Annotated in this window: 110 protein-coding genes, 1 tRNA gene and 1 pseudogene (2 of these 112 only partly in view); 57 read left to right on the top strand and 55 right to left on the bottom strand. The window is 67.7% G+C overall.

Going from position 1 to position 112032, the window contains the following annotated elements; all coding sequences use genetic code 11:
• From QO015_RS21380 to QO015_RS21370, 3 genes are all read right to left on the bottom strand, one after another.
• Positions 1-107 carry the 5' end (the start) of a hypothetical protein gene (locus QO015_RS21380; RefSeq protein ID WP_266284240.1) on the bottom strand. It extends 226 nt beyond the left edge of the window, so only the first 107 of its 333 coding nucleotides appear in the window; it begins with the start codon at positions 105-107; its stop codon lies beyond the left edge, outside the window.
• A 10-nt stretch (positions 108-117) separates the two neighbouring features.
• Positions 118-615: a xanthine phosphoribosyltransferase gene (gpt, locus tag QO015_RS21375; RefSeq protein ID WP_266284238.1), complete on the bottom strand. Its 498-nt coding sequence runs from the start codon at positions 613-615 to the stop codon at positions 118-120.
• Between the two features lie 184 nt (positions 616-799).
• Positions 800-1558 carry a competence/damage-inducible protein A gene (locus QO015_RS21370; RefSeq protein WP_266284236.1) on the bottom strand — a complete coding sequence of 253 codons (759 nt, stop codon included), beginning with the start codon at positions 1556-1558 and terminating at the stop codon, positions 800-802.
• A gap of 225 nt (positions 1559-1783) precedes the next feature.
• Here QO015_RS21370 and map (QO015_RS21365) point away from each other — a divergent pair, with 225 nt between their 5' ends.
• The gene (gene map, locus QO015_RS21365) at positions 1784-2617 is read left to right on the top strand and encodes a type I methionyl aminopeptidase (protein ID WP_266284235.1); all 834 of its coding nucleotides are present in this window, start codon (positions 1784-1786) and stop codon (positions 2615-2617) included.
• Complete coding sequence (gene radC, locus QO015_RS21360; protein ID WP_266284234.1) at positions 2614-3312, top strand: RadC family protein; 699 nt, start codon at positions 2614-2616, stop codon at positions 3310-3312. Before map (QO015_RS21365) ends, radC begins: the two co-directional genes overlap by 4 nt.
• A 33-nt stretch (positions 3313-3345) precedes the next feature.
• On the opposite strand, the gene QO015_RS21355 is transcribed toward radC, so the two are convergent.
• Positions 3346-4239 carry a 2OG-Fe(II) oxygenase family protein gene (locus tag QO015_RS21355; RefSeq protein WP_266284232.1) on the bottom strand — a complete coding sequence of 298 codons (894 nt, stop codon included), beginning with the start codon at positions 4237-4239 and terminating at the stop codon, positions 3346-3348.
• A 324-nt stretch (positions 4240-4563) separates the two neighbouring features.
• On the opposite strand from QO015_RS21355, the gene QO015_RS21350 reads away from it, so the two are divergent.
• From QO015_RS21350 to QO015_RS21335, 4 genes are all read left to right on the top strand, one after another.
• Positions 4564-5982 carry a circularly permuted type 2 ATP-grasp protein gene (locus tag QO015_RS21350; protein ID WP_266284230.1) on the top strand — a complete coding sequence of 473 codons (1419 nt, stop codon included), beginning with the start codon at positions 4564-4566 and terminating at the stop codon, positions 5980-5982.
• 141 nt (positions 5983-6123) lie between these two features.
• A complete protein-coding gene (locus QO015_RS21345; RefSeq protein WP_266284228.1) occupies positions 6124-7062 on the top strand; it encodes an alpha-E domain-containing protein in 939 nt (312 codons plus the stop codon).
• A gap of 15 nt (positions 7063-7077) precedes the next feature.
• Entirely contained in the window at positions 7078-7896 is an 819-nt protein-coding gene (locus QO015_RS21340; protein ID WP_266284226.1) for a transglutaminase family protein, read from the top strand.
• Positions 7897-7979: 83 nt separating this feature from the next.
• Entirely contained in the window at positions 7980-8723 is a 744-nt protein-coding gene (locus tag QO015_RS21335) for a proteasome-type protease (protein WP_266284224.1), read from the top strand.
• A gap of 9 nt (positions 8724-8732) precedes the next feature.
• Here QO015_RS21335 and QO015_RS21330 read toward each other — a convergent pair whose 3' ends face one another.
• Positions 8733-8999, bottom strand: a complete 267-nt coding sequence (locus QO015_RS21330) for an usg protein (RefSeq protein WP_266284223.1) — start codon at positions 8997-8999, stop codon at positions 8733-8735.
• 315 nt (positions 9000-9314) lie between these two features.
• Here QO015_RS21330 and pcaD point away from each other — a divergent pair, with 315 nt between their 5' ends.
• Positions 9315-10100: a 3-oxoadipate enol-lactonase gene (pcaD, locus tag QO015_RS21325; protein WP_266284222.1), complete on the top strand. Its 786-nt coding sequence runs from the start codon at positions 9315-9317 to the stop codon at positions 10098-10100.
• A gap of 5 nt (positions 10101-10105) precedes the next feature.
• Here the strand turns inward: pcaD and QO015_RS21320 are convergent, their stop codons facing one another.
• On the bottom strand, positions 10106-10771 hold the full coding sequence (locus QO015_RS21320; RefSeq protein ID WP_266284221.1) for a hypothetical protein: 666 nt from the start codon (positions 10769-10771) through the stop codon (positions 10106-10108).
• A 199-nt stretch (positions 10772-10970) separates the two neighbouring features.
• Between QO015_RS21320 and QO015_RS21315 the strand changes: the two genes are divergently transcribed.
• The 10 genes and pseudogenes from QO015_RS21315 (at position 10971) to QO015_RS21270 (ending at position 21377) form a co-directional block, all read left to right on the top strand.
• On the top strand, positions 10971-11921 hold the full coding sequence (locus tag QO015_RS21315; RefSeq protein WP_266284219.1) for a L,D-transpeptidase: 951 nt from the start codon (positions 10971-10973) through the stop codon (positions 11919-11921).
• A gap of 79 nt (positions 11922-12000) precedes the next feature.
• Positions 12001-12846 (top strand): uracil-DNA glycosylase, encoded by an 846-nt coding sequence (locus QO015_RS21310; protein ID WP_266284217.1) that lies wholly within the window; start codon positions 12001-12003, stop codon positions 12844-12846.
• A 198-nt stretch (positions 12847-13044) separates the two neighbouring features.
• Positions 13045-14298 carry an MFS transporter gene (locus QO015_RS21305; RefSeq protein WP_266284216.1) on the top strand — a complete coding sequence of 418 codons (1254 nt, stop codon included), beginning with the start codon at positions 13045-13047 and terminating at the stop codon, positions 14296-14298.
• A 238-nt stretch (positions 14299-14536) separates the two neighbouring features.
• The gene (locus tag QO015_RS21300; protein WP_266284215.1) at positions 14537-15454 is read left to right on the top strand and encodes a branched-chain amino acid ABC transporter permease; all 918 of its coding nucleotides are present in this window, start codon (positions 14537-14539) and stop codon (positions 15452-15454) included.
• Between the two features lies 1 nt (position 15455).
• The gene (gene livM, locus QO015_RS21295; RefSeq protein ID WP_266284214.1) at positions 15456-16844 is read left to right on the top strand and encodes a high-affinity branched-chain amino acid ABC transporter permease LivM; all 1389 of its coding nucleotides are present in this window, start codon (positions 15456-15458) and stop codon (positions 16842-16844) included.
• Positions 16845-16849: 5 nt separating this feature from the next.
• Positions 16850-17725 (top strand): annotated as a pseudogene (locus QO015_RS21290) (ABC transporter ATP-binding protein); the annotation flags it as partial.
• 20 nt (positions 17726-17745) lie between these two features.
• Complete coding sequence (locus QO015_RS21285; protein ID WP_266284212.1) at positions 17746-18483, top strand: ABC transporter ATP-binding protein; 738 nt, start codon at positions 17746-17748, stop codon at positions 18481-18483.
• 53 nt (positions 18484-18536) lie between these two features.
• Positions 18537-18917: a DUF6867 family protein gene (locus QO015_RS21280; protein ID WP_266284210.1), complete on the top strand. Its 381-nt coding sequence runs from the start codon at positions 18537-18539 to the stop codon at positions 18915-18917.
• Between the two features lie 121 nt (positions 18918-19038).
• The gene (locus tag QO015_RS21275) at positions 19039-20154 is read left to right on the top strand and encodes a branched-chain amino acid ABC transporter substrate-binding protein (protein WP_266284208.1); all 1116 of its coding nucleotides are present in this window, start codon (positions 19039-19041) and stop codon (positions 20152-20154) included.
• Between the two features lie 107 nt (positions 20155-20261).
• Entirely contained in the window at positions 20262-21377 is a 1116-nt protein-coding gene (locus QO015_RS21270) for a branched-chain amino acid ABC transporter substrate-binding protein (protein WP_266284207.1), read from the top strand.
• Between the two features lie 19 nt (positions 21378-21396).
• Here the strand turns inward: QO015_RS21270 and QO015_RS21265 are convergent, their stop codons facing one another.
• Both QO015_RS21265 and QO015_RS21260 read right to left on the bottom strand, forming a co-directional pair.
• The gene (locus QO015_RS21265; RefSeq protein WP_266284205.1) at positions 21397-22650 is read right to left on the bottom strand and encodes an NAD(P)/FAD-dependent oxidoreductase; all 1254 of its coding nucleotides are present in this window, start codon (positions 22648-22650) and stop codon (positions 21397-21399) included.
• A gap of 56 nt (positions 22651-22706) precedes the next feature.
• Positions 22707-23477: a phosphotransferase enzyme family protein gene (locus tag QO015_RS21260; protein ID WP_266284203.1), complete on the bottom strand. Its 771-nt coding sequence runs from the start codon at positions 23475-23477 to the stop codon at positions 22707-22709.
• Between the two features lie 196 nt (positions 23478-23673).
• Here QO015_RS21260 and rpe point away from each other — a divergent pair, with 196 nt between their 5' ends.
• A complete protein-coding gene (rpe, locus tag QO015_RS21255; protein ID WP_266284200.1) occupies positions 23674-24342 on the top strand; it encodes a ribulose-phosphate 3-epimerase in 669 nt (222 codons plus the stop codon).
• 106 nt (positions 24343-24448) lie between these two features.
• On the opposite strand, the gene QO015_RS21250 is transcribed toward rpe, so the two are convergent.
• Positions 24449-25501, bottom strand: a complete 1053-nt coding sequence (locus QO015_RS21250; RefSeq protein ID WP_266284198.1) for an NAD(P)-dependent alcohol dehydrogenase — start codon at positions 25499-25501, stop codon at positions 24449-24451.
• 213 nt (positions 25502-25714) lie between these two features.
• On the opposite strand from QO015_RS21250, the gene ttcA reads away from it, so the two are divergent.
• Positions 25715-26572 carry a tRNA 2-thiocytidine(32) synthetase TtcA gene (gene ttcA, locus QO015_RS21245; protein WP_266284329.1) on the top strand — a complete coding sequence of 286 codons (858 nt, stop codon included), beginning with the start codon at positions 25715-25717 and terminating at the stop codon, positions 26570-26572.
• A 56-nt stretch (positions 26573-26628) separates the two neighbouring features.
• On the opposite strand, the gene QO015_RS21240 is transcribed toward ttcA, so the two are convergent.
• The 4 genes from QO015_RS21240 to purL all read right to left on the bottom strand — a co-directional run bounded on the left by QO015_RS21240 (position 26629) and on the right by purL (position 30321).
• Positions 26629-27159 (bottom strand): BA14K family protein, encoded by a 531-nt coding sequence (locus QO015_RS21240; protein WP_266284196.1) that lies wholly within the window; start codon positions 27157-27159, stop codon positions 26629-26631.
• A gap of 212 nt (positions 27160-27371) precedes the next feature.
• Positions 27372-27707 (bottom strand): Grx4 family monothiol glutaredoxin, encoded by a 336-nt coding sequence (gene grxD / locus QO015_RS21235; RefSeq protein ID WP_266284194.1) that lies wholly within the window; start codon positions 27705-27707, stop codon positions 27372-27374.
• 125 nt (positions 27708-27832) lie between these two features.
• Complete coding sequence (locus QO015_RS21230; protein WP_266284192.1) at positions 27833-28066, bottom strand: BolA family protein; 234 nt, start codon at positions 28064-28066, stop codon at positions 27833-27835.
• Between the two features lie 41 nt (positions 28067-28107).
• Positions 28108-30321 carry a phosphoribosylformylglycinamidine synthase subunit PurL gene (gene purL / locus QO015_RS21225; RefSeq protein ID WP_266284191.1) on the bottom strand — a complete coding sequence of 738 codons (2214 nt, stop codon included), beginning with the start codon at positions 30319-30321 and terminating at the stop codon, positions 28108-28110.
• A gap of 137 nt (positions 30322-30458) precedes the next feature.
• Here purL and QO015_RS21220 point away from each other — a divergent pair, with 137 nt between their 5' ends.
• Entirely contained in the window at positions 30459-30854 is a 396-nt protein-coding gene (locus QO015_RS21220; RefSeq protein WP_266284188.1) for a VOC family protein, read from the top strand.
• Between the two features lie 3 nt (positions 30855-30857).
• Here QO015_RS21220 and purQ read toward each other — a convergent pair whose 3' ends face one another.
• The 3 genes from purQ to purC all read right to left on the bottom strand — a co-directional run bounded on the left by purQ (position 30858) and on the right by purC (position 32658).
• Positions 30858-31520: a phosphoribosylformylglycinamidine synthase subunit PurQ gene (purQ, locus tag QO015_RS21215; protein WP_266284186.1), complete on the bottom strand. Its 663-nt coding sequence runs from the start codon at positions 31518-31520 to the stop codon at positions 30858-30860.
• 65 nt (positions 31521-31585) lie between these two features.
• On the bottom strand, positions 31586-31828 hold the full coding sequence (gene purS, locus QO015_RS21210) for a phosphoribosylformylglycinamidine synthase subunit PurS (protein ID WP_266284184.1): 243 nt from the start codon (positions 31826-31828) through the stop codon (positions 31586-31588).
• A gap of 65 nt (positions 31829-31893) precedes the next feature.
• Positions 31894-32658: a phosphoribosylaminoimidazolesuccinocarboxamide synthase gene (purC, locus tag QO015_RS21205; RefSeq protein WP_266284182.1), complete on the bottom strand. Its 765-nt coding sequence runs from the start codon at positions 32656-32658 to the stop codon at positions 31894-31896.
• Positions 32659-32940: 282 nt separating this feature from the next.
• Here purC and QO015_RS21200 point away from each other — a divergent pair, with 282 nt between their 5' ends.
• From QO015_RS21200 to QO015_RS21190, 3 genes are all read left to right on the top strand, one after another.
• Positions 32941-33264, top strand: a complete 324-nt coding sequence (locus tag QO015_RS21200) for a DUF1476 domain-containing protein (protein ID WP_266284180.1) — start codon at positions 32941-32943, stop codon at positions 33262-33264.
• Between the two features lie 24 nt (positions 33265-33288).
• Positions 33289-34044, top strand: coding sequence for an HpcH/HpaI aldolase family protein (locus QO015_RS21195; RefSeq protein ID WP_266284178.1), 756 nt, complete (start codon positions 33289-33291; stop codon positions 34042-34044).
• Between the two features lie 109 nt (positions 34045-34153).
• Positions 34154-34852: an MIP family channel protein gene (locus QO015_RS21190; protein ID WP_266284176.1), complete on the top strand. Its 699-nt coding sequence runs from the start codon at positions 34154-34156 to the stop codon at positions 34850-34852.
• Positions 34853-34921: 69 nt separating this feature from the next.
• Here the strand turns inward: QO015_RS21190 and QO015_RS21185 are convergent, their stop codons facing one another.
• From QO015_RS21185 to QO015_RS21165, 5 genes are all read right to left on the bottom strand, one after another.
• Positions 34922-35398 carry a glutathione peroxidase gene (locus QO015_RS21185; RefSeq protein WP_266284175.1) on the bottom strand — a complete coding sequence of 159 codons (477 nt, stop codon included), beginning with the start codon at positions 35396-35398 and terminating at the stop codon, positions 34922-34924.
• Between the two features lie 120 nt (positions 35399-35518).
• Positions 35519-36826 (bottom strand): adenylosuccinate lyase, encoded by a 1308-nt coding sequence (gene purB / locus QO015_RS21180; RefSeq protein ID WP_266284173.1) that lies wholly within the window; start codon positions 36824-36826, stop codon positions 35519-35521.
• Between the two features lie 153 nt (positions 36827-36979).
• Positions 36980-37876, bottom strand: a complete 897-nt coding sequence (locus QO015_RS21175) for a DMT family transporter (protein ID WP_266284171.1) — start codon at positions 37874-37876, stop codon at positions 36980-36982.
• A 139-nt stretch (positions 37877-38015) separates the two neighbouring features.
• Positions 38016-38633, bottom strand: coding sequence for a 30S ribosomal protein S4 (gene rpsD, locus QO015_RS21170; RefSeq protein WP_266284169.1), 618 nt, complete (start codon positions 38631-38633; stop codon positions 38016-38018).
• A gap of 181 nt (positions 38634-38814) precedes the next feature.
• Entirely contained in the window at positions 38815-39951 is a 1137-nt protein-coding gene (locus QO015_RS21165; protein ID WP_266284167.1) for a transglycosylase SLT domain-containing protein, read from the bottom strand.
• Positions 39952-40244: 293 nt separating this feature from the next.
• Here QO015_RS21165 and QO015_RS21160 point away from each other — a divergent pair, with 293 nt between their 5' ends.
• The 4 genes from QO015_RS21160 to QO015_RS21145 all read left to right on the top strand — a co-directional run bounded on the left by QO015_RS21160 (position 40245) and on the right by QO015_RS21145 (position 43584).
• Positions 40245-41279, top strand: coding sequence for an LLM class flavin-dependent oxidoreductase (locus QO015_RS21160; protein WP_266284165.1), 1035 nt, complete (start codon positions 40245-40247; stop codon positions 41277-41279).
• Between the two features lie 72 nt (positions 41280-41351).
• Positions 41352-42323: a glycosyltransferase family 2 protein gene (locus QO015_RS21155; protein ID WP_266284164.1), complete on the top strand. Its 972-nt coding sequence runs from the start codon at positions 41352-41354 to the stop codon at positions 42321-42323.
• Positions 42320-43165 (top strand): ChbG/HpnK family deacetylase, encoded by an 846-nt coding sequence (locus tag QO015_RS21150; RefSeq protein WP_266284163.1) that lies wholly within the window; start codon positions 42320-42322, stop codon positions 43163-43165. Before QO015_RS21155 ends, QO015_RS21150 begins: the two co-directional genes overlap by 4 nt.
• Positions 43165-43584 (top strand): GtrA family protein, encoded by a 420-nt coding sequence (locus QO015_RS21145; RefSeq protein WP_266284161.1) that lies wholly within the window; start codon positions 43165-43167, stop codon positions 43582-43584. The genes QO015_RS21150 and QO015_RS21145 overlap by 1 nt, the downstream gene beginning before the upstream one ends.
• Here the strand turns inward: QO015_RS21145 and QO015_RS21140 are convergent.
• The 3 genes from QO015_RS21140 to QO015_RS21130 all read right to left on the bottom strand — a co-directional run bounded on the left by QO015_RS21140 (position 43550) and on the right by QO015_RS21130 (position 46436).
• Positions 43550-44746, bottom strand: coding sequence for a glycosyltransferase family 87 protein (locus QO015_RS21140; RefSeq protein ID WP_266284159.1), 1197 nt, complete (start codon positions 44744-44746; stop codon positions 43550-43552). The two genes, QO015_RS21145 and QO015_RS21140, sit on opposite strands and share 35 nt — an antisense overlap.
• Before the next feature lie 65 nt (positions 44747-44811).
• Positions 44812-45612 (bottom strand): glutamate racemase, encoded by an 801-nt coding sequence (gene murI / locus QO015_RS21135; RefSeq protein WP_266284157.1) that lies wholly within the window; start codon positions 45610-45612, stop codon positions 44812-44814.
• Positions 45609-46436, bottom strand: coding sequence for an RNA methyltransferase (locus tag QO015_RS21130; protein ID WP_266284156.1), 828 nt, complete (start codon positions 46434-46436; stop codon positions 45609-45611). The genes murI and QO015_RS21130 overlap by 4 nt, the downstream gene beginning before the upstream one ends.
• Positions 46437-46579: 143 nt before the next feature.
• Between QO015_RS21130 and QO015_RS21125 the strand changes: the two genes are divergently transcribed.
• The gene (locus QO015_RS21125) at positions 46580-47134 is read left to right on the top strand and encodes an HdeD family acid-resistance protein (RefSeq protein ID WP_266284155.1); all 555 of its coding nucleotides are present in this window, start codon (positions 46580-46582) and stop codon (positions 47132-47134) included.
• 37 nt (positions 47135-47171) lie between these two features.
• Here the strand turns inward: QO015_RS21125 and QO015_RS21120 are convergent, their stop codons facing one another.
• Positions 47172-47411, bottom strand: a complete 240-nt coding sequence (locus QO015_RS21120; protein ID WP_266284153.1) for a hypothetical protein — start codon at positions 47409-47411, stop codon at positions 47172-47174.
• Between the two features lie 247 nt (positions 47412-47658).
• Here QO015_RS21120 and QO015_RS21115 point away from each other — a divergent pair, with 247 nt between their 5' ends.
• The 3 genes from QO015_RS21115 to QO015_RS21105 all read left to right on the top strand — a co-directional run bounded on the left by QO015_RS21115 (position 47659) and on the right by QO015_RS21105 (position 50513).
• Complete coding sequence (locus QO015_RS21115) at positions 47659-48873, top strand: NADP-dependent isocitrate dehydrogenase (protein WP_266284152.1); 1215 nt, start codon at positions 47659-47661, stop codon at positions 48871-48873.
• 69 nt (positions 48874-48942) lie between these two features.
• Complete coding sequence (locus QO015_RS21110) at positions 48943-49647, top strand: hypothetical protein (RefSeq protein ID WP_266284151.1); 705 nt, start codon at positions 48943-48945, stop codon at positions 49645-49647.
• Positions 49648-49715: 68 nt separating this feature from the next.
• Positions 49716-50513, top strand: a complete 798-nt coding sequence (locus QO015_RS21105; protein ID WP_266284150.1) for a class I SAM-dependent methyltransferase — start codon at positions 49716-49718, stop codon at positions 50511-50513.
• Positions 50514-50516: 3 nt separating this feature from the next.
• Here QO015_RS21105 and QO015_RS21100 read toward each other — a convergent pair whose 3' ends face one another.
• Positions 50517-51413, bottom strand: a complete 897-nt coding sequence (locus tag QO015_RS21100) for an AraC family transcriptional regulator (protein WP_266284148.1) — start codon at positions 51411-51413, stop codon at positions 50517-50519.
• A gap of 197 nt (positions 51414-51610) precedes the next feature.
• Here QO015_RS21100 and QO015_RS21095 point away from each other — a divergent pair, with 197 nt between their 5' ends.
• The gene (locus tag QO015_RS21095; RefSeq protein ID WP_266284147.1) at positions 51611-52633 is read left to right on the top strand and encodes an aldo/keto reductase; all 1023 of its coding nucleotides are present in this window, start codon (positions 51611-51613) and stop codon (positions 52631-52633) included.
• A 27-nt stretch (positions 52634-52660) separates the two neighbouring features.
• On the opposite strand, the gene QO015_RS21090 is transcribed toward QO015_RS21095, so the two are convergent.
• The 4 genes from QO015_RS21090 to recA all read right to left on the bottom strand — a co-directional run bounded on the left by QO015_RS21090 (position 52661) and on the right by recA (position 58714).
• Positions 52661-54424, bottom strand: a complete 1764-nt coding sequence (locus tag QO015_RS21090) for a cation:proton antiporter domain-containing protein (RefSeq protein ID WP_266284146.1) — start codon at positions 54422-54424, stop codon at positions 52661-52663.
• A gap of 25 nt (positions 54425-54449) precedes the next feature.
• Positions 54450-57098: an alanine--tRNA ligase gene (gene alaS / locus QO015_RS21085; RefSeq protein WP_266284145.1), complete on the bottom strand. Its 2649-nt coding sequence runs from the start codon at positions 57096-57098 to the stop codon at positions 54450-54452.
• A 147-nt stretch (positions 57099-57245) separates the two neighbouring features.
• Positions 57246-57605 carry a GFA family protein gene (locus QO015_RS21080; protein WP_266284144.1) on the bottom strand — a complete coding sequence of 120 codons (360 nt, stop codon included), beginning with the start codon at positions 57603-57605 and terminating at the stop codon, positions 57246-57248.
• Between the two features lie 20 nt (positions 57606-57625).
• Positions 57626-58714 (bottom strand): recombinase RecA, encoded by a 1089-nt coding sequence (gene recA, locus QO015_RS21075; RefSeq protein ID WP_266284143.1) that lies wholly within the window; start codon positions 58712-58714, stop codon positions 57626-57628.
• Between the two features lie 199 nt (positions 58715-58913).
• Here recA and QO015_RS21070 point away from each other — a divergent pair, with 199 nt between their 5' ends.
• Positions 58914-59447 (top strand): RT0821/Lpp0805 family surface protein, encoded by a 534-nt coding sequence (locus QO015_RS21070; protein ID WP_266284142.1) that lies wholly within the window; start codon positions 58914-58916, stop codon positions 59445-59447.
• A gap of 30 nt (positions 59448-59477) precedes the next feature.
• Positions 59478-60401, top strand: a complete 924-nt coding sequence (locus QO015_RS21065; RefSeq protein ID WP_266284141.1) for a pseudouridine-5'-phosphate glycosidase — start codon at positions 59478-59480, stop codon at positions 60399-60401.
• Here QO015_RS21065 and QO015_RS21060 read toward each other — a convergent pair.
• The 5 genes from QO015_RS21060 to cckA all read right to left on the bottom strand — a co-directional run bounded on the left by QO015_RS21060 (position 60383) and on the right by cckA (position 66667).
• Positions 60383-61246, bottom strand: coding sequence for a class I SAM-dependent methyltransferase (locus tag QO015_RS21060; protein WP_266284140.1), 864 nt, complete (start codon positions 61244-61246; stop codon positions 60383-60385). The genes QO015_RS21065 and QO015_RS21060 overlap by 19 nt on opposite strands.
• Before the next feature lie 121 nt (positions 61247-61367).
• Positions 61368-61742, bottom strand: coding sequence for a hypothetical protein (locus tag QO015_RS21055; RefSeq protein ID WP_266284139.1), 375 nt, complete (start codon positions 61740-61742; stop codon positions 61368-61370).
• Positions 61743-61824: 82 nt separating this feature from the next.
• Positions 61825-62727, bottom strand: a complete 903-nt coding sequence (locus tag QO015_RS21050) for an alpha/beta fold hydrolase (protein ID WP_266284138.1) — start codon at positions 62725-62727, stop codon at positions 61825-61827.
• Between the two features lie 22 nt (positions 62728-62749).
• The gene (locus QO015_RS21045) at positions 62750-64021 is read right to left on the bottom strand and encodes a cytochrome P450 (RefSeq protein ID WP_266284137.1); all 1272 of its coding nucleotides are present in this window, start codon (positions 64019-64021) and stop codon (positions 62750-62752) included.
• A gap of 108 nt (positions 64022-64129) precedes the next feature.
• The gene (cckA, locus tag QO015_RS21040; RefSeq protein ID WP_266284136.1) at positions 64130-66667 is read right to left on the bottom strand and encodes a cell cycle histidine kinase CckA; all 2538 of its coding nucleotides are present in this window, start codon (positions 66665-66667) and stop codon (positions 64130-64132) included.
• A 351-nt stretch (positions 66668-67018) separates the two neighbouring features.
• Here cckA and QO015_RS21035 point away from each other — a divergent pair, with 351 nt between their 5' ends.
• The gene (locus tag QO015_RS21035) at positions 67019-68356 is read left to right on the top strand and encodes a flagellar biosynthetic protein FliO (RefSeq protein WP_266284134.1); all 1338 of its coding nucleotides are present in this window, start codon (positions 67019-67021) and stop codon (positions 68354-68356) included.
• Positions 68357-68444: 88 nt separating this feature from the next.
• On the opposite strand, the gene dksA is transcribed toward QO015_RS21035, so the two are convergent.
• Positions 68445-68861: an RNA polymerase-binding protein DksA gene (gene dksA, locus QO015_RS21030; RefSeq protein ID WP_266284132.1), complete on the bottom strand. Its 417-nt coding sequence runs from the start codon at positions 68859-68861 to the stop codon at positions 68445-68447.
• Between the two features lie 307 nt (positions 68862-69168).
• Between dksA and QO015_RS21025 the strand changes: the two genes are divergently transcribed.
• A complete protein-coding gene (locus tag QO015_RS21025) occupies positions 69169-69630 on the top strand; it encodes a hypothetical protein (RefSeq protein ID WP_266284130.1) in 462 nt (153 codons plus the stop codon).
• 12 nt (positions 69631-69642) lie between these two features.
• On the opposite strand, the gene QO015_RS21020 is transcribed toward QO015_RS21025, so the two are convergent.
• A complete protein-coding gene (locus tag QO015_RS21020) occupies positions 69643-70035 on the bottom strand; it encodes a flagellar biosynthesis repressor FlbT (protein WP_266284129.1) in 393 nt (130 codons plus the stop codon).
• Positions 70036-70303: 268 nt separating this feature from the next.
• Between QO015_RS21020 and QO015_RS21015 the strand changes: the two genes are divergently transcribed.
• From QO015_RS21015 to QO015_RS21005, 3 genes are read left to right on the top strand one after another with little or no spacing between them, the layout of a single operon-like run.
• Positions 70304-70852, top strand: a complete 549-nt coding sequence (locus QO015_RS21015; protein WP_266284128.1) for a SixA phosphatase family protein — start codon at positions 70304-70306, stop codon at positions 70850-70852.
• 52 nt (positions 70853-70904) lie between these two features.
• The gene (locus QO015_RS21010; protein ID WP_266284126.1) at positions 70905-72377 is read left to right on the top strand and encodes a YcjX family GTP-binding protein; all 1473 of its coding nucleotides are present in this window, start codon (positions 70905-70907) and stop codon (positions 72375-72377) included.
• Positions 72374-73396: a YcjF family protein gene (locus tag QO015_RS21005; protein WP_266284124.1), complete on the top strand. Its 1023-nt coding sequence runs from the start codon at positions 72374-72376 to the stop codon at positions 73394-73396. The genes QO015_RS21010 and QO015_RS21005 overlap by 4 nt, the downstream gene beginning before the upstream one ends.
• Before the next feature lie 9 nt (positions 73397-73405).
• On the opposite strand, the gene QO015_RS21000 is transcribed toward QO015_RS21005, so the two are convergent.
• The 4 genes from QO015_RS21000 to QO015_RS20985 all read right to left on the bottom strand — a co-directional run bounded on the left by QO015_RS21000 (position 73406) and on the right by QO015_RS20985 (position 75701).
• Positions 73406-73579, bottom strand: coding sequence for a hypothetical protein (locus QO015_RS21000; RefSeq protein ID WP_266284123.1), 174 nt, complete (start codon positions 73577-73579; stop codon positions 73406-73408).
• Positions 73580-73696: 117 nt separating this feature from the next.
• Positions 73697-74725, bottom strand: a complete 1029-nt coding sequence (locus QO015_RS20995) for an NAD(P)/FAD-dependent oxidoreductase (RefSeq protein ID WP_266284122.1) — start codon at positions 74723-74725, stop codon at positions 73697-73699.
• Positions 74726-74855: 130 nt separating this feature from the next.
• The gene (locus QO015_RS20990; protein WP_266284121.1) at positions 74856-75176 is read right to left on the bottom strand and encodes a 2Fe-2S iron-sulfur cluster-binding protein; all 321 of its coding nucleotides are present in this window, start codon (positions 75174-75176) and stop codon (positions 74856-74858) included.
• Between the two features lie 171 nt (positions 75177-75347).
• Complete coding sequence (locus QO015_RS20985) at positions 75348-75701, bottom strand: Hpt domain-containing protein (RefSeq protein ID WP_266284120.1); 354 nt, start codon at positions 75699-75701, stop codon at positions 75348-75350.
• Positions 75702-76036: 335 nt separating this feature from the next.
• On the opposite strand from QO015_RS20985, the gene QO015_RS20980 reads away from it, so the two are divergent.
• The 8 genes from QO015_RS20980 to QO015_RS20945 all read left to right on the top strand — a co-directional run bounded on the left by QO015_RS20980 (position 76037) and on the right by QO015_RS20945 (position 89027).
• Positions 76037-82843 carry an apolipoprotein A-IV repeat region-like domain-containing protein gene (locus tag QO015_RS20980; RefSeq protein WP_266284119.1) on the top strand — a complete coding sequence of 2269 codons (6807 nt, stop codon included), beginning with the start codon at positions 76037-76039 and terminating at the stop codon, positions 82841-82843.
• Positions 82844-83007: 164 nt separating this feature from the next.
• Positions 83008-84249, top strand: a complete 1242-nt coding sequence (locus QO015_RS20975) for an MFS transporter (protein WP_266284118.1) — start codon at positions 83008-83010, stop codon at positions 84247-84249.
• A 99-nt stretch (positions 84250-84348) separates the two neighbouring features.
• The gene (locus tag QO015_RS20970; RefSeq protein WP_266284117.1) at positions 84349-84501 is read left to right on the top strand and encodes a DUF3309 family protein; all 153 of its coding nucleotides are present in this window, start codon (positions 84349-84351) and stop codon (positions 84499-84501) included.
• Positions 84502-84559: 58 nt separating this feature from the next.
• Complete coding sequence (locus QO015_RS20965; RefSeq protein ID WP_266284116.1) at positions 84560-86026, top strand: sensor histidine kinase; 1467 nt, start codon at positions 84560-84562, stop codon at positions 86024-86026.
• A gap of 70 nt (positions 86027-86096) precedes the next feature.
• The gene (locus tag QO015_RS20960; RefSeq protein WP_266284115.1) at positions 86097-86543 is read left to right on the top strand and encodes a response regulator; all 447 of its coding nucleotides are present in this window, start codon (positions 86097-86099) and stop codon (positions 86541-86543) included.
• Positions 86543-87625 (top strand): sensor histidine kinase, encoded by a 1083-nt coding sequence (locus QO015_RS20955; RefSeq protein WP_307291077.1) that lies wholly within the window; start codon positions 86543-86545, stop codon positions 87623-87625. Before QO015_RS20960 ends, QO015_RS20955 begins: the two co-directional genes overlap by 1 nt.
• A gap of 71 nt (positions 87626-87696) precedes the next feature.
• Positions 87697-88782 carry a zinc-binding metallopeptidase family protein gene (locus QO015_RS20950; protein WP_266284113.1) on the top strand — a complete coding sequence of 362 codons (1086 nt, stop codon included), beginning with the start codon at positions 87697-87699 and terminating at the stop codon, positions 88780-88782.
• An 83-nt stretch (positions 88783-88865) separates the two neighbouring features.
• Positions 88866-89027 carry a DUF1127 domain-containing protein gene (locus QO015_RS20945; protein ID WP_266284112.1) on the top strand — a complete coding sequence of 54 codons (162 nt, stop codon included), beginning with the start codon at positions 88866-88868 and terminating at the stop codon, positions 89025-89027.
• A 72-nt stretch (positions 89028-89099) separates the two neighbouring features.
• Here the strand turns inward: QO015_RS20945 and QO015_RS20940 are convergent, their stop codons facing one another.
• Positions 89100-89996 (bottom strand): trypsin-like serine peptidase, encoded by an 897-nt coding sequence (locus QO015_RS20940; RefSeq protein WP_266284111.1) that lies wholly within the window; start codon positions 89994-89996, stop codon positions 89100-89102.
• Positions 89997-90189: 193 nt separating this feature from the next.
• Between QO015_RS20940 and QO015_RS20935 the strand changes: the two genes are divergently transcribed.
• Positions 90190-90750: a sterol desaturase family protein gene (locus tag QO015_RS20935; RefSeq protein WP_266284110.1), complete on the top strand. Its 561-nt coding sequence runs from the start codon at positions 90190-90192 to the stop codon at positions 90748-90750.
• A 343-nt stretch (positions 90751-91093) separates the two neighbouring features.
• Here the strand turns inward: QO015_RS20935 and QO015_RS20930 are convergent, their stop codons facing one another.
• From QO015_RS20930 to QO015_RS20915, 4 genes are all read right to left on the bottom strand, one after another.
• A complete protein-coding gene (locus QO015_RS20930; RefSeq protein WP_266284109.1) occupies positions 91094-92113 on the bottom strand; it encodes an ABC transporter permease in 1020 nt (339 codons plus the stop codon).
• A gap of 48 nt (positions 92114-92161) precedes the next feature.
• Complete coding sequence (locus QO015_RS20925; protein ID WP_266284108.1) at positions 92162-93706, bottom strand: sugar ABC transporter ATP-binding protein; 1545 nt, start codon at positions 93704-93706, stop codon at positions 92162-92164.
• Between the two features lie 111 nt (positions 93707-93817).
• The gene (locus tag QO015_RS20920; RefSeq protein ID WP_266284106.1) at positions 93818-94774 is read right to left on the bottom strand and encodes a substrate-binding domain-containing protein; all 957 of its coding nucleotides are present in this window, start codon (positions 94772-94774) and stop codon (positions 93818-93820) included.
• Between the two features lie 137 nt (positions 94775-94911).
• Positions 94912-95919, bottom strand: a complete 1008-nt coding sequence (locus tag QO015_RS20915) for a hypothetical protein (RefSeq protein WP_266284105.1) — start codon at positions 95917-95919, stop codon at positions 94912-94914.
• Between the two features lie 847 nt (positions 95920-96766).
• Here QO015_RS20915 and QO015_RS20910 point away from each other — a divergent pair.
• Positions 96767-97639 (top strand): hypothetical protein, encoded by an 873-nt coding sequence (locus QO015_RS20910; protein WP_266284104.1) that lies wholly within the window; start codon positions 96767-96769, stop codon positions 97637-97639.
• A gap of 95 nt (positions 97640-97734) precedes the next feature.
• On the opposite strand, the gene QO015_RS20905 is transcribed toward QO015_RS20910, so the two are convergent.
• Complete coding sequence (locus QO015_RS20905) at positions 97735-98427, bottom strand: AIM24 family protein (RefSeq protein WP_266284103.1); 693 nt, start codon at positions 98425-98427, stop codon at positions 97735-97737.
• Between the two features lie 136 nt (positions 98428-98563).
• Between QO015_RS20905 and QO015_RS20900 the strand changes: the two genes are divergently transcribed.
• A complete protein-coding gene (locus tag QO015_RS20900; RefSeq protein ID WP_266284102.1) occupies positions 98564-99478 on the top strand; it encodes a phosphotriesterase family protein in 915 nt (304 codons plus the stop codon).
• 6 nt (positions 99479-99484) lie between these two features.
• Here the strand turns inward: QO015_RS20900 and QO015_RS20895 are convergent, their stop codons facing one another.
• The 3 genes from QO015_RS20895 to QO015_RS20885 form a co-directional block, all read right to left on the bottom strand.
• Positions 99485-99886 carry a GFA family protein gene (locus tag QO015_RS20895; RefSeq protein WP_266284101.1) on the bottom strand — a complete coding sequence of 134 codons (402 nt, stop codon included), beginning with the start codon at positions 99884-99886 and terminating at the stop codon, positions 99485-99487.
• 20 nt (positions 99887-99906) lie between these two features.
• Positions 99907-100044, bottom strand: a complete 138-nt coding sequence (locus QO015_RS20890) for a hypothetical protein (RefSeq protein WP_266284099.1) — start codon at positions 100042-100044, stop codon at positions 99907-99909.
• A gap of 130 nt (positions 100045-100174) precedes the next feature.
• Positions 100175-100250, bottom strand: a tRNA-Lys gene (locus QO015_RS20885).
• Between the two features lie 220 nt (positions 100251-100470).
• Between QO015_RS20885 and QO015_RS20880 the strand changes: the two genes are divergently transcribed.
• Entirely contained in the window at positions 100471-102693 is a 2223-nt protein-coding gene (locus QO015_RS20880; RefSeq protein WP_266284097.1) for an esterase-like activity of phytase family protein, read from the top strand.
• 82 nt (positions 102694-102775) lie between these two features.
• On the opposite strand, the gene QO015_RS20875 is transcribed toward QO015_RS20880, so the two are convergent.
• The 4 genes from QO015_RS20875 to QO015_RS20860 form a co-directional block, all read right to left on the bottom strand.
• Positions 102776-104338 (bottom strand): 2-isopropylmalate synthase, encoded by a 1563-nt coding sequence (locus QO015_RS20875; protein ID WP_266284095.1) that lies wholly within the window; start codon positions 104336-104338, stop codon positions 102776-102778.
• A 375-nt stretch (positions 104339-104713) separates the two neighbouring features.
• Positions 104714-105136 carry a hypothetical protein gene (locus QO015_RS20870; RefSeq protein WP_266284093.1) on the bottom strand — a complete coding sequence of 141 codons (423 nt, stop codon included), beginning with the start codon at positions 105134-105136 and terminating at the stop codon, positions 104714-104716.
• Between the two features lie 62 nt (positions 105137-105198).
• The gene (gene hisC, locus QO015_RS20865) at positions 105199-106260 is read right to left on the bottom strand and encodes a histidinol-phosphate transaminase (RefSeq protein ID WP_266284091.1); all 1062 of its coding nucleotides are present in this window, start codon (positions 106258-106260) and stop codon (positions 105199-105201) included.
• Between the two features lie 42 nt (positions 106261-106302).
• Positions 106303-107208, bottom strand: coding sequence for a PhzF family phenazine biosynthesis protein (locus tag QO015_RS20860; protein ID WP_266284089.1), 906 nt, complete (start codon positions 107206-107208; stop codon positions 106303-106305).
• A gap of 218 nt (positions 107209-107426) precedes the next feature.
• Between QO015_RS20860 and QO015_RS20855 the strand changes: the two genes are divergently transcribed.
• The 6 genes from QO015_RS20855 (at position 107427) to QO015_RS20830 (ending at position 111623) form a co-directional block, all read left to right on the top strand.
• Positions 107427-107912 carry a BA14K family protein gene (locus QO015_RS20855; protein ID WP_266284087.1) on the top strand — a complete coding sequence of 162 codons (486 nt, stop codon included), beginning with the start codon at positions 107427-107429 and terminating at the stop codon, positions 107910-107912.
• Positions 107913-108057: 145 nt separating this feature from the next.
• Positions 108058-108504 (top strand): redox-sensitive transcriptional activator SoxR, encoded by a 447-nt coding sequence (gene soxR, locus QO015_RS20850; RefSeq protein WP_266284085.1) that lies wholly within the window; start codon positions 108058-108060, stop codon positions 108502-108504.
• A gap of 88 nt (positions 108505-108592) precedes the next feature.
• Positions 108593-110068 (top strand): MFS transporter, encoded by a 1476-nt coding sequence (locus QO015_RS20845; protein ID WP_266284083.1) that lies wholly within the window; start codon positions 108593-108595, stop codon positions 110066-110068.
• Positions 110069-110143: 75 nt separating this feature from the next.
• Positions 110144-110350: a ParD-like family protein gene (locus QO015_RS20840; protein ID WP_266284081.1), complete on the top strand. Its 207-nt coding sequence runs from the start codon at positions 110144-110146 to the stop codon at positions 110348-110350.
• Positions 110350-111129 (top strand): type I methionyl aminopeptidase, encoded by a 780-nt coding sequence (gene map / locus QO015_RS20835; RefSeq protein WP_266284079.1) that lies wholly within the window; start codon positions 110350-110352, stop codon positions 111127-111129. Before QO015_RS20840 ends, map (QO015_RS20835) begins: the two co-directional genes overlap by 1 nt.
• Before the next feature lie 2 nt (positions 111130-111131).
• Entirely contained in the window at positions 111132-111623 is a 492-nt protein-coding gene (locus tag QO015_RS20830; RefSeq protein WP_266284077.1) for a GNAT family N-acetyltransferase, read from the top strand.
• A 257-nt stretch (positions 111624-111880) separates the two neighbouring features.
• Here QO015_RS20830 and ilvC read toward each other — a convergent pair whose 3' ends face one another.
• Positions 111881-112032, bottom strand: partial view of a ketol-acid reductoisomerase gene (gene ilvC / locus QO015_RS20825; RefSeq protein WP_266284075.1) — the end only. It continues 868 nt past the right edge of the window; the window shows 152 of its 1020 coding nt (coding positions 869-1020); its start codon lies off the right edge, out of view; the stop codon is at positions 111881-111883.

Below are 112032 nucleotides of genomic sequence, written 5' to 3'. Positions count from 1 at the left end.
TCCGCATAGTCCGAGACGATCTCGAACAGCGCGCTGCGATGCTCCTCATATTCCTCGGCGAAGGCCTCGAATTCGGCATCCTCGGACGGCTGGTTCGGGTCGCTCATGCTGTTCTCCTCAGCCGACGATCGGCGGTTGAAACGTCAGTCCCATGTCCCACGGGAAATAGATCCACGTATCCTGCGACACTTCCGTGATGAATGTGTCCACGACGGGGCGGCCCATCGGCTTTGCGTAGAGCGTCGCGTAATGCGCCTTCGGCAGCATGTCGCGCACGAGCCGCGCCGTCTTGCCGGTATCGACGAGGTCGTCGATGACCAGGATGCCGTTCCCCTCGCCGCCGGCGAGGTCGATCACCGCCTGGCTGACGCCCTTCAGGACCTTGAGCGAACCCTGCTCCTGATAATCGTGATAGGAGGCGACGCAGACAGTCTCGACGACGCGGATGCCGAGCTCGCGGGCGACCACCGCGGCCGGCACGAGGCCGCCGCGCGTCACGCAGACGATCGCTTCCCATTTCTTGTCGCCGGAGAGGCGCCAGGTCAGCGCGCGCGCATCGCGGTGGAACTGGTCCCAGGAAACCGGAAACGCCTTGTCGCTGCGCGCATCTGCCATAGCCCGTCTCCCGCCTGATCTTTCCGACGAGCCATGGAGCGCGCCGCCGCGAGGTGCAATCTGCCAGAGGTGGCGCTCCACAGGAAAGTGGGCCGGCGCCCCTTTTGCGGCCAAACTGCTTTGCCCGTAGCGCGATTCTCCGATTTCGCGCAGCGTGAGGAAGCGATCTGGCGGAGATCCGGCGCTAGCGCGGGGCGGTCAGGAGCGAGGCGATCAGCTGCTCGACCGCGCGGACGCCCTCGGCGAGACGGTCGGCATCGCGCGAGCGCAGCACGATGTCGGTCGCGAAGCCGCCGTCGAGCATCTTCGGATAGCTGCCGATCGAAACGTCCGGAAAATCCTTCTGGATCGCGCCGAGCCCGGCCGCGATCCGTCCCTCGCCCATCGAGGCGGGGACGGTCGCCGACAACATCTTCGCGCCCGTGGGGATCGTCGCCGTCACGGCGTCGAGCATCGCCTGCATGATGACCGGGACGCCGGCCATGACATGCACGTTGCGGATGGTGAAGCCGGGCGCCTTGGAAACGGGATTGTCGATGAGCGCGGCGCCGGCCGGGATGCGCGCCATGCGCAGCCGCGCCTCGTTGAGGTTTTCGGCGCCGTAGTGCCCGGTCAGGATCGCGACCGCGCGCGGATCGTGGTCGATGGTGACGCCGAAGGCGCGCGCCATTGCATCGGCGGTGATGTCGTCATGGGTCGGGCCGATGCCGCCCGTGGAGAAGACGTGATCATAGCGCGCGGAGAGGGCGCGGACGGCGGCGACGATCTCCTCCTCGATGTCCGGAACGATGCGGACTTCGCGGATGTCGATGCCGATCGCCGTGCAGTATTCGGCGATGTAGCCGATATTCTTGTCCTTGGTCCGGCCGGACAGGATCTCGTCGCCGATCACCAGGATGGCAGCGGTGACGATCCGATGCGTTGCAGCGCCGCTCGCGGTCATTCGTTCACTCCGTCGCGCCCGGGCTCGGGCCGGCAAGGATCTAGAGCGTTTCAGGGGCGGCTGGAAGGGCTCCGGCGCCAGAGTCGAGCCCCCTCAAGGACATGTGTGGCCAGAAGAGCCTTGCAACGCCCGGTCCGATGCGCCAAATCGGGGTTAACAATCCCGACGACCCTTGCTTGTGCCGCCGGCCGGACCCTGCCCGGCTCGCCGCAGCCGGAGCCACCCATGGTCAGCTATGTCGATGCCGATGCCGCCCCGCTGAAGAACACCGGCCAGATCCGCCTCTACGGACCGGAAGCCTTCGCGGCGATGCACCGGGCCGGACGGCTCGCCGCCGAATGCCTCGACGGCCTCGCCGACATCGTGAAGCCGGGCGTCCCGACCGACGTCATCGACCGCTATGTCTACGAGTTCGGCGCCGATCACGGCGCGCTGCCGGCGACGCTCGGCTATCGCGGCTACACGCGCTCGACCTGCACCTCGATCAACCATGTCGTCTGCCACGGCATTCCCAACGAGAAGCCGCTGCGCGATGGCGACATCGTCAATGTCGACGTGACCTTCATTCTCGACGGCTGGTATGGCGACTCGAGCCGCATGTACAATGTCGGCGAGGTGAAGCGCGCGGCCGAAAGGCTGGTCGAGGTCACCTACGAGTCGCTGATGCGCGGCATCGCGGCGGTGAAGCCGGGCGCCACGACCGGCGATATCGGCCATGCGATCCAGTCCTTCGCCGAGGGCGAACGCTGCAGCGTCGTGCGCGATTTCTGCGGCCATGGCGTCGGGCGGCTGTTCCACGACACGCCGAACATCCTGCATTACGGCAATCCCGGCGAGGGCATCGAGCTGCGTCCCGGGATGATCTTCACCATCGAGCCGATGATCAATCTCGGCCGGCCGCATGTGAAGGTGCTCTCCGACGGCTGGACGGCCGTGACGCGCGACCGCTCGCTCTCGGCGCAGTTCGAGCACACGGTCGGCGTGACGGAGACGGGCTGCGAGATCTTCACGCTCTCGCCGCGCGGCCATACCTGTCCGCCCTACCCGACTGCGGCATGACCGGCTTCGGGGACGGATCCGACGTTCCGCACTTCGTCGGCCATCGCGAGCGCCTCAAGGGGCGCTTTCGCGAGAATGGCGGCGACGGGCTGGCCGATTACGAACTCCTTGAACTGATCCTCTTCGCGGCCGTGCCGCGGCGCGACACGAAGCCGATCGCCAAGGCGCTGATCACCCGCTTCGGCACCTTCACCGAGGTCCTCGCCGCGCCCGAAGCGCGGCTCATGGAGGTGCCGGGCGTGGGCGCCTCGGTGGCGCTGCATCTCAAGATCGTTCATGCGGCCGCGAAGCGGCAGGCGCGCGGCGCGGCGCGCGAACGGCCGCTGCTCGGCTCCTGGAGCGCGGTGATCGACTATTGCCGCGTCGCCATGGCCTATGAGGAGAAGGAGCAGTTCCGCATCCTCTTCCTCGACAAGAAGAACGCCCTCATCGCCGACGAGGTGCAGCAGACCGGCACCGTCGACCACACGCCCGTCTATCCGCGCGAGGTGGTGAAGCGCGCGCTGGAGCTTTCGGCGACGGCGATCGTGCTCGTGCACAATCACCCCTCCGGCGACCCGACGCCCTCGCGCGCCGACATCCAGATGACGAAGACGATCGTCGACGTCGCCGCGCCGCTCGGCATCGCCGTGCACGACCACATCATCGTCGGCCGCCACGGCAATGTGAGCTTCAAGGGTCTCAAGCTGATCTGAGGCCGGCCAGGCGTCGCGGCCGGCCTGCCGGGATCACATGCCCTTCTTGTCGTTGCGGGCGAGTTCGCGAAGCCGTTCGCCGAGATAGCTGCCGGCCGTGTAGCGGTCGGAGAGAACGACATCCGGGCGCGGCTGCAGGAACAGCGGGATCGACACGCGCGAGCGGAAGCGCGACTCGCCGATCGGGTTGATCACGCGGTGCGTCGTCGAGCTGTAATAGCCGCCCGACGCTTCCTGGAGCATGTCGCCGACATTGATGACCAGCATGCCGAAATCGAACGGCACGTCGACCCATTCGCCCTCCCCGTTCAGAAGTTGCAGGCCGCGCTCGTTGGCGGCCGGCAGGATGGTCAGGAGGTTGATGTCCTCATGCGCGGCGGCGCGCAGCGCGTCCGGATCCTCGTCGCCGGTCAGCGGTGGATAGCGGAGGATGCGGAACAGCGTCCCCTCGCTGTCCTTCATCATCTCCGGCAGCGGCACCGAGAACTTGGCCCGCACCTCTTCCGGCGAATTGTAGTCGACCCATTGCAGCAGTTCGTCGGCGAGGCCCTTGGCGATGTCGAAATAGCGCCGCGCGGCGTCGGACACCTCGTCGGGGTAACGGCCCCAGGAGTAGAGGTGATAATATTCCTTGAGGTCGCGCTTCTTGCCGGTCTTCGCGGTCTCGGCCTGCGAGGGCGGGAAATAGCCGTCATGCTTCTCGCCGACGAGATATTTGTGCTTGTCCTCGCCGTCGAAGAAACCGAGCCATTCCTTGTAGATCTGCTCGACCAGCGGCTGGGGGATCGGATGATTGGTGAGCACGCCGAAGCCCGTCCGGCGCAGCGACTCGGTGAACAGCGCCGGCGCGTTGGGGTCCCGGTAATCGACGACGATCACACCGCTCTCGTGCGGAACCGCGTCCCGCCGCGCATCGAACTCGCTCATGCAAACTCCTCCATTCCCTGGTCGCCGGCCTCTCTGCGGCGGCGCGGCGATCCCGCGGCCATCATGGACCCGAAGCTCCGGTGGAGGCAATCATGGACGGGGCGGCCCGCGACCATTGCCTCATTTCGCGCCAGTCTGCTGCCTTCTCGGCCGCGTCATCTGCGCCACCCACGACGGTCGATTGGCACTAGCCAAGACTGAGCGCGTTGTGTGCAATAGTGGAGAAGCGTTTCGCGGGAGCGAAACAGGGGGATCGCGGTCGACGAGACTGGCACGCCGCTTGCCGGTACATCCATCGACAGCGGAAGGGGAGTCACTGCGGGCATGGTCGTAGCCTTCGATGAGATGGGGTCGAGCGGCGACAGCTGCCGTCCCGGTTACGAAGTCCTCAAACGTTGGCTGGAGTCGACACCTCCCGATCTTCTCACAACGCGCCGTGCCGAGGCGGAACTTCTGTTCCGCCGCATCGGCATCACCTTCAACGTCTACGGCGACGAGGCGGGCGAGGAGCGGCTGATCCCGTTCGACATCATCCCGCGCATCCTGACCAAGAAGGAATGGGCGGTGCTCGCGCGCGGGCTGGAGCAGCGCGTCAAGGCGCTGAACGCCTTCCTCGCCGACATCTATTCGAAGGGCGAGATCCTGCGTGCCGGCCACGTGCCGGAAGACCTCATCTATCGCAACCCCTACTACCGGCCGGAGATGGCGGGCCTGAAGCTCGCGCACGACATCTATGTGATGATCGCCGGCATCGACATCGTCCGCGTCGATCCCGACACGTTCTACGTGCTCGAGGACAATGCGCGCACGCCGTCCGGCGTCTCCTACATGCTGGAGAACCGGGAGGTGATGATGCGCCTCTTCCCGGATCTCTTCGCCGAGCAGCGGATCGCGCCGGTCGAGAACTATCCGGACGCCCTTCTCGCGACGCTGAAATCAGTGGCGCCACGCTCGGCGTCCTCCGACCCGACCGTCGCGCTCCTGACGCCCGGTCCCTACAACAGCGCCTTCTACGAACACTCGTTCCTCGCCGACAAGCTCGGCATCGAGCTCGTCGAGGGCCGTGACCTGCTGGTGCGCGACAATGTCGTCTACATGCGCACCACCGAGGGACCGAAGCGGGTCGACGTGCTCTATCGCCGCCTCGACGACGATTTCCTCGACCCGCTGACCTTCCGCCCGGATTCCGCGCTCGGCGTGCCCGGCCTGATGAGCGCCTACCGCGCCGGCAACATCACGCTCTCCAACGCCGTGGGGACGGGAGTCGCCGACGACAAGGCGGTCTATTCCTACATGCCCGAGATCGTCCGCTTCTATCTCGGCGAGGAGCCGCTGCTCCAGAACGTGCCGACCTGGCGCTGCCGCGAGCCCGACGCGCTCAAATATGTGCTCGATCACCTGCCCGAGATGGTGGTCAAGGAGGTGGCCGGATCGGGCGGCTACGGCATGCTGATCGGTCCGACCGCCGACAAGAAGACCATCGCCGAGTTCGCCGCCAAGCTCGCCGCCAACCCTGACGACTTCATCGCCCAGCCGACACTGGCGCTGTCCACCTCGCCGACCTTCGTCGATTCCGGCGTCGCGCCGCGCCATGTCGATCTCCGGCCCTTCGTGCTGACGGGTGGCGACAAGGTCCGCATCGTGCCGGGCGGGCTCACCCGCGTCGCGCTCAAGGCCGGCTCGCTGGTGGTCAATTCAAGCCAGGGCGGCGGCACCAAGGACACATGGGTGCTCGATGCGTAGCGGCTCGCTCACCCCGACCACCCTCGCAGCCGGCCGTGCATTCCGGTCCTTCGGCTGTCATCGATCTTCGGAGCCGGCGCCCCCTCTCCCCTTTGCGGTAGAGGGCCGGGGCAAGGGCTCCAGCTTGCGGAGTTCCACGCCGTGCTGAGCCGTACCGCCGACAATCTCTTCTGGCTCGCCCGCTATGTGGAGCGCGCCGAGAACACCGCGCGCATCCTCGACGCCGCCAACCGCCTCGCCGCCATGCCGATCGCCTATGCCGGCGAATCGAACGAGTGGGAATCGGCCGTTGCGGCGACGGGCACGCTCGGCCTCTTCAAGTCGCTCGGCCGCGAAGCGACGGGCGAGAGCGTCGTCGACTTCCTCGCCTTCTCCGCCGACAACCCCTCCTCGATCCGCTCCTGCCTCGAGCGGGCGCGCGTCAACGCGCGGACGGTCCGCACCGCGCTGACCTCGGAGATGTGGGAGGCGATCAACGGCGCCTGGCTCGGCCTGCGCGACTTCAACCGCCTCGGCGACCGCGTGCGCCTCAACGCCTTCCTCACCTATGTGAAGGAAGCCTCGCTGCGCTTCGACGGCTCGGCCTATCGCACGATGCTGCGCAACGACGCCTATTTCTTCTCGGGGCTCGGCTCGTTCATCGAGCGCGCCGACAACACGGCCCGCATTCTCGACGTGAAGTATCACCTGTTGCTGCCCGAGCAGGAGAGCGTCGGCGGCGGCCTCGACTTCTTCCAGTGGTCGTCGATCCTGCGCTCGGTCTCGGCCAACACCGCCTATCACTGGGTCTATCGCGAGAGCGTGAAGCCCTGGCTGGTCGCCGACCTGCTCGTGCTCAACGAACAGCTGCCGCGCTCGCTCTCGGCCTGCTACGGGCGCATCTGCGAGTTCCTCGACGAGCTTTCGCTCGCCTATGGCCGCCAGGGGCCTGCGCAGCGCGTGGCCCGCTCGACGCGCAACCGCCTGCAGAACGCGACGCTCGAGGACGTCTTCCAGGGCGGCTTGCACGAGTTCCTCACCGAGTTCATCGGCGAGAACAGCCGCCTCGGCCAGGCGATCACCGACCAGTATCTCGCCTGAGGAACCCTCGCCGCCATGCGCCTCAGGATCGTCCACGAGATCGTCTACGCCTTCGACCCGCCCGCCAACGGCGCCATCCAGACCCTGCGGCTGACGCCGCGCGGCCATGACGGCCAGTTCGTCGTCGACTGGCGCATCGAGGTCGACCATGACTGCCGCCTGTCGAGCGCGCTCGACCCGTTCGGCAACATCGTCCAGTCCTTCAACACCGACGGCAAGCTCGACGGCCTCGCGATCACCGCGCTCGGCGAAGTGGAAACGCACGACATGGCCGGCATGGTCCGCGGCCAGTCGGAGCGCTTTCCGGTTCCCGTCTTCCTGCGCGACACCTCGCTCACCGAATCCGATCATGCGATCCGGTCCTTCGCCGCCGAAATAGACGCCGCCTCGCCGCCCGATCGTCTCTCGACCCTGCATGCGCTGATGGACGGGCTTCATGATGCGATGGAGCTCGGCGACGTCGAGGACGACCGCGCCATCGCCACCTTCGCGGGCAGGAAGGGCGACGCGCGGGCGCTCGCCCATGTCTTCATCGCCGCGGCGCGTCACCTCGGCATCCCGTCCCGCTATGCCAGCGGATATCTCTTCCGGCCCGATTCGAAGGAGCCGGATCACACCGAGCATGGCTGGGCCGAGGCGTTCATCGAGGGCGTCGGCTGGATCGGATTCGACGCGTCCTGCAATATCTGCCCGACCGACGCCTATGTCCGCCTCGCGATCGGCCTCGACCGCGTGGGAGCGGCGCCGGTGCGTGGCGCCGCCTATGGCGACTGGAGCGCCGTGCCGAAGGTGGCCATCCGCATCAGCGAGGCGAGACCGGTTAAGCAGGCGTAAACAGGCGTGGATGTTTCCGCTCCGCGCTTGCGACTCGAAGCAGGAGCCCCGATGATCCGCCGCTGGCGGAACGGACGGCGGTCATGACTTACTGCGTTGGAATTCTTGTGCGGGACGGGTTGGTGATGATCGCCGACACGCGCACCAATGCGGGCCTCGACAACATCGCGACCTTCCGCAAGCTGCATCTCTTCCAGAAGGACGGCGACCGCGCCATCGCCATCGCGACGGCGGGAAACCTCGCTGTCAGCCAGTCGGTGCTGAACCTCCTGAGCGAAGGGATCAAGAATCCCGAGAGCGGCGAGATCGAGACGATCTACAGCCTGCCGAGCATGTTCAAGGTGGCGCAGTTCGTCGGCCGGGCGATCCGCGAGGTCTACCGCATCCATGGCAAGTCCATGGAGCAGCAGGCGGCGAGCTTCGACGTGACCATGCTGCTGGGCGGCCAGGTCGCGGGCGGAAGGCTGCGCCTCTTCATGGTCTATTCGGCGGGCAACTTCATCGAGGCGACCGCGGATACGCCCTATCTCCAGATCGGCGAGCACAAATACGGCAAGCCGATCCTCGACCGCGCCGTGACGAGCGAGACGGGGCTCGACGAGGCACTGAAGCTCGGCCTCGTCTCGATGGATTCGACGATCCGCTCCAATCTCGGCGTGGGCATGCCCGTCGATGTCTGCACGATTCGCCGCGACGCCATAGCGGTCGACATCTCGCACCGCATCGACCGCAACGACGCCTATTTCGCCGACCTTCGGGAGCGCTGGTCCGCCGCGTTGCGCGCGGCGCACCAGGCGATCCCCGCCCCGCCTTACGGTCGGGACTGATCGTCAGCGTCAGTTCAAGGCATAGAGCGTCGAGGCGACGCGCATCTCCGCTGCGCTGATGACGCCGTGATGCGCCACCTTCACCGAGTGCAGCGGACCCTCGATCTCGCGCTTCCAGAAATCGAGAAACCGGTTGAGCTCGGGAAAGTCCGGCGCCAGGTCATATTCCTGCCAGACGAATGTTTGCAGCAGGGCCGGATGATCGGGAAGGCGGTAGAGGATATGGGCGGTGGTCAGGCCATATCCGGACAACTGACGCAACAGCGATGACGGCATGGGCACCTCGTCTGGTCGGTTCTCGCGAGTCCGCGCGGGACGCTAAAATCGTCTCGCAGGCGACTCTTGATTTCAACGCCGATATCGACGATTGTGCCGTTGAATCAATAGATTAGCAGCAAAGTCGGCTGAGTGCTGCCAGGCTTTGCCGCACAGACATCCAAACGCCCATGCGAGGGCGGCGCGCGGCGGTATCCCCATCCGAATGGCTGGTCGAAGCGTTATAGACGTTGACGGGCGGCGGGCTCATGATGCGATCATCGGCGGCCAGGCGAAGAGCCGGAAGGGATCAGGGGCTGCGGCAGGGACAGGGTAATGCCACGCATCGCTATGGACGACGGGGTCGAGCTCCATGTCGAGGTCGGTCCGGACAACGGCAAGCCGCCGCTTCTCTTTCTCAACGCACTCGGGGCCGACCACACGATGTGGGACGGCCAGGCCGCCTTCTTCTCCGAGCAGTTCCGCGTGCTGCGCTTCGATGATCGCGGCCATGGCAGGTCCGCCCCCTCCGAGGCGCCCTACACCATCGACCGGCTCGGCCGCGACGCGCGCGGCGTGCTCGAGGCTTTCGACATCGACTCGGCCCATGTCGTGGGACTTTCGAAGGGCGGCATGACCGCCGCATGGCTCGGCATCAACTGCCCGGAACATGTCGAGAAGCTCGTGATCGTCTCGTCATCGCCGCATCTCGCCCCGCGCGAGATGTGGGAAGGGCGCGCCAAGACCGCGCGCAACGAGGGCATCGGCGCCCTCGTCGACGCCGTGATCGGCCGCTGGTTCACCGAGGACTTCCGCACGCACCAGCCGGAGACGGTAGCGCGAATCCGCGCCATGCTGCTCGGCTGCTCCAACGAGGGCTATGCCGCCTGCTGCGAGGCGCTGGCGGAGATGGACCTGCGCGACGACCTCGAGCTCATTCCGGTCCCCGTGCTCGCCATCTGCGGCGATTCGGACCCGGGCACTCCGGTCGCCAAGACGCGCGAATGGGTCGCGACGATCGAGGGGGCCCGCCTCGAGGTCATCCGAAAGGCCGCCCACCTCGCCAATGTCGAGCAGCAGGACGCGTTCAACAGGCTTGTTCTCGATTTCCTGACCGCCTGAGGCGATCAGGCATGGGGCCTGACATCCGGCCGCACATGCAGGATGTGCGGCGTCAGCGCATGGCGCCGCGGCAGCCCCATCACATGCCAGGCAACCTGGTAGGCGGCGTCCCAGGTTTCCGGAACGCTGGGCCCGGCCATTTCCAAATCGCCGATGAAATCGACGAGCACCAGCCATGCAGGGGCGCCATTCCGGCGCAGGAAGTCGAGAAAGGCGAGCCGGTTCGCGAGCTGGTAGAAATGATCGGCCCAGTCGGCGCGGCGTGGCGAGGCGTTGAGCCGCTCGGCCAGCGCGCCGAGCGTTTCGTCGATGCGCTTTCGCGACGCATCCCCGGCGGCCGTTCCGGGCGACAGCAGCTCGCTCACATGCGCCTTGGCTTCGACGAGGACGATGCCGCCGGTATCGGTCGTGGCCAGCGCATCCCATTGCGGTCCACGCGCCGGCCAGAAGGCATGCAGCGATTCGGCGAGGTGCAGCGCGCCGACGAGGCCGAGCACCGCCTCGTCGCGATATTCGGCGAAGGAGTCGGCGGCGAGCGGCGAACGCCACCGCAGCGCGGCGCCGCCGGTCGCCGCGAGGATGGGGGCCTCGAGAGTCGGCCAGCGCTCGGCAACCGAGCGCTGGATCCATTTGAGGCTGCCTCGGACGCCTTTGGGCTGTTCGATCCTCATGACCGGCTATGTAGCGCGGGCAGCCGCGCGAGGCGAGCGATTCTATCGGCGCCCTGACAGAATGGCCGAACTATGGTCGGTAGAGCGCTCGATTGACGGGCGAATCGCCGCCTGCCAATCGTCCCTTCCCCTAAGCGACGCAGGCGATTCGATAATGCGCAAACGGCATCTTCCGCACCATCCCAGCCGCCGCGTCGTGATGACCGGACTGATCGCCCTTCCATTTGCCGCAGCCAGCCTGGCGCTGGCCGACGACCTCGTGGAGGTCACGTCTCTGAAGCCGGGCGACTACACTTGGCATCCCGAACGCTCGCCGACGGGACCGGTGGCGATCGTCGTCTCGATCCCCCAGCAACTCGTCTATGTCTACAGGAACGGCATCCGCATCGCGGTTTCGACCTGCTCGACCGGCAAGGCAGGCCATGAGACGCCGACCGGGGTCTTCACCATCCTGCAGAAGGATCGCGACCACCACTCGAGCCTCTATGACGAGGCCTCGATGCCCAACACGGAGCGGCTCACCTGGTCGGGCGTCGCGCTGCATGCCGGAGGCCTGCCCGGCTATCCGTCCTCGCATGGCTGCGTCCACCTGCCTCTGAAATTCTCGTCGCTGCTCTATGGCATCACGACGCTCGGAACGCCGGTCATCATCGCGGGCAGCCACGACGAGCCGGTCGACGTGGCGCATTCCGGGCTCGTCCTCGCCAATGTCGCCGCGGAGCAGGCCAATGTCGCCGAGGCCGCGGCCGAGCCGCATGGCGCGGACGCCGCCGAGTCGGAGCAGGCGGTATCGATCGTCGTCTCCAGCGCCGACAGGCGCATCGTGGTGCTGGTAAACGGCGAGACGGTCGCGAGCGGCCCGGTCACGATCGACTTCCCAGACAAGCCCTTCGGCTCCTACACCTATGTCCTCGGTCGCGACGGCGGCCCGAACGGCGATCTGCGCTGGCACGCGATCGGCTTCGACCGCGACCCGGCGGAGGCAGGCGACGCGGCCGGCACGCTGTTCCGCATCCACACCGACCCCGCCGTGACGAAGGTCATCCAGTCGATGATGAAGCCCGGCAACGTTCTGGTCACGACCGACCGGCCGCTGCATCCCGATGCGACCGGCAGCGACTTCGTCGTCATGAACTCGGCGCAGAGCTGAGCGCCACCGATCCGGTTTGTCGTCCGGCGGCAGGCCGGATAGGATGGGGTTTGGCTGCGGCGGACGCGGCGGATGAGCCATGCTGACCGGAAGCGACCCTTCTCCCCCCTCGGCCGAGGCCCTCGCGGCACTGCTGGAATGGTATCGCGACGCCGGCGTCGACATGGCGATCGACGAGATCGCGATCGACCGCTTCGCCGCGCCTGCCGCCGCGGCGCCGGTCGTCGCGCCGGTGCCCGCAGAGGCGATGCCGGCCGCCCGGCCTGCCCTTCCCCAGTTCGCAACGTCCGTTCCCGGCGCAACGCCGACCATCGGGGTGGCGGAGGCCGAGGCGGCCCGGATCGCGGCCGCTTCCGCCGAAACGCTCGACGCGCTGCGCGAGGCGCTCGCGCGCTTCGAGGGCTGCCCGCTCCGCCTCACCGCCCGCTCGCTCGTCTTTGCCGACGGCAATCCGAACGCGCGGATCATGCTGGTCGGCGAGGCGCCCGGCCGCGAGGAGGATCTGCAGGGGGTTCCCTTCGTCGGCCGCTCCGGCCAGCTCCTCGACCGCATGCTGGCGGCCATCGGGCTCGGCCGACAGGACGTCTACATCGCCAATGTCGTGCCGTGGCGGCCGCCGGGAAACCGGACGCCGACGCCGGAGGAAACGGCGATCTGCCGTCCGTTCATCCGCCGCCAGATCGAGCTCGTCGACCCCGACGTCCTGATCTGCCTCGGCGGGGCCGCGGCGAAGGAGCTGCTGGACACGCGCGAAGGCATTCTCCGCCTGCGTGGCCAATGGCTCGGCTATGACACAGGCCGGCGGCAAATCCGGGCCATGGCGACGCTGCATCCGGCCTATCTCCTGCGCCAGCCGCTGCAGAAGCGGCTCGTCTGGCGCGATCTTCTGGCGCTGAAGGCGGCGCTGCCACAAGAAACTCACTGAAGTCTTTACGGCGGCCGAGAAAAAGCCTGTTCGTTTGGCCGATCTTCATCAATGGGCGCCATCATTTCGACATGGCCCGCGGGGAAAAGGGGCGTGTCGACGCACCGCTCCCCGATAGGCCTGGCCGCACGCTCCGGCCGATCGACGACACGACCGAACCCGACCGCCCGGACCTGACCGACCAGACGTGAACGACCCATGGCATCGCAGCTCGTCCCCGTCGCCGCGCTCCTGATCGGATCGGCCCTTCTCCTGATCGCCGGCGGCCTGCATGGCCTGCTCCTGCCCATCCGCGGCGCGATGGAAGGCTTCACGACCGCCGAACTCGGCCTGATCGGCACCGGCTGGGCTGTCGGCTTCGTGGCCGGCTGTCTCGTCGTGCCGCGCATCGTGCGCCGCGTCGGTCATGTGCGCGCCTATGGCGTCATGGCCTCGATCGCCAGCGTCGTGATCCTGCTCAACCTGCTCTACATCTCGCCCTATGCCTGGATCACGCTGCGCGCCTTTTCCGGCTTCTGCTTCGCCGGCGCGGCGATGATCGTCGAGAGCTGGCTGAACGAGCGCGCGACCAAGGAAAACCGCGGCACGATCTTCTCCGTCTATCAGATGGTGAACTTCGCGGCCTCGACCGCCGGCCAGCTGCTGATCACCACCGGAACGACGAACAACTATCATTTCTTCGTGCTGGGCGCGATCTTCTACTCGCTCGCCATCCTTCCATCGGCGCTTTCGACGGCGCAGACGCCGCGCCCGCTGAAGACGACCAAGCTCGATCTGCGCATCCTGTTCGTCAATTCGCCCGTCGCGGCGGTCGGCTGCTTCACCGTCGGCATGGTCAACGGCGCCTTCGGCACGCTCGGCGCCGTCTACGGCCAGCAGATCGGCCTGCCGACAAGCGCCATCGCGCTGCTCATGAGCGGCGCGGTGCTGGGCGGCGCGCTGACACAGGTGCCGCTCGGACGCCTGTCCGACCGGATCGACCGCCGCTATGTGCTGATCGGCGTCTCGATCGCGGCCATCCTGATCAGCGGCACCATCACCGTCCTGAAGCCGACCGAGGCCTGGATGGTGATCGCGCTCGTCGCGGGCTTCGGCGGCATGGTCTATCCGATGTACGGCCTCGCCGTCGCCCATGCCAACGACTATGCCGCGCCGGACGATTTCGTGAAGATCGCCAGCGGATTGCTGCTGATGTCCGGCATCGGCACCATGATCGGGCCGATCATCGCAGCCTTGGCGATGGAGTGGGTCGGCCCGCAGGGGCTCTTCACCTTCGCCAGCGTCATGCATGCGATGCTGATCGTCTACATCTTCTATCGCCTGCGCCGCAGGCCGGGCGTCTCGGACGTGCCGCGCGACGCCTTCCAGCCCGTGCCGCCTCTCCGCGAAGCGACGCCGCAGACCATCGCGCTCGACCCGCGCGCCTCGGACAGCAAGCCCGCCGCCGCCTGACCGCTCGACCAGCAGGATCAGCCACTTGGGCGCCGACGCTTCGCACCGGTTTCAGCATGCAGTTTGTCGGCAAGACGGGCCGACACCCCTCCGCCCACAGGCGTGACCGCTTCCCCGCGGCTGCTGTTGTTTTGTGCGTGCCGAATTGGTAAGCCAAAGGATCAAAGAGGGGCCGGCCGGGCAAATGCCCCGAATCAAGCCCCCGAAAAGAACGCGCTGCACCGGGGACCCACGGCAGATGGAAATCTTCCTACAGCAATTGATCAATGGGATCACGCTCGGCTCGATTTATGGGTTGATCGCGATCGGCTATACGATGGTGTTCGGCATCATCGGCATGGTGAACTTCGCGCATGGCGACGTCTTCATGGTGTCAGCTTTCATCGCGATGATCTTCTTTCTACTGTTCACGACCGTGCTTGGCATTTCATCGGTCATCGTCGCGCTGATTCTCGTGATGCTCATCGCCATGTTCCTCACGGGACTGCTGAACTGGGCCATCGAGCGCGTCGCGTACCGGCCGCTGCGCGGCTCGTTCCGGCTGGCGCCGCTGATTTCCGCGATCGGCATGTCGATCGTGCTCTCGAACTTCATCCAGGTTGCGCAGGGCCCCCGCAACAAGCCGCTGCCGCCGGTCCTTTCCGGCACGATCACGCTGATGGAGCGGAACAATTTCGCCGCGACCATCTCCTACAAGCAGATCCTGATCTGGGTCGTGACGGCGGTGCTTCTGGCCGGCTTCTGGTATGTCGTGCAGAAGACGCCGCTCGGCCGCGCCCAGCGCGCCTGCGAGCAGGATCGCAAGATGGCGGCGCTGCTCGGCGTCAATGTCGACCGTACCATCTCGCTGACCTTCGTGATGGGCGCCGCGCTCGCCGCGGTCGCCGGCACGCTCTACCTCACCTATTACGGCGTCGTGAATTTCTCGGACGGCTTCACGCCGGGCGTGAAGGCCTTCACGGCAGCAGTGCTCGGCGGCATCGGCTCGCTGCCCGGCGCGGTTCTCGGCGGGCTCCTGATCGGACTGATCGAGACCTTCTGGTCCGGCTATTTCTCGATCGACTACAAGGACGTCGCCGCCTTCTCGATCCTGGCGATCGTGCTCATCTTCATGCCGCAGGGCCTGCTGGGCCGACCCGAAGTCGAGAAGGTCTGACATGGCGCCCGGCATCGCAACGAACGGCCCGGGCTCCTCGCCCGGCGCCGCCATCAGGGACGCCATCCTCGCCGGCGTCATCGCCCTCGGCATCTTCGGACCGCTGGTCGGCCTGAAGACCGAGCAGAACATGCAGAACGAGCTCGTCATCACCACCCGCTGGGGAACGGTGGCGATCATCGTGGCGATCGTGATCTTCGGCCGCTTCCTGCTGACGACCACGATCTGGCCGGCGATCGCGCGCCGCAAGGCGAGCGATACCGGCCCCTCGCCCGCCTCGCTCGCCGTGCGAGCCGGCATCACGCGCTGGTTCCCGCCGGTCGGCCTCGTCTTCCTGTTCCTCTATCCGGCGATCGTGGTGGGCCTGCTCGGCTTCCAGGGCTCGCTGAAATGGGTCGACAATTTCGGCATCCAGATCCTCATCTATGTGATGCTCGGCTGGGGCCTCAACATCGTGGTCGGCCTCGCGGGCCTGCTCGATCTCGGCTATGTCGCGTTCTATGCGGTCGGCGCCTATTCCTACGCGCTGCTCGCCACCCATTTCGGCTTCTCGTTCTGGATCCTGCTGCCCCTCGCCGGCATCCTCGCCGCGCTCTGGGGCATCATGCTCGGCTTCCCCGTGCTGCGGCTCAGGGGTGACTACCTGGCCATCGTGACCCTCGCCTTCGGCGAGATCATACGGCTGGTGCTCATCAATTTCCGCGAGCTGACCAACGGCTCGGCCGGCATCTCCTCGATCCCGAAGATCACCTTCTTCGGCATCTATTCCTTCGACGTTTCGGCCCCGAACAACTTCGCGAAGGTGTTCGAGCTGCCGATGTCGAGCGCCTATTACAAGATCTTCCTCTACTACCTGATCCTGCTGCTCGCGCTGCTCACCGCCTTCGTCACCATGCGGCTGCGCAAGCTCCCGGTCGGCCGCGCCTGGGAGGCACTGCGCGAGGACGAGATCGCCTGCCGCTCGCTCGGCATCAACACGACCAACACCAAGCTGACCGCCTTCGCGCTCGGCGCGATGTTCGGCGGCTTCGCCGGCTCGTTCTTCGCCGCGCGTCAGGGCTTCGTCAGCCCGGAGAGCTTCACCTTCATGGAATCGGCGGTCATCGTCGCCATCGTGGTGCTCGGCGGCATGGGCTCCATGATCGGCGTCGCGCTCGCCGCCGTCGCCATGATCGGCGGCACGGAGATCCTGCGCGAGCTCGATTTCCTGAAGGCGGTCTTCGGCGAAGGCTTCGATCCCGACCAGTACCGCATGCTGTTCTTCGGGCTCGCGATGGTGCTGGTCATGATCTGGAAGCCGCGTGGCTTCGTCTCGGCCCGCGAGCCGACCGTGTTCCTCACCGAGCGAAAATCCATCTCCGGTTCGCTCGTGAAGGAGGGCCATGGCTGATGACCATGACCGTGGAACTCGACGTGGTGGTCGGGGAGCCGCGGCGCTGGGCGCTCGACCCCGTTCTGTCGGTCGAGCATGTCTCGATGCGCTTCGGCGGCCTCGTGGCCGTCAACGACCTCACCTTCCAGGCTGGGCGCGGCGACATCACCGCGCTGATCGGGCCGAACGGCGCCGGCAAGACCACCGTGTTCAACTGCATCACCGGCTTCTACAAGCCGACGCAGGGAATGCTGAACCTGCGCCATGCGTCGGGCGAGACGTTCCTTCTGGAACGCATGCCCGACCACAAGATCTCCGCGAAGGCGCGCGTCGCGCGCACCTTCCAGAACATCCGCCTGTTCTCGGGCATGACGATCCTCGAGAACCTGCTGGTCGCGCAGCACAATCCGCTGATGCTGGCCTCCGGCATGACGATTCTCGGCGTGCTGGGCCTGCCGTCGTACAAGCGCGCCGAGAAGGAAGCGATCGAAAAGGCGAAGTTCTGGCTCGAGAAGACCGGGCTGACGGCCCGCGCCGACGACCCGGCCGGCGATCTTCCCTATGGCGCGCAGCGCCGGCTGGAGATCGCTCGCGCTATGTGCACCGAGCCGCAGTTGCTCTGCCTCGACGAGCCGGCCGCCGGCCTCAACCCGCGCGAGTCGGCCGAGCTCAACACGCTGCTGCTCGACATTCGGGCCATGGGCCAGACCTCGTTGCTCCTCATCGAGCATGACATGTCGGTGGTGATGGAAATTTCCGACCATGTCGTGGTGCTCGAATATGGCGTGAAGATTTCCGACGGCACGCCCGACGAGGTCCGCAACGACCCGCGCGTCATCGCCGCCTATCTGGGCGTCGACGACGAGGAGGTCGCGGAGGTCGAGGAAGTCCTGGACGAGATCAGCGAGGAGACGGCGCGATGAGCGGCGCGAACGGCACGCCGCTGCTCCAGGTGCGCGGCGTCAAGACCTATTACGGCAAGATCATCGCCCTCAAGGGCGTCGACATTGACGTCAACCGGGGCGAGATCGTGACCATCATCGGCGCCAACGGCGCCGGCAAGTCGACGCTGATGATGACGATCTGCGGCAATCCGCGGGCCCGCGAAGGCACGATCACCTTCGACGGGCGCGACATCACCGGCATGCCGACGCATGAGATCGCCCGGCTCAGGATCGCGCAGTCGCCCGAGGGCCGGCGCATCTTCCCGCGCATGACGGTTCTGGAAAACCTCCAGATGGGCGCAGCGCTCGACAACCTCGCCTATTTCGACCAGGACGTGGAGCGGATGTTCGTCCTCTTCCCGCGCCTCAAGGAGCGCATCGCCCAGCGCGGCGGCACGCTTTCTGGCGGCGAGCAGCAGATGCTGGCCATCGCCCGCGCACTGATGGCGCGGCCGAAGCTCCTGATGCTCGACGAGCCCTCGCTCGGTCTGGCGCCGCTGATCGTCAAGCAGATCTTCGATGCGATTGCCGAGCTGAACCGAACGGAGGGGCTGACGGTCTGCCTCGTGGAACAGAACGCCTATCACGCGCTGAAGCTGGCCCATCGCGGCTATGTGCTGGTGAACGGCTCCGTCACGATGTCGGGCGGCGGGCGCGAATTGCTCGAGAAGCCCGAGATCCGCGCCGCCTATCTCGAGGGAGGGGCGCATTGACCGTGCTCCTCGCCTTTCATCCGCCGTGTGTCGCCGCAGCCGGAGCTTGAGCCATGCAGGGCATCCTCTACGAAGAACAGTCGCTGTTCGTCTTCCTCTTCGTGACCTTGATCCTCGGCGGCGCCGGCGCCTGGATGACCGGCCGTGCCTGCGCGCGGACATGGAAGCCGCTCAGGCCGCTTCTGGTCTATCTGCTGATCCTGTCCTTCGGCGTCCGCTTCATCCATTTCTCGCTGTTTGGCGGCACGTTGCTTTCGCTGCACTTCTGGCTGGTCGATCTCGTGGTGCTGCTCGTGATCGGCATCACCGCCTATCGCTATACTTTGGCCAACCAGATGGTGTGGCAATATTACTGGCTTTACGAACGGACCGGCGCGTTTTCCTGGCGGACCAAGCAAGGATTTCCGGCGGGGTCTGCCAAGGTGGAACTTTGACCGTTCGGACACAGAATCCGGATGACAGCTGCGGCGAAATCGGCACAATGCCAGTCAAGGCGCGCTCAAATCCGGTGAACTCGCTCCAGAGCGAACCTTCCAGTAGAAACGGGAGACATCGATGAAGAAGTCCCTTATGTCCGGTCTCGTGCTTGCAGCGGGCCTGGCATTCGCCGGCGCAGCTCATGCCGACATCAAGATCGGCGTTGCCGGCCCGCTGACAGGTCCCAATGCCGCTTTCGGCGCGCAGCTCCAGAAGGGTGCTGAGCAGGCCGTCGCCGATATCAACGCCAAGGGCGGCGTTCTCGGCCAGAAGCTGGTCGTCGTGCTCGGCGACGACGTCTCCGACGCCAAGCAGGGCGTCTCGGTCGCGAACAAGTTCGTCGGCGACGGCGTGCAGTTCGTGGTCGGCCACTTCAACTCTTCGGTGTCGATCCCGGCCTCCGAGGTCTATGCCGAAAACAACATCCTGCAGATCACCCCGGCCTCCACGAACCCGACCTTCACGGAACGCGGCCTCTGGAACACGTTCCGTACCTGCGGCCGTGACGACCAGCAGGGCGCCGTCGCCGGCAAGTACATCGCCGAGAACTTCAAGAATGTCCCGGTCGCGGTCATCCACGACAAGACGACCTACGGCCAGGGTCTCGCCGACGAGACCAAGAAGGCCCTGAACGCCGCCGGCGTCCAGGAAGTCATCTATGAAGGCGTCAATGTTGGCGACAAGGACTTCTCGGCGCTGATCTCCAAGATGAAGGCCGCGAATGTGGGCGTCATCTACTGGGGCGGCCTGCACACCGAGGGCGGCCTGATCGTCCGCCAGTCGGCCGAGCAGGGCCTCAAGGCCACGCTGTTCTCGGGCGACGGCATCGTCTCCAACGAGTTCGCCTCGATCGCCGGCCCCTCGGCCGAAGGCACGCTGAACACCTTCTCGCCGGATCCGCGCGCCAACCCGGCCGCGGTCGCCGTCGTGGACGAGTTCCGCAAGGCCGGCTTCGAGCCCGAGTCCTACACGCTCTACTCCTATTCGTCGGTCCAGCTGATCGCCGAGGCCATCACCAAGGCCAACTCGACCGACCCGCAGAAGGTCGCCGAGACGCTGAAGTCGGGCGGCCCGTTCGAGACCGTCATCGGTCCGCTCTCCTTCGACTCGAAGGGTGACCGCACCACCGCCGACTATGTCATGTGGATCTGGAAGAAGGGCGACGACGGCAAGATCACCAACGTGCCGCTCTAAGCCGATCCTCTCGATCGTCTGATGGCGCCCGCCCCGGCAACGGGGCGGGCGTTTTCATTTGCAGAACCAGCGTGCATGATCGCCATCCCGGACCACGGACGATGCCCATGCCGAGACTGCCGATCGCCCCGATTGCCACCGCCGTCTTCATCGCCCTCGCGATCCCCGCCGCCGCGCTGGCCGATATCCGCATCGCGGTGATCGCGCCGCTTTCGGGGCCGTACCAGCCGCTCGGCGAGGAGATCAAGGCCGGCGCCGCCAGGGCCGTGGAGGACATCAACGCGGCCGGCGGCATCGGCGGCGAGAAGCTGCGGCTCGATACCGCCGACGACGGCTGCCGGCCCGACAACGCGGCCGGCGACGCCACCAAGGCCGCCGCGCGCGGCACCGTCTTTGTCGTCGGCCATGTCTGCGCCGCCGCCGCCGAGGCGGCCGCGGACATCTATGCCGACAAGGGCATCCTCGCCGTCACGCCCGCCGTCACCGCCGACGGCTTCACCGATCACCGTCCCGGCCCGGCGATCCTGCGCCTTGCCGCCCGAGACGATGCGCAGGGCGCGGTCGCGGGCGCCTTTCTCGCCAGGGCCCACGGCAAGGAGCGCATCGCCATCCTCAGCGACGGGTCGCCCTATGGCCGCGCGCTCGCCGACGCGGTCCAGGCTGGACTGAACGCGGCCGGCGTCAAGGAAGCCCGCTTCGACAGCTTCGCGCCCGGCGCCAAGGACTATGGCGGGCTCGTCGACGTGATGATCGACGACGGTATCGGCGTGCTGTTCGTCGCCGGCTATGATGCCGACGCGGCGCTGATTGCCACCGCGATCAAGGCGCGCAAGGCTCGCATCGTGCTGATGGGCGGCGACGCGCTCGGCACCGGCGAGTTCGCCGCCGCGGCCGGCGATGCCGCGACCGGAACGCTGTTCACCGGCTTCACCGACTGGCGCGCCTCCCCCGCCGCCGCCGAGGTGGCGGCGAAGCTGTCCGCGGCGGGCATCGAGCCGCGCAACTTCGTGCTGCCGTCCTATGCCGCGGTCCAGCTCTTCGCGGCGGCCCGTGCCGCGACCGGATCGGACAAGGGCGGCGACCTCGCCGCCTGGCTCGGCAGCCACAGCGTCGATACCGTGATCGGGCCGGTCGCCTTCGATCCGAAGGGCGATGCCAGGCTGCCCGGCTTCACGGTCTATCGCTGGGATGGCGAAACCTTCGCGCCGCTGCCCGAAAGCTGAGCCGGCGACGTATCCGGGGTCAGCGCCCCTTGAAGCGCAGCGCGCTGAACGGCGCCGGGTCGATGAAGGGCATCTCGCGCGTGATCTGCTCGGCGATGAGCCGTCCCGTCGCCGGGCCGAGCGTGAAGCCGAGATGGCCATGGCCGATATCGAGCCAGAGGCCGGGATGCTTCGGGGCCGGGCCGACGATCGGCATCGAATCCGGAAAGCAGGGCCGCGCTCCGAGCCAGGGCTCGCGCTCGACCGGTTCGCCGAGCGGAAACAGCGCCCTCGCCTGCGGCAGCACGCGTTCCATCTGGACCGGCGTCGCCGGTGCGTCGCGCTCGTCGAACTCGATGCCCGTCGTGATGCGATAGCCCTGCCGCATCGGCGTCAGCACATAGCCATGATCGACATCGACGACCGGCCGGTCGAGCCCGGCATCGCCGCGCGGCTTGAAATGCTGGTGGTAGCCGCGTTTCACGGCGAAGGGCAGGCGGTAGCCCATGGGGGAGAGCAGGTCCATCGCCCAAGGGCCGAGCGCCACCACGACATCGGGCGCACGCGCCGGGCCGGTCGCGCGATCGACCACCCACAGATCGTTCTCCCGCCGCAGCGAGCGCGCGTCGCCCTGCGCGATGCTGCCGCCCATCGATTCGAACAGCCGCGCATGCGCCTTGGTGACGCCGCCGGGGCTCGATACGGAGACGCTGTCCGGCCAGAGCACGGCGCGGGCGAAGACGGGGGCGATGTCGGGCTCGAGATCGACGATCTCATGCGCATCGAGGACCTGGTACCGCACGCCGAATTCCTCGGCGAGCGCGAGATGGGCGCGCGTGCCCGCCTCGAAGCTCGCGGCGCTGCGATAGCCCTTCAGCCATCCGGTCCCCCGGAAGAACTCGACCGCGCGGCTCTTGCCCGCCAGCGAGCCATGCTCGGCCGCCGCATGCGCGAGCAGCGGGTTCATCGCCTCGGCATAGGTCTCGACCCCGCGGCGGCCCGTTTCGCGGCGCAGCTTCAGCAGCCATGGGGCGATGCGCGGCAGGAAGCGGCGGTTGTAGTGCAGCCGCGCCTCGGTGTTGCGGGCGATGCGATAAAGCTCGAACAGGTTGCGCGGAAAGACGATCGGGTAGAAGCCTTCGCGCTCGATCACCCCGGCATTGCCGTAGGAGGTGCCCTCCCCCGGCGCGGCCCTGTCGAGGATGAGGACCGTGCGGTTGCGCCGCAGCAGATGGATCGCGGCGGAAACGCCGACGATCCCCGCCCCGAGCACGATCGCGTCGAATTTGTCCATCACCAGCCCCTGTTCAGCAAACGGGCACCGCACGGGGCCATGCTGCGCGACTCTAGTCAGATCAGGGCGAGACGCAACCGCTCGCCGATCCGCGCGAGGTAGTCCAAGTCCCTGATATAGATGTCGGAATCTCCTCGCGCGACCGCCTCCGCGAAGGATACGTCGCCGGCCTCGGCCCGCGCGAGCATGAAATCGACCAGCGCTCTCACGCGCCGCCCGATCATATGCGGCAGTTGCCACCTCCCGGCCTCGTCCGCGCCATAGGCATCGCAGAAAAGTCGCGCCCGGCGAAGCTGCTCCTCGCTGTCATGGACAGCGCCGGCTTGCGCCGGGTCGGTGAGCGGCGCCCAGCGATAGAGCGCATAGGCGATGTCCCAGGCGGCCGGCGCCGGATGCGCGGCGTCGAAATCGATCAGTCCGACGGCGGCCTCGCCCTCGGTCACGACATTGTAGGGCGCGAAGTCACCGTGGCAGACCAGCTCCCGCGGCTCCTGCGCCGGGAGCATCCAGTGCTGCGCGGCGCCGTCACTTTCGAGAAACCCGCGGGACGCGTCGTGGAAACGCCTGAGCAGCCTCGCCGCCGAGATCAGCATGGCCGGAGAGCCGGTGAGCGGATCGGCGAGGTCTTCCGAAACGCGTCCCGCCACATAGCTCACGACCTCCTGATCGCCTTCGATCGCGAGGGGAACCGGAGCGGCGGCAAAGCCGCGGTCGCGAAGATGGCTAAGGAAGCGATGGACCGTCGGCGTCCATGCGCCGGCCGGCCGAACGACCGCGTCCCCGCGCAGGAGAATCTGGCCGGCGCGGCCACGTTCGAGTTCGATCACGCTATTCCCTTCCACGCTGACGGCCCCCGCCCGCCCCGGACGCGGCGCCCTGGGGGTTCGCATCACGCCGGGGAATGCGGAGATTCCCGATCAGCGCGACTTTGCCCGCGCGGGGAGCGCGCGGCAATTGCTGGCGCACAAGGCCCATGGTACGGCCTAGTTCATCCCAAGCGATCGAAAGGCTCGAGAGACCGCCATGGCCCATCTGCCCCTCGTCGCCCCCTCCGTCCTGTCGTCGGATTTCTCGCGTCTCGGCGAGGAGATCAAAGCCATCGACGCCGCCGGGGCCGACTGGATCCATCTCGACATCATGGACGGGCATTTCGTGCCCAACATCACGTTCGGCCCGGAGATCGTGAAGGCGGTCCGCCACGTCACCACCAAGATCTTCGACGTGCATCTCATGATCGCGCCGGCCGATCCCTATCTCGAGGCCTTCGCCGAAGCCGGCGCCGACGTGATGACCGTGCATGCCGAGGCGGGGCCGCATCTTCATCGCTCGCTGCAGCACATCAAGAAGCTCGGCAAGAAGGCCGGTGTCGCGATCAACCCGGCGACGCCGGAAAGCGCGATCGAATATGTGCTCGACCTCGTCGACCTCGTCCTGGTGATGACCGTCAATCCCGGCTTCGGCGGCCAGAGCTTCATCCCCGCCTCGGTCGAAAAGGTGGAGCGCGTGCGCAAGATGATCGGCATGCGCCCCATCCGCATCGAGGTCGACGGCGGCGTCTCCGCCGAAACGGCGCCGGCACTCGTGCGCGCCGGGGCGGAAGTGCTCGTCGCCGGCTCGGCCGTCTTCAAGGGCGACCCGGCAGGCTATGCCGCGAACATCGCCGCGGTCCGGGGCGTGCGCGGCTCCGTCTGAAGCCACCGTTGGGAGCGTCGCCGGCGTCGGCAGCTCGCTTCGCGCCACCCTTGAGGAAGGGCGCAGAGGCGGACGCCTGGACGGCGCCCGCCTCTCCATCGTCGGATCAGGCGGCGGGCAGGGTCGCCATGTCGATGACGAAGCGATACTTCACGTCGCTCTTCAGCATCCGCTCGTAAGCCGCGTTCACACCGTCGATCGGGATCATCTCGATATCCGAGGTGATGCCGTGTTCGGCGCAGAAGTCGAGCATCTCCTGCGTCTCCGGCAGGCCGCCGATGCCGGAGCCGGCGAAGCTGTGACGGCCGCCGAGCAGGCTGAAGGCCGCGATCGGCTGCGGGTTCTCGGGCGCGCCGACGAGGCAGAGGGTGCCGTCGCGCTTGAGCAGCGTCAGGTAGCTGTTGATATCGTGGTCGGCCGAGACGCAGTCGAGGATGAAGTGGAACTTGCCGATCCAGGGCTTCAGCGCCTCGGGATCGCGGGTCACCACCACCTCATGGGCGCCGAGGCGCTCGGCATCGGCGCGCTTGCTCTCCGAGGTCGTGAAGAGCACGACATGGGCGCCGAAGGCACGGGCGAACTTGACGCCCATATGGCCGAGGCCGCCGAGGCCGATCACGCCGACCGTCTGGCCGGGACCGACCTTCCAGTGGCGCAGCGGCGAATAGGTCGTGATGCCGGCGCAGAGCAGCGGCGCCGAGGCGGCCAGATCGAGATTGGCCGGCATCCGGAGCGTGAAGTCCTCGTCGACGACGATGGCCTTGGAATAGCCGCCATAGGTCATCTTGCCGGTGAACTTGTCCGGGCTGTTGTAGGTGCCCGTCGCGCCCGGAATGCAGTACTGCTGCAGCCCCTCGACGCAGTTCTCGCAGGTGCGGCAGGAATCGACGAGGCAGCCGACGCCGGCGAGGTCGCCTTCCTTGAACTTCGTGACCTCGCTGCCGACGCGGCGGACGCGCCCGACGACTTCATGGCCGGGAATGTTGGGATAGACGGTGTTGTGCCATTCGTTGCGAGCGGTGTGCAGGTCGGAATGGCAGACGCCGCAATAGAGAATCTCGATCTCGACATCCTTCGGACCGGGATCGCGGCGCTCGAAGGTGGTGAACGCGAGCGGCGAGGAGGCCGACTGCGCGGCATAGCCGGTGCAGATGAACATACGTGGCTCCATGGCGATGCAGGAAACTTGTATCGATCCAAGCGCGGCGTAGCATAGGCAACGCGCTGGTCGTTGCAGGATAGAAGGACTTCGATGGCCGGGCAAGGCCGCGCGGCGGACGGACGGCGGCGGCGTGGTTGCGCCGGGCCGCGCCAGCGGGCAAGAAGACGCCATGAGCCTTCGCGAGACCCGGAGTTCCCCATGACCGTCACCATGACGACCGAGCCGATCGATCTCGACGGGGACGACGACGAAGCGGGCGTCGCGCATCCGCTCTTTCATGATGCGCCGAAGAGCGTCGCCTTCGCCAAGCTTCGCAAGCGGCTCGTTCGCCAGACCCGTGCGGCGCTCGACGATTTCGGCATGGTGCGACCGGGCGATCGCTGGCTGGTCTGCCTGTCCGGGGGCAAGGATTCCTACGCGCTGCTCGCCATGCTGCTCGACCTCAAATGGCGCGGGCTGCTGCCGGTCGACCTCCTCGCCTGCAATCTCGACCAGGCGCAGCCGGGCTTTCCGCAGGACGTACTGCCCAGCTTTTTCGACGGCATCGGCATGCCCTATCGCATCGAACGGCAGGACACCTATTCCGTCGTCGTCTCGAAGGTACCGGCCGGGCGTACCTATTGCGCGCTCTGCTCGCGGCTTCGGCGCGGCCATCTCTATCGCGTCGCGCGCGAGGAAGGGTGCCAGGCAGTGGTGCTCGGCCATCACCGCGAGGATATCCTGGAGACCTTCTTCATGAACCTCTTCCACGGCGGCAAGCTCGCCGCCATGCCGCCGAAGCTCGTCAACGACGAGGGCGACCTCTTCGTGCTCCGCCCCCTCGCCTATGCCGCCGAGGACGACATCGCGCGCTTCTCGCAACTGATGGAGTTCCCGATCATCCCCTGCGATCTCTGCGGTTCGCAGGAAGGGCTGCAACGCAACCAGGTGAAGGCGATGCTCGCCGACTGGGAGCGGAAGTCGCCCGGCCGCAAGGACGTGATGCTGAAGGCGCTCGGCAACGCCAACCCATCGCATCTGCTCGACCGCGGCCTGTTCGATTTCGCAGGACTGGACCTCGGCCGCTGACGCGAAAACGCCGCGGCCCTTGCGGGTCGCGGCGCATCGGAGGTGTCGGCGTTCGATCAGCGCATCACGCAGCGATGCTGAAGTCCGTCATAGCCGGTATAGGTGCCGGTCGCCGGGTTGAACGAGCGATAGCGCTGCGAGCAGTAGGCGATGTAGGCATTCGTGTTGTTGTTGGCCTGAGCGTTGGCAGCAGCGCCGCCTATGATCGCGCCGGCCGCGAGCCCGAAAACGCCCGCCGCGAGGGCGGCGTTATAGTTGTTGTAATAGTAGCGGCCCTGATAGCCGGGGCGATAATAGTAGCCCGGCCCGCGCCAGCCCGGATGACGATAGCCATAGCGGGGCGGCGGCGGGCGATTCCAGCCCGGCCCGCGCGGCGGTCCACCCTGCCAGCCCGGGCCGCGGGGCCCGCCCTGCCAGCCGGGGCCGCGATGATGCCGGCCGTTGTTCCAATTCTGCGCCACGTCATAGGAACCAGCGCTGCGCGTCGTGGACTGGGCGCTGGCCGTCGAGGCGCCCGCGAGGGCGCTGCCGATGAGCATCGCCGCCGAAAGGCCGGTTGCGACAACGGTCTTCATGGCTCTGAGCATGGCAAACCTCCTTGGTTTCTTCGACCCGGCCTTCACCTTCCCAAGGGTGGAGCCGAGGTCGGTCGTTCTAGCCGCCTGCTTGCGGGGAGAACGGCCGACGCCGGTTCCGGTTCCGATTGTTGTCCGGATGGAAAAGAGTGCGAAGACAAAAAGAGCCGCGGCATGCCGCGGCTCTTTTGAGAACAGAAGGCCGTACGAGACGAAGGGCCGGATCAGGCCGACTGCGCGACCGCGATGCCCTTCTCGGTCAGATAGGCCTGGATTTCGCCGGCCTGGAACATCTCGCGCACGATATCGCAGCCGCCCACGAACTCGCCCTTCACATAGAGCTGCGGGATGGTGGGCCAGTTGGAATAGTCCTTGATGCCCTGGCGGATGTCCGCATCGGCGAGCACGTTGATGCCCTTGTAGTCGACGCCGAGGTAATCGAGGATCTGCACGACCTGGCCAGAGAAGCCGCACTGCGGAAAGGCCGGCGTGCCCTTCATGAACAGCACGACGTCGTTGGACTTCACTTCATTGTCGATGAGGGTCTGGATATCGGACATTGACTTCACCTTTCGAGGCGACACGGCAGAGGGGAAGGCGCGTCGCTGAGATGGACTTCTCTAGGCTCGTCCGCCGGCCGGAAGCAAGCAAAGCCCGCCTCCGGAACGGCCGAACGGCGCGATGTTCATTCCGGCGCGCTCGTCTGCAGCGCCAGAGCGTGCAGCGCGCCGCCCATATTGCCCTTGAGGGCCGCATAGACCATCTGGTGCTGCTGCACGCGGTTCTTGCCGCGGAAGCTCTCCGATACGACCTCGGCCGCATAATGATCACCGTCGCCTGCGAGATCGCGGATCACGATCCGCGCATCGGGCAGCGCCGCCTTGATCAGGCCTTCGATTTCGCGCGCATCCATCGCCATGGTCAGTCCCCGCCGGTTGCCGCTGCGTCACGGAGGGCCGATCAGATTTCGCCCGCCATGAAAGCCGGGAACCAATTCTCGTGGGCCTCGGCCAGATTTGCAACGGATATGGTGGCCAGGCCCTCGACATCCAAGCCGTCGCCGCCGACGGAGCCGATTTGCGAGGCCGCGACGCCGGCCGAAGCCGCGCTCGCCAGCACGGCGGCGACATCCCCGGCTGCCAGGGTCACGACATAACGCGCCTGATCCTCGCCGAAGAGCCACGCATGCGGCGTCGCGACATCGGCCGGCAGGCGAATCACGGCACCGATGCGGCCGGCCATGGCCATTTCGGCGAGCGCGACGGCGAGTCCGCCATCGGAGATATCGTGGCAGGCGGTGACGCCGCCGCCGCGAATGAGACCACGCACGAAATCGCCGACCCGCCGCTCCTCGCCGAGATCGACCGGGGGCGGAGCCCCCTCCTCGCGACCGAGAACCTCGCGCAGATAGATCGACTGTCCGAGATGGTTGCCGGGCTTGCCGATCAGCAGGATCGCATCCCCGGCCTTCGCGAAGGCGATGCGCGCCATCACCGAGAGATCGGGCAAGAGGCCGACGCCGCCGATGGCCGGGGTCGGCAGGATGCCGACGCCGCTCGTCTCGTTGTAGAGCGAGACATTGCCGGACACGATCGGGAAATCGAGCGCGCGGCAGGCGGTGCCGATGCCCTCGATGGCGCCCACGAACTGTCCCATGATCTCCGGCTTCTCGGGATTGCCGAAGTTGAGATTGTCGGTCGCGGCCAGCGGCTCGGCGCCGACGGCGGTGAGGTTCCGCCAGCATTCGGCGATCGCCTGCTTGCCGCCCTCGAAGGGATCGGCCTCGCAATAGCGGGGCGTCACGTCGAGCGAGAAGGCGAGGGCCTTCTTTTCATGGCCCTCGACGCGGATGACGCCGGCGTCGCCGCCTGGCTTCAGCGCGGTGTTGCCCTGGATCAGATGGTCATACTGCTCCCAGACCCAGCGGCGCGAGGCCATGTCGGGCGCGCCGACGATCTTCACGAGCGCGGCGGCGTAGTCGTTCGGCTCGGGAATGTCGGCGGCGGCGATCGGCGCGGGCGGCGCCTTGCGGGTGAAGGGCCGGTCATATTCCGGCGCCTGGTCGCCGAGATCCTTGATCGGCAGGTCGGCCACGACGTCGCCATGGCGGAGGATGCGGAAGCGGAGATCGTCCGTCGTGCGGCCGACAACTGCGAAGTCGAGGCCCCATTTGCGGAAGATCGCCTCGGCCTCGGCCTCCTGCGCCGGGTTGAGCACCATGAGCATGCGCTCCTGGCTCTCGGAGAGCATCATCTCATAGGCGCTCATGCCCTCCTCGCGGCAGGGCACCTTGTCGAGGTCGAGCTCGATGCCGAGATCGCCCTTGGCGCCCATCTCGACGGCCGAGCAGGTGAGGCCGGCAGCGCCCATGTCCTGGATGGCGATGACGGCGCCCGTCTGCATGAGTTCGAGACAGGCCTCAAGCAGCAGCTTCTCCGAAAAGGGGTCGCCGACCTGAACCGTCGGGCGCTTCTCCTCGATGCTCTCGTCGAATTCGGCCGAGGCCATGGTCGCGCCGCCGACGCCGTCGCGTCCGGTCTTGGAGCCGAGATAGACGACCGGCAGGCCGACGCCTTCGGCCTTCGAGTAGAAGATGCGATCGGCACGTGCGAGGCCGGCGGCGAAGGCGTTGACGAGGATGTTGCCGTTGTAGCGCGGGTGGAAATTGACCTCGCCGCCGACGGTCGGCACGCCGAAGGAGTTGCCATAGCCGCCGACGCCGGCGACGACTCCGGAGACGAGATGGCGCGTCTTCGGATGCTCCGGCGCGCCGAAGCGCAGCGCGTTCATCGCCGCCACCGGCCGCGCGCCCATGGTGAAGACATCGCGCAGGATGCCGCCGACGCCGGTCGCCGCGCCCTGATAGGGCTCGATGAAGGAGGGGTGGTTGTGGCTTTCCATCTTGAAGATGATCGCCTCGCCATCGTCGATATCGACGACGCCGGCATTCTCGCCCGGTCCGCAGATGACGCGCGGCCCCGTGGTCGGCAGCGTGCGCAGCCACTTCTTCGAGGATTTGTACGAGCAGTGCTCGTTCCACATCGCCGAGAAGATGCCGAGCTCGGTGAGGGTCGGCGTGCGGCCGATCAGGTCGAGGATGCGCTGGTACTCGTCGGGCTTCAGGCCATGGCTGGCGACGAGCTCGGGCGTGATCGGCGTATCGTTGGGCAGCACGGAAAACCTCGCTCTCAGGGCGTCAGCGTCGGATAGTGCGGCAGCGCGCGCATGTAAATGGCGCCGGCGAAAATGCTGCGCGGCGTGACGGAATCGGCGATGGTCGGGCGGGATCACACTCCGGGAGCCGAGTTCGCATGCGCTTCAACCACGTCGCCCACCGCGTCGCCGCCGATCGGTTCGAGATCGTCGTGTCGCTCTTCACCGAGCGGCTCGACTTCATCGAGCTCCGGCGCACCGAACGGGCGATCTGGCTGCGGCAGCGCGGTGCCAATATCGATCTCCAGTTTTCCCGCGTCGCCGAAGCGCGTGCCGATGACGCCGACCGCGCCCGCGGGCAGGTCTCGTTCCTCTCGGATACCCCCCGCGCCGATCTCGAAGCGCTCCGCGACTGGCTTGCCTGCCGCGGCCTCGCCTCCAGCGTCGGCGCCTATTCGGAGCGCGAGTTCTATCTCGACATTCCCGAGGCGCTGGTCGGCTTCGTCATCGAGGCGATGCTGCCGGAACTTGCCGACTATCCCGTCAGCGTCTGAGGATCAGGCGACGGCGCGGAGCGCGCTCTCGAAAAGCGGGCGGCCGTCCGTGCCGCCATTCAGCGGCTCGATGAGATTTTCAGGATGCGGCATCATGCCGAGGATGTTGCGCTTCTCGGACAGGATGCCGGCGATGTCGTCGATCGAGCCGTTCGGATTGCCGACATAGCGGAACGCGATCCGGTCCTCGCCCTGGAGGCGCTTCAGCGTCTCCTCGTCGGCGCGATAATTGCCGTCGCCATGCGCCACGGGGCTGCGGATCACCTGGCCCTCGGCATAGCCGCTCGTGAACTGCGAGGCGGTCGTCTCGACCCGAAGCTCGACCTCGCGACAGATGAACTTGAGCCCGGCATTGCGCATCAGCACGCCCGGCAGAAGCCCGGCCTCGCACAGGATCTGGAAGCCGTTGCAGACGCCGAGCACGGCGACGCCGCGCTCCGCCTCGCGGGCGATCGCCGCCATGATCGGCGCACGGGCCGCGATCGCGCCGGAGCGCAAATAGTCGCCATAGGAGAAGCCGCCGGGCACGACGATCAGATCGACCTTCGGCAGTTCGGCCTCCGCATGCCAGACAACGGCCGGCCTCGCGCCGCCGATCTTCTCCAGCGCCGCGATCATGTCGCGCTCGCGATTGGACCCGGGGAAGACGACGACGGCGGATTTCATGCGAAAGCTCTCGGACGAACGTGGTGAGGGTCGGAAAACCGGCTCGGCACTTGGAGACGCGTGCCTCAGCCCACGATCTCTACACGATAATTCTCGATCACCGTGTTGGCGAGGAGCCTGGCGGCCATGGCCTCCAGCTCGGTCTTCGCCGCGTCGGCGTCGGTCGCCGTCAGCTCGATGTCGAACACCTTGCCCTGGCGCACGCCGTTGACGCCGGAAAAGCCCAGCGATCCGAGCGCGCCTTCGATGGCCTTGCCCTGCGGATCGAGGACGCCGTTCTTCAAGGTGACGGTGACGCGGGCCTTCATGTCATCTCCGGTTGCGCTGCGACATCAAATGACAACGGCCGCCCGGAGGCGGCCGTCGAAGTGGCTTACTGCACCAGAACCGGCCCACCGCCGGACGGGCGCTCGGGCTCGATCAGGATGCCGAGACGGCGCGCGACTTCCTGATAGGCTTCGACGAGACCGCCCATATCGCGGCGGAAGCGGTCCTTGTCCAGCTTGTTCTGCGTCTGCACGTCCCAGAGGCGGCACGAATCGGGCGAGATCTCGTCGGCAACGACGATCCGCATCATGTCACCTTCCCAAAGACGTCCACACTCGATCTTGAAATCGACGAGCTGGATGCCGGCGCCGAGGAAGAGGCCGGAGAGGAAATCGTTGACGCGGATGGCGAGCGCCATGATGTCGTCGATTTCCTGCGGCGTCGCCCAGCCGAAGGCGGTGATGTGCTCTTCCGAGACCATCGGATCGTCGAGCTGGTCGGCCTTGTAGTAGAACTCGATGATCGAGCGCGGAAGGACGGTGCCTTCCTCGAGGCCGAGGCGCTTCGCCAGCGAACCGGCGGCAATGTTGCGCACGACGATCTCGAGCGGAATGATCTCCACTTCGCGGATCAGCTGCTCGCGCATGTTGAGGCGGCGGATGAAATGCGTCGGGATGCCCATCTTGTTGAGATGGGTGAAGATGTGTTCCGAGATGCGGTTGTTGAGCACGCCCTTCCCGTCGACGACCTCGTGCTTCTTCTTGTTGAAGGCGGTGGCGTCGTCCTTGAAGAACTGTATCAGCGTGCCGGGCTCAGGTCCTTCGAAGAGGATCTTGCCCTTGCCCTCATAGATGCGCCGACGGCGATTCATGGGCACATACCGTGGTTTGAGGAAATCCATATAGCCGGGGTTCCATCGTAGGGGGATTCGCCGCGGCGAAGCTCAGCCGTACGGCTTCCAGGCGAGCCGTTCGAGCGGCTGGAACCTACCCGATCGTTCCCGGATTCACAATGAGCGATCCATGCGGCCCTTTTGCCGGTCTGGCGGCCTCTCGTTGGCATGGATCAAGGGGTTGACGTTGATTTGGGGTATCCTCCGCGATATGCAAGGCCGCACACGGCAAAGGCCACCGACGATCAAGCGGAGAACCCGATGACGACGTTCGACCAGCGCAAGGACGCTTTCGAGAACAAGTTCGCTCACGACGAGGAACTGCGCTTCAAGGCGACCGCCCGCCGCAACAGGAAGCTCGGCATCTGGGCGGCTGGCCTGCTCGGCAAGAGCGGCGAGGACGCCGCCGCCTATGCGACCGAGGTGGTTGCGGCCGATTTCGAGGAAGCGGGCGACGACGACGTCTTCCGCAAGATCCGCGCGGATTTCGACGCCGCCGGCGTCGCACAGTCCGACCATCAGATTCGCCGCACGATGGACGAGTTGATGGCCGAGTCGGTCGCCGAGATCAGGTCGGCGGGCTGAACCGCCCCGACCGGCGGAGCTTCCATGGTGGCACTTTCATTCGACACCGGCGCGTCGCTGACCGCCTGGGTTACGATGCCTGATGCCATCGTTGCCGAAAGCGCCGCGCGCGCCGGCTTCGACAGCGTCACGCTCGACATGCAGCACGGTGCCCACGACCCGGTCAGCGTGATGCGCGCGATCGGCAGCGTCGTCATGGCCGGCAAGCCGGCGGTGGTGCGGGTTCCGGTCGGCGATTTCGCGATGGCGAGCCGCGCGCTCGATATGGGCGCGGCCGCCATCATCGCGCCGATGATCAATTCCGCCGCCGACGCCGAGGCATTGGTCGCGGCCACGAAATACCCGCCCGTCGGCGAGCGCAGCTGGGGCGCGACGCGCGCCATCCAGCTGAAGCGGACCGATGCAGCCAGCTACCTCGCCTCCGCCAACGGCGAGACGGTTGTCTTCGCGATGATCGAGACGGTCGCGGCGCTCGATGCGCTCGACGCCATCCTCGCGGTGCCGGGCCTCGACGCCGTCTTCATCGGACCGTCCGATCTCTCGATCGCACTCGCGAACGGGGCCAGCGTCGATCCGATGCGCGCCGACAACCAGGCGGCGGCGACGCGCGTTCGCGAGGCCGCGCAGCGACTCGGCAAGCGCGTCGGCATCTTCGCGCTCACCGGCGCGCAGGCGAAGCTCTATCGCAGCCAGGGCTATGATTTCATCGCCGTGGGCGCCGATACGGCCTATTTCGCGCTCGGCGCCGGCGCCATGCTCGCAGAAGCGCGCGCCGACTGAGCCGCATAGCGGCGCCCGACGCCGCTGCGTACACTTTTGTACAGTTTCCCCGAGCTCGGCTATGCTTCGAGGCGGCGGCAGTTCAAGCCGCTACCGGGGGACTATCATCATGAGAAAAGCAGTGGCCGAGTTTCTCGGCACCTTTACGCTCGTCTTCTTCGGCTGCGGATCGGCAGTCATCGCCGGGCCTGCGATCGCCGGCGCGACGACGGTCGGCGTGCTCGGCATCGCCTTTGCCTTCGGCCTTGCCATCGTCGCGATGGCCTATGCGATCGGCCCGATCTCCGGCTGTCACGTCAATCCGGCGGTCAGCCTCGGCGCGCTGATCGCGGGCCGGATGAGCGCGGGCGACTTCATCACCTATGTGATCGCGCAGGTCGCGGGCGCCATCATCGGCGCGCTGGTGCTCTATGTCATCATGACCGGCAAGGCTTCCGGCTGGACCGGCGGCATGGGCGCCAATGGCTGGGGCGCCGGCTATCTCGGCGAGTACAACACCGCTTCGGCGCTGATCTTCGAGATCGTCGCGACCTTCATCTTCGTCGTGGTGATCCTCGGCGTGACGCACAAGCTGGCGCTCGGCCATTTCGCCGGCCTCGCCATCGGCCTGACGCTGGTGATGATCCATATCGTCGGCATCAACGTCACCGGCGTCTCGGTCAACCCGGCGCGCAGCATCGGCCCGGCTCTCTTCGCGGGCGGTCAGGCGCTTTCGCAGCTCTGGCTGTTCATCGTCGCGCCGTTCATCGGCGCCGCGCTGGCGGGCTTCGTCTTCAAGGCCGGCATTCTCTATGGCGAGGACACCTGAAGCCTGGGCGCGGGAGGCGGCGCGCCGCCTCCCGACACCGCCGACGGCCTCTCGAGGGCCGCAGGCGTGTCAGGTCTTCGCCAGTTCGCGCTCGACGGCGGCGATCACCGCCGGATCTTCCGGTGTCGTCTTCGGCGAGAAGCGGGCCGCAACGCTGCCGTCGCGGGCGATCAGGAACTTCTCGAAATTCCAGCTGATCGGCTCCTCGCCCGCCAGCGCCGCATAGAGCGGATGGCGGTCCGCTCCGGTGACGGCAATCTTGGCGAACATCGGGAAATCGACGCCGTAGGCGGAGCGGCAGAAGCTCGCGATCTCCTCGTTCGTCCCCGGCTCCTGGCCGGCAAAGTCGTTCGCCGGGAAGCCGAGCACGGCAAGCCCGCGGCCGCGATAGCGCCGGTAGAGCGCCTCCAGACCGTCATATTGCGGCGTCAGCCCGCATTGCGAGGCGACGTTCACGATGAGCAGGACCTCGCCGGCATGATCGCCGAGGCTGGCCTCGCTTCCGTCGATACGGCGAAGCGGGATCTGGTAGAGCGGAGCGGGCATCGTTGACCTCGGCACGATGAAGAAGGCCGCTCCGAAATAGCGTCGGAAATGGCCGCGACAATGGCCGGAGCGGGCCCGTCGAGAGGTTTTTTCCACTCGCCGGCCGAGAACGCCAGCCCCTCAGATTTCGCCGAAGACGCGGCGGAAGATCGTGTCGACATGCTTGGTGTGGTAGCCGAGGTCGAACTTCTCCTCGATCTCGGCCGGCGACAGCACCGCGGTCACGTCGCCGTCGGCCTTGAGCTCCGTCAGGAAGTCGGCGCCCTGTTCCCAGACCTTCATGGCGTTGCGCTGCACCAGCGCATAGGCGTCCTCGCGCGATACGCCCTTCTGCGTCAGCGCGAGCAGGACCCGCTGCGAATGCACGAGGCCACCGAGGCGGTCGAGATTCCTGCGCATGTTCTCGGGATAGACGACGAGCTTCTCGATGACGCCGGCAAGGCGATGCAGCGCGAAGTCGAGCGTCACCGTCGCATCGGGGCCGATCATCCGCTCGACCGAGGAATGCGAGATGTCCCGCTCGTGCCAGAGCGCGACATTCTCCATCGCCGGAACGACCATGCCCCGCACCAGCCGCGCGAGGCCCGTCAGGTTCTCGGTCAGCACGGGATTGCGCTTGTGCGGCATCGCCGAGGAACCCTTCTGGCCGGGCGAGAAATACTCCTCCGCCTCCAGAACCTCGGTGCGTTGCAGATGGCGGATCTCGGTCGCGATGCGCTCGATCGACGAGGCCACCACACCGAGGGTCGCGAAATACATCGCGTGCCGGTCGCGGGGAATCACCTGCGTCGAAACCGGCTCGACCTTGAGGCCGAGCGCCTCTGCCACATGTTCCTCGACGCGCGGATCGATGTTGGCGAAGGAGCCGACGGCGCCGGAGATGGCGCAGGTGGCAACCTCCTCGCGCGCCGCGATGAGGCGCTGGCGGGCACGGTCGAACTCGGCATAGGCCTGCGCCAGCTTGACGCCGAAGGTCGTCGGCTCGGCATGGATGCCGTGGCTGCGGCCGATGGTGACCGTATCCTTGTGCTCGAAGGCGCGCGTCTTCAGCGCCGCCAGCACGCGGTCGAGATCGGCGATCAGGATGTCGGCGGCCCGGACCAGCTGGATGTTGAAGCAGGTGTCGAGCACGTCGGAGGACGTCATGCCCTGATGCACGAAGCGGGCATCCTCGCCGACGATCTCCGCGAGATGCGTCAGGAAGGCGATCACGTCATGCTTGGTGACGCGCTCGATCTCGTCGATGCGGGCGACATCGAACTCGGCGGCCTTCCCCCTCGCCCACACGGTCTCGGCCGCCGATTTCGGTATCGTGCCGAGTTCCGCCAGCGCATCGAGCGCATGCGCCTCGATCTCGAACCAGATCCGGAAACGTGTCTCGGGCGACCAGATCGTCGTCATCTCGGGGCGCGAATAGCGCGGGATCATCGGCGGCGTCCTCTCGTTTTCGAGGGCGGTCTAGCATCGCGGGGCGAGAGCGACAATCCCGCGACGAGCTCAGCGGGCCGGGAGAGGTCAACGGCGCGCGCCGGCATCGCCGGGCGGGGACGGTGCGGCCGGCGCCCCGCCACGCAGACGCTCTCAGCGGCGGCCCAGATTGACGATGAGGACGCCGCCGATCGCCATCGCGCCGCCGACGAGCGAGAGCAGCGTCGGCACCTCGCCGAGCCAGACGATGCCGATGATCGTCGCCGTGGGCGCGATCAGATAAAGGAAATTGGACGCCCTGCCCGCCGAGAAGCGCTTCAGCGCGATCGCCCAGGTGAGATAACCGACGACGGTCGGCAGGATGGCGAGATAGGCGACCGAGAGCACGGTCTCTGCGGGCGCCGCCGACAGCGCGCCGAACGCCGACGGCAGCGCCGGCGCCACCGGAAGCGCACCGATCAGCAGGATCCAGGCCGTCACCGTCAGCGCGGGCATGCGCCCCAGCAGCGGCTTCTGCAGGATCGTCGAGATCGAGGTGCAGAAGGCCGATCCGACGATCAGCAGCGCGCCGGGATCGAGCTCGAAATGTTCCCCTCGCCCGAAAGCGATGAGTCCGACGCCGCTGAACGAGACGAGCGTGCCGAGCCAGCCCGCGAGCCCGAACCGCTCGCCGAGCAGCGGCGCGGCGATCAGCGCCACGATGACCGGATTGACCTGAAGGATGAACGAGGCGGGTCCCGCGGGGACCGTCCGCTCGCCGGTGTTGAGCAACACGGCATAAACCGAGATGAACAGCGGCCCGACAATGGCGAGGCGCAGCAGGTCACGCTTCGAGGGAAGCGTCGGCCGCGCGATCAGGAGATAGAGCCCGGCCGGCACGGCGGCCGCGCAGTAGCGCGCCGCCGCGAGTTCGATCGGCGAGAGATGCCGGAGCCCGACCCGGATCGCCGCGAAGGCCGAGGCCCAGGTGACGATCGTGACGATCACCGCCAGATAGGCGAGAAGGTCGTTGCGGCCGGTCGGGCCAGGGGCCGCTGCCGTGGTCGCCATCCGCGATTCTCCCTGGCGGCAAGGCCATCGTGATAAGCCGTTCGGCGGCCCGGCGCGACCCGAAACCGGCATCGGCCGGAGGCCCACAAACACAAAGGCCGCCCGGAGGCGGCCTTTGCAGAGATCGAAGGATCCGAAATCAGCGCGAGTAGAACTCGACGACGAGGTTCGGTTCCATCTGGACCGGATAGGGAACGTCGGCGAGGCCCGGAGCACGGGCGAAGCGCGCGGTCATCTTGTTGTGGTCGACCTCGATGTAATCGGGCACGTCGCGCTCGGCGAGCTGCGTGGCCTCGATCAGGATCGCGAGCTGCTTCGAGGATTCCTTGACCTCGATGAGGTCGCCGACCTTGACGCTGTAGCTGGCGATGTTCACGCGGCGGCCGTTGACCTTGATATGGCCGTGCGAAATGAACTGGCGCGCGGCGAACGGGGTCGGAGCGAACTTGGCGCGATAGACCACGGCGTCGAGACGGCTCTCGAGCAGGCCGATCAGGCTTTCCGACGAGTCGCCCTTGCGGCGCGTCGCCTCGGCATAGATCTTCCGGAACTGCTTCTCGGAGATGTTGCCGTAATAGCCCTTCAGCTTCTGCTTGGCACGCAGCTGCGTGCCATAGTCGGAAACCTTGCCCTTGCGGCGCTGGCCATGCTGGCCCGGGCCGTATTCGCGCTTGTTGACCGGGCTCTTCGGGCGGCCCCAGAGGTTCTCGCCAAGGCGCCGGTCGATCTTGTGTTTGGACGAAGCACGCTTCGACATCGCATATCCCATGCAAAAGAGTTCAGGGACACGCGCCCTCCTCTGCCCGCCGGAGCGGACCGACAGGAAAGGACGGTGAAGTCCCTTCCACGGGTGCGTGAAAAACGCTGCGCGGGCCCGAAGGCCCGCGCGACAAGCGGCTATCTATCGAAGAGGAGCCGCCCTGTCAAACGACTGACATCTACTGGAGCGCCCCGGTCACGACCGGGCGCGAACGCGGCACCGGCACGGAGGACTGGGCAACCACGACCGGCGCGGCAGCGGCAGCGGCAGGTTCGGCGGCGGTCGGCGCGACGGCCGTCGGCGCAACGGCCATGGCGACACCCGACTCGATCGCCACATCGGGGCGCGAACGCGGCACCGGCATGTCGACCGCGGCAACCGCGACATCGGCGGCGGACGCATCCACCGTTTCCGCGTCGACGCTGGCAAGGGCGCCGGGCTTCGGACGGGGAATCGGGGCCGTAGGATCGGCGACCGGCGACATCACCGGCGGCTCGATTGCCGCCGCGAGGACGGCGGGCGCGGTCGATGCCGGCGCGGTCAGCCCGGTCGAGCGCGAGAACGGCAGCACGGAGGCATAGACCACCTGCGGCTTGGCCACGGCCGGCGCCGCGGCGATCGCCGCCGGAGCCTCGGCCTTCGCGGCCGCAGACGCTGCCACGGGCTTTGCCGTCTCCACCGATGCGACGGAGGCCTGCACGACCGTCGGCGAGGCAACGGCCGGCTCCGGCTCGCCCGGCTTCGGCCGCGGCGTCGGCGCCAGAACCGCGGCGAAGGCATCCGCCGGTCTGGCATCCTCCTCGCCGCTCCACAGCCCGCCGGTCTCGCCGGCGCTCTCGACCATGGCGAGGACGGTCGGCGCCTGGCCGATCGGCCTGAAATTGTCGACGGTAATCATCTCGTCCAGAACGCGCCGCCGCTTGGCCTCGTAATAATAGCCGGTGCGGTAGAGCATGTGGCCGCGGGACATGTTGCCCTTGGCGGCCGTCAGCGAATTCGAGAGATAGGCGATGCCGAAGGCGAGATTGGTCTCGGCGTCGAGGAGGCCCGATGGCGGCCCCTTGTATCCCATGCCCTTGGCAGTGTCGTAACGGATCTGCATCAGGCCCCAGTAGGGACCGTTGCGAGCCAGAGGCCTGTACTCGCTCTCGGTCTGCACCACCTTGCGGGCGAGGGCGACCGGGACATTGTAGCGCTTCGCATAATAGACGATCAGCGCATCGATCTTCGCCTTCTCCTCCGCGGTGGGATATGGCGCCGAGGAGCGGGCAGCGGCAGGAACGGCGCCAAGGCCGGCGATGACCGCAACGGTCAATGCGAGGCCAACGATGCCGGACCGGCCGGCGAGGCGTCGGATGCTCCCTTTTCGGGAGGCTTCTTCATGCGATGACGGCATCGGAATCGGGTCGTCTCCGGTGTCGCGAGGGCTCGTTTGGCCGGCCCTCATCGACGCACATATTACCGGATAATTACGCTCTGCGAAGTCCCCCGCGAATCCTCTTGGGTGTGGCAGCGCTGCAAGGCAGGAAAATCAAGGCCTTGCCCCTGACGCCGGGGCGCCGCGATGCCTATCTCAAGGCACCCCCGAACTCCCAGCGGAGCATATCCATGCCGAAACTCGGCCAGACGCCGCTCTCCGTCCTCGACCTTTCGTCCATCCGCGCCGGCGGCACAATCGCCGACGCCTTCGCCCGCACGGTCGACCTCGCCCGCCACGTCGAGCGCCTCGGTTTCAACCGCTTCTGGCTGGCCGAGCATCACAACATGCCCGGCATCGCCTCTTCCGCGACGGCGGTGCTGATCGGCCATGTCGCCGGCGCCACCAGCCGCATCCGCGTCGGCTCCGGCGGCGTGATGCTGCCCAACCATGCGCCGATCGTCATCGCCGAGCAGTTCGGCACGCTGGAAGCGCTGTATCCCGGCCGTATCGATCTCGGCCTCGGCCGCGCGCCGGGCACCGATCCGCTGACGACGCGCGCGCTCCGGCGCGATCTCGCCGACGACGACAACGCCTTCCCGCAGAATGTGCAGGAGCTGCTCGCGCTGCTCGCGCCGGCCGGCGAGAACCAGAAGGTGCGGGCCGTGCCGGGCGCCGGCTCCAACGTTCCGGTCTGGCTGCTCGGCTCGTCGACCTTCAGCGCCCAGCTTTCGGCGCTGCTCGGCCTCCCCTTTGCCTTCGCCAGCCATTTCGCGCCGCAGCGCCTGATGGAAGCGATCGAGGTGCACCGGCACTATTTCCGGCCGTCCGAATATCTCGACAAGCCCTACATCATGGTCGGCCTGCCGGTTACCGCCGCCGACACCGACGAGCGCGCGCAGTATCTCGCGACGACGCAGCACCAGCGTCTCGTCAATCTCGTGCGCGGCAAGCCGACCGTGCTCCTGCCGCCGGTCGAGAGCATGGACGGGCTCTGGGACGAGCGCGAGGAGGCCTATGTGCGCTCGCATCTCGGCGTCGCGGCGATCGGCGGCCCCGACACCGTCCGCCGTCATCTCGAGCGGATGCTGGCCGAGACGGGCGCCGACGAGCTCATCGTCACCTCCGACTTCTACGACCATGCCGACCGGCTCCGTTCGTTCGAGATCCTGGCCGAGCTCAAGGCAGCCGACCAGGCCGTGGAGCCCGTCCGCGCGGCGGGATGACATTCGGATCGATCCTGCTAGGTTGCGCTCGTTTCGGCGGGGCATGGCGTCCCGCCGCCGGAGCCGGAGTGAATGGCGGAGCGGATCACGGTCGTCGTGCCGGTCTTTAACGAAGCGGTGGGACTGCCGCTTTTCGTGCAGCGCCTGACGCCCGTCATGGAGGGGCTCGGCGTCGACTGGAGCGTGCTGTTCGTCAATGACGGTTCGTCCGACGGGACGCTGGAGCGTCTCAAGCGGCTGAACGAAGAAGACCCGCGCTTCACCGCCATCTCGCTCAGCCGCAATTTCGGCAAGGAGACGGCGATCGCCGCCGGTCTCCACTATGCCGCCGCCGATGCCGTCATCCTCATGGACGGCGATACGCAGCATCCGCCGGAAATGATCCCGGCCTTTGTCGAGCGCTGGCGGGCCGGGTACGAAGTCGTCCTCGGCTCGCGCGAGGGCATGGCGGAGGAAGGGGCACTGCGCCGCTTCTATTCGCGCGGATTCCACGCGCTGTTCCGCCTCATCGCCGCGACGCGGCTTCCGCGCGGGGCGGTCGACTTCCTGCTGCTCGACCGCAGGGCCGTGGACGCGATGAACCGTCTCGGCGAGCGGTCCCGCTTCTCCAAGGGCCTCTATGCCTGGATCGGCTTCCGCCAGACCACGCTTCCCTTCGCGGTCGGCGGCCGGGCGGCGGGCCATTCCAGCTTCAACTTCCGCCGCCTGCTGCATTTCGCTGTCGACGGAATCGTGTCCTTCTCGACCGTGCCGCTCAAGGTCTGGTCCTATCTCGGCCTGGTGGTCTCGGCCTTCGCCATGGTCTACGCGGTGCTGTTCCTGATCCGTACCCTCGTTTCGGGTACCGACCAGCCCGGTTTTCCCTCGCTGATCGTCTCGATCATGTTCTTCTCGGGCGTGCAGCTCATCTCCCTCGGCGTGCTCGGCGAATATGTCGCGCGCATCTATGAGGAGGTGAAGCGCCGCCCGCTCTTCCTGATCGGCGAGGAGATCGGCGTCAGCGAGCCCAAGCAGGGGCGCCGCGTCGGCGACATGCCTTCGTGAGCCGGCGTGTCGTGCTTTCGGCCGACGACTACGCCATCTCGCCGGCGGTCTCGGACGGAATCCTCGAACTCGTCGGCGCCGACCGGCTTTCGGCAACGGCCGCCATGGTGACCTGGCCCGACTGGCCGCGCGAGGCGCCGCCGCTCGTTGCGCAGAAGAACCGCGTCGCGATCGGCCTGCATCTGAACCTCACGGCAGGCGCGCCGCTCGGGCCGATGCCGCGTCTCGCGCCTTCGGGCGCCCTGCCCTCGCCGTCACTGTTCCTGAAGGGCGGCGCACGCGGCGCGGACGCGGAGATCGCCGCCGAGGTCGACCGCCAGCTGGACCGCTTCGAGGATGCGGCGGGCATGGCGCCGGATTTCGTCGACGGCCATCACCATGTGCATATCTTCCCGCCGGTCCGCCGGGCGCTGATCGCCGCGCTCCGCGCCCGCTATCCCGGCCGGCCGCCGCTTGTCCGCAATCCCGGAGACCGGCTCTCCCGCATCCTCGCCCGCCGCCACTTTCTGGTGAAGGCGGCCGGCGTCGCCTGGCACGCCCGGGGCCTTGCGCAGGCGCTGGCGGAAGCCGGCCTTCCGAGCAATGACGGATTCTCGGGCTTTTCCGCCTTCTCCGGGGCGACGCCCTATGACCGCGAGATCGACATCGCGCTCGTCGCGCGCGGCGAGCGGCCGCTGATGATGTGTCATCCCGGCCGCGTCGATGCGACGCTCGGCGCACGCGACACGATCACCGCACGCCGCATGCAGGAGCTGGAGACCCTTTTGGCGCGGCGCGATCTCGGCGCCTGGCTCTGGCGCTGCCGCCGCGATGGCGACGGGCGTGTCCTGTGGTGGCAGTGATGATCAGGCGAACGCTCTCCAACCCGCGGCTCCGCCACATCGTGCATTTTGCGATCGCCGGGTTCAGCGCCTTCTTCGTCGACGCCGCGATGCTGCAGCTGCTGCTGGCCGCCGGGCTCGGGCCGCTGGTGGCGCGCCCCTTCGCGATCCTGACGGCGATGGTCGTCGGCTGGCTGATCAACCGCACCTGGACCTTCCCGATGCCCGGCCGGCCACGGCTGCGCGAATTCATGCGCTACGCGGCCGTCGCCTCGCTCTCGGCGGTGATCAATTACGGCGTCTATGCCGCGATCCTGATCCTTCGGCCGGCGACGATCCCGTTCGTCGCGCTGGTGATCGCGACGGCGATCTCCACCGTCGCGTCCTATTCGGGCTACCGCTTCTTCACCTTCCGCCATCGTCCGAAGCCGTCCGCCTGAGGCAGTCGGCGACGAGGAACGGCAGGTAGACGAGGCAGAGCAGCGGGTCCCACCAAAGATCCGTCGCGCGCAGCATGGCGGTGCCGAGGCCGCCGGCGGCCAGCATCACCGCGAGCGCGGAATAGAGGATCGGCCGCTTGCGTTCGCCGTCGGCGCTCCAGCCGAGCACGGTCGCGATGCCGAGCGTCGCGCCGAGCATGAGATAGGTCTGCGCCTCGGTTCGCGGGCTCATCAGCATGAGATAGACGACCGACAGCGCGTAGAGATTGATCATGCCGCGCACGCGGCCGTTCCGACGCAAGGCGACGGCGCCGAGCGCGAGCGTCGCCAGCGCCGCGACGATGCGCATCGCGGTGAGCACGCTCTCCGGCGCGACGATGCCGAGCTTGCCGAGAAGGCCGGTGATGTCGGACCAGCGGCCGAGATCCGGCGCACCGGCGATCAGCACCTTGTGGATGCCGAGACCGTAGAGCTCCAGGGCGCGCGAGGGGTCGGGATGGACGAGCGGCAGGGCCATCAGGACGACGAGAGCCACGACGAACCGCCCGATGACAGCGGGCTGCAGCGCGGCGACGAGCAGGATATAGACGATCGCGAGCGGCTTCAGCGCGAAGGCGAGCGCCAGCAGGATGCCGGCCGACCACCAGCGCCGCTCGATCACCGCGACGGTGGCGATGAGCATCAGCGCATAGAGAATCGTCGTCGCCTGGCCGTTGCGCAGCGAATTGGCGGCGCCCGGCAGCGCGACCAGCAGCGCGACGCCGGCCGACAGCCAGACCGTTCGCCGGTCGAAACGCGGCAGTGCGACGCGCAGCGTTTCGGCGACGCCGAAGGCGAGAAGCCCCGCCGAGACCGCGCGCCAGGCGATGTCGCCGAGCTGCGGCCCGAGCAACGCGAAGGGCGTGTAAAGGACGGCGAAGCTGGGCAGATAGATGAAGCCGGCCGTACCCTCGCCGAAAATGTCCTGCCCCGCCCACCAGCCGAGCGAGCCGACCCGGTAGATCGGCACGACGCTGCGTGCTTCGGGATTGATGGCGACCATCACGAAGACGACGAGGTTGAGGATGGCGAAGAGGGCCAGCCCGACGCCGCCGAGATGAAGGGTCCATGGCGCGGGAGGCGCGACAGGACGGCGGACATGGGCGCTGTCGTAGGTTGTCATGATCGTGTTCTGTCTGTTGCTGTCCCGCCCTCGCGGGCCGGCAAACTAGGCCGGCCCTTCGCGGCTCACAAGGGATCGCCCGTCTCGGGCGTGAGGCCGTAGGTCTCGAGGAGCGGCACGAGCGCAGGCGACCACGCCTTCCCCGACGAAAGCCGCGCGCTGCCCGGAACCCTCATCATGCTCGGCGTCTCGTCGAGCCCGAGCAGCGACACGACCCGTCGCGCGATCGCATCGGCCGGGTCGATCCAGGCGACGGGCCAGGGCGCGATACGGCGGAAGCGATCGACGAGGAACGGGTAATGCGTACAGGCGAGCACCACCGCATCCGTGCGCTTCCCGCCAACGTCGATGAAGGCGGGCTCGATCTCGGCGAGGATTGCCGCGTCGTCCACGGCATCGCCGCGCATGGCGCTTTCGGCAAGGGGAGCCAGCTCGAAGGATCCGACGAGGCGGACGTGGCAGGCCTGCGCGAAGTCCCGGATGAGCGCGCGCGTGTAGTCGCGTCGCATGGTGCCGGGCGTCGCGAGCACGCCGATGACGCCGCTCTTCGTGCGCTCCGCCGCAGGCTTGACCGCCGGGACCGTGCCGACGAACGGGATGGTGTGCGCCGCGCGCAGGGCCGGCAGAACGAGCGTCGAGGCAGTGTTGCAGGCGATGACGACCGCATCGGGCGAATAGCGGGCGATCAGCCGCCCGACGAGGTCCACGACATGCGCTCCCAGCGGCCCCTCTTCCCAGTCGCCATAGGGAAAGGCCTTGTCGTCGGCAACGTAGACGATGCCCGCCCGCGGCACGCGCCGCCTGATCTCGGCGAGCACCGAGAGACCGCCGATGCCCGAATCGAACACCAGCAGACGGGCGCTCATAGCGCCTCCTCCTCGTCCGCCTCGCGGCTGGTCGTCAGCGATCCATCGCTGCGGCGTCGCGGCCGGGTCGGGCGATTCTCGAGCGCCGCGATGACGCCGCGCATCGTGCGGATGTCCTGCTCCGTGAACGAGGCCTTGGTCAGCATCGCGCGCAGCGTCTGCACGACGACAGGCTTCTTCTCGGCCGGCCGGAAGAAGGTCACCGCGTCGAGCGCCCGTTCGAGATGCTCGAAGAGGCCGGTGAGTTCCTCCTTGGTGGCGGGACGGCTGGGGTTGGGCGTCTGGAAGGGCAGCCCGCCCTCTTCCTCGGCAAGTCCACTGCGCCGCCATTCATAGCCGAGGATCAGCACGGCCTGCGCGATGTTGAGCGAAGCGAAGCGCGGGTCGACGGGCAGCGTCACGATCTCGTCGCAGAGCGAGATCTCCTCGTTGAAGAGCCCAACGCGCTCGCGCCCGAAGAGAATGCCGGTGCCGGTGCCGGCCGCGGCATGGCCGCGCAGGATCGCCGCCGCCGAGGCCGGACCGCGCACCGTCTTCACGACCTCGCGCGAACGCGCCGTCGTCGCGATCAGGAAGCCGAGATCGGCGACGGCATCGGCGAGGCTGTCGAAGACGCGGATGCGGTCGAAGACATGATCGGCGCGGCTCGCGGCGCGGCGCGCGCTCTCGTTCGGCCAGCCGTCGCGCGGATTGACGATCCGGAGATCGCCGAGACCGAAATTGGCCATGGCGCGCGCCGCCGTGCCGATATTCTCGCCGAGTTGCGGCTCGACGAGGATGATGGCGGGGCCATCGGCGAGAAGACGGTCGGCGTTATGGGTCATCGGCAGGAGCGGCTCGGTTTTCCCGTTCCCTACCGCATCGCTCGGCGCCGTTCCAGTCACGGCCCGACGAGCAGCGTCCGCCGTCATTGTGCTGAAGCGCGGCTTGGTTCAAAATCGGCGTCGGAGCTTGGGAGCACAACGCCATGTCGAACGTCACGGTCCGCAACATTTCCACGACGGTCCAGCAGAAATGGGGCTGGTTCGTCGCCCTCGGGATCGTGTTTCTGATCGGCGGGTTCTTCGCCATCGCGATGCCGCTGGTTTCGTCGCTCGCGGTGGGGATCTTCCTCGCAGCCGTGCTGGTGGTCGCCGGCGTGGTGCAGATCTGGCAGAGCTTCAGCGTCCAGAGCTGGACCGGCTTCCTGTGGCAGCTTGTGATCGGCGTCGTGATGCTGCTCGGCGGCATCGCCATCTACATGTCGCCCGCGACCGGCTCCTTTGCGTTGACGCTCGTCATCGCCGCCGTGTTCATCGCCAAGGGCATCTTCCAGATCATTCTCGGCTTGCGCATCCGCCCGCATGACGGCTGGGGCTGGATCGCCGCCGCCGGCGTCATCGCGCTGATCGCCGGCGTGATGATCCTCACCAACTACCCGTTCTCGGGTCTCTGGGTCCCCGGAACTCTGGCCGGCATCTCGCTGATCTTCACCGGCTGGAGCTATATCGCGCTCGGCCTCGCCGCGAAGCGGATCGCCTGAGGCGATCCGGCAGCGCAACGGCGACGACGTCGAACGGTCAGTTCGACGTCGCGGGCCGGAGCTTCAGCCAGACATAACCGAGCGTCGTCAGGAACAGCGCCAGGATCGCTGCGTTCTCGTCCGCCCAGGTAACGGCGGGGGACGCGACGACGTTGCGCGCGGCGGCCGTGGCGAGGCCGATGAAGACCACGGCGCCCGCCCAGCCGACCAGGCCGAGCATCAGGGTCAGCGCCGCCTTCAGCATGAGCGTTTCGATCAACTCGTGCAGATCGGACATGGTGGACTCCGGGGCTGTCGGTAGCGGCCCGGATCGCAGCGCATCCCGGCCGATGCATTGCAACGGCAAGGCCGGCCCGCCGTTCCCGCACGGAGCCACAAAATCGCCCTGTTCCTTAACCGGCGCTGCGCCGCCGCGCATTGGCGCTCCCGGGCGGCGATGCTATAGCAGGCCGGGTTTCTCATGCCCGATCGCGCCGGCCTCCACCGCCGCGAGGGCTTCCGAACGAAGGCGAGGCGAACAGTCCATGGCGAAGATCAAGGTAGCGAATCCGGTCGTCGAGCTCGACGGCGACGAGATGACCCGCATCATCTGGCAGGCCATCAAGGACAAGCTGATCCACCCCTATCTCGACATCGACCTGCAGTATTTCGACCTCGGCATCGAGCATCGCGACGCGACGAACGACAAGGTCACGGTCGAGGCGGCTGAAGCGATCAAGAAGGTCGGCGTCGGCGTCAAATGCGCGACGATCACGCCCGACGAAGCACGCGTGAAGGAGTTCAACCTCAAGGAGATGTGGAAGTCGCCGAACGGCACGATCCGCAACATCCTCGGCGGCGTGATCTTCCGCGAGCCGATCATCTGCAAGAACGTGCCGCGCCTCGTTCCCGGCTGGACGCAGCCGATCATCGTCGGCCGCCACGCCTTTGGCGACCAGTATCGCGCGACCGACTTCAAGGTGCCCGGCAAGGGCCGCATGACGATCAAGTTCGAGGGCGAAGACGGCACCGTCATCGAAAAGGAAGTGTTCAAGTTCCCGGGCGCCGGCGTCGCCATGGCGATGTACAATCTCGACGAGTCGATCCGCGAATTCGCCCGCGCCTCGCTGAATTACGGCCTGATGCGCAAGTATCCGGTCTATCTCTCGACGAAGAACACGATCCTCAAGGCCTATGACGGCCGCTTCAAGGACCTCTTCCAGGAGGTGTTCGACAACGAGTTCGCCGCCGACTTCAAGGCCGCCGGCCTCACCTATGAGCATCGCCTGATCGACGACATGGTCGCCTCGGCGCTGAAGTGGTCCGGCGGCTATGTCTGGGCGTGCAAGAACTATGACGGCGACGTTCAGTCCGACACCGTCGCGCAGGGCTTCGGCTCGCTCGGCCTGATGACCTCGGTCCTGCTGACGCCCGACGGCAAGACCGTCGAGGCCGAGGCGGCGCACGGCACCGTCACCCGCCATTATCGCGAGCACCAGAAGGGCAAGGAAACCTCGACCAACTCGATCGCGTCGATCTTCGCCTGGACCCGCGGCCTCGCCCACCGTGCGAAGCTCGACGACAATGCCGAGCTCGCGAAGTTCGCTGCGACGCTGGAGAAGGTCTGCGTCGACACGGTCGAAGCCGGCTACATGACCAAGGACCTCGCCCTCCTGGTCGGCCCCGACCAGAAATGGCTCTCGACAACCGGCTTCCTCGACAAGGTCAGCGACAACCTGACCAAGGCCATGGCCGGCTGAGAGCCGCCGATCACGATGTCACGACGGCGCGGGTGTCCCCCGCGCCGTTTTGCTTATGCGGATGGAACGATGTCAGACCCCGTCGTGCTCGCAGCCTGGAACAATGCGGATTGGTGCGACGCCGTCTCGCGCGCACATGGGGCCGCGTGCCGGTTCGAGCCGGGGTTCTGGATCAATGGCGGCGACGCGCCGCCCTTCTATCCCAATCTCGTCACGACCGATCCCGACGCCACCGACCAGCAGCTGACGGCGATCGAGCTACTGGCCGAGCAACCCGGGCGCGGGATCGGCATCAAGGACAGCTTCTCCAGGCTCGACCTCTCTGACATCGGTCTCCAACCGATCTTCGACGCCGACTGGCTCTGGCTGCCGCCGACGGCGGCGCTAGCGGCGGGCGTAGCAGATTTCGGCGTCGCGGTGGTCGAAGCGGCCGACGAGCTGGCGCTCTGGGAACGCGCCTGGGGAGGCATGGAGAATGGCGGCAGGGTCTTTCCTCCGTCGCTCCTCGACGACGAACGGATCAGCTTCCTCGCCCTCACCCGCGAAGGCCGGATCTTGGCAGGGGCCGCCCTCAACCTTTCGAACGGCGCGATCGGCATCTCCAACGTCTTTCTCGGCGGCGACGAGGCCGCGCTCGCAGCCCTCGTCGAGGTCGCCCGGCGCCGCGCGCCGGGCCTGCCGGTCGTCGGCTACGAATCGGGCGACGATCGCACGCCCTTCCACACGCTGGGCTTCGAGAGCATCGGGACTCTGCGCGTCTGGATTCGCCCCTGACGCGAACGGGACTGGCGCGTTCAACCCGGCGCGACTAGGCTCACCTCATTGACGAGCGGGGTGATCCGATGACGTCGATGTCGAGCGGAAATGCCGAACAATATTCCGACAGCCGCAAGCTCGCGGCGCGCGGCCGACTGTTCTCGCAGTCGATGGTGGCCGAAACGCCCTGGTTCGAATGGGTCGCCCGGCGCCTGCCGCTCGCAGTCGGCAACCGCTTGCTCGACATCGGCTGCGGACCGGCCTGGTTCTGGGCTTCCGCGGCGCCGCATGTTCCGGCCGGGCTCGATCTGACGCTCGCCGATCTTTCGCCCGGCATGGTGGAGGAGGCCGTCGCCCGCTGCGCCGCCCTGCCCTTCGCCTCGGTGACCGGCCGGATCGCGGACGCCGCCTCGCTGCCCTTCGCCGACGAGAGCTTCGACCTCGTCCTCGCCATGCACATGCTCTACCACGTCGCCGATCCGGCCGCGGCGATCGCGGAGGCGCACCGGGTGCTGCGCCCCGGCGGCGCGCTCGCCGTCACCACCAACGGCATCGGCGACATGCGGGCGATCTATGAGCTGACGACCGTCTTCGGCGGTTCTCCCGTCAATCCGGCCGCGCTCGCCTTCGGCTTCGAGGACGCCGAACGCTCGATGGGCGCATGCTTCGGCGCCGTCGAGACCGCCATCCACCCGGCCAGCATGCGTGTCGCGGATCCGGAAGACGTCATTCTGGCAATGACCTCGTTTCCGCCGGGCGACCGCGCCAGCGAGACCGAACTCGCGGCCTTCCGGGCCTCGGTCGAGGAGGCGTTCGCGCGCGGCGGCGGGGTGCTCGCATGCCCCAAGGAGACCGGTCTCTTCATCAGCCGCAAGGCGGCGTGAACGTCAGGGCTCCGGCGCCGCGCGCTCGCCGAGACCGCGCAGCCGCGCGGCGTCGCGGGACGGCGGCGCTCCGAAGAGGCGGGCGTACTCACGGCTGAACTGCGACGGGCTCTCATAGCCCACGGCATAGCCGACGACTCCGGCATCCTGCGGCTCGGCCACGAGGCGCCGCCGCGCCTCCTGCAGGCGTATCTGCTTCTGGAACTGTAGCGGGCTCATCGCCGTCACCGCCTTGAAATGTCGGTGCAGCGACGCCGGGCTCATGCCGGCGATCTCGGCCAACCCCTGGATGCGCATCGGCTGGTCGAAATGCCGCTTGATCCACGCGATCGCGCGCTCGACCCGCGCCAGCCGGCCGTCATGGACCACCATCTGGCGCAGCACCGGACCCGCCGGACCGGTGATGAGCCGGTAAAGCACCTCCCGCTCGTAGAGCGGCGCCAGCATCGCCGCTTCCGCGGGCCGATCGAGCAGGCCGACGAGCCGCACGAGAGGATCGAGCAAATCGCGATCGAGCGTCCCGATCGCCAGGCCGACCGGCTCGTCGACGGCAGGCGCGGGCGGCAGGCTGGAGAGGATGTCGACGATGGCCAGACGGTCGAGCCGCAGCGACACGCAGAGATAGGGTTCCTCGGGGCTCGCCTCGACGATCGCGGCCATCACCGGAAGATCGACGGCGACCACGAGGAAATGCCGCTGGTCATAGGTCAGCACGGCATCGCCGACGAAAAGCCGCTTGGCACCTTGCACCGCGACGCAGAGAACCGGTTCGTAGAAGGCCGGCGCCGGCACGTTGTTCGATTCGGCGCGAAGCAGCCCGAGCCGCGGAATGGGCGTGATCGTGCGACCCTTCACAGCGTGGCGGCGGAGGATCGAGGCCAGCGCATCGCGTTCGTCCATGAGCTGGTTTCCTTCGCTTCACCCGCACCGCATCCTTGCCGGCACGTCAGAGAATGGGCGCCCTGAGAGGATCGTGCAAGAAGGAGCCAGCAAAAGGCTACCGCACGAGCAGCGCGCGCGCCCATCTTCATGGGGCGGCGGACGCGCCGGCGGCCCGACGAGCCGCCCTCCCCGCTGCCATCACCCGGAGAATTTCCATGCGCACCAAGACACTCGGCCGCACCGGCCTCCTCGTCTCCGAACTCTGCCTCGGCACCATGACCTTCGGCGGCAAGGGCTTCTGGACCGCCATCGGCCAGCTCGACCAGTCCGTCGCCGACGGCATCGTCGCCCGCGCGCTCGACGCCGGCATCAACTTCATTGACACCGCGGATGTCTATTCCGAAGGCCTTTCCGAGGAGATCACCGGCCGCGCCATCGTCAACTCCGGCCGCAAGCGCAGCGACGTGGTTCTCGCGACAAAGGCGCTCGGCGCCGTCGGTCCCGGTCCGAACGACCGCGGCGCCTCGCGCGGCCATATCATGGACGCGGTCAAGGCCAGCCTGAAGCGGCTCGGCACCGACTATATCGACCTCTACCAGATCCATGGCTTCGACCCGCTGACGCCGGTCGAGGAGACGGTGCGCGCGCTCGACGACCTCGTGCGCCAGGGGCATGTCCGCTATGTCGGCGTCTCCAACTGGGCGGCGTGGCAGATCATGAAGGCGGTCGGGCTTGCCGACGCCAAAGGCTGGGCGCGCGTCGCCTCGCTGCAGGCCTATTACACGATCGCCGGCCGTGACCTCGAACGCGAGATCGCGCCGCTCCTTCAGGCGGAGGGGGTCGGGCTGATGGTGTGGAGCCCGCTCGCCGGCGGCCTGCTCTCGGGCAAGTACCAGCGCGACGGCTCGGGGCCCGATGGATCGCGGCGCGCCAGCTTCGACTTCCCGCCCGTGAACCGCGACCGCGCCTTCGACGCCGTCGATGCGATGCGGGCGATCGCGGAGGCCAAGAGCGCTTCAGTGCCGCAGATCGCGCTTGCCTATCTCCTGAAGAAGCCTTTCGTGACCTCGGTGATCATCGGCGCCAAGTCGGCCGACCAGCTCGCCGACAATCTCGGCGCCGTCGCGATCGACCTGTCGACCGAGGACATGGCGACGCTCGATGCGGTCAGCGCGCTGCCGCCGGAATATCCCGGCTGGATGCTGGAGCGTCAGAGCGAAGGCCGCCGCGCCGGCTGACGTGACACTCGACAGCGAGGCCGCCCGTCACCCATCGATAGGCGGCTTCGCCTTGTCGGGCTCCGCCGGGCCGCCGCGCATCAGCGCGCGGGCGGTCTCGCGGGCCACGGCCAGGCGCTGCTCCACCGCCTCGTCCGGCAGCCCGATATCGCCGAGGAGATTGCCCGCGAGTTGCAGGCTGCCCTCGAGCGCCTCCGGCACCACATCATTGGCGCCGGCATCGAGCAGCCGCCGCCCATGCGTCACGGTCCGCGCGCGCGCATGAATGATGGCGGACGGCCAGTGCTCGCGGATGGTCCGCACCATTAGCTCGGAAATCACGGCGTCGTCGACCGTCACCACGAAAGCGCGGGCCCGCTCCGCGCCGAGGCGCGCGAGGATCTCCGGCCGTGTCGCGTCGCCGAAGAAGACCATCTGCCCCTCGCGCGCCGCGCGCACGACATGCTCGGCGTCGAGATCGAGCGCCACATGGGCGATATCCTCGGCCGAGAGCAGCTTCGCCACCGTGGCGCCGAAACGCCCGAAGCCGCCGATGATGACATGATCCGAGAAGCCATGATCGCCGCCGACGCCGCTCCGCGCTTCGGCGTCGCGGGCGGCGAGGCGCTTCGCGAATCGCGAGCCGAGTGCGCCCATGACCGGCGTCAGGACCATGGAAATCGCGGCGATGGTCGTGGCGAGCCGGGCGATCTCGTCGGAAACGACGCCGTCGCGGGCGGCAAGCGTCAGGACGACGAAGGCGAACTCGCCGGCGCCGCAAAGGATGAAAGCCGTCTCGACCGCCGCCGCCCGTTCGAGCTTCGCGATTCGGAGCGCCAGGTAGCCGAAGGCCAGCTTGACGAGGAAGAGCACCGCCAGCGCCGCGATGATGATCGGCAGCTGGCCGACGACCGCCGCGATGTCGATCGTCATGCCGACCGTCATGAAGAAGAGGCCGAGCAGCAGATCCTTGAACGGTTCGACTTCGACGTCGATCTGGTGGCGATACTCCGTCTCGCTGAGCAGGAGGCCGGCAAGGAAGGCGCCGAGCGCCGCCGAGAGGCCGGCGCGCGCCGTGATGAAGCCCGCGACGACGATGATGAGGAGCGTGATGGCGATGAGCAGCGTCCGGTTGCCGGTCGCGCCCGCGAAGCGCATCAGCGGCTTCACGATGGTGCGGCCGAGCAGGACCACGCCGACGACCACCACGGCGGCGATCGCGACGCCCTTCACGAGGGCGAGACCGACGCTGGCGCCCGGCTGGGCGAGAATGCCGACCACGATCACGATCGGCACGACCATCAGGTCCTGAAGGATCAGCACACCGAGCGCGGTGCGTCCGACCGGCGTGCCGAGCCGGCGCCGCTCGGCGAGGGACTGGGTGACGATGGCGGTCGACGACAGCGCGAAGGCCATGCCGAAGACGAGCGAATCGTCGAACTCGAAGCCGGCCAGCGCCGCGGCGGCGTAGATGGCGGCCGTGGCGAGCGCGACCTGCAGCCCGCCCGCGCCCAGCATCAGCCGCCCGATCGAGCCGAGCCGTGCAAAGGAAAGCTCGAGGCCGATCGTGAACAAAAGGAACAGGATGCCGAGATCGCCGAATGCCTGCAGCTGGCCGACATTGGTGATCGTCGCATAGCCGAACAGCGAGCTCAGCGGCACCAGATGGCCGAAGCCGCCCGGCCCGACGATGATGCCGGCGATCAGGAAGCCCAGCACCACGCCGAGCTTCAGATGCTGGAAGAGCGGAACGACGATGCCGGCCGCGACCAGAAACACGAGGAGCTGGCGGCCGTCGGCGACATGCTCCATGGCCTTCGCTCCCGCGCGGGCGGCGTCAGCCCGCCAGCCGCGCCTCGATCGCGCCGAGCGCCTCGCCGGCCTTCGCGCCGTCCGGTCCGCCGGCCTGGGCCATGTCGGGGCGCCCGCCGCCGCCCTTGCCGCCGAGGTGCTCGGCGCCGATCCGCACGAGATCGACCGCGCTGAAGCGGGCCGTCAGATCGTCGCTGACGCCGACGACGATCGCCGCCTTGCCGTCCTCGGCGACGCCGACAAAGGCGACGACGCCGGAGCCGACCGACTTCTTCGCCTCGTCCACCAGGCCCTTGAGCTCCTTCGGCGCGATGCCCTCGACGACGCGGCCGAGATAGCTGAGATCGCCGACCGCGCGCACGCCATCGCCAGCCGCCTGGCCGCCGCCCCCGAGCGCCAGCTTGCGCTTCGCGTCCGCGAGTTCCCGCTCCAGCCGCCGCCGTTCCTCGACCAGAGCCGCGACGCGGTCCGCAGCTTCCTCGGGACGAACCTTGAGCGCGCTGGCGACCTGCTTCAGGCGCCGGTCCTGCAGTTCGAGATGCTCGCGCGCCGCCTTGCCGGTCAGCGCCTCGACGCGCCGGACGCCCGCCGCGACCGCGCCCTCGCCGAGAATGGTGACGAGACCGATCTCGCCCGTGCGGCCGACATGCGTGCCGCCGCAGAGCTCGACGGAATAGGTCTTGCCCTCGCGCTCGCCCATCGAGACGACCCGCACCTCGTCGCCATATTTCTCGCCGAAGAGAGCCATGGCGCCGGAGCCGATCGCCTCCTCGCGGTCCATCAGCCGCGTCGTCACCGGCGCATCCTGCAGGACGACCTCGTTGGCGATCTCCTCGATGGCAGCGAGTTCCTCGGCCTCGATCGGCTTCGGATGGCTGAAGTCGAAACGCAGGCGCTCCGGCGCGACAAGCGAGCCCTTCTGCGCCACATGCTCGCCAAGCACATTACGCAGCGCCGCATGCAGGAGATGGGTGGCGGAATGGTTGGAGCGGATCGAGCCGCGACGGGCATGATCGACGCTGAGGCGCGCCGAATCGCCGGTCCGGACGACGCCGCTCTCGACCACGCCCTGATGCACGAACAGCCCGTCGCCACGCTTCTGCGTGTCGTCGACGCGGATCACGGCGCCGCCCTCGGTCTCGATGCGGCCGGCATCGCCCACCTGGCCGCCCGACTCGCCATAGAACGGCGTCTGGTTGACGACGACCTGCACGCTCTCGCCGGCCTTCGCCTCGGCGATCTCGGCGCCGTCGCGCACGAGCGCGATGAGCTTGCCCTCCGACGCCTCGGCCGAATAGCCAAGGAACTCGGTCGCGCCGAGCCTGTCGCGCAGCGTCAGCCAGATCGTCTCGGCGGCGGTGTCGCCGGAGCCGGCCCAGCTCGCGCGCGCCTCGGCCTTCTGGCGCTCCATCGCGGTCGCGAATCCGGCCGTGTCGACGCCGATATTGCGGGCGCGCAGCGCCTCCTGCGTCAAGTCGAGCGGGAAGCCATAGGTATCGTAGAGGCGGAAGGCGGTCTCTCCGTCGAGCGTCGCGCCGGCGACGAGGCCGGTGGTCGCCTCATCGAGCAGTCCGAGGCCGCGCGCCAGGGTGCGGCGGAAGCGGATCTCCTCGAGCCGCAGCGTCTCGGAGATCAGCGCCTCGGCGCGGATCAGCTCGGGATAGGCGCGGCCCATCTCCCGCACGAGCGCCGGCACGAGGCGCCACAGCAGCGGATCCACGGCGCCGAGAAGATGCGCATGGCGCATCGCACGGCGCATGATCCGGCGCAGCACATAGCCGCGGCCCTCGTTGGAGGGCAGCACGCCGTCGGCGATCAGGAAGCTCGAGGCCCGCAGATGATCGGCGATGATGCGGTGGCTGGCGAGATGCGGGCCCTCGGCCGGAACCCCTGTGGCCTCCACCGACGCGCGGATCAGGGCGCGGAAGAGATCGATGTCGTAGTTGTTGTGCACGCCCTGCAGGACGGTCGCCATGCGCTCGAGGCCCATGCCGGTGTCGATCGAGGGCTTCGGCAGCGGCACGCGGTTGCCCGGCGCGATCTGCTCGAACTGCATGAAGACGAGATTCCAGATCTCGATGAAGCGGTCGCCATCCTCGTCCGCGCTGCCGGGCGGGCCGCCGGGGATCGACTCGCCATGATCGTAGAAGATCTCCGAGCACGGCCCGCAGGGGCCGGTGTCGCCCATCTGCCAGAAATTGTCGGAAGTGGCGATCCGGATGATCTTCTCGTCCGGCAGGCCGGCGATACGCTTCCACAGCGAGAAGGCCTCGTCGTCCTCGTGATAGACGGTGACGAGCAGCTTCTCCTTCGGCAGGCCGAATTCGCGCGTGATCAGCGTCCAGGCCAGCTCGATCGCGCGCTCCTTGAAATAGTCGCCGAACGAGAAGTTGCCGAGCATCTCGAAGAAGGTGTGATGCCGCGCCGTGTAGCCGACATTGTCGAGGTCGTTGTGCTTGCCGCCGGCGCGCACGCATTTCTGCGAAGTGGTGGCGCGCGGCCAGGGCGCCGTCGACCGGCCGGTGAAATAGTCCTTGAACTGGACCATGCCGGCATTGGTGAACATCAGCGTCGGATCGTTCTTCGGAACGAGCGAGCTCGACGCGACGACCTCATGCCCGTTCTTCTGGTAGAAGCCGAGAAAGGCCGACCGGATGTCGTTGACGCTGCTCATGAACGGACCCGCCTGGAAAGACATGCGCGGCCCGTCGGGGCCGCGCGAAGGAAAACGTGCCGGCGTTTTTAGCGGCCGGCCGCTGGCCTGTCCAGAAAAGGCCGGCAACGCGACCGACGGCCGCGCCGTCCGCAGCCGCGGGCTCTCTCAGTGACTGCGACCGTCATAGGGGTGGACGGTGACGGCGGAGAGGTCGATGCCGTCGATGCAGCGGACATTGACCGCCACCATGTCGCCGCCGTCCGGCGTCTTGCCGCGCGCGAAGGCTTCGATGCCGCAGCGCGGACAGAAGAGATGATGGATGACATGCTGGTTGAACTGATAGTCCGTCAGCAACGCCTCGCCGGCCGTGACGGTGAAGGCCGACGCGGGGAGGAAGGCGAGCCAGTGCCCGCGCTTCTGGCAGATCGAGCAGTTGCACGAGATCGCGGAGGAGAAATCCCCCGTCGCCTCGAAACGCACCGCGCCGCAATGGCAGCCGCCTTCGACCCGTCCCGCGTCCGCCATTTCCCGCTCCCCTTCCCGCCTCAGGCTTCCAGTGCCTCGTCGCCGTCATCCTCGCCCGCCGCGTCCTTCGAGAGAAGGGCCTCGGCGAGAAGACCGGCATTCTGACGGATGGCGAGCTCGACCTTCTGCGCGATCTCGGGATTGTCGCGCATGAACATCTTGGCGTTCTCGCGGCCCTGACCGAGGCGCTGGCTGTCATAGGAGAACCAGGCGCCGGACTTCTCGACGATGCCGGCCTTCACGCCGAGATCGATGAGTTCGCCCGTCTTGGAGACGCCCTCGCCATACATGATGTCGAACTCGACCTGCTTGAAAGGCGGGGCAAGCTTGTTCTTGACCACCTTGACGCGGGTCTGGTTGCCGACGACCTCGTCGCGGTCCTTGATCGCGCCGATGCGGCGGATGTCGAGACGCACCGAGGCATAGAACTTCAGCGCATTGCCGCCCGTCGTCGTCTCGGGATTGCCGAACATGACGCCGATCTTCATGCGGATCTGGTTGATGAAGATCACCATGGTCTTCGACTTCGAGATCGAGGCCGTGAGCTTCCTGAGCGCCTGGCTCATGAGGCGGGCCTGCAGGCCGGGCAGGCTCTCGCCCATCTCGCCCTCGATTTCGGCGCGCGGCGTCAGCGCGGCAACCGAATCGATGACCAGCACGTCGATGGCGCCGGAGCGCACCAGCGTGTCGGCGATCTCCAGAGCCTGCTCGCCGGTATCGGGCTGCGAGATCAGCAAGTCGTCGAGATTGACGCCGAGCTTGCGTGCATAGACCGGATCGAGCGCATGCTCCGCGTCGACGAAGGCACAGATGCCGCCGGCCTTCTGCGCCTCGGCGACAGTGTGCAGGGCGAGCGTCGTCTTGCCCGAGGATTCCGGCCCGTAGATCTCGACGATGCGGCCGCGCGGCAGCCCGCCGATCCCGAGCGCGATGTCGAGCCCGAGCGACCCGGTCGAGACGGTGCCGATCTCGACCACCTTCTCGTTCTTCCCGAGACGCATGATCGAGCCCTTGCCGAAGGCGCGCTCGATCTGGCTCAGCGCGGCATCAAGCGCTTTCGACTTGTCCATGGTGGCCCCTTCGACGAGACGGAGAGAAGTTTGCGACATGTGAGATGAGCCCTTATTCCATACTGTCCGGAGTCGATCAAACTGAGAACATTGTACACGTTTTGTTCTCATCCGCAAGCTGTATCCCCGCGCGGATTCGAGCATGGGTGAGTCCTCGGCGGCGCCGGCGCAGCCTTTCGCGCAGGGTCCGGCTGTGCTGCACTGCAACCGAATCGGCCGTAACGAAGGAGACCGGCGCATGCCCCAGACCGCCCTTCCCCGCCCACGCGCGGAGCGCTCGCGAAAGACCGCGGAAAGCCGCCGCGGTCGTCCGGCTTCTGCGGCCCTCGCGCTGGTCGCCGCCGCTTTCGCGCTGGCCGCCTGCCAGGCGCCGACCAACCAGCAGATCGGCGGCGTGACCGGCTCCGCCGTCGGCGCGATGGTCGGCAACCAGTTCGGCTCCGGCGCCGGCCGCGTCGGCGCCACGGTGCTCGGTGCCGGTGTCGGCGGCCTCGTCGGCAGCCAGATCGGCCGCAGCCTCGACGAGAGTGCCAGGCGCCGCGCCGAGGCCGCCGAGGCGCAGGCCCTCGCCAGCCCCGGCATGGGCGCCGGCATTCCCGTCTCGTGGGAGTCGGGATCGAGCCACGGCACGGTCATTCCCGGCCCGGTGCGGGTGGTGGACGGCCGCGAATGTCGCCCTTATACGCATCGCATCGTGGTCGACGGCCGCGGCGAGCAGTTGCGTGGCACCGCATGCCGGATGCCCGACGGCAGCTGGCGCAGCGTGACCTGACCTTCTCACTCGCTCTGGACGGAACACGCGATGGCGCTCTTCGACCGCATCCGCCTCTCTCCCGAAGTCGCCGCGGCCGCCGCGGCCGGCCACCCCCTCGTGGCGCTGGAGACGACGATCGTCACGCATGGCATGCCCTGGCCGGAGAATGTCGCCACCGCGCTCGGCGTGGAGGAGGTCGTGCGCGCCGCCGGCGCCGTGCCGGCGACGATCGCGATCATCGACGGCGAGATCCGCGTCGGACTCTCGGCCGACGAGCTGGAGGCGCTGGCCAAGATGACCGGCGTCATGAAGCTCTCGCGCGCCGATCTCGCCTTCGCACTCGCCACACGCCGTCCCGGCGCCACCACGGTCGCCGCGACGATGATCGCGGCGCATCTCGCCGGTATCCGCATCTTCGCGACCGGCGGCATCGGCGGCGTGCATCGCGGCGCGGAGACGAGCTTCGACGTGTCGGCCGATCTCTACGAGCTGGCCGAAACGCCGGTGACCGTGGTTTCGGCCGGCGCGAAGGCGTTGCTCGACATCCCCAAGACACTCGAGGTGCTGGAGACACTCGGCGTTCCGGTGGTGACGTTGGGGCAGGATGCCCTGCCCGCCTTCTGGTCCCGCGACAGCGGTCTTCCCTCTCCGCTACGCCTCGACGATGCCGCCTCCATCGCGACCTTCATGGCAACGCGCGAGGAACTCGGCCTCAAGGGCGGCATGCTGATCGCCAATCCCGTCCCGGAGGCCGACGAGATTCCCGCCGCGGAGATGCGCGTCCATATCGAGCAGGCGACAGAGGATGCCGCGCGGGCCGGGATCCGCGCGAAGGCGGTCACGCCCTTCGTGCTCGGCCGCATGCTGGAACTGACGGGCGGCCGCAGCCTCGCGACCAATATCGCGCTCGTGCGCAACAATGCCCGTCTCGCCGCAGAGATCGCCGTCGCGCTTCAGGCGAACGACGGGTGAACCGCATGCAGGACATGGCCGACCGCGGCATTGTCGAGCGCTGACGCGCCGCCCGCATAGAGGCGGCCGAGATCCGGACCGGCGAGATTGGCGGCGACCGAGAATCCGAACGCCGCGAGCTTCTTCTCGATCTCGTCCGGGCGGAAATAGCTGACGATCGGTTCGCCGAGCGCCGCGGCGCGGCCGGCGAGCGTCAGGAAGGCGAGACGCTGCAGCATGCCGACCCTGTCGGGCGGCTCCGCATAGTCGAAGACGAGTTCGGCACCGCCCCGCCGTGCCGCGATCACGCCGAGCGTGGAGGCGATTGCCGCGTCGTCCAGATAGGGAACCACTCCGAGCCAGGTGAAGAAGGCGGGGGCCGCGGTGTCGAGCCCGGCGGCCGCAAGCTTCTCGTCGAGCCGATCGGTTGAGAAGTCGACCGCGACATAGCGGACGCTCGGCGGGACGGCGATTTGCGTCTGCTGCAGCCGCTGCCGCTTCCAGGCCTGTGTCGCCGGATGGTCGACCTCGTAGACGAGCACGCCCCTGTCGGCGAAGGGATTGCGATAGGCGAAGGTGTCGAGCCCCGCGCCGAGCACGACGACGTGGCGCACGCCGGAATCGACGGCGGCGGCGATCCGGTCCTCGGCGAAGCGGGCGCGCGCGGCGATGAAGGCACGGAGGGCTGCGCCCCCGGCGGAATCGGCGCGGCTGATCTCGTCGCGCGCCACGGCGGAACCGCGGTCACCGCCGACGATCGTCAGCGCCAGCGGATCGTCGAAGATCACCGGCTTGTCCAGCAACTGATGCGCCGCCCGCCGCACTGCAGCTCGGTAGGCCGTCGCGCTCGGCTTGCCCTCGATCAAGACCTCATGCTCCCTGTCCCCTAGCCGACAGACGATGCTGGCCATGCGGCCCGGATGCAAGGGGCATGAGCGGTCGATGCCCGGGCGCGTGTCGCGAAGACGCGTCCGCGCAGGCAGCCGGTCAAGACACGCAGCCGAGATTGGTCAGCAGCAGCACGGCATCGGCGCGCGGCAGGCCGGGCGGGTCGCCCTTCTCCGGAAGGATGAGCACGGCGGGATCCGACCCCTGCTCCACCAGGACGTGGAAGGGCTGCCGCGCCGCGCCGGGCGATGCGGCGACGAACCCGCAATAGCCATGGCCGCTGCGCGCCCTGGAGAGGCGAAGGTCGCTGACCACCACGCCATCCGCGTTCAGCATGCGGTCGGCCACCGCCTCGACGACGGCTTGTTGCAGGGCCGGCGGCGATAGCGGCGCGCCGGAATAGGTCTGGGCGGCGGCGGGGCCCGTCACGGCCAGTGTGGCCAGAACGACGAGGGTGGGCCTGACAATGTGCATCGTGATGTCCTGTCCTCTGTCGACGCCGGATCGGAAGCCGGATTGAGACGAAAACCGCCACGCCCCGCAAGCCTCGACGCCGCTAGCCGAGCGCCAGCACAGCGTCCGCGAAGGACTCCGGGGCTTCCTGCGGCACGTTGTGGCCTACGCCGGGGAGGATGCGCCGCTCATAGGCGGCACGGAAATGCCGTGCGGCGTCATCGGCTGTCTGGGGCGGATCGACGCCGTCATCGGCGCCCTCGAGGACGATCGACGGCACGGTGATGTCCGGCAGCAGCGCCAGACGCGCCTCGATCCCGTCGAGCGCCGGATCGCCGGGAATGCCGCCGAAGCGGTGCCTGTAGGAATGGATGACGATCGATACGAAGTCCTCGTTGTCGAATGCCGCGGCCGTCCGCTCGAACTCGGCATCATCGAACGCCCAGGTGGGCGACCAGAGCCGCCATAGAAAGCGACAGAAGCCGCGCCGGTCCCCGTCGAGGGCGCGGCGGCCACGCTCCGAATGGAAATAGTACTGGTACCAGTAGCGAAACTCTTCGGCCGGCGGCGCTGGACGCCACGCCTCGGCGATCGCCTGGATATTGTATGGCGAACCGGAGCTGACGAGGCCGGAGGCCCGCTCGGGCCAGAGCGCGGCGACGATGCAGGCAGCACGGCCGCCCCAGTCATAGCCGGCGAGCACCGCCCTGGGGATCGCGAGGGCGTCCATCAGCGCGAGAAGATCGGCCCCAAGCGCAGCCTGCTGACCCGAACGCATCGTCCGCGCGGAGCGGAAGCGGGTCGGACCATAACCGCGGAGATAGGGAACGATGCAGCGCCGGCCCGCATCGGCAAGCCGTTCCGCAACATCTTCGTAGGCATGGACGTCGTACGGGAAGCCGTGCAGCAGGATGACCGACGGCCCGTCGGCCGGCCCCCGCTCGACATAGGCGATGTCGAGCACGCCAGCGGAAATGCTCCTGAGGGCGCCCGGAGTCGGCATCATTTCCTCCCGTCCGACCGGGTCCTCACCAGGCGAGGTTCAGCGCCGCCAGGCCGTGGAAGTGGTAGCTGTCGCGATAGAGCGGCGGCCGCGCGATCCGCAGGCCCGGCAGCCGCTCGAAAAGGATCGGCAGCGCGACTTCGAGTTCCAGCCGCGCCAGCGGGGCGCCGACACAGAAATGGATGCCGCCGCCGAACGCGAAATGCGTCGCCGGCGGACGGAACGGATCGAACCTCGCCGGCTCGGCGAAGCGAGCCGGGTCGCGGTTGGCGGCGCCGAGCAGCAGCCCGACCCGGTCGCCCTTCTTCAGCGGGAGACCGGCATAGTCGAGGTCTTCGAGCACATAGCGCGAGAAGAAGTGCAGCGGCGGGTCAAAGCGGAGGCATTCCTCGGCGACGGCCTCCGCGGCCTTCTCCGCGCCGAACATCGCCGACGGCTCCAGTCCCGATTCGAGGATCGCCTTCACGCCATTGCCGATGGCATGGACCGTCGCCTCGTGGCCGGCGTTCAGAAGGAGGATGCAAGTCGCGATCAGCTCGTCCTCAGACAACCGCTCGCCGGCCTCCTCGGCGGCGATCAGCGTCGAGAGCAGGTCGTCGGCAGGCGCCAGCCGACGCTCGGCGACGATCTCCTTGAGGAAGGCGACGAACTCCTGCGCGGCCGCGACCGCGGCGTCCTCGACGGCCCGCGTCCGGTCGAACTGGTACATCGCGACCATCTTGTGCGACCAGTCGAGGAGGTCGGGCGCCCGTTCCACCGGCACGCCGAGCAGCTCGGCAATGACGGTCACCGGGATCGGCGTCGCGAAGGCCTCGATCAGCTCGACCTCGCCATCCCCCGCAAAGCGGTCGATGAGGTCATGCGCGAGCGCGGCGATGCGCGGGCGCAGCTTCTCGACCTGACGCGAGACGAAGGCGCGGTTGACGAGGCCGCGCAGCCGCGTGTGTGCCGGCGGCTCGCGATCGAGCATCGAGAGCGCATCGATATCGGTGAAGGGCTTGAGGCGCTCCGGGATCTCCGGAATCCCGAGTTCCTCGCGGGTCGCGACATGCAGGATCTCGCGCCCGAAACGCTTGTCGCGAAAGAGCGCCTGCAGGTCGGCGGCCCCCAGAAAACACCAGAGCCCGTACTCTTCCCAGTAGAAATGCGATGTCTCGCTGCGGATCGCCTCGAAGACCGGATAGGGGTCCTGATAGAAACCCGGATCGCGCGCCTCGATCGAGGCGCGGCGCGTCAATGGATCGAAGCTGAAGGGTTGGCCGGCCGGGACGTTTTCGCGGGTCGGACTATCGAGCATGTGCGGCTCCGGGGGATCGAAGGCGCTCAGGTTCGATCCTCGGCGGCACGAATGCAAGGGATAGCCGGCCACCGAACTACGGCATGATCGGAACGCTGGTCCCGCGCGCTATTCCCCCAAGGCCTCCTTCACGGCCGTCGCGAGCTGCTTCAGCGAGAAAGGCTTCGGCAGGAAGTTGAAGGTCTCGCCGTCGGGCAGGTTCTTGGCGAAGGCGTCCTCGGCATAGCCGGAGACGAAGATGATCTTGAGGTTCGGCCGCGTCTTGCGCAGTTCGCGCAGCAGAGAGGGCCCGTCCAGCTCCGGCATAACCACGTCGGAAACGACGAGGTCGATGATGCCGCCGGTCTTCTGCATGACCTCCAGCGCCTCTGCGCCGGAAGCCGCCTCGTGCACCGTATAGCCACGCGAGGCGAGCGCACGCGCGGCGAACGCGCGGACCGCCTCCTCGTCCTCGACGAGCAGGATATTGGCGCTGCCGGTGAGGTCCGTCTTTTGCTGCGGCTTGTCGCTGACGGCCTCGGCCGCGACCGGCTCCTCGGCCACGACATGGCGCGGCACGAAGATGCGGAAGATGGTGCCCTTGTCGACGACGCTGTCGAAGAAGATGTGCGCCCCGGTCTGGCGGACGATGCCGTAGACCGTGGAAAGCCCGAGGCCCGTGCCCTTGCCGACTTCCTTGGTCGAGAAGAATGGCTCGAAGATCTTGGACTGCACCTCGGGCGGGATGCCGGTGCCGGTATCTTCGACCTCGATGAGGACATACTCGGCCGGCGGCAGCGCCTTGTAGCCGAAAGCGGCGCAATCGGCCGGCGAGAGGTTGCGGGTGCGGATCGTCAGTTGCCCGCCCTTCGGCATGGCGTCGCGGGCGTTGACGGCGAGATTGATGACCACCTGCTCGAACTGGTTGAGATCGGCCTTGATCGGCCAGACATCGCGGCCATGCAGCACCGAAAGCTTGACCTTCTCGCCGAGCAGCCGCTCGAGCAGGATCGAGAGGTCGGAGAGAACATCGCCGATCGCGAGGACCTGCGGACGCAGGGTCTGGCGGCGGGAGAAGGCCAGCAGCTGCCGCACCAGGCCCGCGGCCCGGTTGGCATTCTGCTTGATGTTCATGATGTCCTGGAAGGACGGGTCGGACGGCCGGTGATTGGCGAGAAGAAGATCGGAATAGCCGATGATCGCCGTCAGCACATTGTTGAAGTCGTGCGCGACGCCGCCGGCGAGCTGGCCGATCGCCTGCATCTTCTGGCTCTGGGCGAACTGCTGCTCCAGCGCCCGCTGCTCCGTCGTTTCCAGCGCATAGACGGTCGCGATCTCGCTCTCGTCGGCGCCCTCGTCCACGGCGCTCACATAGAAGCGCATGCTGCGCTCGCCATGGCCGAGCAGCGCCGCGTCCACCGGCGGGATGTCGCCATGGCCGGCCGATGCCGCCTCGAGCGCCGTCTCGATGGCCGCCCGCGCGCTGTCGGCGACGATGTCGACGAGGCGGAGCCGGCCGGAGGCATCGCGCGGCACGGTCCCGAACAGGCGCGCGAATGCGGCGTTGGTGCGTCCGATGCGACCGCGCCGGTCGACGGAGGCGATGGCGAAGGGCGTGTGATTGAAGAAGCGGGTAAAGCGCACCTCGGCGGCGCGCAGCGCTTCCGACACTTCCTCACCCGGCGAGCGGTTGAGGACGATGGTGCGCGTCGCACCCGGCGCGCCGTCATGCGCATAGGGCACACGGTGCAGCACCCGCACAGGCAGGCTCTGGCCGTTCTTCTTCACGAGATCGAGGTCGATCACCGCGGTCTCGCTGCCGCCCGGCCGGGCGGTACCGCCCGAAAGCAGCGCCGCCCCGTCGCCGCGCACGATGTCGCCGAGCGAGATCGCGCCTGGCTTGAAGGCGCCGAGATCGATGCCGAGCCACTCGGCGAGCGTCGCGTTCAGATAGACGATACGCCCGTCGGGCTCAGCGGAGAGGAATCCGGCCGGCGCATGGTCGAGATAATCGATTGCGTGCTGGAGATCCTGGAACACCGTCTCCTGCTGCTCGCGCTCGCCCGAGATGTCGGCGAGCCGCCAGGCCGTCAGGAACTGATCGCTGGTCTCGATCGGTCGCGCCGTGATGCGATACCAGCGGGGCCCCCCGGGGCCGGTGCCGCCGAGGGCCGACGGCATCCGCACCTCTTCCTGCGCCGAGCGATTGTGGCGGACCGATTGCGTGAGACGGTAGATGGCCTCGCTCGCCGCCTGATCGCCCGAGAAGACGCGCTCGATGATCCGGACATCGGTTTCGTCGTCGGCGCCGATCAGATCGGCATAGGCCCCGTTCGCGTAGAGGATGCGGCCCTCCCGGTCGGTCACCAGGATCCCCTCGGCCATCGAGCCCATGAAGGCGCGGGCGAGATCGTCGCGCGGCGCCGCCGAGCCGAATCGCAGCAGACCGATCGCGCCTGCGAACAGGGTGAAGACGCCGACAACCGCGAGGATGCCGAGCACCGCGAAGATGAAGGGCTGGGCCGATTCCGCCGGCAGGATCGCGCCGGCGGCCGCCACGGCGACCAGCACGATCGCGAGCACGACGAGCCGGCCGATCCCGGCCGTCCGTCCGCCTCGATCGATCACCGGCGGGCGCGCCCCCGTCACGCCGGCCCCCGTCGTCATCGCCGCCCGCCGGGCATGGCGGGCCGGGCGGTTGGCCGAAGGATCGTCGAGCAGGCGGGAACCTCTCGTGAAGACATGGATTGCGGTCGGAGGAGCACGATCGCGGACTCTCGGAAGACGGCTCGAACGGGCGATTCGCGCATGATTCGAGCCAGATTGGTCACCGGATGGTTAGTGAATTCCTAACGGCTTTTCGGCATTGATACGCCGATTCGTGGCCGCTGCCCCTTGCCAACTGGATGTGTGGGCACGAAAACGCCTAGATGGTCTGCCCGCATGGGCGAAGAGTGCTTCAGCTCTTGAGGCTTCGAATTCACCTGTACCGGCCCGCCGGTACAGCAGGAGAACGGGATGCGTGACTATCTCGAACCGATCTTCGGCTCGACCGGCGCCCTGATCGCGCAATTCGCGATCACCCTCGCCGTGCTGGCGATCATCATTCTGGTCGTGTTCTGGCTGATCAGGACGCTGACTGGCGGCACCATGGGCGGCACGGCCATCCGTAGCCGGCAGCCGCGACTGAGCATTCTCGATGCGCTTCCGGTCGACCAGAAGCGCCGCCTCGTGCTCGTGCGCCGCGACAATGTCGAGCATCTGATCCTCATAGGCGGCGCCACCGACATCGTCGTCGAGGGTGCCATCCACCGTCCATCGGCCGCGCAGCGCCGCGCCGAAGCGGCGGCCCGCGCCGGCACGATGCCGGTTGCGCGGTCCACCCCGCCGGACGAGGCGACCTATCAGGCCGCGCCGGAATCGCGCCCTCTGGCCGAGTCGCGGCCGTCTCCGGCCGAAGCGCCCGAGCCGCCGCGCTCGGAAGCCGTGGTCGCGGAGATCGTCGAGGTCGCCGCCGTCGTCGAGGAGCCGCCGGCCTACCGCGCGGCGCCGGTCGATCGCCGCCGCCCTGTGATCCGGGAGCAGCGCCCTGTCGCGCCGCCGGCCGAGATGGCGCCCGTGGTCGAAGTCGTGGCCGAACGCGCGCCCGAGCCCCAAGCCGCGATGGAGCAGGAAGCCGTCGTGGAGCGGGAGACGTTCGAGGAGAACACGGGCTCCACCGGCCAGGAGAGCGACGCTCCGACCGCCATCGAGCCGGCAGCTGCCGCGCCCGAGCGGGCGCCGGAGCCTGTTCGGCCCCCGCCGCCTCCGCGCCCGTCCCGCCCGCTCACTTCATTCCTGACTGGCTCTCGCGGCCGTGCGTCGACGCCGGAACCGGCACCCGCGGAAGTTCGCCCTGAGCCGCGCACCGCTGAGCCGGCCAGCCGCGGATTCGGTCGCGCCACGCCGGTCGCGCCGCGCCCGCCGGCAATCGAGGAGCGCGCCGAACCCGCCGCGCCGGAGCCCGCCCCGGAGCCGGTTCGCGCGCCGCAGCGGCCGATGTTCCCGCCGGCACCGCCGGTCGTGCCGCCGACGCTGGGCGACGAGCCCTTCGGCGCCCCGGTGGCGGATGCCGACCGTCCGCTCCGCTTCGAGCCGATCTTCGACATCGACCCCAACAACGCGAGCGACCCGGGCCGACCGATGCGGGCTTCGCGTGAGCCCACGCCGAGCGTCGAGCCGCCGATGGCCGACGAAGCGCCGGTAGAGGGAGAGAATGAAGCGGCTGCCCAGCGCGGACGCGGCGCAGCCGTCGATGATCTCGAGAAGGAGATGGCGCGCCTTCTTGGCGAAATCTCCGGTACGCGCCGGAACTGAGCTTTCCAGCAACGACAACAAAAAAGGCGCTGTCTCGGACAGCGCCTTTTTTGTTCCACCCGCGCCGAAGGGGCCGCGGCTTCGCCGGCTAGTCGTCCCGATAGACTCGCTCGCGACGCTCGTGACGCTCCTGCGCCTCGATCGACAGCGTGGCGATGGGACGGGCGTCGAGACGCTTCAGGCTGATGGGTTCGCCCGTTTCCTCGCAGAAACCGTAGCTGCCATCCTCGATCCGCTGGAGCGCGGCGTCGATCTTCGAGATGAGCTTGCGCTGCCTGTCGCGCGCCCTGAGTTCGATGGCCCGGTCGGTTTCCGACGATGCGCGATCGGCGAGGTCCGGGTGGTTCTGATTTTCGTCCTGCAGATGCTGGAGAGTCTCGCGCGACTCCTTGAGGATATCCTCTTTCCAGGCAAGGAGCTTCCTGCGGAAGTACTCCCTCTGCCGTTCGTTCATGAAGGGCTCGGCCTCAGAGGGCCGATACTCTTCAAGGCTGTCTGCCGTCATGAACAACCCCTGGCTCGGTGGCTTTCGAGGCGCGGAATATAGCCATGTGCCGGTCCGAGGACAACACCGGCAAAAGTCATATGGCAGGCAGGCCATTCGCCCTCGACGGCGCCGAAGGATTGCCGCCTAACATCCTGAGAAATCTTTGGTTTTTTGAAGTGGTCTCTATGGCGGGCCGGAGCCGGCGAGGCGAAGCTTCAGCCAGACCGGACCGAACGGGCAAAGGCTTTGTTAAGGATGACAAGTGCCTAATGGCAGTCGCCGGTCCGCGCCTCGGCGGACCGCGGACGCTGGAGCGCCGTTGCCCATGCATGCCCTTGCCACCACGTTCCCCTCGCAACTCGCGGTGGAAAGCCGCGAATCGGCAGTCGAAATCTGCGGTACCATCGAATCGACCATGGAGGCGCTGCTCCAGCTGGTCGAGGCGGAGAGCGCGCTGCTCCGAGCCGGCAAGCATGTCGCGGCGGCGGCGGTCTCGGCCCGGCAGAACGAGTTCGCGGCCGCCTATATCCGCGATCTCGAGCTGCTCCGCGGCATCGGCCACGAACTCGAGATCCTCGCCCCCGACGCCGTCGACCGCCTGCGGCGCCTGCATGAGGAGTTCGTTTCGGTGCTCCAGATCGACATGGCCGCGCTCGCCGCTGCGAGGGCCGCTGCGGAGCCGCCGCGTCCGGCGAAGATCGGCAGCGCCGATCCGGTCCCCTTCCCGCGCGCCGACCGGCTGGGGCGAGCGGTGCCGCAGCGGCTCGCCGCCAACGCCCGCCGCTGACGGGTCGGCGTCTCAGCCCGTCGCGGCGAGCGCTCCGGTGCTTTCGGCGAGGACGAGCCGCTGCGCCTCGCGCAGCGCCCGATAGGTATGCCCGTTCCGGATCGCATGGTCGATGGCATCGATCAGCGGACGCCACTCCGGCGCCTCGCTGACGATTTCTCCGGCGAGACGGGCGATCTCCAGCCTGAACGAGGCGCCGCCATCGCGCGCGAGATGCAGCGACTGCATGGCGAGATAGAGCCGACGCGCCAGCGAGGTCCCGGCGCCGGGCGGCAGCAGGTCGCGCTCGCGAAGCACCGGCGTGTCTCCCTCGATCGTCAGCCGGGTGCGCCCACCCTGATTGACGATCACCACGTCGCCGAGCATCACCCGTTCCCCCGCCTTGAGTTCGAGTTTCAGCGCCATGGATCACTCTCCCGGGTCTTCGTAGGCGGTCCCGCGCGGCTTCCGACTCACCGCCCGTCCCGACATCGACGCTAAGGAGCCATTCCTTAATCCACGGTCAGCCGAAAGCCTCGCATTTGATCGATCTGTTGCAATGCGGGATCGATGCGCACGGCCTGCCGGCTGGTGCTCCCGCGCGCGTTCGACCGCGACGCCGTTTCGTGCTAGGAGCGCCGCTCGTCCGCCCTTGCGAGGGACGGCACTGCCTCTGCGGGATCGATCGGGCACGATGATGCGCCTTCTGATGCTTCGCCATGCGAAATCCGCCTGGGACGTTCCCGGCGCAGCCGACTTCGACCGTCCCCTCGCGCCGCGCGGCCGACGGGCGGCGACGATGATCGGCGAGCATCTCGCGACCCATCGCCTCCTGCCTGACCGAATCCTCTGCTCCTCGGCGCGACGCACGCGCGAGACGCTGATCGGCCTGCTCCCGGTCATCTCGGGCGATCTCGAGATCCGCATCACGCGCGATCTCTACGAAGTCACGCCGGAGGCCTATGCCGATTCGATCGCGGCGCTCGGCGGTTCGGCGAAGACGCTGCTCCTCATCGGCCACAATCCGTCGGTCCAGGAATGCGCCCTCGAGCTGATCGGCAGCGGCAATCCGGCGCTGCGAGACGAGATCGCCGAGAAATTCCCCACCGCCGGGCTCGCCGTCATCGACTTCGACCATCACAAATGGTCGGAGCTTCGGCCACGCACCGGCCGCGTCGTCGCCTTCTTCCGGCCGCGCGAACTGGAGGTCGTCGGCAGCGAGCCACCGTCCGACGACGAATAGGGCTTCCCGCGCGCCGCCGCCCTTCCTACATCGGGAGCGTTCACGGCGACGGATGGATCGCGGATTGAATCTCACCTCCCTGGCCGACGAGGCCCGCATCGCGATCGCGACGCTCGGCGAACGGGCAACCGACATCGTCAATCCGACGGTCCGGCTCGGCGTCACCGGCCTCGCCCGCGCCGGCAAGACGGTCTTCATCACCGCCCTCGTCCACAATCTCGTGCATGGCGGCCGCCTGCCGGTGTTCCGCTCCTATTCGACCGGGCGCGTTACCGGCGCGCGGCTCGAACCGCAGCCCGACGATGCCGTCCCGCGCTTCGACTACGAGGATCATGTCCGAGCGCTTGTCGAGGAGCGGATCTGGCCGGAATCGACACGCCGGATCAGCGAGCTTCGCCTCGTCATCGCCTATGAATCGGCCTCCTTCCTGCGCCAGCGCTTCGGCTCCGGCACCCTGACGCTCGATATCGTCGACTATCCCGGCGAATGGTTGCTCGACCTGCCGCTTCTCGCCAAGGACTATGCCGCCTGGTCGAGCGAAGCCGTGGCGCTCGCGCGGCGGCCGGGACGTCCTGCCGCGGCTGCCGCCTTCCTGGCGCGCGCCGGGTCGGTCGATCCGAAAGGACCCGAGGACGAGGCGCTCGCCCGTGAACTCGCCGCCCTCTTCACCGCCTATCTGCGCGCCTGCCGCGCCGACGAGCATGCGCTCTCGACCCTTCCGCCGGGCCGCTTCCTGATGCCGGGCGATCTCGACGGGTCGCCGGCGCTCACCTTCTGCCCCCTGCCCGGCGCCGTCGCCGACGCCCCGGCCGGAACGCTCGGCCGCATGATGGCCCGCCGCTACGAGTCCTATAAGTCTGTCGTGGTGAAGCCGTTCTTCCGCGATCATTTCGCCCGGCTCGACCGGCAGATCGTGCTCGTCGATGCGCTGAACGCGCTGAACGCGGGGCCGGCGGCGGTCGCCGATCTCTCGGCCGCGATGACCGAGATCCTCGGCGCCTATCGCCCCGGCGCCACATCATGGCTGGGCGGGCTGCTCACGCGACGCATCGACCGCATCCTGATCGGCGCCACCAAGGCCGACCATCTCCATCACGCCGACCACGATCGGCTGGAGCGAATCCTCGGCCACCTCCTCGCGCCCGCCGTCCACCGCGCCGAGGAGGCCGGCGCGCGTGTCGAGATCGCCGCGCTCGCCTCGGTCCGCGCGACCCGCGAAGGCGTCGTCTCCAACGGCAACCAGAAATTGCCGTCGATCATCGGAACGCCGCTCGCCGGCGAGGTCTTCAACGGCGAGACCTATGACGGCAAAACGGAAATCGCCTTCTTTCCCGGTGACTTGCCGGACAAACCGGAATCGGCGCTCGAAGGTGTTGACTCAACTTCTCAGGCTGACGCGGCGCTCCGCTTCGTACGTTTCCGGCCGCCCCAGCTCGAGCGCACGGCCGAGGGAATGAAGCTGTCGCTGCCGCATATTCGCCTCGACAGGGCTCTCGAATTCCTCATCGGGGACCGCCTCGCATGACGAGCGAACCGCCGCGCCGCCCGGCCGCCTTCCGCCTCGACGAGGCCCGCGTCACGGACGATCCCGAGGCGGCCGTGCGCCCCTCGGACCGGCCGGTCGTGCTGCGAGAGCCCGACGACCTCCCGCCGCCGGTCGAGCTGCCGCGCCAGCGCCGCCGCATCCGCTGGGCGGATATCCTGTTCTCGGGCCTCGGCGTTCTTGTCACGCTCGGCGTCGGACTCGCCATCGACCGGCTGATTCGCGACCTCTTCGCGCGGGCTGACTGGCTCGGCTGGGTGGCGGTCGCAGCGGCCGGCGCGGCGCTGATCGCCGTCGTCGCCATCGCGGCCCGCGAGATCGCCGGCCTGGCGCGGCTGCGGCACATCAACCGCCTGCGCGACGATGCCGCCGCCGCCGCCCGCCGCGACGACGGCAAGGCGGCTCGGGGCGTGATCCGCGAACTCGCGGATCTCTACAAGGACCGGCCCGAGACGGCCAAGGGCCGCGCCGCCCTCGCCGCCCATGCGCAGGAAATCATCGACGGGCGCGATCTCATGGGCCTGGCGGAGCATGAGATCCTCGCCGCCTTCGACACCGCCGCCAAAAGCCTCGTTCTTTCGACGGCGAAGCGCGTGACTGTGGTGACCGCGATCTCGCCGCGCGCCGCCGTCGACGTCCTGTTCGTGCTGATCTCTGCGCTGCGCCTGATCCGCCAGCTCGGCCAGCTCTATGGCGGGCGGCCCGGCACGCTCGGCTTCCTGCGCCTCGCGCGCCTCGTTGTGGGCCATCTCGCCGTCACCGGCGGCATGGCGGCCGGCGATTCGCTGGTGCAGCAGGTGCTGGGGCATGGCCTCGCCGCGCGGCTGTCGGCGCGGCTCGGCGAAGGTGTCGTCAACGGCATCCTGACGGCGCGCGTCGGCATCGCGGCGATCGATGTCTGCCGTCCCCTGCCCTTCCTCGCGGAGAAGCCGCCGGCCATGGCCGATTTCATCGCCGAACTGGCGCGGATCAACCCCGGCAAGGCGCGCGGAGAAGACTGAGCCTGCGCCTCAGCGCGGCTTGTTCTCGCCGTCGAGGTGGCGACCATATTCGCGGTCGCGCTCGTCCTTCTGCTTGACGAGGTCCTCGTAAGCCCGGCGCTGTTCTTCCGAGAGAACGACGCGCTTGACCACCGCTTTCTTGCGCGGCGGCTGCTTCATGAAGCGCTGGGGATCGTCTGCCATGACATGCTCCGGCCTGATGCGGAGGGCAAACTAGCCAAACGGGACCGACGACGCGAGCCGCAAGGCTGCCGATCGCCGAAATGACGCCGGGCTGGCGCAGTCATGCAACAGGGTGGCTCAGGCGACGCCGAGCTTCTTCTGCAGGCTGGTCGAGGAGGTCGTGTACTGGAAGAGGATCTTCTTCTCCGGGAAGACGATCCGGCTCGCCGCCTGCGCCATCAGCGCCGCCTCGTGGAAACCGGAGAGGATCAGCTTCAGCTTGCCCGGATACCAGTTGATGTCCCCGATCGAGAAGATGCCGGGCTCCGAGGTCTCGAACTTCTCGGTGTCGACCTTGATCAGGTTCTCGTGGAGGTTCAGCCCCCAGTCGGCAATGGGTCCGAGCTTCATCGTGAGACCGAAGAAGGGCAGCATCCGCGTCGCGGGCAGACGATGCTGCTTGTCCTCGTTGTCCGTGATGACGGCATGCGTCATGTGGCCGTCGTCGCCCTCGAGCCCGGTGACCTGCCCGAAGACGAGCTTCAGCTGGCCGGCCTCGGCGAGGGCGCGCATCTTGTTGACGCTGTCGGGCGCGGCGCGGAAGGCGTCGCGGCGATGCATCAGCGTGACGCTCTTCGCGAGCGGCTGCAGGTTGAGTGTCCAGTCCAGGGCCGAATCGCCGCCGCCCACCACGAGGATGTCGTGGTCGCGGAACGCCTCCATCTTGCGGACGGAATAGAAGACCGACCGCCCCTCGAAGTCCTCGATCCCCGGCACCGGCGGGCGCTTGGGCTGGAACGAACCGCCGCCGGCCGCGATGACGACGACCTTGGCATGGAAGGTCTTGCCGGCATCGGTGGTGACGCTGAAGCGGCCATCGTCGAGCTTGCCGACGGCAGCGACCATCTCGCCGAGATGGAAGGTCGGCGCGAAGGGCTTGATCTGCGCCATCAGATTGTCGGTGAGGCCCTGCCCGGTGATGATCGGGAAGCCCGGAATGTCGTAGATCGGCTTCTCGGGATAGAGCTCGGCGCATTGGCCGCCGGGTTTGTCGAGAATGTCGATCAGATGGCAGCGGACATCGAGCAGCCCGAGTTCGAAGACGGCGAACAGGCCGACAGGCCCGGCGCCGACGATGACGACGTCGGTTTCGATGGTCTCGCTCATGGATTGATCCGCAGCACGATCCGCAATGGAAGAAAGCGCGGGCAGCTTTAGCCGCTCGATTGCGGGCTGCAAAGCATGTTTGTGCTCAGGAACCGGCGCCCCGAGGAATTCGCTGCCCCACGGGCCGCGATCAGCCCTGGCTGGCGGGGATGCGGACGACGAGCCCGTCGAGCGCGTCGCTGACCCGGATCTGGCAGGAGAGCCGCGAGTTCGGCTGAACGTCGCTCGCGAAGTCGAGCATGTCCTCCTCCATCGGCTGCGGCTCGCCCGTGCGTTCCACCCAGGCCTCGTCGACATAGACGTGGCAGGTCGCGCAGGCACATGCGCCGCCGCATTCCGCCTCGATGCCGGGAACGGCGTTGCGCACCGCGTTCTCCATCACCGTCGTGCCGTTGCGGGCCTCGATGTCGTAAACCGTGCCGTCGAAGGTGATGTAGGTGATCTTGGCCATGGAAGTCCGCGAGGATGAGGGGCCGGGAAGATGCCGACGATGGAATGGTCCGCGCCTCGGCGCGATGTCTGTCTGTCGCTCTAGACGATTTCGCGGCGCGGTGCCAAGCGTCGCGACGCCTCAGCGGGCGGCAGGGTGCCGCGGACCGGGCGAAAGGTCGCGCCGGGGCCCTCACTCGGCATTTCGCTCGGCATCATCCCGGCCAAGCCCGGCGATCGCGGCCGCGAGCCGATCGAGCGCGGCGCCGAGCGCGGGAAGCGCAGCTCCCTCGAGCGGTTGCGCTTCGATCGCCGCGGCAATTGCCGCGACCTCGCCGGCTCCGATGGCGAGAGCCGCGCCCCGAAGGCGGTGGGCGGCGGCGGACCTTGCCTCCGGATCGACCGCGCCTTCGGCCAGGCGACGCGCCTCGGGCAGGACTTCCGCGTCAAAGATGAAGAGGAGTTCCGCCACCAGCGCGGCATCCCCTCCGGCCCGGCCACGGAGGTCGTCGAGATCGAGGATGGATTGCCTGGTGATCGAGTTCATCGGCGCGGTCCGCGGCCGCCCGCCGCACGTTGCCGACGACCCTGTTGCACGGCCTCTCGCGCCGCCTTCACGCCGTCGCGCAGGCTGTTGAAAGCACAGACGGCGCGGCCGCGCTTCCTTGTATGCACTGCACGAATGTGTCAAAAGGGCAGTTGGTGGGCAAGGGTGCGGAGGCCACATCCGTCTTGTTGAAGGCGGAGTGCGGCGGACCGTGGCGGCGAGGGTCGGACCTGTTCGGTCTCATGCTTCGACGCCCCGGCATCCTCGTGCTTTCGGCGAATCGACCTCGCCGAAGCGGCCGGTGCAGTATCGAGTACGGACGCGAGGCTTAAAGAATGGTGAATACTCCGAAGTCCAAGGACCCGGCGGACGCAGTTCTCTCCGCCGTGGAGGAGGCTCTCCGGATCGATCCCGCCGCTTCGACAGCCGAGCAAAACCGCGAGGGGCCGCAGAGCGGTCCGCGCGATCGCCGGCTCGAAATGCCCCGCATCAACGAACCGATGCGCGCGACGGCGCAGGCGCCCAATCAGCCGCCGCGACGCGCCGATTCCCCGGCAGCGCGCAAGGCGGATGCGCCCCAGGCCGCCCCCCGCGCAGCGAAGGCGGAGAGCCCCGCCGGACAGCCCGCGGCGGACGAGCCCGCGCCGCGCCAGCGCCGCTTCGAGCGCAAGGGCCGCCTTCCCGCGAATGACGACCGCCGCGTCGTCGGCGCCAGCCTTCCCTCCCGCCGCCCCTCGCGCCTCGTCTATCCGATCGCCGGCGCCGTCTCGATCCTCTGGATCGCCGGCATGTTCGCCATTCTCTCGGCGGCCGGGTTCGACCTTTCGGCCGGCAGCATCAGCGCCGCCCAGATCGCCAATGTCGTCCTCGCCTTCGTGCTGCCGCTCGGCATCGTCTGGGGCATCGCGATCATGATCGCCCGCGGCCAGGAAATGCGGCTCGCGGCGCGCTCCATCTCGGACGTCGCCGCCCGGCTCGCCGAGCCGGAAAACGCCGCGACGGATTCCGTCGTGACGGTCAGCCAGGCGATCCGCCGCGAAGTCGCCGCCATGGGCGACGGCATCGAGCGGGCGCTCGCCCGCGCCAGCGAACTGGAGCTGCTGGTGCACAGCGAGGTCGCGGCGCTCGAGCGGTCCTACTCGGACAACGAGCTGCGCATGCGCGGCCTTATCGACGACCTCGCCAACCAGCGCGAGGCGATCGCCGTCAATTCCGAGCGCGTGCGCGCCTCGATCGTGGCGGCGCAGGAGACCCTTGCCAAGGATCTGCGCGATGTCGGCGACCAGCTCGCCGGCACGATGCTCGAGTCGGGCGCCCGGGTCACCGGCGCGATCGCCGAGAGCGGCGAGCAGCTCACCATTTCGCTCGGCTCTGCCGGCGACGACATGATCGGCAAGCTGTCGAAGCGGGGCGACGATCTCGTCCAGCGCCTCAACGGCGCCGTCGGAGAAGTGACCGAGACGCTGGCGCGCACCGGTTCGGACGTCACCGAGGCCCTTTTGGCCCGGTCGGGCGAGATCAACCAGACGCTCGAGACCACCGGCCGCACCATGGCCGACACGGTCGCCGAGCGTGGCCGCGAGGTGAACGACACCCTCGCGCGCATCACCGAGGAACTGGCCGCCGGCCTCGACCGCCGCACCATCGACATCACCCGCTCGATCGCGCTCACCGGCAATCAGGTCGCCGAGACCATCGCCCACCATACCCGCGAAGTGAACGCGGCTCTGAAGTCGAACGCCGAAAGCCTCATCGTCGATCTGACACTGCGCGGCCAGGAGATCACCGACAAGCTGGACGAAACGGGTTCGCGCATCGGCGAGACGATCACGACGCGTGGCGACGACGTCAACAGCCGCATCGCATCGACCGGCGACCGTCTCAACGACCTGATCGCCATTGACGGCACTGCCCTTGCCGAGCGCCTCGCGGACGCCGGCGACACCATGTCGAACCTCATCGAGGCTCGCACCACCGCCCTGCGCGAGACGATCGACGCCGCATCGACGGCGGTGAACGAGACCTTCGACGCCCGCTCGCAGGAGCTGACCGAGCGCCTCGCCCATGTCGGAAGCGAGGTCGCCAAGGCAATCTCCGCCCGTGGCCTCAAGATCAACGAGTCGATCGTCGCCTCGGGGACCGAAATCGCCGACACCATGGCCTCGCGCGCCGAGATGCTGCACGATCGCTTCGTGACGGTGAGCCGCGAGGCGACCGAGACGATGGAGAGTCGCGGCACCGCCGTCTACGACCTCATCATCTCCACCAGCCAGCAGCTGTCCGAGGCCATCGAGAGCCGCGGCACCGCCATTCACGAGCGGATGATCGCCTCCGGCAACGAACTGGCCGGCACGATCGAGAGCCGCGGCGCCGAGCTGCATGATCGCATCGTGGCTTCGGGCTCGCGCCTCGCAGACGAGATCGCCACGCGTGCCGACGAGGCTCACGCCCGTATCGTCGCCTCGGGGTCCAGCCTCGCTGACGAAATCGCCACGCGCGCAGACGAGGCCCACGCCCGTATCGTGTCCTCGGGGTCCAGCCTGGCGGACGAGATCGCCGGCCGCGCCGACGAGGCGCATGGCCGCATCGTGGCGACGGGCGTCGGCATTGCCGAGGAGATCGCGAGCCGCGCCGAGGCCATTCACGAGCGAATCGTGGCTTCGGGCAGCGGCCTCGCCAGCGAAATCGAAAGCCGTGCCGAGGCCGCGCATGGCCGTATCGTGACGTCCGGCACCAATCTCGTGAACGAGATCGAGAGCCGCGCCGGCGCCGCGCATGAGCGCATCGTCGCCTCCGGTTCGGGCCTCGTGAACGAGATCACCAGCCAGGCCAGCGCCGTGCACGAGCATATCGTCGCCTCGGGCTCCAGCCTCGCCAGCGAGATCGAGAGCCGCGCCAACGCCGTGCACCAGCGGATCCTCGCATCGGGCGAGACGCTGATCGGCGACATCGCCGGCCAGATCGGCACCGTCCACGCCCAGGTCGTGACCTCGGGCTATAACGTGGCCAACGAGATCGAGAACCGCGCCAACACGGTGCACGAGCGCATCGTCGCCTCGGGCTCGGCCTTCGTGTCGGAGATCACCGGCCAGGTCGAGGCCGTGCACGAGCGGATCGTCGCGACCGGCGGCGATATCGTCGGCACAATCGAGAGCCGCGCCACGGCCCTGCATGGCCAGATCCTCGCGTCGGGCGAACAGCTCGTCGCCGACATCGCCGACCAGATCGGCGCCGTCCATGAGCAGATCGTGAACGCCGGCGGCGGTCTCGCCGAGGATATCGCGAGCCGCGGCGGCGCCGTCCACGCGGAGATTGTCGCCTCGGGCGAACGGCTGGCCTCCGAAATCCGCACCAGCGCGGCCTCGGTTCACGAGGAGATCGTCTCGTCGGGCTATCGCCTCGCCGAGGAAATCGAGCAGCGCGGCAACGCAGTCCACGGGCGCATCGTCGGCTCGGGCGCTGCGCTCGCCGACGAGATCGAGAGCCGCGCCAACGCGGTGCACGAGCGGCTTGTCGCTTCGGGTTCCGGCCTGATCGGAGAGATCACCGGCCGCGCGAGCTCCGTGCATGAGGAAATCAGCCGCACCGGTCTCGAACTCGCCCGCGCCATCGAGGAGCGTGGCACCTCGGTTCACGAGCAGATCGTCGCCTCCGGCACGACGCTCTCCGAGGAGATCGCCGCCCGCGCCAGCGCGGCCCATGACGAGGTCAGCCGGACCGGCGACGCGCTCGCCCGCGCCATCGAAGAGCGCGGCACAGCCCTGCACCAGCAGATCCTCGCCTCCGGCAGCACGCTGTCGGGCGAGATCACGGCGCGCGCCAATGCCGCGCATGCCCAGATCGTCGCCGCCGGCACCTCGATCGTCGAGGAAATCGACAGCCGCACCGACGCCGCGCAGCAGCGGCTCATCGCCACCGGCAGCGCGACCGCGGAGGAGATCGACGTTCGCGCCGGTGCGATTCACGACCGGATCGTTGCCGCCGGCACGTCGCTCATCGACGAGATCGCCGGCCAGGCGAGCGCCACCCATGCCCGCATCGTCACGTCGGGCGTGGAACTGGCCGAGGACATTCAGGGCCGCGCCGATGCCGCCCATCAGCGGATCGTCGAGACCTCGAGCCGCTTCGGCGAGCTGATCGACGACCGCGGCCAGGCGCTTGCGACCGGCCTCGACGAGCGCTTCGCGGCGCTGCGCGACATCATCGAGGTGCGCGGGCCCGAACTGGTCACCCGCTTCGCCGATCGTGCCAACCTGCTCGACGGGGCCCTCGCGGAACGCGTCGGCCGCTTCGGCGAGACGATCGAGCAGTCGCTCACCGCCGCCGCGGGCATGATCGACGATCAGGCCCGCCGGCTCGGCGAGACGATCGACGGTCGCACCGGCGAGATCAACCGCGTCCTGACGGACCGCAGCCGCGAGATCGCCGAGACGATCGCCGCAGGCCAGAGCGAGCTCAACGCCGTCGTCGACGAGCGGCTGGCCGACCTCTCCGGCCGGCTGGCCGATCGCACCGACGCGCTGGCCGCGATGCTGGCGGAGCGCACCGACGCCATCAACGAGACGCTCGGCCGCCACGCTATGGCGGCGACCGAGACGCTGGACGCCCGCGCCGCGGCCATGGAGAACGCGCTCGCCGCCCGGCTCAGCGACATTTCCGCGACGCTCGGCCGCGAGTCGGCCCGGGCCGCGCAGGAAATCACCGGTTCGCTGGAAGACGCCACCAGCCGCCTCGCCGATCTCTCCACGAGCTCGGGTGATGCGATCCGCGCCGCCGCCGAGGAAGCCGCGGAACGCGTCGTGAGCGCCGCCGATGGCGCCAGCTCGGTTCTCGGCCGTTCCGCCGAGGAAGCGGCGCAGCTCGTCGCCCGCTACGGCGATCTCGCCGCCGAAACGCTGGGCCGCTCGGCTGGCGAGGCGTCGACCGCGGTCGGTCGCAGCGCCGAAGATGCAGCCGGCACGCTGGCGCGGTCCGCCGCGGAGGCGACCGAGCTGCTCGGCCGCTCGGCCGACGGCGCTGCCGACCGCCTGCTGCGCAGCGTCGGCGATGCCTCTCAGACGCTGAACGAAACCGCCGCTTCGTCGGCCAACCTGATCTCCGAGACGGCGGCGGAGGCGAGCCACCGCTTCGCCCGCGCCTCGGCGGAGAGCCGCGAGCGCTTCGCGGCGCTTTCCGGCGAGGTCGTCGGCCAGCTCGGTCGCATCTCGGCCGAGGTCGACGAGACGCTGGGCTCGCGCGCCATCGCCGCCGCCTCGGCCATCGAGGAGCGGACGCGCGCGCTGAACGAGGTGCTCGGCAACCGCAGCGCCGAACTCGCCAGCCTGCTCGACGGCGAAGGCAGCCGCCTCGTCGCGACCATGGACCAGCATGGCACCGATCTGACGCAGCGTGTGGTGTCGGTCGGCGACGCCGTGGTCGACCTGCTGGCCTCGAAGGGCAACGAAGTGGTGCAGATGGTGCTGGCCAGCACCGAGCGTGCCACCCGCTCGCTCACGGAGAGCGGCGAAGCCGTCTCCCGCAGCTTCGGCGCCGCCAATGAGCGTCTGTCGGGCGATGTCGCGGGCGTCGTGGAGCGCCTGGGCCAGTCCAACACGCTGCTGGACACTCTGCTCACCCGCACGGTCGACAATCTCGATCGCATCGAGACCGGCCTCGCGGAGCGCAGCAGCGCCTTCGCCCAGTCGATCGACCGCGCCATTACCGGCACGGAAAACTCGACCGGCGTGCTCGCCGGCCAGGTCGAGACGCTGCGCGACGTGTCGCGCGACGTCATGGAGAATGTCGGCAGCGTCGCCAGTCGCTTCGAGGAGCAGGGCCGCGCCCTGCGCGAGGCGGCGCGTGCGCTGATCGAGGCCAACGCCCAGATCGAGGGCTCGGTCGATCATCGTCGCGCGGCGATCGAGGAACTCGCCCGCTCGCTCGCCGACCGCGCGGCCGATCTCGAAACGCGCATGAAGAGCTTCTCGGACAGCGTGGCGGCCACCGTGCGCGATGCCGAGACTCGCGCCGCCGAAGTCGCCCGCCTGCTCGCGCAGTCGAGCACCGAGGCCGCGACGGGCGTCGTAGCCAATCTCGAGACGCTGCAGCAGACGGCGACGACCGTCGGCCGCAAGGCCATCGAGGAGGTGCGGCAGATCAATCGCACGCTCGCCGACGAGATGAACGCCGCGGTCAGTCAGGCGACAGGCCAGTTCACCTCGGCGACCGAGGGCATGCGCGAGGTGGCGCGGTCGATCCACGACGATCTCGAGGCGACCCGCGCCGAGGTCAAGCGTGGCGTCCTCGAGCTGCCGGAAGAGACGCGGGCCAGCGCCGATGCGATGCGCCGCGTCGTCTCCGACCAGCTCCAGGCGCTCGGCGAGCTCTCGGCGATCATCGGCAAGCATGGCCGCGCGCTCGACGTTTCTGTCGCCGCCAGCCAGGGGGCGACTCGCGCCCGCTTCGCCGAGACGGCTCAGCGTCCGCAGCCGGCCGTTACGGCTCCGGCTTCGGCGGTCCGTCCGGCCGTCGGTCCGGCGTCGCCGGCCCCCGCGCCGCGTCCCGCCGAGCCCGTCCGCGCACCGGCAGCTGCTCCTGCCGCCGAGGCCCCTGCCTCCGCTCCCGCGCGTCCGGCCGAGCCCGCACAGCGGACGGCCGCCGCAGCGCCGGCCCCGCGTCCCGCGGCGCCTGCCGCGCCCGCTCCGGCACAGAAGGCGAGCGCCGAGACGGCCGAGCCGCGCGGCTGGGTCAGCGACCTGCTCCGCCGTGCCTCGCGCGAGGAGGAGAAGCCGGCCGAGGAAGCCCGCCCGGCCGCCCGCGCCAACGGCTCGCAGGAATCGCTCGGCAATCTCTCGAGCGAGATCGCCCGCGCGATTGATCCGAAGGCGGCGAGCGAGCTCTGGGAGCGCCACAATCGCGGTGAGAAGAACGTCTTCACGCGCCGCCTCTACACGCTGCAGGGTCAGCAGACCTTCGACGAGATCCGTCGACGCTATCAGCAGGAGAAGGAGTTCCGCACCGCGGTAGACCGCTATGTGGGCGACTTCGAGCGGCTGCTCGGCGAGGTCAGCCGTCAGGACGCCGCGACGGCGGCCAACTATCTCGTGTCCGACACCGGCAAGGTCTACACGATGCTCGCGCATGCGAGCGGCCGCTTCGACTGAGGCCGTTGACGCGAGAAGGCATCGAGGGGCGCTCCGGCGCCCCTTTTGCTTTTGGGATCACGCAAAGCACAGGGGCCCTGACGATTTGAGGTTCAGCGGGGCGCCGAAATCGACTAGAACCGCCTCGCTCACGGCGTGCCCCCGCCCCCGGATTCCCGATCGTCATGTCGCCTCAAGAACCAACCGCGCCCCGCTCCCACTGGGGCGCCTTCCGCCATCGCGGCTTCGCCTATTACTGGACGGCGCGCCTCTTCGCGAATTTCTCGGTGAATGTCGTCAGCGTCGCGATCGGCTGGCAGGTCTACGACATGACCAAGGATCCGCTCGATCTCGGCATCATCGGCCTCGTGCAGTTCCTCCCGGCGCTGGCGCTGGTGCTGGTGACCGGATCGGTCGCGGACCGCTTCGACCGCCGCATCGTCATGGCGCTCTGCATGGTCGGCGAGGCGCTGGCGATGGCCGCCCTCCTCGCCTTCACGCTCAGCGGCAGCACGAATGTCATGATCGTCTTCGCGATCCTGCTCGGCTTCGGCGTCGTGCGCGCCTTCCTGGGACCGGCAGCGGGCGCGCTGGCGCCCAATCTCGTGCCGCCTGAAGAGCTGAGCGGCGCCATCGCCTGGAACTCGAGCTCCTGGCAGGTCGCGACCATCACCGGCCCTGTCGCGGGCGGCCTGCTCTACGGCCTCGCACCGACCGCGCCATACCTCGTCGCGGTGACGCTGGTGGCGGTCGGCGTCGTGCTGGTTGCTCTCATCCCGCATACGCCGCAGAAGCGCCTCGACGACAAGGCGAGCTGGGAAACGGTGATCGCCGGCTTCCGCTATGTCTGGCACGAGAAGATCGTGCTCGGCGCGATCTCGCTCGATCTCTTCGCCGTGCTGCTCGGCGGCGCGACGGCGCTCCTGCCGGTCTATGCGCGCGACGTCCTCGACGTCGGCCCATGGGGCCTCGGCCTGCTGCGGGCCGCTCCCGCCGTCGGCGCGATCAGCGTTGCGCTCTGGCTGGCCTTCCATCCCGTTCGCGACCGAGCCGGGCTGCTGCTGTTCCTCTTCGTGACGGTGTTCGGCATCTTCACAATCGTTTTCGGCCTCTCGACGGTGACCTGGCTCTCGGTCGTCGCGCTCGCGATCATGGGCGCCTCGGACATGGTGAGCGTCTATATCCGCGAGACGCTGATCCAGCTCTGGACGCCGGATGCGGTGCGAGGCCGCGTCAACGCGGTCAACATGGTGTTCATCGGCGCCTCCAACGAACTCGGCGAGTTTCGCGCGGGCGTCTCGGCAGCGCTGATCGGAGCGGTCGGCGCGGTCGTCATCGGCGGCGCCGGAACCGTCGGCATCGCGCTGCTCTGGGCGCGCCTCTTCCCGTCGCTGCGCCGCGCCCGTCATCTCGATGGCAGGCCGTGAAACGGCGGCCGGTGGAGCGCGAAATAATTCTGTCGCCTGATGAAACCATCCAGCGGGACGGCGCGTTTAGCCAAGGTCAAGCCGCTGGGTGGAGGCCTCATGTCGACAATCATTCTGATCATTCTGGTGATCCTGCTGATCGCCGCGCTGCCGAGTTGGCCCTACAGCTCGGGCTGGGGCTATTATCCGAGCGGTGGTCTCGGCCTCATCGTCGTCATCCTGATCATTCTCCTGCTCATGGGAAGGATCTGACACGATCGTCCCTGCCGGCCGCCCTCGCGCGGCCGGCGAGGTTCGTGGCCCATCCTTCATGAACAATTCCAGATCCGGCTTCTTCACCAATCTCATCCTGCTCACCGTCGGGTTCGCGATCCTGGCAGTGATGGCGGGCGCGTCCGTATTTCTCGCGCAGCGCGCGGCCGACGACACGCGCTGGGTGACCCACTCGCTCAATGTCGAGAACCAGCTTTCGCTGCTCCAGCTCTCTCTGCGTCGCGCAGAGAGCGGTCAGCGGGGCTTCATGCTCACCGGCGACCCGGCCTATCTCGCCGTGTACCAGCAGAGCTTCGACCTGATCACGCCACGGATGGACGAGCTGTCGCGCCTCGTCGCCGACAACCCCGAGCAGGCGACCCGCGCCACCCGCCTCACCCAGATCGTCGCTACCAAGCACGACGAATTGCAGCGCATCACCGAGCTCGCGCAGTCAGGCGACAGCTCGGGCGCGTTGGCGATCGTCCGGGATACGGCGGGCCTCCAGCTCATGGCCGATTTCGTCACGGTCAGCGGCGAGATGCGCCAGATCGAGCAGGATCTCCTCGCCGATCGCTCGGCGCGGAGCCTCAACACCAGCCGCTGGCTCCTCGCGACGACATTGGTCGGCGCCATCGCGCTCGTCGTGCTGGCAGGCATCGCCATCGTCCTGATCCGCAAGAGCAATTCCGGCCTTGTTCGCGCCCGCGAGCAGCTCCAGGAAGCGAATGCCCATCTCGAGGAGAAGGTCACCGAACGGACGGCGGATCTGCAGGACGCCAACGACGAATTACAGCGCTTCGCCTACATCGTCAGCCACGACCTCCGCTCGCCGCTCGTCAACATCATGGGCTTCACGGGCGAGCTCGAGGCGATCCGCAACGACATGGCGGCGAAGGCGAGCAAGGACGATCCCGAGAGCCAGCAGATCATCGGGGATTTCGACGAGGCGGTCGGTTTCATCAAGGCGTCGATCTCGAAGATGGATCGCCTGATCAACGCGATCCTCAACCTCTCGCGCGCCGGCCGACGGGCGTTTTCCCCTCAGGAGATCGATCTCGGCGCCGCGCTGGACACGATCCGAAATGCCGTCATGCACCAGGCCCAGGCCGCCGACGCGACGATCACGATCGGGCCGCTGCCGACGATCGAGAGCGACCGGTTGGCGATCGACCAGATCTTCTCGAACCTCCTCGACAACGCGGTCAAGTATCTGAAGCCGGGGCGCCCCGGCAAGATCGAGGTCACGGGCAGCGAACGTGGCGGTTTCGTCGTCATTCGCGTCGCCGACAATGGCCGCGGCATCGATCCGGCCGACCGCGAGCGCGTGTTCGAACTGTTCCGGCGGGCGGGCGTGCAGGACCGGCCCGGCGAGGGCATCGGGCTCGCCCATGTCCGCGCCCTGGTGCGGCGCATCGGCGGCAAGATCCGGCTCGACAGCGAGCCCGGCGAAGGCAGCACCTTCACGGTGATCCTGCCGCGCCGCTGGCGCGAGGAAACCGCCGAGCAGAAGGCGCAGGCATGATGCGGGCCGGCTTGTGGACGGCGGCATTCCGGTCCAAGGAAAGGATCGGAACGGCAGAAGGATGCGTAGGATGAGTGACACCGCCAATCACGTGACGATCGTCATGGTCGAGGACGATGAGGGCCATGCGCGGCTGATCGAGAAGAACATCCGCCGGGCCGGCGTCAGCAACGAGATCAAGGCCTTCACCAACGGGACCAGCGCGCTCGACTTCCTGCTCGGCGCAGACCGCACGGGCGCCAACCGCAAGGGCGAGGCGCTGCTCATTCTCCTCGACCTCAACCTGCCCGACATGACCGGCATCGATATCCTGAAGGCCGTGAAGAGCAGCCCGCATATCCGCACCTCGCCGATCGTCGTGCTGACCACCACCGATGACCAACGCGAGATCGAACGCTGCTACGAGCTCGGCGCCAGCGTCTATGTCGTGAAGCCGGTCAACTACGAAAACTTCGCCAACGCGATTCGTCAGCTCGGCCTCTTCTTCTCCGTGATCAAAGTTCCAGAGGCCAAGTGATGGATGGTCAGCCGGTCGTCCTTTATATCGACGACGACGCAGGATTGTGCCGGCTGGCGGACAAGGACCTGACGCGCCATGGCTATCGCGTGGAGACGGCCGGCGATGGCGAGGCCGGGCTCGCGCGTTTGCGCGCCGGCGGCATCGACGTGGTTGCGCTCGACCACCATATGCCTGGCCGCACGGGCCTCCAGATCATGGCCGAGATCAACACCCTGCAGGATGCGCCACCGGTCGTCTATGTGACGGGCGAGGCTCAGGGCCGCGTGGCGATCGCGGCGCTGAAGGCCGGGGCTGCCGACTACGTCATCAAGGAAGCGAGCGAGGACTTCTTCCCCCTGCTCCGGGCGGCGATCGCCTCGGCGCTGGCCGCGCGTGCCCTGAAGCGTGCTCATGATCGCGCCGAGGCCGAGGTGCGCGAGGCCCGCGACCGCTTCCAGGCGCTGGCCGAGGAGCGCGCGCTGATCATCCAGGAAGTCAATCACCGCGTCGGCAACAGCCTGCAACTCGTCGCCTCGCTGCTCAACATGCAGGCGGCGGCCCATCCCGATACGGGCGTCAAGAGCGCGCTCGCCGCGGCGGTCGGCCGCGTGATGGCGGTCTCGCAGGTGCACCGCCGGCTCTATACGTCCGACGACGTGCACAGCGTCGCGCTCGATCTCTATCTCGGCAGTCTCATCGAGGATCTCGCGCGCACCAGCGAGACGGATCATGAGGGTGGCCAGATCATTCACAGGCTCGACTCGGTCGCCATCCGCCCCGATCGCGCCGTTGCGCTCGGCGTGATCATGACCGAGCTGATCCTGAACGCGCTGAAATATGCCTATCCGGACGGAATTGGCGCCGTTCGGGTCTTCCTGGTGGCAGGCGATGGCAGCATCGCCTTGACCGTCGAAGACGACGGCATCGGAACCGGGACCGACAACCGACCCGTCGGAACCGGTCTCGGCCGCCGCATCATCCAGGCGCTGGCCGGCAAGCTCGAGGCGGCGATCGAGCACGACCTCCAGCATTCCGGCACGAGGATCACGATCCGGTTCCCCGAAATCGAGCCGCGCATGGCTCCGGCCGCGATGGGTTGAACCAATCGGCGTCTGATGCGTTGGCGCAGCGGCGTCCCGCGCGGACGCGTCGCCACGACTGGAGCCCAAGAATGCGGTTGTTCGAATGCCGGGCCTGCGCCCATCCGCTCTCTTTCGACGAGATGTCGTGCGAGGGATGCCAGAGGCCGCTCGGCTTCATTCCGTCGGAAGGGCAGCTGCGCTCGCTCGACCCGGCGGGAACGGGCCAGTATGGCGAGGACCTCTTCGTCACCTATGGCGGCGACGGGACGACTTGGCGCGCCTGCGCCAATCGCAGCTATGGCGTCTGCAACTGGCTGATCGCGATGGACAATCCCGAGCAGCTCTGCACCTGCTGCCGGACGAACATGGTCATCCCGGACCTTTCGAGCCAGGTCTACAACCAGCGTTGGCGCGATATCGAGGTTGCGAAGCATCGCCTGTTCTACAGCCTGCTCCGCCTCGGCCTCGCGGTCCCCAACAAGGCCGACGATCCGGTCGGCGGACTGTCCTTCTCCTTCCTTGCAGACGACAACGACATCCGCGTGCTCACCGGGCATGACGAGGGCCTGATCACGCTTAACATCGTCGAGGCTGACGCCGTCGAGCGCGAGAAGATGCGCACCGACATGCACGAACCTTACCGCACGCTGCTCGGCCATTTCCGGCACGAGATCGGCCATTACTACTGGGACCGCCTGGTTCGCGACGCGGGTCGGATCGAGGAAAGCCGTGCCGTCTTCGGCGACGAGTCGATCGACTACAACGAGTCGCTGCAGAACTATTATGCCGGCAACTTCCCGAGCGACTGGCAGGATCGCTATGTCAGCCAGTATGCGACGGCGCATGCCTGGGAGGACTTTGCGGAGACCTTCGCCCACTACATGCACATGCTGGATACGCTGGAGACGGCCTATGCCTTCGGCCTTCGTATCCGGCCGAAGGCGCGTGTCGACGGCATGATCGACGCCAATATCGATTTCGATCCCTATCGCAATGCCGATTTCAGCGACATCGTCGATGCCTGGGGGCCGCTGACACTGGCGATGAACTCGATCAACCGCTCGATGGGCCAGCCCGATCTCTATCCGTTCAAGCTCGGCCCGGGGGTCGTCGACAAGCTCGCCTTCATCGATCGGCTGCTGCGCCCGCGTGACGTGGTGCGCAAGGCGGCGTGAAAGCGGTCACATCGCCCGGATCGGGCATCGTCTAGCAGGAGGGCGCCGGCGACGGGCCGGCGCTCAACTGGAAAGACACCCCGATGATCCCTGATTTCGCCCGAACCTCGAACCGCCTCGCCGCCTATCTCCGCGCTCGCAAGGCCCGCTCCACGCTGATGGGCCTCGACGACCGCCTCCTCGCCGATATCGGGATCACCCGTGGTGACATCGCGCGAGCTGTGGCGGGCCATGTGTCGCGCTGAGCGTCGCGCAGACCACTGCCGGAACTGCGTCGATTGTCCGGCGGCGCTTCTCGCCGCAGCGTTGCCGGCGGCTCAGTTCGCGCCGCCGGCCAGGCTGCGTCCCGCGGCGAGCACGGCGGCGTCCGTCCCGAGCGCCGTCGTCACGCTGCCGCCCTTCTCGTTGTAGGGTGCGCCATTGAGCGCGGGATCCCGCCATGGCCCGGTGGTGATCGTGATGCCGCGAAAGGCCAGCTCTCCATTGACGCGGGCAAGGTTCATTCCGCCCGACGAGGCGCCGGTTGCGTCGCAATCGGTGCGGAAGAACGACGTCTTCTCCGTCGAGATCGGCTTGCGTCGAACGGTGCAACCCTGAACAACGGGCATGCCGCGATCCACTTCGCGCGCCATGTCGGCCGGATGGGCGTTGACGACGATCAGCTTCTCGCCGGCCCGCACCGGAATGTCGGCGAGGACAGGGAACGGCACCGCGCCCTCGAGCGGCTCGGCGAGTCGCACCACCGCATAATCGTTGTTGGAGCCTGGCTTCGGCTTCTTCGCGCCGAAACGCGCATTGGCGTCGTCGACCAGAAGGTCGATCATCACCGGCGCGGCAGCCTGGTTCTTGAAGAAGCACTTCCAGCGCCGCTGCCCCGACGGCTCGAAGAAGACATGCGCGGCGGTCAGGATCTGCCGGTTGTTCAGGAACAGCGCCGCGGACCCGACCGAGGGCGAGGGCGAGAGGCAGCCGACATAGCCGGACACCATCCGGATCCGCGCGATATCGGCCGCGTCCAGCCCGAGCGAGGGACCGAGCCGCACCAGCGAATCACGTCCGTCCTCGCCGTCGATGATGTTGACGCGAACGAGATTGGACGCCGCTGGCGGTAGCCCGGGACGCGGCGCGGCGGGCGCCGACGGACCGGCGGATGCGGTGAGACAGCCGGCGAAGATCGCCAGAAAGGCAGCGAAAGAGCGGGTGATGGCGTGCATGCCGGGAGGATGGCACGCCGAACGGCGAAGGTCACGCCTGGAGCCGTTCCAAAGATGAAGGCAATGCTTGTATCTGCGCAATTTTGCGGCAGATTGTGGTGGACCAGCCACTCGGCTCTGCCGACAGGCGCCGCCGCGCTTCAGCGGCGCCGGCCAAGGTCTGCAGCGAGGCTTTCTGACGGCAAAGGGTGTCATGTCGGCCATCACGCGCAGCGCTCTCGGCTATTACGCCGACTTCTATGTCTATCCGGCCGCCTTGTTCGGCCTGCTCGTGGCGAGCTATGCGGCAGGGGAAGCGGTCGATCCGCTGATGTGGCTCGCGGCGATGCTCGCCGGGCTCTTCCTGTGGACGCTGGTGGAGTATCTCATCCACCGCTTCGTCCTGCACAATGTCGTCTATTTCCGCGACCTGCACGACCAGCATCACGCCTCGCCGACCGATCTCATCGGCACGCCGATCTGGATCAGCTTCTCGCTGCTGACGCTGGCGGTCCTCCTCCCGTCCTGCCTCGCCTTCGGCATCGCCAAAGGCTGCGGCTTCACCTTCGGCGTGACGGCGGGATATCTCACCTATTCCTTCGCCCACCATGTGCTGCATCACTGGCGTATGGTGCCCGGTCATCCGCTCTATGGTTGGAAGCGGCAACACGCGCTGCACCATTTCCGGCATGACGAGGGCAACTTCGGCGTAACGACGCTGTTCTGGGACCATGTCTTCGGAACGGCGCTGAAGGGCCCGAAGCCGCGCGATTGACGGCGGGTGTTAGCGCGGGGCGAGCGCCCGAGCGCCGCTCGGCTTCACAAGGCGCGAAGGCCCTCAATTCTGCTGCGACAGGGAGAAGGCGCGCCATCCGCGCAAGTCTGACCGCGCTATATCGCGCTCACCGCCGGCCAAATTGGTCGCCGCCGGGACATCGATCCGAGCGCGCCGAACGCGTCCCGGCCACCGCTTGACCCTAGCGGACCAGCCATCCCCTTCCCTCGTCGAGGGGGCCGGGCGCGGGCCTTACAATCTTCATCGATGAGCGCAGCGCTCCGGCTCCAGCCGAAGCCAGGTGAACGGAAGGCGAGCCGGAACTCGCCTTCCCTGCCCTATCCTACACCCGCTTCCGCCGCGACTTGGCGAAGGTGTCGAATGCGACGGCCAGCACGATGATCACGCCGATGATGATCTGCTGGATGTAGGACGACACGTTCATGATGACGAGGCCGTTGAGAAGCACACCGATCAGGAACGAGCCGACGATTGTGCCGAAGATCGTGCCCACGCCACCGAACAGCGACGTACCGCCGATAACCACCGACGCGATGACGGTGAGTTCGTAGCCAGTGCCGGCCACCGCCTCGGCCGAGTTAAGCCGAGCCGCCAGCACGAAGGAGCCGAGGCCGGCGAAGAAGCCCATGATCACGTAGACGCTGCAGATGATCCAGGTGACGTTGAGGCCCGAGAGGCGCGCCGCCTCGGGATTGCCGCCGACGGCGTAGATCTGCCGTCCATAGCGCGTGTAGCGCAGCACGATATGGGCAATGAGGCCACAGACGAGGAAGATGATGACCGGGACGGGAACCGGTCCGATCTTGCCCTGGCCCCACCAGGTAAAGCCAGGCTCGAAGCCCGAGATGGGGCCGCCGGCCGCGAAAAGCAGCGCCGCCCCTCGAAAGACCGACATGCCGCCGAGTGTCACCACGAAGGGTGGCACCTTGAGACGGGTGATCGAGACGCCCTGGATCAGGCCGCCGACGACGCCGACAAGGATCGCGGCCAACGCGGCCAGTTCCCAGCCATAGCCGACGCCGCCCTCGCCCACCGTGAACCGGTCCTGCATGCCGCCCTTGGCGACGGCCGCCGCCACGAGGCCGGCGAAGGCCAGCAGCGAGCCGACGGAAAGATCGATTCCTGCCGTCAGGATGACGAAAGTCATGCCGATGGCGAGCAGCCCCGTGATCGAGACCTGCCGCATGACGTTGAAAAGATTGATCGACGACAGGAAGCGGGGCTCGAGCAGCGAGAAGATCGCCATGAGCACGAAGAGAAAGATCAGCGGCGCGAAGCGCGCCAGGAATCCGAAGAGATCGACGCCGTTGTCGGACGCCGCGCCAGGTCTCGCCTCAGCCATGAACCGCCTTCCTCCACCCTATTGCCGTCCGGTGCCCTCCCCCGCCTATCAGGCGGCGCGGCTCTGGCTCCCGAGCGTCATCATCGCCATCAGCTTTTCCTGCGTCGCGTCGGAACGCGCCAGTTCGCCCGTCACCTTGCCCTCCCGCATGGTGATGATGCGGTCCGAGACAGCCAGGACTTCCGGCAGTTCGGACGAGATCGCGATCACGGCGATGCCGGACCGCGCCATCTCATAAAGAAGATTGTGCACCTCGACCTTGGCGCCGATATCGATGCCGCGCGTCGGCTCGTCGACGATCAGCACCTTCGGCCGCAGGGCCAGCCAACGCGCCAGAACAACCTTCTGCTGGTTGCCGCCGGAAAGATTGCCGACGGGCTGGTCCGGCCCGGCCATGCGGATATTCAGCAGCTTCCGGTATTCTTCGACCAGCCGCCGCTCCTTGGTCTCGTCCATGAAGAAGCCGAGGCGTTCGATCTGGTCCAGCGAGGCGATCGACATGTTGGTGCGGATCGCCTGCGCCAGGAACAGCGCCTGCAGCTTGCGGTCCTCGGGAACGAGACCGATGCCGCGCGAGATCGCATCGCGCGGCGAGCGGATGGCGACGTTCTCGCCATCGATGATCACGGTACCCGAATCGAACGGATCGGCACCGAAAATGGCCCGCGCCGTTTCCGTCCGGCCGGCACCGACCAGCCCGGCGATGCCGAGGATCTCGCCGCTGCGGACGGAGAGCGACACGTCGCGGATCTCGGTCGCATGCGGATCCTGCGCGGTGCGAAGCCGCGTCAGCCCCTTGACCTCGAGCGCGACCGCGCCGGGCGGCGGCGCCTCGCGATGGGCGAACAGCGTGTTGACCTCGCGGCCGACCATGAGTCGGATGATGCCGTCGATGGTGATGTCGGAAACCGCGCCGGCGCCGGCATTGCGGCCGTCGCGCAGCACCGTGAAACGGTCGCAGACCTCCATCACCTCCTCGAGGCGATGCGTCACGAAGATGATCGAGATGCCGTCTTCGCGCAGGCGACGCACGATACGGAACAGCTTCTCGACTTCGGCGAGCGAGAGCGCCGAGGTCGGCTCGTCCATGATGATGACGCGCGAGTCCATCGACAGCGCCCGCGCGATCTCGACCATCTGCTGCTCGGCGACGGAGAGGTCGCGCACCAGCGTCATGGGATTGCGGTCGAGGCCGATGCGGCGCGTCAGCTTCTCCGTCTCGCTCGCCATGCGCGACCACGACACGAACGGCCAGCGGCCGGGCTCGCGGCCGATGAACACGTTCTCGGCGATGCTCATGTCGGGAGCGAGCGTGAATTCCTGGTAGATCGTGACGATGCCGAGTTGCTGCGCGACATGCGGATTGGCGAGCGTCACGGGTTTGCCGTCGAAGACGATCTCGCCCTGGTCCGGCCCCTGCGCGCCGGCGAGGATCTTCAGAAGCGTCGACTTGCCGGCGCCGTTCTCGCCGAGCAGCGCGTGGATCTCGCGCGGCGCCACTTCGAGCGAGACCCCGTCCAGCGCCTTCACGCCGGGGAAGCTCTTGGTGATGCCGGACATCTTGAGAAGCGGCGCTGTGGCGGTCACGGGCATTCCCAATGGCTTGCGCATGGCGCTGCTCGAACGAGGCGCGGCGGCATGTGTCGGGGAAAAGCGGAACGGTCCGGGCGACGGGCGCCCGGACCTTGCCGACTAGGACAGGACTTACTTCACCTCGCCGAGACGCTCGGCGGTGTCGAGGTTGTCCTTCGTGATCGCGACCGGGGTCAGCAGCGTGACCTGCTGGTCGGGCTTCTTCTTGTCCTTGATGAAGGCGACGAGCGTGTCGACGCCGAGCGCGCTCTGCTTGCCCGGGAACTGCTCGATCGTGGCGGTGAGCCCGCCGTCGCGCACCTGGGCGAGAGCTTCCGGAAGCGCGTCGAAGCCGATGATCGCGATGCCCGAAAGATTGCGGCCCTTCACGGCCTCGAGTGCGCCGAGCGCCATGTCGTCATTGGCGGCGACGATGACCTTCGGCGGCTCGGAAAGGCCCGAGAGCGCGGCTTCGGTCACGGCCAGACCCTTGGCGCGGTCGAAACCGGCGGTCTGCTCGAAGACGATCTTGTACTTGTCGGCGGCCTTGTCGAGGACGTTGTGCAGACCCTTGTTGCGGTCGATCGCCGGCGAGGCGCCCGACTGGCCCTGCAGGTTCACGATCGTCGCGCCATCGGGATAGAGCTTCATGATCAGCTCGCCCTGGGCCTCGCCGCCCTTGACGTTGTCGGCACCGATATGGGCGAGGATGCCTTCGACCTGCGCCACGCGGCGGTCAACGGTGACGACCGGAATGCCGGCCTCGACCGCCTGCTGCAGCGCCGGCGCCATGGCGTCGACCTCGTTCGGGCTGATCACGATGCCCTGGACGCCCTTGGTGATCGCCGCTTCGATATCGGCGGTCTGCTTGGGCGAGGACACCTGGCCGTCGCTCTCGATCACGGCCACGCCCTGCTTCTGGGCCTCGGCCTTGAACGCGTTCATCATGTGCACGAAGAACGGGAAGGTCAGGCCCGGCACGGAAGCGAGGATGGTCACATCCTCCGCCTGCGCCTTCACCGGAGCCGTGGACATCGCCGCGAGCGCAATGGCGCCGGCGGCAAGGATGGACCTTGCAGTCTTGGACATCGATAACCCTCCCTCACGCCCTCGTTCATTGGGGCTGAGGGAGAGCATGCCGCAGGCCCGGATGCGGCGCAATCACGATTTCAATCGGTTTATGGGCAAGACCACGCAAGACAGTGCAAAAAAGGACAAGCCGCCCGTCACCGCTTCCGGAAGCCGACCCAGCCACCCTCGGCGTCGAAGAGCACGTCGAATCCGTTCAGGAAGTGGAACGAGGTGTTGACGAAGGGCTTTTTGCGATCCGAGACGTCGAGATGGACACGCGCCGGCGCCATCGACTGCGAGCGGTCGCCGGTCGTGAAGCTGTAGAGCGGCTCGCTCGCTGAATCGTCGCCGAGCAGGACGGCGATCTCGGTGCCGTCGTCGAGCGGCCCGGGCTGCGCCTCGCCAGGGGGCACGGTGAGGAACATGTCGCCGACGCCGGTATCGACCAGCATGGTGCCACAGGCCGGCGGCGACGCCCCGGCGACGCTGATGCAGGCCGGCACCGCCTTCCAGTCCGGCAGGTCCTGCTGGCGCTCCAGCTTGACGAAACGGAAATCGCCGCGCGCGACCTTCGCGTCGAGCCCCACATCGATGCCCTCCGCGCCGAGAACATAGCCCTTGCCCGCGCTTCCGGCCGAAACACGCAGCAGCGGGTTCTTCTCCGGCGTGCTCTGGCCCTGACGGTCTCCTTCGCGCGCAAAACCGATGCCGATCATCGCGATATCGCGCGGGTCGTCGTTGGGGGTGCAGTCGCGCGATTGTTCGAGGCACTCGACGCTCGTCACGGCGAGAACGGGCATCGGCTCGGTGGTGACGGACGCACCGTCGGCCCCCGAAAGCGTCAGCGGCGTCGTGACCCATGAGCCGATCATGACCCGGCCGGAGCTTGTATAGGTAAGCCGCCCGTCGCCGACCACCGGCAGCTGATCGAAGCCTGGGATGAGCGCCGCCGCCACGACCACGCCGGTCGAGCCGGAGTCGAGTTCGGCGCGCATGACGCGATCGCCGAACGAAAGGCCGATCCGTGGCACCGCGCGGATCTCGCCCTCACCGGCGTTCAGGTAGCGAAGATGAACGCTGCCCGAAGTCGAGCGGTAGTCCGGTTTGTCGGCCGCCGAAGCGGTCGACGCCGCGAGCGCCGAGACGACCATCGCGATTGTCACCGAGCGATGCGCGCCGACTGCCGATGGCCGAGGGGAAGCCACGGTCCTATCTGATCCGAACATCATGAAGTTGTCCTCCCGGGGGTGAGTCCAGCCGAGACTAGCGGCGGCCCGTTAACGCGACACTCCCGCTGCGGCTGCATGGTTGCCGCAGTTCGATAGCCGGCAAGGCAAATGTCGCCCGACCGCAACCGCCGACGGAGGTTGCGAGCGATGCAGAATCCCCTTCGACCGCCGTCATCGCCGAACAACTCCAGTCTTCGGACATTGAGACGGCATGATCTCATCAGGACATGTTCGAGAAAACGCTCATCGCTCAGATGCGAATGTTCGCTTTGAGCAATCGATCCAAGTTAATCCGAACAAATCTTCCCCGTTCCGGCCCACCCTATCACGAGCCAGTGAATAGTATTCATGACATGAATTGTTAGTTATTTTTACAGGAACTTGCCGAACAAGCGAGTTAGCCTATTCGCGATTCCGTAAGGCAACCAATATGGTAGCGTTCTTTACGGATGACCCTTTGGGAGTATTAGCCGATGTCGTCTCGCGTTCCTGGCCTCATGCCGCGCTCTTCGTGCACTCATAGGCAAAGGATATACGCTTACGGCCGGATCAACCGGCCGAACATTCATCGAATCCATTTTTTTACTTCCCCGACCCGTATAAGGTACCGCCCCGGGACGCACACATCCACGGCAAGGAGTTGCTCAGTCGATGAGCATTTCTGTGCGGTGCAACCCTTCTATCGCACCGTGCATAGGTTGATAGCTGCCAAAATTCGTTGGCATCGTTTCGACGGACCTGACGTCTCGCTTGCCGGAGGCGCGGCAATGGTGTGGGCGCCGTGATCGAGCGCGGAACGGGCGCGTTCTCGCCCGAAATGATCGCGGAGATGCGCTCAAGGCCGCGCTTTCGCGATGCCTCGACCCGCCTCTTGAACGGAATCGTCTCGCTTCACCGATCCCGCCCCTCTCAGCACCGGCTGTTCTCGGATCGCGGGCGGGTTTTCGTCGCGTTCTTCTGCCTCTATCTCCACGGGCAGCCGAACCAGAACGGCATCCGTCTCACGATGAGCAGGCTGGAGGCGATCTGCCAGAGCCACGACATCTGCAGCGCGGCGCGGGCGCGATCAATCGTCCAGCTGATGCTGCGCGCCGGACATCTCACCATGACCGCGCGCACCGACGATGCCAGGACGAAGCCCATGGAGCCTACGCAGCCGCTGCGCGATTACTTCAGGGAGCGCTGGGCGAACAACATCGCCTCGCTTGCCGTCGTCCACCCGCAATTCACCGACATCCCCGCTGCGCTCGATCGCGCGACCTTCCGCGACGCGCTCTGTGCGCTGCTCGGCCAATCGCACCAGACGGGTCCGGGCCTGCCGGGCGAACCCGACGGGCTCTACGAGATCACTGAGTTCGACAGCGGCCTGATGATCATGCTGCGTCTGGCGCTGGCCAATCGTCTCGACGAACCTCCGCCGAGCGCCAATGGCATGTCGCGCGAATTCGGCATCTCACGCGCCCATGTCGCAAATATCCTGCAGGCTGGCGAGCGCGCCGCTCTGATCGCCCGTGTGGGGGCCACCAGCACTTTCGCGATCCGGGAGCCGCTTTGCGAACGGATGAGCGACTACTGCGCCGCAACGATGCTGCTTTATGAGAGGATCGTCCCCGAGGCATTGGCCATGGAGGGCCGGCACACCCCCGGCGCCTAGGACTGGCATCCGCCAGGCCCGCGAAGCTATTCACGATGATGAGCCGGCGAACCACCTGCCCTGCACCGAGTGCCGCTCACCGCGGCGGCCGGAATTCAGCCCTGCTTGGGAAGATAGTGGCTGATGGCGTGGGCGAGCCCCGGCAGCGTCAGCGTCTGGAGCCACACCCGGCCAGGTCCGGTCAGACGGGCCATGAACAGGTCGCCGCTGGCAAAGAAGGTGCTCCGGACGCCGGAAAGCGACGTCATCTCGAACTGGACACCGGCATCGAACAGGCCGACATGGCCCGGATGAACCGCGATCGACTGGCCGGCACCGAGGTCATACTTGATGATCTCGCCGCCGAGTTCGACGAAGGCCGTGCCCGATCCGCCGATCTTCTGCAGGACGAAGCCCTCGCCGCCGAAGACGCTGGCGCCGAGATTCTGCTGCAGCGCGCTCTCGACCGTGATGCCATGGCTGCCGCACAGGAAGCCGTGGCGATGGACGACATAGCCGCCGCCCTCGACCTGGAGCTCGACGATCTGGCCCGGCAACTTCGCCGCGAGCCCCACCATGCCGGGGCCGTTGTCGGCGTGGAATTCCGTGGTGACGAGGCCGCCGCCCGAGACGGCGCGGCTCACGAGCCCGAACAGGCCGCCGCCCGCGCTGGCGCCGCCGAGCGACGTCTTCAGCGAGACGCCGCCGGTCAGCCAGGAGAGTTGCTCGGCGACGCCGATGACCCGCTCGCCCTGCTGGAGTTCGATTTCGAGAACCGGCAGCACGCTGCCGATGATCCGGGTCTGCATGGGACACACTCCTCCTCGGTTGGGGATGCCGAAACTAGCGGCGCCGCGTTAACGGGCTTCGAGCGCGGAGGATGCAATTTGCGCGGATCGCGCGCGTGACGATAGTCTGAACCGCTTCAACGGGAGGAACCGACAGATGCGCCTGCTCCACACGACGCTCGGGCCGTTCACGAAGGATCAGCTCGGCATGATCCTTCCCCACGAGCATGTCTTCGTCGACCTGCGCACGCCGGACCAGCCCGGCTATGCCGAGGCCGAGGCCGCGGATGTCGTGCGTTTGATGGCGCCCGAGATCGAGGCCATCAAGGCCCGCGGAATTACTGCCCTCGTCGAATGCTCGACCGGCGGCGTCGGCCGGCGCGCCGATCTCGATCTCGCGGTATCGCGCGCCACCGGCTTTCCCATCGTTGTGCCGACAGGCAACTACCGAGAGCCCTGGATCCCCGCCTGGGTGCGCGAGGCCAGCGAAGAGGCGCTCGAGGAGTGGATGGTCGACGAGCTCGACAACGGCATCGAGGACACCGGCGTGCGCGCCGGCTGGATCAAGCTCTCCGCCGGCGACGACGGCATCACGCCGCTCGAGGCGAAGATCCTGCGGGCCGCCGCGCGCGCCGGCCGCCGCACCGGCGCCATCATCGGCAGCCACACCATCCGCGGCCGCGTCGTGATGGATCAGCTCGACATCATCGAGAAGGAAGGCTATCGCCCCGACCGCTTCATCTCGATCCACACCCAGGAAGAGCCCGATTTCGCGCTCAACCGCGCCGTGGCGGATCGTGGCGCCTGGATCGAGTTCGACCATGTCGGCCGTGCGCCGGACGATGCGGTCGCCGACCTCGTCATCCGCGCCCTCGACGCGGGCTATGAAGCGCAGATGCTGGTCAGCCACGATCGCGGCTGGTACGACCCCGCGCTGCCCGGCGGCGGCACACCGATGCCCTACACGCATCTTTCCGACGTGCTGCTGCCGCTCCTCGCCGCCCGCGGCGTCGAGGCGGAAACGCTGCGCCGCCTGACGCACGACAACCCGTTCAATGCCTATGCACGCTGAGGGACGTCAGAACCACATGTCGCTGACGCAAGCAGCGTCGCGCGGCACGGTCCTGAAACTCGCAAAACCATCGAAGTGATGCACCGGCAGATGGGCGACGGCGTCAGCGGGCGCGAGTCGGACGTTGACCGCCATGCGCCGCCTTCCGTCGGCCGTCGTCGAAAGGTCGCGCCAACAAAGCAGGCAGCCGCAGGTCGGACAGAAATGCGTCTCGATCTCAGCCGGCGTCTCGCCTTCGCGCTGATAGACAGTGGTCGGCCCCTCCAAACGGATGCGCTCATTCTCGTAGTCATAGGCCCAGAGCGCGCCATAGCGCCGGCAGAGCGTGCAGTTGCACGCCGTGACCGCCCCAGGATCGCCCGAAAGAGTCCAGCACGCCCTGCCGCAATGACAGGTCCCGATCAGCACGCCCTCACCTCCCGCCATCCCTAGCCGCCCGAAAGCAGCCATTTGACAAAGGCGGCGATCGGCACCCCGGCGATCACCAGCACCGCGACGGCGATGCGCAAGAGATTGCCGAAGCGGTCATCGCTGAACAGCGGCTTGCCGGACGGTCGTCGGATCATGCGCGGCTCCCTTCCCAAGCATCCGGTGACGGATCATCGACCCTCGCCGCGCCGACCGCAAGCGAGAGACAACCGCAACGGCAAGGCCGCTACTGACGACGCATCATATGACTGAAAATGAGGAGGTTTTTGGTGGGTGCACTAGGGATCGAACCTAGGACAAGCTGATTAAGAGTCAGCTGCTCTACCAACTGAGCTATGCACCCGCCGCGCTGCGGAACTTGCCGCCGCGAACGAGGCGGTGTGTAGCAAAGGCGGTGGGGGCTGTCCAGCACCCTCGTCGCGATTTCGCCGCCTGTGGAAATCTTCGCTCTCCCGGCAGCGGCGCCGCGCCACGCGCGCCGGCTTCATTCCCCTGTCACGTCGGGCGGTTTTGTTGCGCTTTCGCAGAGAGATCGAGACCGACAGCAGCCACAGGGGAACCCCATGATCACGAGGCTCACGACCGCCGCGCTTGCCGCGACGCTCCTCGCCGGCACCGCCCTTCCCGGACTTGGTGCGGCGGAAGCGGCCGAAATGTTCAACCGCATCGCCACGTTCCATGTCGTCGACAACCTGCCCGAGGGCGCCGACAGAGAGAAGGCGACGGTCGCCGAGATCATTTCCGCTTCCGCCGACGGCAATACGCTCGTCTATACCGACAGCCCCGGCGAGCGGATCGGCATCATCGACCTGGCGGACCCCAAGGCGCCGAAGCCGGCCGGCACGGTCGCGCTCGGCGGCGAGCCGACCTCGACCGTCGTCGCCGGTGGCCATGCGCTGGTCGGCGTGGTGACCTCGAAGGACAAGGCGAAGCCCGCCGGCCATCTCGCCGTCGTCGATCTCGCCTCGAAGACCGTCGCCGCCACCTGCGATCTCGCCGGCCAGCCCGATTCGCTGGCCAAGAGCCCGGACGGCAGCTTCCTTGCCATCGCGATCGAGAACGAGCGCGACGAGGAGGTGAATGACGGCGCGATCCCGCAGATGCCGGGCGGCAGCCTCGTGACCTTCCGCCTCGCCGCCGACGGCACGGTCGATTGCGGCACGAAGACCGTGATCGACGTCTCGGGGCTCTCGGCGGTCGCGCCCGAGGATCCGGAGCCGGAATTCGTCGACTTCAACGCGAAGAACCAGATCGTCCTGACGATGCAGGAGAACAACGAGATCGTCATCGCCGACGCCGCCACCGGCAAGGTCGTGACGCATTTCTCGGCCGGCAGCGTCGATCTCGACGGCATCGACACCGGGAAGGACGGCGTGATCGACCTGTCCGCTGCCATGAAGGGCGTGGCGCGCGAGCCGGACGCCGTCGGCTGGATCGGCGACGACCGCTTCGTCACCGCCAACGAAGGCGACTGGAAGGGCGGCAGCCGCGGCTTCACCATCTTCAAGGCGGATGGCACGGTCGATTTCGACAGCGGCACCAGCCTCGAATACGAGACGGTGCGGCTCGGCCATTATCCTGAGAAGCGCAACAAGAAGGGCAACGAGCCGGAGGGTATCGAAGTCGCCCGCTTCGTCGACGAGACGCTGATCTTCGTCGGCTCCGAGCGTGCCTCGCTGGTCGGCGTCTACAAGGACGAAGGCGCCGGCAAGGCCCCGACGCTCCTGCAGGCGCTGCCGGGCGGCATCGGGCCGGAGGGCCTGCTCGCCATTCCGCAGCGCAGTCTTTTCGTCACCGCCTCCGAGAACGACCTCCGCGAGGACGGCCTGATCGGCTCGGTCGTCACGATCTACGAGCGCAGCGATGCGCCAGCCGCCTATCCGACGCTCGTCTCGGCCGACAAGGACGGCAAGCCGATCGGCTGGGCCGCGATTTCGGGCACTGCCGCCGATCGCACGGCGCCGGGCAAGCTTTACGCCGTCGTCGACAGCGCGCAGTCGCAAGGCGCGATCCTGACGATCGACGCGGCGCAGTCCCCGGCCGTCATCACCGACCGCATCGTCGTCACGAAGGACGGCAAGCCGGTCGAAAATCTCGACCTCGAGGGCATCGCGCTTGCCGCCGATGGCGGGTTCTGGCTTGCCTCGGAAGGCAATCCCGAGCGCGAGAAGAACAAGACGCAGTCGACGCTGCTGCGCACCGACGCCAAGGGCGTTCTGGTGGAGGAGATCGCGTTGCCGGCCGAGCTCGCTGACAAGGCCACGCGCTTCGGCTTCGAGGGCGTGACCGTCACCGGCTCGGGTGCCGACGAGACGGTCTGGCTCGCGGTGCAGCGCGAGTGGAAGGACGACCCGAAGGGCATGACCAAGCTTCTTGCCTACAAGCCGTCCGCCAAGAGCTGGGCCGCCGTTCACTATCCGCTCGAAAAGGCCGGCAAGGGCTGGGTCGGCCTCTCCGAGATCACCGCCGTTCCGGGAGGTCTGGTGGTCATCGAGCGCGACAACCAGATCGGCCGTGACGCGAAGATCAAGAAGCTCGTCTTCGTGCCGCTCGCCGGCGTTACCCCTGCCCCGCTCGGCGGCGCGCTGCCGGTGGTCGCCAAGAACGACCTCGTCGATCTCCTGCCGGCGCTGCGGGCGCCGAACGGCTATGTGCTCGACAAGGTCGAGAGCTTCGCGATCGGCGCCGATGGCGAGGCCTATGCCATCACCGACAATGACGGCGTCGACGATTCCTCGGGCGAGACGCAGTTCCTCCGCCTCGGCAAGATCGCCCTGCCGATGTAACGTCGGCTCCGGCCCTGAAAATGCGAAAGGCGCCGTCCATCGACGGCGCCTTTCTTGTTTTGGTGAGACGCTGCGACCGCCCCTACACCGCCGCCTGGGCGTGCTGGCGCTGGCGCTTCACGGCGATCTTGTTGACGGCCGAGATATAGGCCTTCGCCGAGGCGACCATGGTGTCGGGATCGGCGCCGCGGCCGGTGACCGACTTGCCGTCCTCCTCGAGGCGGACCGAAACCTCGGCCTGCGCGTCGGTGCCCTCGGTGACTGCATGCACCTGGTAGAGCGACAGCTTGGCCTCGTGCGGCACGATCGCCTTGATGGCGTTGAAGGTCGCGTCCACGGGGCCGTTGCCGCCCACTTCCTTGGTGATGTGCGTGCCGTCCACGTCGAGGCTGATGATGGCCTTGGACGGGCCGCCGGTGCCGGCGATGACGGTCAGCGACAGGAGGCGGAAGCGCTCGCTCGCGGCTGCGACCTCGTCGCCGACCAGCGCCTCGATGTCCTCGTCATAGACGTGCTTCTTGCGGTCGGCGAGGTCCTTGAAGCGCTTGAACGCGTCTTCCAGCGCGTTGTCGCCCAGCTCGTAGCCGAGCTCCTTCAGCTTCTCGCGGAAGGCATGGCGGCCGGAATGCTTGCCCATGACCAGCGAGGTCGCCTTCACGCCGACGCTCTCCGGCGTCATGATCTCGTAGGTCTCGGCATTCTTCAGCATGCCGTCCTGGTGGATGCCGCTTTCATGAGCGAAGGCGTTCCGCCCGACGATGGCCTTGTTGTACTGCACCGGGAAGGCCGAGACGGCCGAGACCAGCTTCGAGGCGCGGGTCAGCATCGTCGACTCGACGCGGGTCTGGTAGGGCAGAACGTCGCCGCGGGTGCGGATCGCCATCACCACTTCTTCCAGCGCCGCATTGCCCGCGCGCTCGCCGAGGCCGTTGATCGTGCACTCGATCTGCCGCGCGCCACCCATCACGCCCGCCAAGGAATTGGCGACGGCGAGCCCGAGATCGTCATGGCAATGGGTCGAGAAGATCGCCTTGTCGGAATCGGGGACGCGCGCGATCACCTCGCGGAACATGGCCGCATATTCCTCGGGAACGGCATAGCCGACCGTATCGGGCAGGTTGATCGTCGTGGCGCCGGCCTTGATCGCGGCATCGACGCAGCGGACCAGATAGTCGATCGGCGTGCGGGTCGCGTCCATCGCCGACCACTCGACATCCTCGACCAGATTGCGCGCCTGCTTCACGGTGGCGGCGATGATGTCGAGCACCTGCTCCTCGCTCTTGCGCATCTGATGCGCCAGATGGATCGGCGAGGTGGAGACGAAGGTATGGATGCGCGGACGCTTGGCGACCCGGACCGCCTCGGCGGCGCGCGCGATGTCACCGGAGATGGCGCGGGCGAGGCCTGCGATGGTGACGTCGGGGCCGGCGCGGCGGGCGATCTCCTGCACGGCCTCGAAATCGCCCTGGCTGGCGATCGGGAAGCCGGCCTCGATGATGTCGACGCCCATCTCCTCCAGCAGTTCGGCGACCTCGAGCTTCTCCTCGAAGGTCATCGATGCGCCGGGGCACTGTTCGCCGTCGCGCAACGTGGTGTCGAAGATGACGACGCGGTCCTTGCTGGCGTCAACTGTGGTGGCGGTCATGGCTCTCTTCTTCCTTCTGGCGGCCGGCCCGGCCCGATTTCATCGGCTGGCGTTCGGGAGGCGGCGCGAATGCGGGGGTTCTGTGCGGCACGATCCCCTGAGAGCCCGGCCGCTTGCGGCCTGCCGACGCTCAGGGGCAGCTAAGAAGAAGGAGGGCTTTCGGAAGGCCGCGCGGCGACGTGATGGCAAACGGCATGGCGGCGCCACGGCGGGAAACGCGTCCCGCGGTCGGCATCGTCTCATGCGGCATCCGGCTCATATCGGCTCCGAAGGAACAGGCGGTCGCGCCCGCATCCAGCGCCCCGGCCGCGGCCGGAACACTGCAACTCATATCAATCTCGCGCGGAAAAGCGCAAGCCCCGCGAATGCACGCGTTCAGTTGAAGGCATAGACCGCGGCGAGCGTCGCGAGCAGCGCGGAAAGCCCGCTGGCCGGGCCGAGGATCTTCATCCGGGCGCCGAGCGCGGCATTGCCCGTGCGGCGGATCTTGGCATAGGTCGCATGCTGCGCACCGGCGAGGAGCGTCAAGGCGAGCACGAACACCATCTTCAGCCAGAAGAGCTGCGGCAGGTTGCCGGGTCCGCCGAAGACACTCCACACCATGATGAGCCCGGTGGCCCAGAGCAGTAGCAGGCCGGTCGCGGAGATGTTGGCGAAGACGGGCGGCAGCCGCTTCAGCGCCGCGGCGCCCTCGGCATTGGCACCGGCGGCGAAGCGCATCGTCACGGCCGAGCCGATGCCGCCGGCAAAGCCCATGCCGAGGCCGACGAGATGGATGAAAAGCAGCAGCTGCGTCACGGAAGCCCTCCCAAGCCGGAACGGCTCCAGATTAGCACGAAGGCTTTGGCGGCGCCGCTGATTCAGCCCTCGAGGATCGCGGAAAGTTCGGCCAGCAGCCGGTCGCATTCCGCGTCGGTACCGATGCTGATGCGCAGGAAATCGCCGATCCTCGGCTTGGCGAAATGGCGCACCAGCACGCCGCGCGCCCGGAGCGCCGCCGCGAGATCGGCACCAGCCCGCTGGCCATGCCGGGCAAAGACGAAATTCGCGGAGGAGGGCAGCACCTCAAAGCCGAGCGCTGCGAGACCTTCGGCGACACGCTCGCGGCTCGCCATGATCGTCCGCCGCTTGTCGTCGAACCAGGCCTCGTCGCGATAGGCGGCCGTGGCGCCGGCGATGGCGAGGCGATCGAGTGGATAGGAGTTGAAGCTGTCCTTGACCCGCTCCAGTCCCTCGATCAGCGGGCGTTGCCCGATGGCGAAGCCGACGCGAAGCCCGGCGAGGCCGCGCGATTTCGAGAAGGTCTGGACGACGAGAAGATTGTCATGGGCCGGCACCAGCGACACTGCGCTCTCGGCGCCGAAATCGACATAGGCCTCGTCGACGACGACCAGCCGCTCGCGATCCTGAGCGAGCAGAGCCTCGATCTCGGCGAGCGGCAGCGCGATGCCGGTCGGCGCGTTGGGGTTGGGCAGGATGACGGCGCCCGACGGCCGGTCGTAATCCGCGACGCGGATTCGGAAGGCGTCGTCGAGCGGAATTTCGACGGCCTCGATGCCGTAGAGGCCGCAATAGACCGGATAGAAGCTGTAGCTGATATCGGGATAGAGCAGCGGCTTCTCGTGCTTCAAAAGGCCCATGAAGGCATGGGCGAGCACTTCGTCCGAACCGTTGCCGACAAAGACCTCGCCGGCCGAAAGCCCGTGGCGCGCGGCGATCGCCTCGCGCAGCGCCATCGAGGTCGGATCGGGATAGAGCCGCAGCGCGTCGCCGGCCGCCTCGGCGATCGCCGCGAGCGCCTTCGGCGACGGCCCATAGGGGCTCTCATTGGTGTTGAGCTTGACGAGATTGGCGATCTTCGGCTGCTCGCCCGGAACATAGGGCTTCAGCGTCGAGACGATCGGGCTCCAGAAGCGACTCACGGCTTGGGCTCCAGACGGCGAGATGAAGGGTTTGGCGGGTCGTCAGATGTCGAGCGTGCCGCGAGCGACGACGACCGCGTCGCCACCGATCCGCGCTGCCGCGAGCGCGCCGTTCTCGATATCGACTTCGAGGCGGATGACGCTCGGCCGGCCCATCTCGTAGCCTTGCTCGATCAGGATCGGGTGCGAGCCGGCCATCGGACGATCGAAGCCGGCGACGACGCCGGCAAAGGCGGCGGCGGCCGAGCCGGTCGCCGGATCCTCCACGAGGCCGAGCGTGCGCCAGAACATGCGCGCATGGAAATGATGCGTGTTGCTCTCGGTCTCGCGGCAATAGAGATAGGCCGAGACGTCACCGAAGGCGTGCTGCCACAGGTCGAGACGCGGCAGGACACGGCGCATCACGTCGAGGTCGCGCAGCGGCACGAAGATATAGGGAACGCCGGCCGTATAGGCTGAGGCGACATGGTTCTCGAAGCCGATCTCCGACGGCAGCAGTCCGAGCGCCGCGGCGATGGCGTCGCGGTCGAGCGCATGGCCCGCCGGCTGCGCTACGACCGGAACGTCGAAGGTCGCATGGCCGCGCTTGCCCTCTTCCTCGCGTGAGACGAGGCACCGCACCGGGCCGACCGGCTCTTCCAGCATCAGCATCGTATCCGTGCCGGCGCCACCCGTCGCGGCGTCATCGAGCGCGAGCAGCACTGCGGTCCCGACCGTCGGATGGCCGGCGAAGGGCAGTTCCCTGCCGGGAGCGAAGATGCGGATGCGGGCACGATGCCCCGGCCGCTCGGCAGGCAGGACGAAGACGGTCTCGGCAAGGTTGAACTCGGCCGTGATCGCCAGCATCGCCTCGGTATCGAGGCCCTCGGCGTCGAGGACGACGGCGAGCTGGTTGCCGGAAAGCGGCCGGCTGGTGAACACGTCGAGAATGGCAAATGCGCGCGGCATTGGGTCTACCTTGGGTCTGCCTTCGTTCGGCTCGAATGGCCGGTCATAGCATGGCGGATGCCGCGCGCCAGCCGTTCAGCCACCGTTCAGCTTGCCAATCCTATTCTCTACCCCAGTTGATCGATAAGGCGGCGCGGCGAAATGGCCGGTGCCGCGAATGGACAGAAGCCTCGCGAGCCCTCGATCGGCGCGCGGCGTTGACGAAGGAGATGAAGGTCATGAAGCGCATGATTTCGGCGGCCCTCGCGGCCGTGATCGGGCTCGGCGCCGTGGCCGCGACCACGTCGACCGCTTCGGCGGACTGGCGCGGCCCCGGCTGGGGCGGACCCGGTTATGGCGGTCCCGGCTGGCGCGGCGGTCCAGGCTACGGACCGCGTCCGGGCTGGTACGGCCCGCGGCCCGGACGCTGGTATGGCCCGGCGCGCGGCGCCTGGTACGGCCCCGGCTGGCGCGGCAACTATTATGGCGGCTGGGTCGGTAATCCCGGCGCGGCGGCGGCAGCCGGCGCCATTCTCGGCCTGGGCGTCGGCGCGGCAATCGCCTCGGCCCAGAACAATGGCGGCTACGAGGTCCCGCCCCCGCCCGGCGTTGCCTGGCAGAACCACGTCGCCTACTGCCAGAACCGCTATCGAAGCTACAATCCGGCAACGGACAGCTTCACCGGCTATGACGGCCGGCAGTATCGCTGCGTCGGCTCCTACTGAGCGTCCAGCCTCTCTGGATCGTGACGAGGGCCGCCGGATGTTCCGGCGGCCCTTTTCGTTCTCCCCTGCCACTCTTCCCGATCCGAGGGAATCGCCGCGGGCTTCGGCTATCCTCGCCGCGCTCATGGCGGAGACCGGGACGGGAATGATCGCGGAGGAACTCACGATCGGCGAGGTGGCGCGCCGCGCCGGCGTCCCGATCTCGACGCTGCATTTCTACGAGGCGAAGGGCCTGATCCGCAGCCGGCGCAGCGCCGGCAACCAGCGGCGCTATCCGCGCGGCATCCTCCGTCTCATCGCGATCATCCGCGTCGGGCAGAAGACCGGCATTCCGCTCGCCGAAATCCGCGCCCGGCTCGATCGCCTGCCGCAGGACCGACCATTGTCGTCGGACGACTGGGCGATTCTGTCGGGCGAGTGGCGCGCGGCTCTGGACGAGCGCATAACGCTCCTGACCCGCCTCCGCGACCAGCTCGACGGCTGCATCGGCTGCGGGTGCCTTTCGATGCGCGACTGTCCCCTGCGCAATCCGGGCGACAGCGCCGCCGCCGAGGGACCCGGCGCCCGCGCCTTCAGGACCGCCGGCGACTGACCCAAAACGAACCCGGAGCCCCGCCTTGACCTCGACCATCGTTGAGGTTCTACAAGCCCTGCCGGGACCAACCGCATCGAGCGAGAGCATGACCGACATCCCGGCCGCGACGGCCGCAACATCACCCGGGCGTGGCGCCAAAACCGAGCCTGAGCCGCGACTGTTCTCCGGCCGCAACGGCCTCTTTGCCGCGATGCTCGCCGGCGGCGTCGTGCTCCATGCGATCAACATCTTCATGGGCGGGACGGTGATGCCGTCCGTCGTGAAGGATATCGGCGGCCTCGATGCCTATGCCTGGGCGACGACCCTGTTCGTCGTCGCCTCGATCCTCGCCGCGGCGGTCACCGCGCGCGTGCTCCGCGCCCTCGGGCCACGGGGTGCCTATCTCGTCGCCGCCCTCGCCTTCGGCGCCGGAACGCTGGTCGCCTCGCTCGCGCCGAGCATGACGGTTCTCCTCGTCGGACGCACCATCCAGGGCTTCGGCGGCGGCTTTCTTTATGCGCTCGCCTATGCGGTGACGCGCCGCGTCCTGCCACCCGCCCTCTGGGGCCGGGCCATCGGGCTGATCTCCAGCACCTTCGGCGTCGCGACGCTGATCGGCCCCGCGGTCGGCGGCGTCTTCGCGCAATATCATGCCTGGCGCGCGGCCTTCTGGTCACTGCTGCCCTTCGTCGTCCTGTTCGCGATCGTCGCGGTGACGAAGCTGCCCGGCAAGGCGGCCAATGAAGGGTCCGAAATCCGCATCGCCTGGCTGCAGCTCGCGCTCCTCGCGGCGGCGGTTCTCGTCGTCTCCGCGGTCAGCCTGACGCCCGACCTCCTGCTCAACGCCGCCGGCCTCGCGATCGCGCTGCTGATGACCGGCTGGATCGGCCGTATCGAACGACGCGCCGACGCCCGCCTGCTGCCCAAGGGTGCCTTCAGCCTCGCCTCGCCGCTCGGCGCCACCTATCTCATCATCGTCCTGCTGATGATGGCCATGCAGCCGGACACCTTCGTTCCCTATCTGCTGCAGACGCTGCACGGCCAGTCCCCGCTCATCGCCGGCTATCTCGCCGCGCTCATCGCCATCGGCTGGACGGTCGGGACGATGGCGAGCGTACGCTGGCGGCGCGGCGATGGCAGCGGTCTGATCCTGACGGGGCTCTTCCTCGTGCTGGGCGGCATCGTGCTGCTGACGATCTTCCTGCCGGTCCAGAGCGACGGCGCTCTTCCCGTCGTGATCGCCCTCTGCGCCAGCCTGACGCTCATGGGTTTCGGCATTGGCATCAGTTGGCCGAGCCTCGTGACGCGCGTCTATCACTATGCGCCTCCCGACGAGCAGGAACTCGCCTCCGGCGGCATGACGACGGTTCAGCTCTTCGCCAGCGCGCTCGGCACCGCGGCCGCAGGCATGGTCGCCAATCTCGCCGGCTTCGCCGATCCCGGCGGCGTCACCGGCGCCTCGCGCGCGGCGATCGCCCTCGCGGCGACCTCCACGATCTGGCCCCTCCTCGCGATCCCGCTCGCAATTCGAATGGCAAGAGCATCGCGCCGCGAGGCCGGTGACATGCCGCGAGAAGGCTGAGCCGCCGCCCCCCGGCATTGACGGCCCCGATACAAACCATATACGTTCCGTATCGTTGAGAACGGAGGCAGTAGCATGGGCATCGTGAAGATCGACGACGAACTGCATGAGGAAGCGCGCCTCGCCAGCGCCGTCATGTGCCGCTCCATCAATGCCCAGGCCGAATTCTGGATGAAGATCGGCATGCTGGCCGAGGCCAACCCGACGCTCTCGTTCACCGAGATCGTCAGCATGCAGCGCGAGGCGGCCGGACGGCGCGCGAGCGATCTGGCTGCCGCCTGATGGTCAAGTCACCTGACGAGCTGGCGCTGATGCGCATCTCGGGGCGGATGCTCGCCTCCGTCTTCGAGATGCTGGACGGGCTGGAGCTCGTCGGCCTTTCGACGCTCGCGGTCAACGATCTCGTCGAGCGCTTCATCACGGTCGATCTCGCGGCCCGGCCGGCGAGCAAGGGACAGTACGGCTTCGCCTATGTCCTCAATTGTTCGATAAACCATGTTGTTTGTCATGGAGTGCCGGATTCTGCAGTGATTTTGTCGGACGGCGACATCGTGAATTTCGACATCACGCTCGAGAAAAACGGCTTCATCGCGGATTCGAGCAAGACCTATCTCGTCGGCGACGCCTCGCCCGCGGCGCGCCGGCTGGTCCGCGTGGCGCAGGAGGCGATGTGGCGCGGCATCCGCGAAGTGAGGCCCGGCAAGCATATCGGCGATATCGGCTACGCGATCGAACGTCATGCCAAGAAGAACGGCTACGCGGTCGTGCGCGATTATTGTGGACATGGCATCGGCCGCGAAATGCATGAGGAACCTCAGGTCCTCAATTACGGCCGGCCGGGCACCGGAACCAGGCTTCGCGAAGGGATGGTCTTCACCATCGAGCCGATGATCAACCAGGGCACGCGCAAGGTCACCACCGAAGACGACGGCTGGACGGTGGTCACGGATGACGGAAAGCTCTCGGCGCAGTTCGAGCACACGGTCGCCGTGACGCAGACCGGCGTCGATGTCCTGACGCTGCGGCGCGGCGAGTCCGGACTAGCGGGGAGGCGCGCGTAACCATGGCCGACGCAGCGACACCGGCGTCGTTCGCCATCGCCCCTGCGGCGACGGCATCCGAGATCGCCGACATCGCCCGTCTTTTCAGGGCCTATGCCGCGACGCTATCCTTCGACCTCTGCTTCCAGGATTTCGAGGGCGAGCTCGCCGGCCTCCCCGGTCGCTATGCGCCGCCGGAGGGAGCGTTGCTGCTCGCACGCGACGCGAACGGAATGCCGATCGGCTGCGTTGCGATGCGGCAGCTCGGCGAAGGTATCGCCGAGATGAAGCGTCTCTATGTGGCGCCGGAGGGACGAGGTCTCGGCATCGGACGGGCTCTGGCCGCTGCGGTGATCGCCGCCGCTAGGGCGGCCGGCCATCGCGAGATGCGCCTCGACACCTTGCCGGAACTGCCCGCCGCGCTGGCGCTCTACCGCTCGTTCGGCTTCGAGGTGATCCCGCCCTATTACGAGACGCCGGTCGGCGGCACGATCTTCATGGGGCTGAGGCTGTAGTGGGGGTGCGGCGACGCGTCCGACGCAGCATGGCCGTCAGCGGCGGATAATGACGCTCACCAGTCCCATGTCCCGCGAACGGGAGTGGAGGCCTGGGCCGAGTAGCGCAATCATCGTGTCGGACAATCGTTAGCGATGCGAGCACGTCAGAGGCCGCAGCGCGCGCCTACCCTCGGGATGAGGGCTTGGGTGAGGGCCTCTTCGCCCCCACCCGCGCTAGGAACACAGGCGGCCACTGAGGCAGCCGCCCGCAGTCATCAGTTGCGGGTCTTGTCGACCAGCTTGTTCTTGCCGATCCACGGCATCATGCCGCGCAGCTTCTCGCCGACTTCCTCGATCTGGTGACGGTCGTTGTTGCGGCGGATCGCCTTGAAGCGCGCGGCGCCGGCCTTGTATTCCTGCATCCATT

This window comes from Kaistia geumhonensis (assembly GCF_030815145.1).
GTDB lineage: Bacteria > Pseudomonadota > Alphaproteobacteria > Rhizobiales > Kaistiaceae > Kaistia > Kaistia geumhonensis.
This window is presented reverse-complemented; position numbering and strand designations above follow the sequence as displayed.

Bases quoted from the DNA above. Each gene is read 5' to 3' on its own strand.
- gpt (WP_266284238.1), bottom strand. From the start codon at position 615: ATGGCAGATGCGCGCAGCGACAAGGCGTTTCCGGTTTCCTGGGACCAG.
- QO015_RS21370 (WP_266284236.1), bottom strand. From the start codon at position 1,558: ATGACCGCGAGCGGCGCTGCAACGCATCGGATCGTCACCGCTGCCATC.
- map (WP_266284235.1), top strand. From the start codon at position 1,784: ATGGTCAGCTATGTCGATGCCGATGCCGCCCCGCTGAAGAACACCGGC.
- radC (WP_266284234.1), top strand. From the start codon at position 2,614: ATGACCGGCTTCGGGGACGGATCCGACGTTCCGCACTTCGTCGGCCAT.
- QO015_RS21355 (WP_266284232.1), bottom strand. From the start codon at position 4,239: ATGAGCGAGTTCGATGCGCGGCGGGACGCGGTTCCGCACGAGAGCGGT.
- QO015_RS21350 (WP_266284230.1), top strand. From the start codon at position 4,564: ATGGTCGTAGCCTTCGATGAGATGGGGTCGAGCGGCGACAGCTGCCGT.
- QO015_RS21340 (WP_266284226.1), top strand. From the start codon at position 7,078: ATGCGCCTCAGGATCGTCCACGAGATCGTCTACGCCTTCGACCCGCCC.
- QO015_RS21335 (WP_266284224.1), top strand. From the start codon at position 7,980: ATGACTTACTGCGTTGGAATTCTTGTGCGGGACGGGTTGGTGATGATC.
- QO015_RS21330 (WP_266284223.1), bottom strand. From the start codon at position 8,999: ATGCCGTCATCGCTGTTGCGTCAGTTGTCCGGATATGGCCTGACCACC.
- pcaD (WP_266284222.1), top strand. From the start codon at position 9,315: ATGCCACGCATCGCTATGGACGACGGGGTCGAGCTCCATGTCGAGGTC.
- QO015_RS21320 (WP_266284221.1), bottom strand. From the start codon at position 10,771: ATGAGGATCGAACAGCCCAAAGGCGTCCGAGGCAGCCTCAAATGGATC.
- QO015_RS21315 (WP_266284219.1), top strand. From the start codon at position 10,971: ATGACCGGACTGATCGCCCTTCCATTTGCCGCAGCCAGCCTGGCGCTG.
- QO015_RS21310 (WP_266284217.1), top strand. From the start codon at position 12,001: ATGCTGACCGGAAGCGACCCTTCTCCCCCCTCGGCCGAGGCCCTCGCG.
- QO015_RS21305 (WP_266284216.1), top strand. From the start codon at position 13,045: ATGGCATCGCAGCTCGTCCCCGTCGCCGCGCTCCTGATCGGATCGGCC.
- QO015_RS21300 (WP_266284215.1), top strand. From the start codon at position 14,537: ATGGAAATCTTCCTACAGCAATTGATCAATGGGATCACGCTCGGCTCG.
- livM (WP_266284214.1), top strand. From the start codon at position 15,456: ATGGCGCCCGGCATCGCAACGAACGGCCCGGGCTCCTCGCCCGGCGCC.
- QO015_RS21285 (WP_266284212.1), top strand. From the start codon at position 17,746: ATGAGCGGCGCGAACGGCACGCCGCTGCTCCAGGTGCGCGGCGTCAAG.
- QO015_RS21280 (WP_266284210.1), top strand. From the start codon at position 18,537: ATGCAGGGCATCCTCTACGAAGAACAGTCGCTGTTCGTCTTCCTCTTC.
- QO015_RS21275 (WP_266284208.1), top strand. From the start codon at position 19,039: ATGAAGAAGTCCCTTATGTCCGGTCTCGTGCTTGCAGCGGGCCTGGCA.
- QO015_RS21270 (WP_266284207.1), top strand. From the start codon at position 20,262: ATGCCGAGACTGCCGATCGCCCCGATTGCCACCGCCGTCTTCATCGCC.
- QO015_RS21265 (WP_266284205.1), bottom strand. From the start codon at position 22,650: ATGGACAAATTCGACGCGATCGTGCTCGGGGCGGGGATCGTCGGCGTT.
- rpe (WP_266284200.1), top strand. From the start codon at position 23,674: ATGGCCCATCTGCCCCTCGTCGCCCCCTCCGTCCTGTCGTCGGATTTC.
- QO015_RS21250 (WP_266284198.1), bottom strand. From the start codon at position 25,501: ATGTTCATCTGCACCGGCTATGCCGCGCAGTCGGCCTCCTCGCCGCTC.
- ttcA (WP_266284329.1), top strand. From the start codon at position 25,715: ATGACGACCGAGCCGATCGATCTCGACGGGGACGACGACGAAGCGGGC.
- QO015_RS21240 (WP_266284196.1), bottom strand. From the start codon at position 27,159: ATGCTCAGAGCCATGAAGACCGTTGTCGCAACCGGCCTTTCGGCGGCG.
- grxD (WP_266284194.1), bottom strand. From the start codon at position 27,707: ATGTCCGATATCCAGACCCTCATCGACAATGAAGTGAAGTCCAACGAC.
- QO015_RS21230 (WP_266284192.1), bottom strand. From the start codon at position 28,066: ATGGCGATGGATGCGCGCGAAATCGAAGGCCTGATCAAGGCGGCGCTG.
- QO015_RS21220 (WP_266284188.1), top strand. From the start codon at position 30,459: ATGCGCTTCAACCACGTCGCCCACCGCGTCGCCGCCGATCGGTTCGAG.
- purQ (WP_266284186.1), bottom strand. From the start codon at position 31,520: ATGAAATCCGCCGTCGTCGTCTTCCCCGGGTCCAATCGCGAGCGCGAC.
- purS (WP_266284184.1), bottom strand. From the start codon at position 31,828: ATGAAGGCCCGCGTCACCGTCACCTTGAAGAACGGCGTCCTCGATCCG.
- purC (WP_266284182.1), bottom strand. From the start codon at position 32,658: ATGAATCGCCGTCGGCGCATCTATGAGGGCAAGGGCAAGATCCTCTTC.
- QO015_RS21200 (WP_266284180.1), top strand. From the start codon at position 32,941: ATGACGACGTTCGACCAGCGCAAGGACGCTTTCGAGAACAAGTTCGCT.
- QO015_RS21195 (WP_266284178.1), top strand. From the start codon at position 33,289: ATGGTGGCACTTTCATTCGACACCGGCGCGTCGCTGACCGCCTGGGTT.
- QO015_RS21190 (WP_266284176.1), top strand. From the start codon at position 34,154: ATGAGAAAAGCAGTGGCCGAGTTTCTCGGCACCTTTACGCTCGTCTTC.
- QO015_RS21185 (WP_266284175.1), bottom strand. From the start codon at position 35,398: ATGCCCGCTCCGCTCTACCAGATCCCGCTTCGCCGTATCGACGGAAGC.
- purB (WP_266284173.1), bottom strand. From the start codon at position 36,826: ATGATCCCGCGCTATTCGCGCCCCGAGATGACGACGATCTGGTCGCCC.
- QO015_RS21175 (WP_266284171.1), bottom strand. From the start codon at position 37,876: ATGGCGACCACGGCAGCGGCCCCTGGCCCGACCGGCCGCAACGACCTT.
- rpsD (WP_266284169.1), bottom strand. From the start codon at position 38,633: ATGTCGAAGCGTGCTTCGTCCAAACACAAGATCGACCGGCGCCTTGGC.
- QO015_RS21160 (WP_266284165.1), top strand. From the start codon at position 40,245: ATGCCGAAACTCGGCCAGACGCCGCTCTCCGTCCTCGACCTTTCGTCC.
- QO015_RS21155 (WP_266284164.1), top strand. From the start codon at position 41,352: ATGGCGGAGCGGATCACGGTCGTCGTGCCGGTCTTTAACGAAGCGGTG.
- QO015_RS21145 (WP_266284161.1), top strand. From the start codon at position 43,165: ATGATCAGGCGAACGCTCTCCAACCCGCGGCTCCGCCACATCGTGCAT.
- QO015_RS21140 (WP_266284159.1), bottom strand. From the start codon at position 44,746: ATGACAACCTACGACAGCGCCCATGTCCGCCGTCCTGTCGCGCCTCCC.
- murI (WP_266284157.1), bottom strand. From the start codon at position 45,612: ATGAGCGCCCGTCTGCTGGTGTTCGATTCGGGCATCGGCGGTCTCTCG.
- QO015_RS21130 (WP_266284156.1), bottom strand. From the start codon at position 46,436: ATGACCCATAACGCCGACCGTCTTCTCGCCGATGGCCCCGCCATCATC.
- QO015_RS21125 (WP_266284155.1), top strand. From the start codon at position 46,580: ATGTCGAACGTCACGGTCCGCAACATTTCCACGACGGTCCAGCAGAAA.
- QO015_RS21120 (WP_266284153.1), bottom strand. From the start codon at position 47,411: ATGTCCGATCTGCACGAGTTGATCGAAACGCTCATGCTGAAGGCGGCG.
- QO015_RS21115 (WP_266284152.1), top strand. From the start codon at position 47,659: ATGGCGAAGATCAAGGTAGCGAATCCGGTCGTCGAGCTCGACGGCGAC.
- QO015_RS21110 (WP_266284151.1), top strand. From the start codon at position 48,943: ATGTCAGACCCCGTCGTGCTCGCAGCCTGGAACAATGCGGATTGGTGC.
- QO015_RS21105 (WP_266284150.1), top strand. From the start codon at position 49,716: ATGACGTCGATGTCGAGCGGAAATGCCGAACAATATTCCGACAGCCGC.
- QO015_RS21100 (WP_266284148.1), bottom strand. From the start codon at position 51,413: ATGGACGAACGCGATGCGCTGGCCTCGATCCTCCGCCGCCACGCTGTG.
- QO015_RS21095 (WP_266284147.1), top strand. From the start codon at position 51,611: ATGCGCACCAAGACACTCGGCCGCACCGGCCTCCTCGTCTCCGAACTC.
- QO015_RS21090 (WP_266284146.1), bottom strand. From the start codon at position 54,424: ATGGAGCATGTCGCCGACGGCCGCCAGCTCCTCGTGTTTCTGGTCGCG.
- alaS (WP_266284145.1), bottom strand. From the start codon at position 57,098: ATGAGCAGCGTCAACGACATCCGGTCGGCCTTTCTCGGCTTCTACCAG.
- QO015_RS21080 (WP_266284144.1), bottom strand. From the start codon at position 57,605: ATGGCGGACGCGGGACGGGTCGAAGGCGGCTGCCATTGCGGCGCGGTG.
- recA (WP_266284143.1), bottom strand. From the start codon at position 58,714: ATGTCGCAAACTTCTCTCCGTCTCGTCGAAGGGGCCACCATGGACAAG.
- QO015_RS21070 (WP_266284142.1), top strand. From the start codon at position 58,914: ATGCCCCAGACCGCCCTTCCCCGCCCACGCGCGGAGCGCTCGCGAAAG.
- QO015_RS21065 (WP_266284141.1), top strand. From the start codon at position 59,478: ATGGCGCTCTTCGACCGCATCCGCCTCTCTCCCGAAGTCGCCGCGGCC.
- QO015_RS21055 (WP_266284139.1), bottom strand. From the start codon at position 61,742: ATGCACATTGTCAGGCCCACCCTCGTCGTTCTGGCCACACTGGCCGTG.
- QO015_RS21050 (WP_266284138.1), bottom strand. From the start codon at position 62,727: ATGATGCCGACTCCGGGCGCCCTCAGGAGCATTTCCGCTGGCGTGCTC.
- QO015_RS21045 (WP_266284137.1), bottom strand. From the start codon at position 64,021: ATGCTCGATAGTCCGACCCGCGAAAACGTCCCGGCCGGCCAACCCTTC.
- cckA (WP_266284136.1), bottom strand. From the start codon at position 66,667: ATGACGACGGGGGCCGGCGTGACGGGGGCGCGCCCGCCGGTGATCGAT.
- QO015_RS21035 (WP_266284134.1), top strand. From the start codon at position 67,019: ATGCGTGACTATCTCGAACCGATCTTCGGCTCGACCGGCGCCCTGATC.
- dksA (WP_266284132.1), bottom strand. From the start codon at position 68,861: ATGACGGCAGACAGCCTTGAAGAGTATCGGCCCTCTGAGGCCGAGCCC.
- QO015_RS21025 (WP_266284130.1), top strand. From the start codon at position 69,169: ATGCATGCCCTTGCCACCACGTTCCCCTCGCAACTCGCGGTGGAAAGC.
- QO015_RS21020 (WP_266284129.1), bottom strand. From the start codon at position 70,035: ATGGCGCTGAAACTCGAACTCAAGGCGGGGGAACGGGTGATGCTCGGC.
- QO015_RS21015 (WP_266284128.1), top strand. From the start codon at position 70,304: ATGATGCGCCTTCTGATGCTTCGCCATGCGAAATCCGCCTGGGACGTT.
- QO015_RS21010 (WP_266284126.1), top strand. From the start codon at position 70,905: ATGGATCGCGGATTGAATCTCACCTCCCTGGCCGACGAGGCCCGCATC.
- QO015_RS21005 (WP_266284124.1), top strand. From the start codon at position 72,374: ATGACGAGCGAACCGCCGCGCCGCCCGGCCGCCTTCCGCCTCGACGAG.
- QO015_RS21000 (WP_266284123.1), bottom strand. From the start codon at position 73,579: ATGGCAGACGATCCCCAGCGCTTCATGAAGCAGCCGCCGCGCAAGAAA.
- QO015_RS20995 (WP_266284122.1), bottom strand. From the start codon at position 74,725: ATGAGCGAGACCATCGAAACCGACGTCGTCATCGTCGGCGCCGGGCCT.
- QO015_RS20990 (WP_266284121.1), bottom strand. From the start codon at position 75,176: ATGGCCAAGATCACCTACATCACCTTCGACGGCACGGTTTACGACATC.
- QO015_RS20985 (WP_266284120.1), bottom strand. From the start codon at position 75,701: ATGAACTCGATCACCAGGCAATCCATCCTCGATCTCGACGACCTCCGT.
- QO015_RS20980 (WP_266284119.1), top strand. From the start codon at position 76,037: ATGGTGAATACTCCGAAGTCCAAGGACCCGGCGGACGCAGTTCTCTCC.
- QO015_RS20975 (WP_266284118.1), top strand. From the start codon at position 83,008: ATGTCGCCTCAAGAACCAACCGCGCCCCGCTCCCACTGGGGCGCCTTC.
- QO015_RS20970 (WP_266284117.1), top strand. From the start codon at position 84,349: ATGTCGACAATCATTCTGATCATTCTGGTGATCCTGCTGATCGCCGCG.
- QO015_RS20965 (WP_266284116.1), top strand. From the start codon at position 84,560: ATGAACAATTCCAGATCCGGCTTCTTCACCAATCTCATCCTGCTCACC.
- QO015_RS20960 (WP_266284115.1), top strand. From the start codon at position 86,097: ATGAGTGACACCGCCAATCACGTGACGATCGTCATGGTCGAGGACGAT.
- QO015_RS20955 (WP_307291077.1), top strand. From the start codon at position 86,543: ATGGATGGTCAGCCGGTCGTCCTTTATATCGACGACGACGCAGGATTG.
- QO015_RS20950 (WP_266284113.1), top strand. From the start codon at position 87,697: ATGCGGTTGTTCGAATGCCGGGCCTGCGCCCATCCGCTCTCTTTCGAC.
- QO015_RS20945 (WP_266284112.1), top strand. From the start codon at position 88,866: ATGATCCCTGATTTCGCCCGAACCTCGAACCGCCTCGCCGCCTATCTC.
- QO015_RS20940 (WP_266284111.1), bottom strand. From the start codon at position 89,996: ATGCACGCCATCACCCGCTCTTTCGCTGCCTTTCTGGCGATCTTCGCC.
- QO015_RS20935 (WP_266284110.1), top strand. From the start codon at position 90,190: ATGTCGGCCATCACGCGCAGCGCTCTCGGCTATTACGCCGACTTCTAT.
- QO015_RS20930 (WP_266284109.1), bottom strand. From the start codon at position 92,113: ATGGCTGAGGCGAGACCTGGCGCGGCGTCCGACAACGGCGTCGATCTC.
- QO015_RS20925 (WP_266284108.1), bottom strand. From the start codon at position 93,706: ATGCCCGTGACCGCCACAGCGCCGCTTCTCAAGATGTCCGGCATCACC.
- QO015_RS20920 (WP_266284106.1), bottom strand. From the start codon at position 94,774: ATGTCCAAGACTGCAAGGTCCATCCTTGCCGCCGGCGCCATTGCGCTC.
- QO015_RS20905 (WP_266284103.1), bottom strand. From the start codon at position 98,427: ATGCAGACCCGGATCATCGGCAGCGTGCTGCCGGTTCTCGAAATCGAA.
- QO015_RS20900 (WP_266284102.1), top strand. From the start codon at position 98,564: ATGCGCCTGCTCCACACGACGCTCGGGCCGTTCACGAAGGATCAGCTC.
- QO015_RS20890 (WP_266284099.1), bottom strand. From the start codon at position 100,044: ATGATCCGACGACCGTCCGGCAAGCCGCTGTTCAGCGATGACCGCTTC.
- QO015_RS20880 (WP_266284097.1), top strand. From the start codon at position 100,471: ATGATCACGAGGCTCACGACCGCCGCGCTTGCCGCGACGCTCCTCGCC.
- QO015_RS20875 (WP_266284095.1), bottom strand. From the start codon at position 104,338: ATGACCGCCACCACAGTTGACGCCAGCAAGGACCGCGTCGTCATCTTC.
- QO015_RS20860 (WP_266284089.1), bottom strand. From the start codon at position 107,208: ATGCCGCGCGCATTTGCCATTCTCGACGTGTTCACCAGCCGGCCGCTT.
- QO015_RS20855 (WP_266284087.1), top strand. From the start codon at position 107,427: ATGAAGCGCATGATTTCGGCGGCCCTCGCGGCCGTGATCGGGCTCGGC.
- soxR (WP_266284085.1), top strand. From the start codon at position 108,058: ATGATCGCGGAGGAACTCACGATCGGCGAGGTGGCGCGCCGCGCCGGC.
- QO015_RS20845 (WP_266284083.1), top strand. From the start codon at position 108,593: ATGACCGACATCCCGGCCGCGACGGCCGCAACATCACCCGGGCGTGGC.
- QO015_RS20840 (WP_266284081.1), top strand. From the start codon at position 110,144: ATGGGCATCGTGAAGATCGACGACGAACTGCATGAGGAAGCGCGCCTC.
- map (WP_266284079.1), top strand. From the start codon at position 110,350: ATGGTCAAGTCACCTGACGAGCTGGCGCTGATGCGCATCTCGGGGCGG.
- QO015_RS20830 (WP_266284077.1), top strand. From the start codon at position 111,132: ATGGCCGACGCAGCGACACCGGCGTCGTTCGCCATCGCCCCTGCGGCG.